Source organism: Blastomonas sp. CCH1-A6 (assembly GCF_001556365.1).
In the GTDB taxonomy this organism is placed as follows: domain Bacteria; phylum Pseudomonadota; class Alphaproteobacteria; order Sphingomonadales; family Sphingomonadaceae; genus Blastomonas; species Blastomonas ursincola.
On the sequence record NZ_LSIS01000027.1, the window covers coordinates 1 to 113330 of the forward strand.

Below are 113330 nucleotides of genomic sequence, written 5' to 3' on the forward strand. Positions count from 1 at the left end.
ATCGAGATCGTCGCCCTGCCCGCCCAGCCCGCGCTCCTGCAGCAGCAGCGCGATCTCCGCCGCCTGCATCGCGGACCCGGCCTGTGCGCCCTTCAGCAGCATCGCCGCCAGATGCGGCGGCAGCGGCAATGCGGCGATCGATCGCCCGAGCGGGGTGATTGCGCCGCCCGTATCAACTGCCCCCAGCGCGACCAGCCGCTTGCGCGCCTCAGCCAGCAGCGGCGCGGGCGGCGGATCGAGCCAGTTCAATCGGGTGGGGTCGCTCTCGCCCCAGGCGGCGCATTGCAGCACCAGCGGGGCCAGGTCGCTGTCGAGAATCTCGGGCGGATCGAACGGCGGCAGGCCGCCGGTCGCGGCCTCTTCCCACAGGCGATAGGCGACGCCCGGTCCCTGGCGTGCGGCGCGGCCCGCGCGCTGCGTGGCGGCGGCCTGGCTCGCGCGCTCGGTCACCAGCCGGGTGGTGGCGGCGAGCGGATCATAGCGCGCGCGCCGGGCAAGGCCGCTATCGACGACGATGCGCACACCATCGATGGTCAGGCTGGTCTCGGCAATGCTGGTCGCCAGGATGACCTTGCGCCGCCCATCGGGATCGCTGCGGATCGCGGCGCGCTGCTCGGCCGGGGTCAGCGTGCCGTGCAGCGGCAGCACGGCGATGCCGCTGCCCAGACTCTCCAGCCGCTCGGCAGCACGCGCAATTTCCGCCACCCCCGGCAGAAAGGCGAGCACATCGCCCTGCGCCTCGTCGCGCAGCGCGGTGCGGATCGCCTGCGCCATGCCATCCTCGATCCGCTGTTCGCCGCGCCGCCCCAGATAGCGCATCTCGAGCGGATGCGAGCGGCCTTCGCTCTCGATCACCGGCGCACCCTGCATCAGCGCGGCGAAACGTGCGCCGTCGAGCGTGGCCGACATGGCGAGCAGCCGCAGATCGGGCCGGAAAGCGCACTGCGCCTCGAGCGCGAGCGCGAGGCCGAAATCGCTGTCGAGGCTGCGTTCGTGCACCTCGTCGAACAGCACCGCCGACACGCCCGCAAGTTCGGGATCGGCCTGGATGCGGTTGACGAAAATCCCCTCGGTCAGCACGAGCACGCGGGTGGCGGCGCTCGTCTTGCTGTCCATGCGGGTCGAATAGCCGATCGTCTGACCCACCGGCTCGCCCGCAAGCTCTGCCATGCGCTCGGCCGCGGCGCGCGCGGCCAGGCGGCGCGGCGAGAGCAGCAGCACCTGGCCGGTGCACCAGGGCTGGGCTAGGAGCGCCGGGGCGACGGTTGTAGTCTTGCCCGCGCCAGGCGGCGCGACGAGCACCGCGTTGGGGCCGCTGCCAAGCGCGCTCAGCAGGTTGGGCAGGACGGAATATATGGGCAGCTCAGCCATGGCGCACCGCCTTATCCCTTTGTCCCCAACCCCTCAACCGACTGGCAAGCCCGGAGGTCAGGCGTAAACTCCAAGCCCGAAACGCTGCCGGAGCGCCCAGCGACCGACCATGAGCACGGATACGACCGCCAGTCCCGCAGCCAGGCCGATCCACACGCCGACGCCATCCCAGCCCAGGCGGAAGGCGAAGAACCACGCGGTGCCCATGCCGACCACCCAATAACCGAACGCGGCAAACAGCATAGGCCAGCGCGTGTCCTGCAGCCCGCGCAGCACCCCTGCCCCGACCGCCTGAACGGCATCGACCAGCTGGAAGATCGCGGCGACCAGCAGGAAGCTCAGCGCCAGCGCAAAAGCGGGTGCGGCGCTCGCGTCTGCCGGATCGATGAACAGGCCGACCAACGCGCCCGGAATCAGCGCCATGATCGCCGACATCAGACACGCCGCGAGCACGCCGAGCCCCAGCGCCGCCCAGCCCGCCCGCGCCGCAGCCTGGGCGTCGCGCGCACCATGGTGCAGGCCGACACGCACCGTGGCGGCCTGCGACAGGCTAAACGGCACCATGAAGGCGAACGAGGCGATCTGGATCGCCACGGCATGCGCGGCGAGCGAATCGCGGCTGATCAGCCCCATGAGGAAGGCAGCGGAGCTGAAGATCGCAACCTCGAAGGCGAAGGTCACCGCGATCGGAAGGCCCAGCTTGAACAGCGCGCGGTAGCGGCCCCAATCGGCGACCCAGAATCGGCCGAAAAGACGGTACCGCCGGAAAGCGCGCACCTGTGTCACGACCAGCGCCATCACCGCAAACAGGGTGCAATTGGCGATCAGATTGGCGATAGCCGCGCCCTCCAGCCCGAGTTCGGGAAAGCCCAGATTGCCGAAGACCAGCGCCCAGCAGGCGACCAGATTCATCGCCACGCCGCACAGCGTCACGAACACGCCCCAGATCGGCCGCTCGAGCGCAGAGACATACATGCGCAGCACGAACTGCAGCAGCCAAGGCAGCAGTCCCCACATCGCAATGCGCATGAACTGCCCGGCATCGCGCGCCAGATCGGGCTGCTGGCCCATCAGCAGGAACAATGCTTCTGCGTGCCATAACAGCGCCCAGATCGGCAGGCAGACCGTCAGCGCGACCCACATGCCCTGGCGCACCGTGCGGCGGATGTCGCGCACCGAATGCTTGCGCCGCCCCCGCTCCGCCGCGATCATCGGCGAAGCGGCGGTCATCAGCCCCATGCCGAAGGTGCCACAGGCGAAGTAGAGATTCACCGCCAGCGCCGCCGCTGCCAGCGCCTGCACGTCATAGCGGCCCAGGATGATCACCTCGGTCGTATGGATCGCCATTTGCGCGAGATTGCCGAGCACCAGCGGCCCCGCGAGCAGCAGCAGCGCGCGGATTTCGGCAGAGAGGCTATCCGGTCGCGGCTTGGCTGATGGCATAGAAGATGGATCGACGGTCAGCACCGCGCTAGCTTTCCCGTCCTGTCGGAATTCAAATTCGGGCCGATTAACGCTGGCTCTGGCGCTGCCAGTAATAGCCGCCAACCAACGCGGCAATGGTAATCACATTACCGACGATGGCGATGGCGAGAAACAGGTCCTGCATCATGGTACGAATTTCTCACATTTTCTGAGCACTTGCAACTGTCGCGCAGCCAGTGCCCGGCCTTCTGCCTCGGTGAGATAGGGCGTCGGCCTCTCGTCTGCCAGAAAAACATAGGCCTGCTGACAGACCATCGCCTGTCTGCTGGCAGCATTCCCCTCGCCCGATCCGAGATAGCCGAAAATCGCCGCTCCGATCACGCCCAGCAAGGTTGTTACCGCGCCGAACAAAGCGATCGGGTTCCAAGAATTTCCGGAATGCGAACTGCGCTCGAGATCGCGTTTCAGCTCGTCAAGTTGCGCGAGCAGCTCCCGGTTTTGCGCCTCGAGTTCTTCCAGCCGTCGTCCCTGCGGGGTTCGGGCCGGAGTGTCGTTCACGACCTAATATCCCCGCGCGATCGCGAATTCGACTGTTTCGATCAGCGCCGCCTTGGCCTTGCTATTCGGGAAGCCGGCGATCGCGTCGATGGCGCGCTGGCCGAAATGGCGGGCGCGGTCGAGCGTCAGGTCAATGGCATTGTGCTGGCGCAGCAACTGGGTCGCGTGTGCCAAATCCTCGTCCGACGTGCGATGGCCGATGATTGCCGCTTCCCAGAACTTGCGCTCTTCCGGAGATCCGTGCGCATAGGCGAGGATGACGGGCAGCGTCACCTTGCCGTCGCGGAAATCGTCGCCCACGCCCTTGCCCATGGTCGCCGCATCCGAAACATAGTCGATCGCATCGTCGACCAGCTGGAAGGCAATGCCGAGGTTGCGGCCATAGGCATCGAGCGCCAGTTCGACCTGCTCGTCGCGCTCAGCCACCACGGCGGCGATGCGGCAGGCGGCGGCAAACAGCGCGGCGGTCTTGGCGCCGATGATCGCCAGATAGCGCTCTTCGCTGGTCTCGATCTGGCGCTGCGCGGTCAGCTGATCGACCTCGCCCTCGGCGATGATCGCCGATGCGCCCGACAGGATCTTGAGCACCTTGAGCGAGCCATCCTCGACCATCAGCTCGAACGAGCGGCTGAACAGAAAATCGCCGACCAGCACGGTGGCGGGGTTGCCGAACACCAGGTTCGCGGTCTTCTTGCCTCGGCGCAGATCGGAGCCGTCGACGACATCGTCGTGCAGCAGCGTTGCGGTGTGAATGAACTCCGCCGCCGCCGCCAGCTTATGATGGCGGGTGCCGGGATAATCGAGCAACCGCGCGCAGGCGAGCGTCAGCATCGGCCGCATCCGCTTGCCGCCGCCGGCGATCAGATGCCCGGCAAGCTCGGGAATCAGGGGAATTTGCGATTGCATCCGGTCCAGGATGACGCTGTTTACCGAATTGAGATCCTGCGCCACCAGCGCCATGATCGGATCGAGGCTGGGAGCGGCGGCGGACACGCCCGCGGGGCGGCCAATCGGATGAACAGTCGCGGTCATGGGTTGCGATGTGGCAATCCGCATGGCTTAAGGCAAGCGCAAAGCGCAACCGCTACCAAGGCATCGCGCGATTCTCGCGAGGGTATCCACATTATGGCGCAAGACCCGGTACTGGCCGCATTCAGGCAGAGCATCGACAATATCGACGCGGCATTGATCTTCATGCTGGCCGAGCGCTTCAAGATCACCAAGGCGGTGGGCGAGTACAAGGCGAAAACCGATCTTCCGCCGGCCGATCCGCGCCGCGAGGAAGAGCAGATCGCGCGGATGAAGCGGCTCGCGGTCGATGCCGATCTGGACCCTGATTTTTCGGAGAAGTTTCTGCGTTTCGTGATCGACGAGGTCATCCGCCACCACGAAAAGCTGCGCGATCAGGCCTGACGATTCAGCGAATCGCCTCGCGCTCCTTGGGCGTCATCAGCACGCAGCCCCAGCCTTCGCGATATTCCGCGCTTTCTGCGGCCATCAGCGGCACCGTGGCATCGATCCGCTTGGCGTCCGCTGCTTCGCTGAGGCTCACAACCTCCATGCCCGGCTCCAGATCCTTCTTGCAATCGCCCAGCTCGCGCCCGCCGATATAGCGGCACGAACAGACGACGCGCGCCGAATAGGCCGCGCCCGTCTGGCTATAGGCCCTGAGGGCGGGCCAGTACCAGGCCAGTGCCGCGAGCGCGATCGCCAGCAGCGCCAGCGCCACCCATTTCAGCCTGCCATGCCGGCCCGGCATCGCGCCCATTTTCCCAGTTGCCATCGGTCCCCGCCTGATTGATGGAGGCGGGCATGAAGCACCGCATCCTTCTCGCCCTTGCCGCAACCGGCCTTCTCGGCGCAACCGCTTTCGGACTTTATGGCATCGAAGGCCGGGCTGCGGACAGCGGCGAGACGATGATCGTCGATGTGCCCGGCGTACCCACTGCCGCGCTCAATGCAGAGATCGACAAGCTGTTCAACGAGGACGAGTTTGCCGAAACCCGCGCGCTGGTCATCATGCGCGGCGGCGAAATCGTCGCGGAACGCTATGCGCCGGGCTATGATCGCGGAACCCGGTTCATCAGCTGGTCTATGGCCAAGAGCGTCACCGCGGTGCTGGTCGGGTTGATGGTCGCGGACGGGCGGCTCGCACTCGACGCCCCTGCCCCGGTGCCCGACTGGCAGCGCCCCGGCGACCCGCGCGGCGCGATCACGCTCAGGCACCTGCTGCACATGTCCTCGGGTCTTCAGCACACCGAAGCGGGCGACCCGCCCTACCAGTCGGACGAGGTGCGGATGCTGTTCCTCGACGGGCGCGACAATATGGTGCGCTATGCCGAGGGCCAGCCGCTCGAGGCTGAGCCGGGATCGAAGTTCGAATATTCGACGAACACCAGCGTCATCCTGTCCGACATCATCACCCGCCAGCTGACCGACAGCAAGGACCCGGATGTGCGCCGCCGCGCGATGCTTGAATATATGCGCGGGCGGCTGATCGAACCGCTGGGCATGGCCTCGATGGTGCCCGAATTCGACGCCTCCGGCACGTTGATCGGCGGATCGATCATCCAGGCCAATGCCCGCGACTGGGCGAAATTCGGCGAGTTCCTGCGCAACAAGGGCTCGATTGCCGGCAACCAGTTCCTCACGCGCGGCTGGGTCGATTTCATGCTCACCAGCTCACCCAACGACCCGGCCTATGGCGGGCATATCTGGCTCAACAAGCCGCGTGCGGCTGGCCTTAAAAAGGTCCTCTATCCCGATCTGCTGCCAGGCGATGTCTTTGCCGCGCAGGGACATCTGGGCCAGTTCGTCATCGTCAGCCCCAGCCAGAAGCTCACGCTCGTCCGGCTGGGCAAGACGCAGGATGATGTTCTCGACCCGGTGAAGGAGCAGCTCGGACGAATCCTGGCGCTCTTTCCCAGGGACTAGGCCAGGGCCGAAGCTTCTGGCAGGCTGATCCGCGCTGATTCTCCGGGGGATTGCCGATGCGCCTGTTCCGATTTGCCGCTGCCTTGCCGCTGATGCTTGCCATGCCTGTTCTGGCGCAGGACGGATCGGGCTATGCCGGCGCGCAGACATCCGCTGCCGCGCCCTTCATTCCAGCGGATTTCCAGGTTCCGACGCTGGTCGAAGGGCCCGGCTTCAATCTCGTCCCGCTGGGCCCCGATCTCGTGAAAATCGATTTCGACGCGTACATGTCGTCGATCGAGCATCTGCAGAAAACCTTCACCCGATCGACCGCCTGGCCGCACCCCGGGATCACCGATGCCGATGCGATGAAGGACATGGTGACCGAACAGGGCCGGTTCCAGCGCCGTGAATCCTTCGCCTATGCGGTGCTCACGCCCGACGGCAAGCGCGAGCGCGGCTGTGTCTATGTCTATCCCAGCCCGGTGCCCGGTTATGACGCGATGGTCACGCTCTGGGTGACCAAGGCCGAACATGACGCCGGGTTCGATGCGAAACTCTATGCCTGGGTACAGCATTGGATCGCTAGGGACTGGCCGCTGCGCAGCGTCGCCTATCCCGGCCGCGCGATCGACTGGGGCAGCTGGGACGCGCTGGAGGCCGCGAGCGCGGCGAAAGAGGGATAGCGGTCTTCCCCCCTCCCGCAAGCGGGAGGGGAGATGGGAAAGTTACCGCAGCCGGAAGGTCCCCGTCACGACGGTGAAGCACTGGCCCGCCAGCACCGCGCGGTCGCTCTCGAGCGTGCAGTGGAGCAGTCCGCCGCGCTGGCTCGCCTGGAATGCGGTAAAGCTGCTGCGCCCCAGCCGCGCCGCCCAGAACGGGGTCAGCACCGCATGCGCCGAGCCGGTCACGCTGTCCTCGTCGATACCGGCTCCGGGCACGAACACCCGGCTCAGCACATCGGTATCCTTGCCCGGCGCGGTGCAGATGAATTGGTGGTTGCCGATTTCGCCGAGCGCCTTGAAGTCCGGCTGCAGCGCCAGAACGTCATCTGGGCTATCGAACAGCAGGACGTTATAGCGACCCTGATGGATATGGCATTCGTTGGGCAGGCCGCCGAGCAGGCTGGTCCAGTCGGGCAGCGCTGCCGATTCTGGCGGCAGCGCGGGCAGCGAGAGCGACAGCATGTCGCCCTGGCGGCTGACGCTCAGCACCCCGGCCTTGCGCGTCAGGAAACGCGCGGTGTCACCGGCAAAGCCCTGTTCGAACACGTAATGGCCCGAGGCGAGCGTGGCATGGCCGCACATTGCCACTTCGACCGCGGGCGTGAACCAGCGCAGCTCGTAATCCGCCTCGTCGCTGTCGATCGGCACGATGAAGGCGGTCTCGGCGAAATTGTTCTCCTCGCCGATCGCCTGCAGCACCGCATCGTCGGGCCAGGCGGCGAGCGGCATGACCGCCGCCTGGTTGCCGGTGAAAGGACGGTCGGCAAAGGCGTCGATATGGCAATAGGGCACGGTGTCGGGCAGGTCGGTCATGGCGAACATCCTTATGGGTAAAGCAGGCCTTCGTCCCAGCCGCTCTCAGTTCGGGTGAAGACGCGGCGGTGGTGCAGCCGGTGGTCGCGATCTTCCCAGAACTCGATCCGCTGCGGCGTCACGCGGAACCCTGACCAATGCGGCGGGCGAGGCACGGGCTTGTCGGCGAACAGCTTCTCCACTTCGGCAAAGCGCTGCTCGAAGATCCGCCGCTCAGGCAACGGGCGCGACTGGTCCGATGCCCAGGCCCCCAGCTGCGAATCGCGCGAGCGGGTGGCGAAATAGGCATCGGCGGTGGCATCGTCGACCGGCGTCACTGGCCCCTCGATACGGATCTGGCGGCGCAGCGACTTCCAGTGGAACAGCAAGGCGGCATGCGGATTGGCGAGCAGTTCGCCGCCCTTGCGGCCCGCGTAATTGGTGTAGAATATGAACCCGTCCGGTCCATGGCCTTTCAGCAGCACCATGCGGACCGACGGACGGCCCTCCGCATCGGCGGTGGCGAGCGCCATCGCATTGCTGTCGTTGATCTCGGTCTCGCGCGCCTTGATGTACCAGTCGTCAAACAGCGCAAAGGGGTCGTCGGCCATGTCCATCCTGTCTTGTCGGTCACGGGCTCGCTTGACTGCCTTAGCCATATAAGACACTGGTGAGTCCGTCGGCGCGGTTTATGGCGCATGGGCCGCGCATTGAACAGGATTTTGCTGAAGGGAGCGCGGGCCAATGTGGGAGCAGATTTTCGGGATCGCCAATCTCGTCGCCATGATCGCCTGGGCGGTGCTGATCCTCGCTCCGCGCCGCGATATCGTCATGCAGTCGCTGTTCTTCGGGCCGATTCTGCTGCTCGCGCTGGGCTATGTGACCGGCCTCACCCTCGTGCTCACCGGCATCGTGCCGACCGATGGCGGTGCGGATTTCTCGACGATCCAGGGTGTGCGCAACATCTTTGCCAGCGATGCCGGGGTAACCATCGGCTGGGCGCATTATCTGACCTTCGACCTGTTCGTCGGCCTTTGGATCGCGCGGAACGCCGATGCGCATGGGCTCGGCACGCTGAAAGGGCGGCTGATCCAGGCGCCGATCCTGTTCTTCACCTTTGCCGCAGGTCCGTTCGGCCTCGCGCTTTACATCGTGCTTCGGATGATTTTATGGCGCGGCCCCTCCGACCGCCGCATCCCGGCTTGAAAAATGCCCTGCCCCTACCCCAGATATTGTTGTAAATCGGCAACAATGGATAACCTGACCAACAATGGCGACCACATTCATGGCTGATCCCTATGCAATTCTAGGCGTGTCCAAAGGCGCGAGCGAGAAGGACATCAAGAGCGCGTACCGCAAGCTCGCCAAGGAGCTGCACCCGGATTACAACAAGGACAATCCGGCCGCAGCCGCGCGCTTTTCCGAAGTCACGCGCGCCTATGACCTGCTCTCCGACAAGGACAAGCGCGCGCGTTTCGACCGCGGCGAGATCGATATCGACGGCAACCCCGCCGCGCCCTTCGGTTTCGGCGGCGGCGGCTTTCGCCAGCAGAGCCGGTCGAGCGACAATGCGGGCTTTTCCGGCTTCGGCAATGACGGCATCGACTTTGCCGATATCTTCGACGGCCTGTTCGGCGGCTTTGGCGGCGGAGCTCGGGGTAGCAGTTCAGGCCCCTATAGCGGCGCGCGCCAGAATGCGCCCAAGGGTGCCAATGTCGCCTACAAGATGGCGGTCGACTTTACCGATGCCGCAACCTTGAAGCCGCAGCGGATCACGCTAGCCGATGGCAAGACGATCGACCTCAAGCTTCCCAATGGCGTCGAGACCGGCACCAACATGCGCCTCTCGGGCAAGGGGCAGCCCGGCCCCGGGGGCCCCGGCGATGGCATCGTGACGATCGAGGTGCGCCCGCACCGCTTCTTCCGCCGCGATGGCGACAATGTCCGTCTCGATCTGCCGATCACGCTCAAGGAAGCAGTAGCTGGCGGCGAGGTACGCGTGCCCACGGTCGATGGCGCGGTAATGATGAAGATCAAGCCGGGCAGCCAATCGGGCCAGCAGATGCGCCTCAAGGGCAAGGGCTTTCACGGCAAGAACGGCGTGCGTGGCGACCAGATCATCGAGCTGCAGATCCGGCTGCCCGAAGGCGGCGATGCTGCGCTCACCCAGTTCGTCGAAGGCTGGAGCGTGAATTACGATCCGCGGGCCGGGCTGACCGGCTGAGCGCGGCGCGACGGCATGGCTCTGACTGACCTGTTGCAGCCCGACAAGCGCCAGCAATTTCTGGTGACATCGCGAGCCATCATCGCCGAGGTCGCCGGCAATGTCATGACGCATGGCGGGGTTGTCGCGGGCAATTTCGCCTATCTTGCGCTGCTCAGCATCTTTCCTTTCTTCATCGTCGCGGCCGCCTTGGGCGGCGTGTTCGGCCGCAGCGAATATGGCGCGGAAGCGGTGCAGGGCTTTCTCGCTGCGGTGCCGCCCAGCGTCGCCTCGGTGCTCGCCGCGCCGATGGAAGCCGCCATGTACGCCCGGACCGGCGCGCTGCTCTGGCTCGCCGTATTGGTCGGTCTGTGGACCACCGCGAGCCTGATCGAGTCGATCCGCGCCGTCATCCGCCGCGCCTATGGGACGGAGAGCAACAAGCCGTTCTGGAAATTGCGATTGGGATCGATGGCGCTGATCATCCTTGCGGTGATCGCGACCATGCTGGCGCTGAGCGTCCAGGTGGTGCTCGCGGGCGCCGCAGAAGTGATCGCCAGCAGTCTGTATTTCCCTGGAGAACCGCTCGCGCTGGTGGTGCTCAGCCAGTTGTTCACCTTCGCGGTGCTGCTGCTGATGCTCTACCTGGTCTATGGCATGCTCACCCCGCTGCGCTATCGCGAGGCAGGCCATCCGATCTGGCCCGGCCCGATGTTTATTGCGGTCTGGTGGATGCTGTGCCTCGCGCTCCTGCCCCGGTTCCTCGGCACATTTGCCGATTATGACCTGACCTATGGCAGCCTGGCCGGGGTGATGGTCAGCCTCATTTTCTTCTTTCTCATCGGCCTTGCTATGGTAATCGGGGCCGAATTGAACGCCGCCATCGCGCGGGCGCGCGGCGGCCTGCCGCAGAAAACGGACAAGAACTGAAGGATCACGACATGGACGGACTGATGAAGGGCAAACGCGGCCTCATCATGGGGCTTGCCAACAACAAGTCGCTCGCCTGGGGCATTGCCCAGAAGCTGGCCGAGCATGGCGCCGAGCTGGCGTTCAGCTATCAGGGCGAGGCCTTGGGCAAGCGCGTCATTCCGCTGGCGGCAGAGCTGGGCAGCGATTTCACCTTCGACTGCGACGTGTCGGACATGGATGCGCTTGATCGGGCTTTCGAGACCTTGGCGGCGCGCTGGCCGACGATCGATTTCGTCGTCCACGCGATCGGCTTTTCGGACAAGAACGAGCTGCGCGGCCTTTATGTCGACACCAGCCTCGACAACTTCCTGATGACCATGAACATCTCCGCCTATTCGCTTGTCGCCGTTGCGAAAAGGGCGCGCGCGATGATGCCCAATGGTGGGTCGATCGTGACGCTCAGCTATTACGGCGCGGAGAAGGTGATCCCGCATTACAACGTGATGGGCGTCGCCAAGGCGGCGCTGGAGACCAGCGTCAAATATCTCGCCAACGACCTCGGCCGCGAGAATATCCGAGTCAACGCGATCAGCGCCGGCCCGATCAAGACGCTGGCGGCCAGCGGCATCGGCGACTTCCGCTATATCCTCAAATGGAACGAATATAACGCGCCGCTGCGCCGCAACGTCACCATCGACGATGTCGGCGGCGCGGGGCTGTATCTGTGCTCGGACCTGTCCTCGGGCGTGACCGGCGAGACGCATCATGTCGATTCGGGTTACCATGTCGTCGGCATGAAGCAGGAAGACGCACCGGACATCGCGCTGGACTAGATTACCTAACTTGGCTCTCCGTCTGGACAGCGCACGCGCAATGCCGCAAAGCGCGCGCAAATCCTTTCTGCCTGACGGGACAGCCGCATGAGCTTCAACACCTTTGGCCGCGTATTCCGCTTCACCACCTGGGGCGAAAGCCATGGTCCTGCCCTTGGCGCGGTGGTCGACGGGTGCCCTCCGGGGCTGAGCCTGAGCGAAAGCTGCATCCAGCCGTTTCTCGACGCGCGCCGCCCCGGCACCTCGCGCTTTACCACGCAGCGGCAGGAGCCCGATGCGGTGCGCATCCTTTCGGGTGTGTTCGAAGGGCGCACCACCGGCACGCCGATTTCGCTAATGATCGAGAATGTCGACCAGCGCTCCAAGGACTATGGCGAGGTCGCCAAGGCCTATCGCCCGGGCCATGCCGATTATGCCTATGACGCCAAATACGGCTTTCGCGACTATCGCGGCGGTGGCCGGTCGAGCGCGCGCGAAACCGCGGCGCGGGTCGCGGCAGGCGCCGTTGCACGGCTGGTCATCCCCGAGGTGGTACTGACCGCCTATGTCTGCGAACTGGGCGGCGATGCGATCGATCCAGCCCGCTTCGACGCAGCGGAAATCGCGCGCAACCCGTTCTTCTGCCCCGACGCGCAAGCCGTGAAGCGCTGGGAGTCGAAGGTCGATGCCGCGCGCAAGTCGGGCAGCTCCCTTGGTGCTGTCGTCGAATGCGTAGCCACCGGCGTCCCCGCCGGCTGGGGCGCGCCGCTTTACGCCAAGCTCGACAGCGAACTCGCCGCTGCCTGCATGTCGATCAACGCGGTCAAGGGCGTCGAGATCGGCGACGGCTTCGCCGCCGCACGGCTCAGCGGCGAGACCAATGCCGACCCCATGCGCCCCGGTGCGGATGGCAGTCCCGAATTCCTCGCCAACCATGCCGGCGGCATCGCGGGCGGCATTTCGACCGGCCAGCCGGTGGTGGTGCGCGTCGCGTTCAAGCCGACCAGCTCGATCCTCACCCCGGTCGAGACGATCACCCGTGAGGGTAAGGCGAGCGAGATTGTCACCAAGGGCCGGCACGACCCGTGCGTCGGCATCCGCGGCACCCCGGTGGTCGAGGCGATGATGGCACTCGTCCTGGCCGACCAGAAGCTGCTCCATCGCGCGCAATGCGGTTGAACGCGCTTTTCCCTTACCGCTGAACCACCTGTGCCGTAGCGGCAGTTGACGTTCACGTCACATTTTGTCGCAGGGTGATTGCCTCGCGGCAGCAAATGGCTAGCATGGCTTTCATAAGCGACCGCTGACCCGCGAGGGCAAGAATGCGGCGCGACAGGAGAGTGCATGACCGTCACCCGCAACCCGGCAGCCGATGCCGGTGTGCCGCCGACCATGGCCGCAGACACGCCACCTGCCCCTTCGTCGCTCCAGGGCGCATCCAGCCCGCGCGTGATGCTGTGGACGCTGATGATCATCTATATCTTCAACTTTCTCGACCGGCAGATCGTCTCGATCCTGGCGGAACCGATCAAGCGCGATTTCCAGCTCTCCGATACCCAATTGGGCCTGATGACGGGCCTCGCCTTCGCGCTGTTCTACACGCTGCTGGGCATTCCGATCGCGCGCTATGCCGACCGGAGCACCACCAACCGTGTCTCGCTGATCGCCTGGTCGGTGGCGATCTGGTCGGCAATGACCATGGCCTGCGGCGCGGCGCGGACGTTTCCGCAGCTGCTGCTCGCCCGCGTCGGTGTCGGCGTGGGCGAAGCGGGCTGCACCCCGGCGGCGCATTCGCTGATCACCGACAGCGTTCCTGCCGACAAGCGCTCGTCGGCCATCGCCTTTTATGGCCTGGGCATTCCGATCGGATCGCTGCTCGGCATGGTCATCGGCGGCGGCCTCGCCGATGCCTATGGCTGGCGCACCGCTTTCTATGTGGTCGGCATGCCCGGCGTGCTGCTCGCGCTGCTGGTGCCGTTTCTGATGAAGGAGCCGCGCCGCGCCGGTATGCTCAAGGGGGCGGCAATGCCCGCCGCCAAGGTTCAGGTGCCGGTCCGCGAGGCGCTGAAGGAACTGGTGACATCGCGCTGCTTCGTCTTCCTGTGCATCGCCGGCGGGCTGATCGCCTTCCTGTCTTATGGCAAGGGCGTGTGGGTGGCAGTGCTGTTCATACGCAATTTCGGGCTCAGCCCGGGCGAGACGGGGCTGTATCTCGGCGTGACGCTGGGGATATCGAGCATGATCGGCACTTGGGGCGGAGGCAAGCTGGCCGATCATTTCGGCAAGCGTGACCGCAAGCATCTGCTCACCGGTCCGGCGCTCGCCATCGCGCTCGCAGCCCCCATCCTGTTTCTCGCCTATTCGGCGACCGACTGGAAGGTCGCGCTGGCGCTGCTGGTGCTGCCGACCGCGATGAACATCATGTATTATGGGCCCGTCTATGCCTGTGTTCAGGGTCTGGTGCGGCCCGAAGTGCGCGCGGTCGCGGCGTCGGTGATGCTGTTTTCGCAGAACCTGATCGGCCTGGGATTGGGCCCGCTATTCTTCGGAATGATGTCCGATGCCTTCCAGCCTTATGCCGGCGAAGACAGCGTGCGCTGGGTGCTCTACGGCGCGGCCTGGCTGGGCCTTATCCCCGCCTTCCTGTTCTGGCGCGCGAGTTTGCGGCTGACAGCGGAACTCAAGAGCGGCTAGAGCATAGTCCCACTTCAAGCGACACGGGGGCAGACAGCCTTGGACGACATCAGGCTGTTTATCGAGACCTGGCAGGCGCCGATCGGCCTGGCCATTCTGGGCCTAATGTTCGTCGGGTTCATCCTGGAACGCTTTCCGGCGGCGGTGGTCGCGATCCTGGGGGCCTGCGCCTTCCTGTTCCTCGGCATCATCAATTCCAAGCAGCTGTTTTCGGTCTTCTCGAACAGCGCGCCGATCACCATCGGGGCGATGTTCATCCTGTCGGGCGCGCTGCTGCGAACCGGCACCATCGATGCGATCGCCGGCGCGATCATCAATCGCGCCGCGCGGCACCCGCGACTGGCGGTCGCCGAGATGTTCCTGGGCGTCTATGTGGCCTCGGCCTTCATGAACAACACGCCGGTGGTTGTGGTGATGATCCCGATCATCCTGCGCCTGGCCCAGGCGACCGGCTATTCGGCGAAGAAGCTGCTGATCCCGCTCAGCTTCATCTGTATCCTCGGCGGCACCACCACACTGATCGGCACTTCGACCAACCTGATCGTCGATTCGGTCGCCAGGGCCAACGGCCAGCCCGCTTTCGGGATTTTCGAGATCACGCCTTATGGCCTGATCGCGGGCGTTGCCGGCATGATCATGCTGGCCGCATTCAGCAGCTGGCTGCTGCCCAAGGACGAGGCCGCGCCAGCGGGCAGTACCGGCAGCGACGAGGTGTTCGTTACCGAGCTCACGATCCGCAACGCCTCGACGCTGCGCGGCAAGACCCTGGGCGAGACGCCGATCGCCAAGCGCGCCAAGATCCAGGTCACCGCGATCAAGCGCGACGGGCGCTATATCCGCCACAATCTGGCGAGCGAGATCCTGCAGCCTGACGACGTGGTCGTGATCCGCACCGACCTTCCCGAGCTGATGTCGCTGCGCAAGAGCCAGGACTTCAAGGTCGGCATCGTTCGCAAGGGCGATGTCGGTCCGATGGGCGAGGTGGTGGTCGAGGCGATGGTCGCACCCAGCCATCCGAGTATCGGCAACCGACTGTATGACATCCCCTTCCTGTCGCTGCTCAATGTGCGCATTCTGGGCCTTAGCCGCTATCGCAACCTGCCGCGGTCGGACCTGCCCAATGCCAAGATCCATGCCGCCGACAAGCTGGTGGTCACCGGATCGAAGGCGGACATCGCGCGGATGTACGAAAACCCCAACCTGTTCGGCATCACCAATACCAGCGCACGCGCTTTTCGCCGCGACAAGGCCCCGCTCGCCATCGGCGCGCTGGCAGCAGTGGTGATCCTGTCGGCGCTCAACGTGCTGGCGATCGAGGTCGCCGCGATCCTCGCGGTCGGCTTCATCCTGATCGCGCGCTGCATCGATGCCGAAGAGGCGTGGAGCTCGATCGACGGAAATGTGCTGGTGCTGATCTTCGGCATGCTCGCCGTCGGGCTGGCGCTGGAAGAGGCAGGCAGCGTCAAGATGGTGGTGAACGCGCTCGCGCCCTTCCTCGTCGAGGCGCCGGTCTGGGCCGTGGTGTTTGCGGTCTATGTGGTTTCGGTGTTGCTGACCGAGATCATCACCAACAATGCGGTGGCGATCCTGGTGACGCCGATCGTGATCAAGCTGGGCACCGATCTCGGCATCGACCCGCGCCCGCTGGTCATCGCTGTCATGTTCGCCGCGTCCGCCAGCTTTGCAACGCCCATCGGCTATCAGACCAACACCCTGGTCTATGCGGCAGGCAATTACCGCTTCACCGACTTCTTCAAGGCGGGCATTCCGCTGACGATCGGCGTTGGCCTGGCCACCTGTTTCGCGATTATAGCGCTCAGCTGAGCTGCGCTTATCTGCGCTTCGGCTGCTTGATCAGCTTGACGGGCGTGAACTGGCCGAGGCCGCAACTGGCTCCGCGCTGGAGGCCGCCGCCGACATTCTGCAACACGGTGATGATATCGACATTGCACAGCTGGGTTAGCGAGGTCGAATAGGTAAAGGACCGGTCGAAGCCCAGATTTCCGCACTGCTGCGGCAGTTCGTTGCGATAGACCTTGCCGCCCGCCATCATGAAATCGATCGTCTGGTTGTCGCGCACCTGGCTGCCGCGGATCTGCGCAATATTGATGCAACTCACCGGCTCGCCGACCACCTCGGCCGGCGGTACGCGCGATGGCTTGGCGGGCGCATCATCGGCAAGGGCGAGCGACTGGAACGCGAACAGCGCAGCGCCGGTGGCAATGAGACCGGCGGCGATCAGGCTGCGGGGAGCGGGCATGGCGAATCCTTTCCGTGGCGCCACGGAACATGCACCGGTTACCCTTGCATCGCGATGAACGGCGCAGCGATCAGCCCGCAATCATCTCCGCCAGCACTGCCAGGCAGTCATGCGCCAGCAGCTTGGAGCGTTCGGGGCTCCAGGCCTGGTCGGGGCATGGCAGATCGTCATTGTCCTTGAACGGCATTTCCAGCGTCATCGACACGCAGCCATGCGAAGGACCGAACCGCTCGGCCAGCTGGTTGGTCGACATGGAAAGGTTCGCCCTGCCCGCCCCCGCCTTGGGATAGCCCTTGGCAGTCTGGAAATCGGGCGTGCGCGCGGCCAGCAGATCACGATAACGATTATATCGCGCGCCCTGCTCGTCGCTCCAGGACGGGATACCCTCGAACCCGGCAATGAACACGTGCGGGATTGCCTCGTCGCCATGCACGTCCATCGCCCAGTGCACGCCGCTTGCGTCCATTGCGTTGCGCACGCACAGCACTTCGGGGCTCCGCTCGGCGCTCGGCGCGTGCCATTCGCGGTTGAGGTTCACGCCGACGGCATTGGTGCGCAGATGCCCGCGCAGCGACCCGTCGGGGTTCATGTTCGGTACGATATGCAGCGTGCATTTCTGGCGCAGCAGCCGCGCATGCGGATCGGCAGGATCGGTCAGCTTTTCCAGCGCACCTTCCATCCACCATTCGGCCATGGATTCGCCAGGATGCTGGCGCGCATAGAGCCAGACCTGCACCGGCCCCTCGCCCATGTCGAGGCAATCGATCGGCTGGCCATCGAGGCTGAGGCCAAGCTCGCGATGCTGCACGCCGGGGCGGCTCGCCATTTCGGCGACCAGATCGTGGTGCCGTTCCATCGAATAGGGCGCGAAATAGGCGAACCAGGCAACGCCCGTTCCCATCTGGTGGCGGATCGTGAGCGCGCCGACGGCCGCGTCATAGCTGGTCTCCGCCCGGCCCCAATAGTCGCGGTCCTCGCTGACACAGGCGCGATAGCCGGGCCAGCCATCAGGATAGGCGGATTCGCGAAGCCCGGTGATCACCAGTTCCAGATCGGTCCCCGGCTGCGCCGCGACGCGGAAGTGAAACCATTGAAAGAAGTCCGAGTCCTTGTCCTTGCGGATAGCAAGTTCGGCGCGCCAGCCGCCATCGGGCAGCTGCGTCAGACCATGGTTGACGATGTTTCCGGAATCGAAAGCGGCGGTGATGCTGGGGATGAGTGCCTGAGTCATGGCACGCTGATAGTCGCTCCGGACTCACCGGGAAAGCCGGTAAACAACCCCTGGGCCAGTTTCGACGCATTGAGCTGCGTCTCGGCCATCGGCGAGCCTTCGCGCGCTTCGACGCTGGCGCGGCCTTCCCACAGGATCGTGCCGTCGCCCGCGCGGATATTGACGAACATCTCGGTCACCACCTCGCCTTTCGGGCGCCCGCCCAGGTTGATGCCTATGCCGACTCCGACCCCCGAGCCGAAGCCGCCGGTGCCGCCGCCCACGCCCACCGTGACCGGACCGCGGTCATCGCCGACGGGCGAGAGCACGGCACGCTCGACCCGCACGGTTGCGGTCTGGATGTCGGCATCATCGCGCGCGCCAACCGGCAACACCTGATAGCCGATCTGCTCGAGTTCGCGCTCCACGGCGGCGGCATAGCTGCGATATTCGAGCGCATTGCTGTCCACCCCCTCGCCAGCGACCACACGAATCGGGCCGCGTCCAAGTTCGCTGGCGCGATCGGGCGAAACGAAGCGGACGGCCTCTACCGGCCCGGCTGGCGAAACGCAGCCGCCCAACCCTGCGGCCATGGCGAATGCAACGCACAGCACCGCCATGTTAGATCTGCGAAGAAAAGCCATGATATTTGCGCCCTTTCCCGGTCCCGGCCTTGCGAGCCTGCCCGAGGCATGCCTAACCCGTTTCGCCATGAATGGCCAATGAAGCGGCCAAAAAATTGCCATGGGCCGCCGCGCCGATGCTTGACTTTGTGCGCCCCTCCACGTATCCGCGCCGCTTTCCGGCATGGATGTTCCGGCCCGGCTATTGCGCAGCTGCGCTTGGCCACGGACGCCATGACCCCAATCCGATTTCAATCAAGGGCCCACGTCATGAAGATTCGCAATTCGCTGAAGTCGCTCAAGGATCGTCATCGCGACAACCGCGTGATCCGTCGTCGCGGCCGCACCTATGTGATCAACAAGACCAACCGTCGCTTCAAGGCCCGCCAGGGCTGATCGGCCCGACGCGCCGTCATCTGGCGCGCCGGACAAGGTTTGGAATGGAGTAAGGGCTCCGGCATGGTCCGGGGCCTTTTGCTTGCGTGCCTGAGGGGGCGATATGCAGCCGGTTGATGCCATTATCTTCGATGTCGGCAATGTCCTCTATCAATGGGATATCCGCACCCTTTACGCAAAGCTGATCGACGATCCGGCAGAGCTCGACCATTTTCTTGCCAATGTCCTGACCATCGATTGGCATTCGCAGCACGATGCGGGCCGATTGCTCGACGAGATGGTCGCCGAACTGGTTGCCGAGCACCCCGACCATGCCGAGCTGATCGGCCATTATGTCCCGCGCTGGCTGGAAACGATCCCGGGACCGGTGCCGGGCATGCTGGACCTTGCAGAAAAGCTCGCGCTGCTGGGCTATCCGATTTACGGCATCACCAACTTCGGCGTCGAGTTCTGGGACATGTTCCGCCCCACCGCGCCGGTATTCGACCTGTTTCGCGACATTGTCGTGTCGGGGGCGGAGAAGCTGGTAAAGCCCGATCCCGCGATCTACCGCCTCGCCATCGACCGCTTTGACATCGATCCATCGCGCGCGCTGTTCATCGACGACCGCGCGGACAATATCGAAAGCGCCGTTTCGTGCGGCCTGCAGGGCCATGTCTTCCGCGACCATGCCACGCTCGAGGCAGAACTGATTGCGCGCGGCGTGCTGGAGAATGTGACTACTTAAGGGTCACGGATTATGGTATTTGCGGTCTATGGAATTGTCGATCCGCGAAGCCAAGGCCCGATTTTCCGAAGCCATTGCCGCCGCCATGCGAGGCGAGCGGGTCGTCATTACGCGCCATGGCCGCGCGGTGGTCGAGCTGACATCTGCAATGGCCAAGCGGCCACTGAACTTTGCTGCGGCTGACGCTTATCTGGCCGAAATAGGCTGGGACTCCAGCGCGATCAGACTTCCCGAGAATTTCGACGATCCTGCGTTCAGTCGCGACGTCCTGGGCCTTGAAGATTGAGGCTGCTGCTCGACACGCATATCGCCTATTGGCTTGCAGTCGAGCGCCCTGCCCTGACCGGCCACGAACTTACAGCGCTGACGGCGATCGAAAACGAGGTCCTTGTTTCCGCAGTGGCCATCTGGGAACTGCGGCTGAAGTGGAACAGCTTTCATGTATCCGGCGCGCGCAAGGGGCCAGGCGATCCGACGCCAGTGCTTGGCGCGCTGAATCGGATGGGTCTCGAAGTCATGTCGCTCGACGCCCAGACCGCAGCCACGCCGCTGCTCGTGCCGATCACGCACAAGGACCCGTTCGACGAGCTGCTGCTGGTCCAGGCGCAGCAGAGCGGCGCGCGGCTGCTGACGCGCGACCGCACCCTGCTCGGCCATCCGCTGGCCTATCAGCCGCAATAGACGCTCAGCCCTTGTAGCCCTTGAGCTCCTCGCCGGTCAGCGTGACGATGTGCAGCACATTGGTCGATCCCGGTGTTCCGAACGGCACCCCCGCCAGCGCAATGATCCGGCCACCCGCTTCACCAAAATGATGGCGCAGCGCCATGCGCTTGCCTTTGCCAATCATCTCCTCGAAACTCCCGATATCGCGCGTCACCACCGGATAGGCACCCCAGAGCAGGCCCACGCGCCGCGCGGTCTCGCGCGAGGGAGTCAGCACCATCACCGGCACCGAGGGACGCTCACGCGCCACGCGCCGTGCGGTGGAGCCGGACAGGGTGAAGCACACGATCGCGCTCACCCGCACCGTGTTGGCAATCTCGCTGCACGCGGCCGAGAGCGCATCCGCCGTGGTCGCATCGGGCAAGGTCTCGATGAAGTGCACGCGCGCGGCATAACCGGGGTCGCTTTCGACCTGGGTCGCGATGCGGTCCATCATGCCCACGGCGAGTTCGGGCCATTCGCCCGCTGCGGTTTCCGCCGAGAGCATCACCGCATCGGCACCGTCATAGACCGCATTGGCGACGTCCGACACCTCGGCGCGGGTCGGCGACGGGCTGGTGATCATCGATTCGAGCATCTGCGTGGCGACGACCACCGGCTTGCCCGATCGGCGCGCAGTCTCGACAATCCGCTTCTGCATCACCGGCACCTCTTCGGGCGCCATTTCGACGCCGAGGTCGCCGCGCGCGACCATCACTGCGTCAGAAAGTTCAATGATCGCGTCGAGCGAGGCCAGCGCGGCAGGCTTCTCGATCTTCGCGATCAGCGCCGCGCGTCCGCCGATCAGGCTGCGCGCCTCGGCGACGTCATCGGGCCGCTGCACGAAGCTGAGCGCGATCCAATCCGCGCCCATGTCGAGCGCGAAGGCCAAGTCACGCCGGTCCTTCTCGGTCAGTGCGGCCATCGGCACCAGGCTGTCAGGGACGTTCAGACCCTTGCGATCGGAGATGAAGCCTCCGACCTCGACCGAGCAGAGAATCTCGCTTTCGCCGGGGCGCAGCACGCGCAGCACCATCTTGCCATCGTCGATCAGCAGTCGCTGGCCCTTGTCGAGCGCGGCGAAAATCTCCTTGTGCGGCAGATAGGCGCGCTGGTCATTGCCGGGTTCCGGATTCGAATCGAGCGTGAAATGCTGGCCGTGCTTGAGAAAGGCCTTTCCACCCTCGAACGTGCCGACGCGTAGCTTGGGGCCCTGCAGATCGCACAGGATCGTGACCGGACGCTGCAGCTTCGTCTCGATCTGGCGGATCGCATTGATCGTCGCGGCATGCGTCGCATGCTCGCCATGGCTCATGTTGACGCGAAAGGCATCGGCCCCGGCGCGGAACAGCTTTTCGATCATTTCGGGGCTGTTGCTGGCAGGGCCCAGCGTCGCCAGAATCTTGACCTTGCGGCTGCGCTTGGCGATAGTCTTGCTCATAATCTTCCCTTGAACTGGTCGAAGCCGCGAACGTTTGCACGTCTTCGCGGCGCACTCGGCTCCTGCTTAGGGCAGAGCGCCGCCAATCGCAAAACCGAACTGGAAAAAATGCCATGACCAATGCCGTCCCCACCCCGCCTGTGGAAGTCGATATCCCCGATGACGTTGCTGCCGCTGCGTTCCGGCGCCTTGTTGCGCATCTGCGCCATCGCCACGATGCGGCGAATATCGACCTGATGGGGCTCGCCGGTTTCTGCCGCAACTGCCTGGCCGACTGGGTGATGGAAGCCGGCGGTGCGCCCGACCGCGATGCCGCGCGTGCGCTGATCTACGGCATGGACTTTGCCACCTGGAAATCGCGCTATCAGGGCGAGGCAACCGAGGAGCAACTCGCCCGGATGAAGGAAAGCGTGGCGAAGAACGCGCCCTCCCATTAAGGGGGCGCTCCGATTGATTCCGCGCCGGGATTCGCCCGGTGCTCCCAACCCTTGCTGAAAGACCTTTGCGATGAGCGAAACCATCTCCGCCGACGACCAGCTGCGCCTTTTCATCGAACGCATCGAGCGCCTTGAGGAAGAGCGCAAGGGCGTCGCAGACGACATCCGCGATACCTATAACGAGGCCAAGTCGCAGGGCTATGACGCCAAGATCATGCGCCAGATCGTCCGCCTGCGGAAGATGGAGCCGCACGATCGCCAGGAAATGGAAGCGATCCTGGACACCTACAAGGCCGCCCTGGGCCTCGGCTGATCGCGCGATGGCGGCGTTCGAGATCCGCGACGGTCACCTCGACGACGGAGCCGCGCTCGCCGCCATCTACGCACCTTATGTTGAAAACAGCTGGGTGAGCTTCGAGACTGAAGCGCCCGATGCCACCGAAATGGCGCGGCGGATTGCCGATTACGGCCAGTCGCACGCCTGGCTGGTGGCCGAACGGGGCGACGCCATTCTGGGCTATGCCTATGCCAGCCCGCACCGCACCCGCGCCGCTTATGCGACCTCGGCCGATATCGCGATCTACATCGCCGATCATGCCCGGGGGCAAGGCGTGGGCCGCGCGCTCTATACCGCATTGTTCGATCGGCTACGCGCGCGATCGATCCACGCCGTGTTCGCCGGAATCGCCCTGCCCAACCCGGCCAGCATCGCACTGCACGAGGCGATGGGCATGGTCCCCGTCGGCACCTATCGCGAGGTCGGGTGGAAGCTGGGCGGCTGGCGCGATGTTGGCTGGTGGCAGCGGTTGCTTTGATCGCCCCCGCTGGTGTAAGGGCGCGCACCAGACACAGTTTCCACCCGAAGAGACAGGCAGAAACCCGCCATGGCAGGCCATAGTAAATTCAAGAACATCATGCATCGCAAGGGCGCGCAGGACAAGAAGCGCTCGGCCATGTTCTCCAAGCTCAGCCGCGAAATCACCGTCGCGGCCAAGATGGGCCTGCCCGATCCGGACATGAACCCGCGCCTGCGTCTGGCGGTCAACGCCGCCAAGGCCCAGTCGATGCCCAAGGACAATATCCAGCGCGCGATCGACAAGGCGTCTGCCGCGGGTGGCGAGGATTACGAGGAAATCCGCTACGAGGGCTATGGCCCCGGTGGCATCGCGCTGATCGTCGAGGCGCTGACCGATAACCGCAACCGCACCGCGACCAACGTCCGCACCGCCTTCAGCAAGAACGGCGGCAATCTGGGCGCATCGGGCGCGGTGAGCCACGGCTTCGACCGCATGGGCCTGATCACCTATCCGGCGAGCGCGGGCGACGAGGAAAAGGTGCTCGAAGCCGCGATGGAAGCGGGCGCAGAGGACATCGAATCGACCGAAGACGGCCACGACATCTGGACCAGCATGGAAGACCTGCACGCCGTCGCCGGCGCGCTGGAAAAGACGCTGGGCGAAGCCGAGAGCGTCAAGCTGGCCTGGCGTCCGCAGGTCAAGGTCGATGTCGCGGAAGCCGACGCCCAGTCGCTGTTCAAGCTGATCGACGCGCTCGACGATGACGACGACGTACAGACCGTCTGGGGCAATTACGAAGTATCGGACGCGGTGATGGAGAAGCTGGGGTAGTTCAGAAGCGACCCCTGTTCCGTTTGTCCCGAGCGAAGTCGAGGGACGTAGCGCACACGTCCCTCGACTTCGCTCGGGACAAACGGGATTTCGGTGAGCCCCATGACCATCATCCTCGGCATCGATCCCGGGCTCGGCACCACCGGATGGGGGGTCATCCGATATCAGGGCAATCGCCTCAGCCATATCGCGAACGGACAGATCAGGACCAACGCCAAGGCCCCCCTGCCCTCGCGGCTGCTCGAGCTCGATACCGCGATCGCCGCGATCGTCACCGATTACCGGCCAGATGGTGCGGCGATCGAGGAAATCTATGTCAACAAGAACCCGCAGACGACGCTCAAGCTCGTCCAGGCGCGCGGGGGCCTGTTGCTGAGCCTCGCGCGCGGGGGCCTGGGCGTCGGCGAATATGCGCCGCGGCTGATCAAGAAGGCGATCGTCGGCACCGGCGCGGCGGAAAAGGTACAGATCGACGCTATGGTCCAGCGGCTGCTGCCAGGCGTGCAGATTGCAGGGCCGGACGCTGCCGATGCGCTTGCGGTCGCAATCACCCATGCGCATCTGGCGGGGCATCCCCGCTGATACTCTGCCATAACTGTCGGCCATCCCCCTTGCCGTCACCCTGAACTTGTTTCAGGGTCCATTTCGCCCCACACGGCTTTGGCTGCCGGGGCGCGATGGATGCTGAAACGAGTTCAGCATGACGGAAACTGGAATGCGGTTCTGCTGAGATGATCGCCAAGCTTACCGGACTGTTGGACAGCACCGCGCATGACCACGCGGTAATCGACGTGGGCGGCGTCGGCTATCTGGTGTTCGCCTCGTCGCGCACGCTCTCCAACCTCGGCGCGCGTGGCGACAAGGTGGTGTTGCACACCGAGATGCAGGTGAGCGAGACCGACATGCGGCTGATCGGCTTTGCCTCGGCCAGCGAGCGCGATGGTTTCCGCCTGCTCACGAGCGTGCAGGGCGTGGGATCGAAGGTGGCGCTCGCCATCCTCTCCGCGCTGAACCCCGAGGAACTGGCACGCGCGGTGGCACAGGGCGACAAGGCGATGATCGCGCGCGCGCAGGGCGTCGGCCCCAAGCTGGCGGTGCGCATCTGCAACGAGCTGAAGGACAAGATGGGCGTGATCGCGCTCGGCCCCGGCGGCATGGGCGCCCCCGTCCCGGTCGGCAGCCACGCCGCCGACGCGGTCTCCGCGCTGCAAAACCTGGGTTTCAAACCCGCTGAAGCCGCCCGCGCGGTGGCCGAGGCAGAGGGCGAGCTGGGCGAAGGAGCGAGCCTGGACGCGCTGGTACGGCTGGCGCTGAAGAAGGCGGCGCGCTAGGATGCGCGCAGCTTAACAAGGACCAAGCCATGCAGGTGACCGCCGTTCTGACACATGCCGAAGAAGGTGGCTTTGTTGCCTTCAATCCGGAAACGGGTACCACCAGCCAGGGAGATAGTCTGGATGAAGCCATTGCCAATCTGCGCGAGGCGGTGGAAATCTATCTGGAAGAGTTTCCGATGAAGCTGACAGGCGCACCTCTGATCACGACCTTCGCCGTGCAGGAACATGCCTAAGCTGCCGGTTCTGTCCGGTCAGGATATCGTCAAGGCTCTGGAGCGGCTCGGGTTTGAGCCCATAAGGCAGCGGGGCGGCGACGCCGTCATGAGACGTGGAAGCCAAGGGACCGTCGTACCGCTCCACAAGGAAGTGAAGACCGGCACGCTGGCAGGCATCATCCGCCAGGCCGAATTGTCGCACGATGAATTTATCAAGGCTATCAAGTGACCACAGACCGCCTCCTCACCCCCGACCGCATCCCTGAAGACCAGGATGCGGCGCTGCGTCCGAAAACCCTGGGCGAGTTCATCGGCCAGGCGGCGGCGCGCGACAATCTGCGCGTGTTCATCGAGGCGGCGCGGAGCCGGTCGGAGGCGCTCGATCATGTGCTGCTGTTCGGCCCGCCCGGCCTCGGCAAGACCACGCTGGCGCAGATCATCGCGCGAGAGATGGGCGTGGGCTTTCGCGCGACCTCGGGCCCGGTCATCGCCAAGTCGGGCGATCTGGCCGCGTTGCTCACCAATCTCGAGGAAGGCGATGTGCTGTTCATCGACGAGATTCACCGGCTCAATCCGGTCGTCGAGGAGGTGCTTTACCCCGCGATGGAAGACCGCGCGCTCGATCTCATCATCGGCGAAGGCCCGAGCGCGCGCAGCGTGCGGATCGACCTGCCCGCCTTCACCCTGATCGGTGCGACGACGCGCCAGGGGCTGCTGACCACGCCGTTGCGCGATCGCTTCGGCATTCCGGTGCGGCTCAATTTCTATACGGTGGAAGAACTGGAGCTGGTGGTCAGCCGCGCGGCCCGGTTGCTGGGCCTGTCGATTGCGAAGGACGGCGCGACCGAGATCGCCCGCCGCGCGCGCGGCACGCCGCGCGTGGCGGGACGGCTGCTGCGCCGCGTGCGCGATTTCGCCAATGTCGCGGGCCATGCGACGGTCAACGCCGCTGCGGCGGATGCCGCGCTCACCCGGCTGGAGGTCGACAGCCTGGGACTGGACGCGATGGACCGGCGGTACCTCATGATGATCGCGGATGTCTATCGCGGCGGTCCCGTCGGCGTCGAGACGCTGGCGGCCGGGCTCTCCGAACCGCGCGACACGATCGAGGATGTGATCGAGCCCTATCTGATCCAGCTCGGCCTGATCGCGCGCACCGCACGCGGCCGTTGCCTCAATGCGCGCGGGTGGAAGCATCTGGGCCTCAACCCGCCCGAAGGATCGCAGGAAGGGCTGTTCGACCTGTAAGCCCTATTCGGCGGGAACCGTCTGCCCCGTGGCGACGCGCCGCGCGGTACGATTGCGGCGGAACCAGAAGCTCCACACCGCGAGCGATCCCAGCAGGCTCAGCGCCAGCCCGACCAGCGTCATGACCAGCCTATAGGCCAGCCCGCCCACCTTGGCCGCATGCAGCGGGTAGAAGGTGTTGAACGCCTGCGCAGCCCCCGGCAGCTTCAAGGCATCGCGCGCTTCGATCAGGCGTCCCGTGTCGGGTGCGAACCAGAGGGTCGTACGGCCATTGGGCAACCATTCTTCCGACTGCTTCATGCGCAAGGTGATCGGCTTGCCCGCCTCCTTTGGCAGGCTGAGGATGCGGATCTCGGCATCGGGGTAAAGTCTGCGCGCCGTGCCGATCATTGCGGCCCAATCGGGCTTTTCGGCGAGCGCGCCGACCTGCGCCTCGGGCGCCTTGAAGGATGCCTCTATGGTCGCAGGTGCCGATGGCCCCAGCACGAGCGCGGTCACAGGACGAAACACCATCGTCATACCGGTGAACATCACCAGCGCGAGCAGCGGCGCGAACACGATGCCGAGATCGCGATGATGGCGCAGGATGGCGGGGCGGCTCAGCCGCCTCGGGATCAGGCGGAATTCGAAGGTCCGCCGCGTGCGCCACCAGAGGATCACGCCGCTGATCACGAAGAACAGCCCGCAAAGCCCGGCAGACGCAGCGACGATCTCGCCAGTTTCGCCCGCGAGCAGATGATGGTGCAGATCGAACAGGAAGAGCTCGGGCCGCTCCCATGCATCGTCCCAGTGCGTGACGATGTTGCCCGCCTGGTCGGCATAGGCCCCCGCCTCTCTACCGAAAGACAGCCGGTTGAGCCCGAAGCTGTCCGTGGCAAAGCTAATGGCGCTCGGCCGCGCCGCCGGATCGGCCATCATCTGCTCGGTCGCCGCGATGATCGTGGGCGTGGCCTGCATCTGCGCATCATCGGCATGCGGCAGCATCACCCACGCATCGCGGTGGATCAGGATCGTCCCGCTCAACCCCAGTACCAGCAGCACCAGGCCGATCAGTCCGCCCGCCCAGCGGTGCAGCAGGTCGAGCGTCTTCATCAGAAGCGCATGTCCCAGGCGAGCGTCATCGTCCGCCCGCGCCCGGCGAAGAAGGACAGGTTGTCCGTCGGCAGCCGTACATCGCTGTTATAGTCGATATACTGGCGGTTGAAGATGTTCTGCGCGCTGAGGATGATGCGCCCCGGGCCGACATCATAGCCCAGATAGGCGTCGGTCAGCGTATAGCCGCCAAAGTCGTTGCGTGGGTCACGCACCAGGCCGTTGAAGGTGCGCGAGAAATAGACCTGGGTCTGCACCCGCGCCGATACCCTGCCCCGGTCGAAACTGGCAGCGAGGTTGAGGCGATCGGGCGAGATGTTGGTGCCATCGAGATCGGTATCGACCCGGTCGTCGCCATTGGTATCGGTGCGGCCCAGGATATGCGCATAGCCTGCCGATACGCGAAGCCCGTCGATCGGCAGCTGCACGCCCAGGTTGAGTTCCAACCCCTCGATCTCGATCCGTTGGCGCTGCACATCAAAAATGCCGTCTGGCCGCGCCACGAGCAACTGGCCGCGCGTGCTCGACGACCAGAAATAGGTAACGCTCGCATCGATCGGGCCGCGCTTCACCTCCGCGCCGATCTCGCGGTTGTTCGAGATGATCGGGCTGATGTCGAGGAAATTGTCGAGATCGACCCCCGGCGTGCCGATGGCGCGGGTGATGCGCCCGACATCGGGCACGGTAAAGCCCTCGGCATAGCTGGCATAGAGCCGGATGCTCTGCGCCGGTTCGATAATGACGCCGCCGTTGAACAGCACATCGTCGAACTTGGGGCTGCCGCCGTTGACCAGCACTCCGCCACGCGGGGTCGTGGTGGTGGCGATGGTGGTATAGTCGTCGATCTTGATCTCGACATTTTCCCAGCGCGCGCCGCCGGCAAGCCGGACCAGGCCATCGAACAGTTTGAGGTTCGCCTGGGCAAAGGGTGCGAGGCTGCGGAAGTCGGTGGGCGGCACCCAGATGCGGTCGGTGGCGATCAGCCGCTGCTCGGTCTTGTCGAACAAGGCGTCAAAACCGACGATCGCGGTCAGATCCTCGAAACCGGGGATCGCGCGTTCATAACTGATCTTGCCCCCCAGCTTGCGCGAACGGTTCTGCGACTGGTCGAACAATGTACCGATGGGCGCGATGCGCACATCCTGGAACGTCGCGATCGGGCCGAGCTCGCCACCAAAGGTGTCGCGGGTGCGGTTGAAGAAGATCTGGCTAACGAAATTGCCGCCGCCGAGATCAGTGTCGGTCAGCGACAGCGCAAGGCTCTCGGTGCGGTTGGCCGCAGGCTTGCCCGGCGGCGTGCCCTTGACCGCGCTGGTCGGCAGACCGGTCAGGCGGTTGCCTGCGACGGCGACATAGTCTCCATCGCCCTTGAGCTCGTAACGGCTGGCCATAAGGTCGAGCCGCGCGGTGGACGACAGGGCGTAACCGAAGCGACCGAAAAGCGAAATGGCGTCGGACGTCTGGGTTTCGCCCTGGGTCAGGTTTATGCCCACATTGCGACCGCGCGCGTCGTAGAACACTCCGCGCCGCTCATAGGCCGCGCCCACCGTCGCATCGAAGCGGTCGGCCTTGTACTGGACCAGGCCGGCGGCCTTGCCACCGAAGCCATCCGAGCGCAAATCATTGTCCGCCGTGCCCTGCAACAGCACGCGGCCCGAAAGCCCTTCCTGTTTCGGCGCGCCGACGGTGACCTGATTGACGATGCCGCCGGTGCCGCCGATGCCCTGCAGCGCGTTGGAGCCGTAGATCAGCTCGACCTGCTCGATGAAGAAGCCGTCGATGGTGAAGCCGTCGCGGCTACCGTCGCGCAGCGGCGTCGACTGGGGAATGCCGTTGATCGCATAGAGCGGCGAACGCCCGCGCAGAGTTTCCCCCGCCCCCGAGAGCTTTCCGCGCGTCGGCGAGAACGAGGGTGTCAGCGTTGCGACCGCATCGGTCACTGACCCGGACAAGATGATCTGCTGATCGAGCGCCTGCTTGTCGATGATATCGATTGTCAAAGGCAAGGCGCTGGGCGGCAGAACCGTGCGCGCAGCGGTCACGACGATCTCGGATTCGTCCCGCGGCGCCTCAGTGGTGGCATCGGCAGCCGCAGCATTGTCCTGCGCCAGCGCCGGAACCGATGTCATGGTCGCCAACAACGCCGGAATCACTCGAGAAAATTTCATCGCTCACCCCTTTTCTGGGGGAGCCTGTATCAACGCTCAGACGCTATTGCAACCAATTTGCATTAGCCTGCTTCCGGGCCAAAGCCTGCCCTGGCGAGACCCACAAACAAAAAGGGGCAGGTCTTTCGACCCGCCCCCAATTGTTTGGTACTGAACCCGGATGGGATCAGAAGCGCAGGCGAGCCTGCACGCCGAAACGACGGCCAAGCGCGTCGTAGGTCGACGGGAAGGTGTTACCCGAGTTGAACGCAACCGGACCAGCATCCGAACCCACGATCGGAGGCTTCTTGTCGAAGATGTTCTGCACGGTGAGCGTCACCGTCAGGTTTTCGAGCAGATCGAAGCGGGTCGTGATGTCGAAATAGTTGTAGGCCGGAATGGTGTTGAAATCTTCCTGGCTGGTGAAACCGATAGGCGCCGCACCGCAGAACAGGTTCGGCGAAGGAGTTGCACCGGCAGGACGCGGCTGGTTGCCGCATTCCCGAGCAGGATTGAAGTTTTCGAACGTCGAGCCATCCAGGTAGCGCCACAGCAGCGAGACGTCGACACCTTCGAAGCCGAGGGTGGTACGGACGGTCCACTGGAACTCGGGCTGAATGCCCTGATCGCAGTTCACGCTGTAGGTGCCGACGCAGTCACGGACGATATCCGTGGGGGTCGACTGGAAGGTGCGCTTGTTGGTCCAGGTACCGACGAACGCCAGCGACAGATCGGCAAATCCGATGTCACGACGATAGTTCATAGTCAGGTCGACACCGTCGGTTGCCAGGCGGCCAAGGTTCGACAGCGCCGTGAACAGACCAGGCGTGGTGGCCGGGTCACCGTTCAAACCACCGGTGATCGGATCACGACGGATGACAGTACAAGCCGGGTTCGTTGCGCTGGGCGCATTGAAGCAGGCGTCGAGTGCGTCGTCGGGCGACGGCGTCGTGATGGCGCCGGTGACCTTGATGTTGAAATAGTCAACCGTCATCGTGAAGCCGGGGATGAACGCGGGCTCGAGCACCAGGCCGACAGTATAGCTGTTCGACGTTTCCGGGTTCAGCGCCAGGTTACCACCGGTGGTGGCGTTCGCCTGGCCTGCGATCGGCAGGTTGATCGAGTTGATGTTGGCGAGCGTCGCGCCCTGAGCAAGACACGCGTCCCGCACTGCACCGGTCGGACCAGCATTGATGCGGACGCCATTGTCGTTGATCGAAGCGCAGGGATCGCGCGTCAGGCTGGTCAGGCCGGTATTCTGCGGCGAGAACAGTTCAGCGATGTTCGGAGCACGAACTGCACGAGCATAGAAACCGCGCACCTTTGCACCGGTCACCGGAGTCCAGCTGCCGCCGACCTTCCAGGTCGTGGTGCTGTAGCCCGATGCGCCAACGGCATCGATGCCATAATCCGAATAGCGGATACCGGCTTCCAGCGTGAGGTCTTCGAAGAACGACTTGCCCTGCACGATCGGAACGATGATTTCACCGATCGCTTCATAAACGTCGAAGCCGCCATCGACGTTCGGCTGCGCGCCACCGGCACCGCCGAGATCACCCGACTGCGCCAGGGTATCCGACGAGATCTGCGCGGTATACTTGCGATATTCGCCACCGACGGCGAACGAAATCGGGTCGGTCGCCCAGGGGCTGGCAACACCGAAGTCACCGCTGATCGTCGCACGTGCCTGAGCCAGCGTGGTCTTGGTCTGCACGGTCGATTCACCGACCAGGTAAGCGACCATGGCGGGGGTGAGACCACCGACCTGCGGACTGAAGAAGTTGGCAGGAACGCAAGCAGCGTTGCCGCTCAAACAGGTGGCAGTGTTGGTCGCCAGCAGCGAGTCACGCACACGCGAGTTGAGCGTGTAACCCTTGATGGTCTGGACCTGGTCCGACTGGCCGTAGCTGCCGAACACGTCGAAGTCGATCGTGTCGGTAATACCGCCGCGAATGCCCAGCTTATAGTCGAACACGGTGTTCTGATAGTTCGAGATACGCGGACCTGCTTCCACAGCGCGGCGGAACAGCGCGGTGGTCACGGTGCGATAGTTGGGGTCAGTCGGATTGACAGCGGTTGCAGCAGCAGCGCACTGCGCAGCGGTCAGCGACTGGATACCATTAACTGCAGCATTGAAGTCGAAGTTGTTACAGAACTGGTTGCGGATACCAGCCGGCAGGAACGGGTTGCTCAGCGGGATGGTCACGCCGATACCGAACGCGCCCGAGGGTGCGATGATGGTGTCGACCGTGTTCTTCGAGAAAAGACCGCGGGTATAGACTTCAATACCATCCGACACTTCGTACTTGGCCGCACCGAAGATGTTGAAGCGCTCGAACGGCGTCTGGAAGATGTTGTCCGGAGAGAAGTTGAACGGCGCATAGGTCGGAACCAGGGTGTTGCCCGTGGGATCGATCTGCAGCGTGCCGAGCCCAGTCACGGTCAGACGCGAAGGAACCGAAGTACCCGAACCAGCGCCAGCACCGCTGACCGAACCGATCGTGTTGCGGCCAATCTGACGGTCGCCCTGATACACGGGATCGGCGGTCTGATAGCCAACGCTCAGCACGACGTTACCGCGGCCATCATCGAAATTGGCACCGGTCGTCACGTCGAAGCGGACGGTGTGACCATCGCCCTGCTCGGTGATCTGCGACGCAGCGGTCGCTTCGAGACCAGCGAAATCCTGACGCGTGATGAAGTTGATGACACCCGAGATAGCGTCCGCACCATAGGTGGTCGACGAACCACCGGTCAGCACTTCGACGCGCTCGATCAGCGCCAGCGGAATGTTGTTAAGGTCGAAACGACCCTGGAGTTCAGCGGGAACAACGCGCGTGCCGTCCAGGAGGACCACGTTGCGGTTCGATCCCAGACCGCGCAGGTTGACGAACGAGTTACCGCCGTTGCCGTTGTTCACGGCAGAACCGATCGAGGGGACGATACCCGGGATTTCGCGAAGGATTTCTTCAGCGACGTTCGACTGCAGCAGGTCGATTTCGTCGGCCGAAGTCACGTTCACCGGCGCAGCGCGCTCGATGTTCGGGTTCGAGATGAGCGAGCCGGTCACGACGATGGTCGAATCGCCCGAAGCAGCCTGATCCTGCTCCTGATCCTGCGCGAAGGCAGGCGTTGCGAGCGATGCTGCACCGACGAGGAGGCTGGTGCCAAGCAAGCTCAGCTTAAATTGCGTCTTCATGTGGTATTTCCCCTTGATCGCCCCGCCGCGCAGGCATGGCTAAACCCAGTTCTGGAGGGTCTCTATGGCCCACCATTGCGCTGGTGTAGGGCAAAGCACGAAAGCTGCGCAACCTTGGATGGCGGAAATTCAACGCTTTTCCGCCGAATGTAGCATAAAAGTCACACGTCCTTCATGCCGCTGCCGCATCGCATTGCCATAGCGCCGCGCCCTGACATCGGTGGCAGATTCCGCCCCGCTGCCAAAACCGTTTCCCACATGGGCGCCGGGTGGTTTATGCGTTGCGGCCCGATCAACAGTCGAAAGAGCAGGAAATGAGGCAGGGAAGCAAGTTCATCACCGGCACGATCATGGTTGCCAGCCTTTTGGCCACGCCCGCAGCCGCGCAGGATCGCAAGAAGTCGCCCCCTCCCCCCAGCCCGGAACTGTTCGAAGCGCTCAACGCCTGTCGCGGCATCGCGGACAACAGCCAGCGCCTTGCCTGTTTCGACAGTGCCTCGGCCAGGCTCTCGGCGGCCGTCGATTCCAAGCAGATCGTGGTGGTCGAGGAGAAGGAGGTCCAGAAGACCAAGCGCTCGCTGTTCGGTTTCCGCCTTCCCGATCTTTCGATCTTCGGCGGCAATGACAATGACAGCGAGGAGGACAAGACCCTCGTCACCACCATCAAGAGCCTGGGCAAGGCACAAGGCGGCCGCTGGAACATCGGCATACCCGAAGGGGCGGTCTGGCAGACCACCGAGGCGATGACCTACAATCCCGAAGTCGGCGATCAGGTCGAGATCAAGGCCGGCGTGATGGGCGGCTATTTCCTGCGCGTTGGCAAGAAGCGCGCTGTGCGCGCCAAGCGGGTGGAGTGACCTGACCGACATCATCCGGAACGAAAAAGGCCGCGCCTCCCGAGAGGCGCGGCCTTTTTCGTTCCGGTCTGCGCGATCGCCCATGCGGGCAATCGCGCAGGCCAAAAGCCATCAGAACTTGGCTTCCGCTCCGACATAGAAGAAGCGGCCGATATTGTTGTAGATGCCCGAACCGGCGCCGGTGCCATCCAGGCCCAGAGGCGGCTGGCGATCGGTGATGTTGTCGATGCCGCCGTAGATACGGAACCGATCATCCACGTCCAGACCGGCGCGGATATTGTGGTATACCACGCGCGGATAGAAGTCGCGGGGGAAGGCATCCGGATTTTCCGGCGGACGACCCTGAACCGAGCGAACAGCTTCGATCTGGGCGGTGATTGCCATCTTGTCGATGAACTGCATGCGATAGCCGATATCGAACTTGCCGAAGTCCATGTCGACATTGAAGTTCGCTGCCCAACGCGGATCGCCCAGCTCCAGCAGCTGCTGGTCGATAAATTCAGGACGATTGATGTCGGTGAAGTTATCGCGGCGGATGACATAGGTCACGACCGCGCGGAGGTTCAGGCGAATGTCTCCATCGACTGCCGTGTAGCTGATATCGGCATCAACGCCCTCGGCAATCTGCTTTGCGAAGTTGAACGGCCCCGAGAGGAATGACGCATCGTTGGGACCAACGTCGTAGTTGACGGTGCCGCCGCCGACATTCCGATTCTGCTGGCCGCGGAACGTGCCGTCGGGACGACGGAAGACCGCTGCGCAGAACGGGTTGTTGATGCCGCCCGGGGCGTCATAGCACTGATTGATGATTGTCTGCGGCGCGAGCGAGAAGATCACGTTGTCGATGGTGATGTCATAGTAGTCGACCGACACCGTCAGCCCCGGGATGAAACGCGGCTGCGCAACCACGCCGATGGTGATGCTGTCCGAACGCTCTTCCGACAGGTTCGGGTTGGAACCATTCAGACCGCGAATACCCGACGCCGGGATGTTCGTGAACGGAATGGTGACGCCATTGACAACTTCCGTCACCGGGACGCCGGCTGCAGCGCAGTTGCGGACGCGGTTGGGGTTATTGTTGATGTTGTTCTGACCGCAAGGGTCGACCAGGCCGTTCAGGAAGGTCTGGCTCGGTGCTGCGAACAGGTCGTTCTGGGTGGGAATACGCACCGAGCGTGCATAGCTGGCGCGGAAACGCAGATCCCGGACCGGGGCCCAGACGCCGCCTACATTGTAGGTGTAGACGGTCCCCGAGTTGCCGATATTGTAATCGGCGATACGGCCTGCGCCCTCAAGCGACAGTTCGTGGAAGAACGGCACTTCCGAAAGGATCGGGATACGGATTTCGCCGAACGCTTCGTAGCTCTTGAGCCGCGGCGGATCGAACACAGGGATGGCGTTCAGGAACGTCGCGCCCGAGCGGGTCAGCGCATCAAATGCCGAGAAGGCGGTTTCATCACGATACTCGCCACCGATCGCAAAGCTGACCGGACCACCGGGCAGTTCGAACAGCTGCGAGAGGTCGCCTGCGACATAGGCCGTGGCGTTGATCTGCTCGGCGCTCTGTACGCGCGTCGAATCGACGACGAAATAGTTGAGAGCCGCCTGGGTCGGCTGTCCGTTTCCGAACAGGTTGACGGGCACGCACGACGGATCGTCATTGGCTGCCGTAGCATCAGCGTTGATGCCGCAGACGATCTGGCCTGCGGCATTGCGCACCGCATTGATCGCGTTGTTGTACCGCGCGACATGCACGTTGCCCTCGGTACGGTAGAACGATTCGAAGCGACCGTAGTTCAGGGCGACTTCATACTTCCAGTCGTCATTGAACGTGCCCTCGAAACCACCGACGATGCGGAAGGTTTCGCGCTGGTGGTCTTCGCCGCGGCCGCCAAAGTCGACGTTGAAGCGCTGGGCGGTGAAGGTCGTTGCACCCGGCGCCAGCGACTGGACAAGCGTGTTGCGCGCCTGGGTCGTCAGGAAGGCGTTGTTGATGCTGAAGGTGTTGTTGAAGAAGGTCGGCTGACCTTCCTGGATCGCATTGATGCGGACATATTTCGCTTCGAGGAACGCCCGGAACGCTTCGCTGAACTCATAGCTGGCCAGCGTGTTGACCGCGATGCGCTCAATCTCCGGATTGAGCTGGCCGGTCAGGCGCAGCGTCGAACCCAGACCACCCTGTGCGTTGGCCGATCCAACGGTGCGGAAGTCCTGTGCGACTTCGTTGCGCGCCAGCGTGCCATCGGGCAGGAACACAAAGGTGAAACCGAGCGGCTGGCCGGTATTGCTGAGCAGGCCGTTGCAGTTCAGTGCACGGCGGGCGGCATTGGCAGCTGAAGCAGGAGTAGGGCAGGTCGAAGTATACAGACCGCCTTCCGAAATGTTGTTGTTGCGGATACCGCGCAGGAAGGTGTTGTCCGGAATGCCGTTGCCGGCTGCCGGTTCGCCGATGGTGTTCTCGGTCAGCTGGAACTGGCTACGGCCCGTGAATGCGCCATAGACGGAGTCGCGGTCGGTGTAATAGACATCGTTGGCGAAACCGTATTCGACGTTCACCGCAACGTTACCGCGGCCCTCGGCAAAGTTTTCACCCGCAGTCGCCGAAACGAAATAGGAACCACGGTCGCTCTCGCTCGAGATGCCACCCTGGGCGCGGAGGCGGAAACCTTCGAAGTCGCGCTTCATGATGAAGTTGACCACACCGGCCACGGCGTCAGCACCGTAAACGGCAGCGTTGCCGCCCGTACCGATATCGACGCGTTCGACCAGATCGGTCGGAATGGTGTTGACGTCGACGCTGGTCGGCGTGCCCGGCTGCGACGTGATGTGACGGCGCCCGTTGACCACTACCAGCGTACGGTTGGTGCCCAGGCCGCGAAGGTCGAGCAGGTTCAGACCGGCGGTGCCGATGAAGCGGGTCGAGTTCGACTGGGAAAAGGTCGAACGCAGTGCCGGGAGATCATTGAGCGCGTCGCCCAGGGTCACCTGGCCGCCCGCCGCAAGATCAGCAATGGTGATCGAGGTAATCGGCGAGGGCGAGTCCACATTGGGACGTTCGATGCGCGAACCGGTGACGACGATGGCGGAAGCGTCGACTTCATCCGAAGCCGCTTCCTGGTCCTGGGCATCCTGTTCTTGGGCAAATGCGGGGGCAGCGGTCAGTGCCATCCCCAGAACGACCGGAGCGACCCCGGCAAACAGGCGTGAAGAAATTCTCATGTGATGCAACCCCTGTGCGGTTATGTGCAATGCGCAAAACTAAGGCGCTCAGGGGCCGACACGCAGCGAAATGACACCCGTCGGTCTCCCCAGACCTTGGCTTCAGCTAACTGCCGGTTCCGCTGGATGTAAAGCGCGAGGGGGGTTTATAGGGCCAGTTTTACGCGAACCTGTAACATGAACGCCACATTTACCGGTCGTTCAGGAATCGTTGCGAAATAATATTATTTCATTGCGCCATGGGACCCACCAGAAGTTGCGGGTCGATCCGGGCGTCGTTCCACTTCATGCTCCAATGCAGGTGCGGTCCGGTGGCCCGGCCCGTTGCTCCGATTCGCCCGATCTGTTGCCCCTGGCGCACCGTATCGCCGAGCTTCACATCGATCGCCGACAGGTGCAGGAACGCGCTGTTCAGCCCCATGCCATGATCGATCATCAGCAGGTTGCCCTCGAGCGAGAAAGGCGTCGGCGCGGCGAGGATGACCACGCCGTCCGCGGGCGCGACGACCGGCGTCCCGACGGCACCTGCGACATCGACGCCGCTATGGAAACTGCCCGGTTCACCTGCGTAGATGCGCTGCGATCCGAATATGCCCGAAACGCGGCCCGTGGCGGGCCAGATGAACTGCTGACGCCAGCCTGAGCTGTCCGATTGCCGGGCGCGCGCCGCCTCGATCATCTCTAGCTCGGGCTTGCGCCGCGCCATGAATGCTTCGCCCGGCACCCCGCCGCGGGCGGCAACGGCGACGAACTCGCGTCGCCACGCCCGGGGTTCGATCGACAGCGGTTCGGTCACCACCTGCCCGTCGGCGAAGGTCACGGTCAGCACCCCGAGTGGCGGCGCGTCGCGGTTGAAACCGAGCAGGAACGCACCATCGGGCGCGACCGGCACCTGGACGCCGTCGAGATCGAGCGCGGTCACGCCCCGGGGCGCGGTGCCGCGCAACAGGGCACCCTGCACCGGCGAACCACTCAGCCTGATGCCGCTCGGCAAGGGCCGGATTGCGCCAAAGGGCCGGGTGAGAAAATCCGGGCCGCTCGGCGCTGGCGCGGCCGACTGTGGCGGGGCCGTCGAATGTGTCGGCGCAGGTGATGGCTGGGATTGCGCCAGCAACGGGGCAGTCGCCGCCAGCAAGATCGAGCCGGCGAACGTCAGCGCCCCCCGCACGCGGTCAGCCCTTGCCGAGCGCCGCGCGCACCGAAATCTCGCAGCTGGCATAGGCCTCCTGCCGCTCGACGCTCCAGTAACGCAGCTCTTCCAGGTCGATCTTCTGCCCGGTCTCAGCGCACAGCACATGGTCGCCTGCGCTGAGCAGGCGGAAGCCGTTGGGCATATAGTGGACACGGGCGACGCGATCGCGGTTGGACATCAACATGGGGTCATCATGCTCCAGAAAGGCTGTATGGCAGCTTTACCGATGGCTGGCTGCGGTGTTGCCAGCAAAGATAAGCGATCCGGTGCGCCAGCGCAAATCTACAGGAAACTCGCCTGGCGCGGCTCGGCGGGCCTGGGCTTCGTCTTGGCTGCGGGGGTCGGAGAAACCGGCGGCGGAGGCGGACCATCCGCTGGCGCGACATCGAGCGTCCCATCGCGGAAATGCAGCGTCAGCCGTGGTTCTCGCACTGCCACCGCCTTGTCGATCAGCGTCCGCCCATCGCCCGCTGTGACGCGCGCATAGCCGCGTTGCAGCGGCGCATCGGGATCGAGCTGTGCCAGCACGCGCTCCAGCCCCGCGAGCCGTTCGCCCGCCCGCCGGGTGATGCGATCGAGCACCGCCGGGTCGAGCGTCAGCCGCGCCAAGCGATCGCGCGCATGGGCGACGCGGGTGTCGAGCACGGCAGGCCGCAACGCGCCCGAGGTCCGCGCCAGCGCACCGCGCGCATGCGCAAGCTGCAGGCCGAGCGCGGCGCGCAGCCGCTCGCCCAGATCATCGGCGCGCTGCTGTTGCGGGCTGAGCAGATCGGCAAGACGCGGCAGGCGCTGGGCCCTCGCCTCCAGCCGTTCGCGTGCCAGCGCATGGCTGCGGTTCACCGCGCGGCTGGCGCGCAGGCCCAGCTCGGCCACCCCGCCGAGCAGTTCGGACCGCACCGGCACCGCCATTTCCGCCGCAGCGGTCGGCGTCGGCGCGCGGCGATCGGCGGCGAAATCGGCGAGCGTCGTGTCGGTCTCGTGTCCCACGGCGGAAATCACCGGGATGACGCTCTCGGCAATCGCGCGGACCACTGGCTCCTCGTTGAACGCCCAGAGATCCTCGATCGAGCCGCCCCCACGCGCGACGATCAGCAGATCGGGCCGCTCGCTCTGTGGCATCGCGCCAAAGCCCCGCACCGCCGCAGCGACCTGGCCTGCCGCCCCCTCGCCCTGCACCAGCACCGGCCAGACCAGCACATGGCTGGGAAAACGGTCCGCTAGCCGGTGCAGGATGTCGCGGATCACCGAGCCAGTGGGCGATGTCACCACGCCGATCGTGCGCGGCAGGAAGGGGAGCGCGCGCTTGCGTTCGGGATCGAACAGGCCTTCGGCGGCGAGCCGCGCCTTCAGCTTTTCGAACAGCTGCATCAGCGCGCCCTCGCCCGCGAGTTCGAGCGATTCTATCGTGATCTGATACTTGGACCGGCCCGGAAAGGTGGTGAGCTTGCCGGTAGCGATGACGTCGAGCCCGTCCTCGGGGCGGAACGGCAGCCGCTGCGTCGTGCCCTTCCAGATGATGCCGTCGATGACCGCCTTGTCGTCCTTGAGCGCCAGATAGCAATGGCCCGATGCGGCGCGCTTGAAGCCCGAAATCTCGCCGCGAATCCGCACATGCGAAAACCGGTCCTCGACCATGCGCTTCAACTGCCCGGAGATTTCCGAAACCGACAGCGGCGGGGCGTTGTCGCCGGGGGGCATCTGGGCTAACAGCCCGCCCGAACGTGAAGACATATCATCTGTAAAGGGGTCGGGCATGAATATCCTGCTGGTGGGAAGCGGTGGGCGCGAACATGCCCTGTGCTGGAAACTGGCGCAATCCCCGCAGGTGGAAACCATTTTCGCCGCCCCAGGAAATCCGGGGATAGCCGAACACGCCAGCTGCGTCGCGCTCGATGTGACCGATCATGCGGCGGTTGCGGTCTTCTGCGCCGAACAGGCCATCGGTCTGGTGGTGATCGGTCCCGAAGCGCCGCTGGTCAATGGCCTGGCGGACAGCCTGCGCCTCGCCGGGGTGCCGGTGTTCGGCCCTTCTGCCAAAGCGGCGCAGCTTGAGGGGTCCAAGGGCTTCACCAAGGCTTTGTGCGACCGCGCCGGCATCCCCACCGCGCGCTATGTCCGCGCCAGCCATGTTGCCGAAGCGCGCGCGGCGCTCGCCGGGTTCGACCTGCCCGTCGTGATCAAGGCGGATGGCCTCGCCGCCGGCAAGGGCGTGATCATCGCCGAAACCGCCGAGGAGGCTGAGGACGCGATCGGGCACATGTTCGCCGGGGCCTTTGGCGAGGCCGGGGCAGAAGTGGTGATCGAGGAGTTCATGACCGGCGAGGAAGCGAGCTTCTTCGCAATCACCGACGGCAGCGCGATTGTCGCCTTTGGATCGGCGCAGGACCATAAACGGGTGGGTGAAGGCGATACCGGCCCGAACACCGGCGGCATGGGCGCGTACAGCCCCGCGCCGGTGCTGACGGCAGAGCTGGAAGCGCAGGTGATGGAGCGGATTATCGCCCCCACCGTCGCCACGCTCGCGGCAGAGGACATGCCCTATTCGGGCGTGCTGTTCGCCGGGCTGATGCTGACCAGCGAGGGGCCGAAGCTGATCGAATATAATTGCCGCTTCGGCGACCCCGAATGCCAGGTGCTGATGACCCGGCTGCAGAGCGATCTCGCCGAACTGCTGCTCGCCACTGCGAAGGGCGAGCTGGCGAACTGCCCCCCTCCCCGGCTGTCTGACGGTTACGCCCTGACCGTCGTCATGGCCGCCAGGGGCTATCCCGGCACCCCGGAAAAGGGCGGCGCGATTTTGCTGGGCGATGTCGGCCACGCCAAGGTATTCCACGCGGGCACCGCGTGGAAGGACGGTGCCCTCGTCGCCAACGGCGGCCGCGTGCTCAACGTCACTGCGACCGGCAGCAGCGTCACCGAAGCGCAGCGCGCCGCCTATGCTGCGGTCGACGCCATCGCCTTCCCCACCGGCTTCTGCCGCCGCGACATCGGTTGGCGCGAAGTGGCGCGCGAGCGGGGCGAGGGTTAACCCAACGCCGCCAGCACCGCGTCGCCGATCGCGACCGTCCCCATCGTCCCGCCCAGGTCAGCCCCCAGCGCGCCCGCATTGAGCGCGCGTGCCACCGCTGCCTCGATCCGCGCCGCTTCGGCTTCGAGGCCAAAGCTGTGGCGCAGCATCATCGCGGCGGAGAGGATCATCGCGACCGGATTGGCCAGGCCCTTGCCCGCAATGTCGGGCGCGCTGCCGTGGATCGGCTCGTATGCGCCCTTGGTACCGAACGCGGTCTGCTCCGCGCCCAGAGAGGCCGAGGCGAGCAGGCCGATCGAGCCGACGCACATGCTGGCCTGATCAGACAGGATGTCGCCGAACAGGTTGCCGGTGACGATGGTGTCGAACTTGCCCGGCGCGCGGACGAGCTGCATCGCGGCATTGTCGACATACATGTGCTCGAGCGTGACATCGGGATAGTCCGCCGCCACCTCGATCATCACGTCGCGCCAGAGCTGCGAGGTTTCGAGCACATTGGCCTTGTCCACCGAGCACAGCCGACCCGAGCGGCCCAGGGCGGTGCGGAACGCGACATGCGCGATGCGGCGCACCTCGCTCTCGCTGTACGACATGATGTCATAGCCCTCGCGCTGCCCGTCACTGGTGGTGCGCATGCCCTTTTCGCCGAAATAGACATCGCCATTGAGTTCGCGCACGATCATCAGGTCGATCGCGCCCGCCACTTCGGGCCGCAGCGAGCTGTGCGCTTCCAACCCCGGAAAAACCTTGGCCGGGCGCAGGTTGGCGAATAGCTCCAGCTCCTTTCGCATGCCCAGCACCGCCTGTTCGGGGCGCAGATGCCGCTCCAGCCCGTCGCATGCCGGATCGCCCACCGCGCCGAACAGGATCGCGTCGCACTCGCGCATCAGCTTCAGCGTCTCGGGCGGCAGCGGATGGCCATGCACGCGCCAGGCGGCAGCGCCCACCAGCCCGTCGTGCAATTCCATCCCCGGCAGATCGAGCGCGCGCAGCACGCGCACCGCCTCGGCCATGATTTCGGGGCCGATGCCGTCACCGGGGAGAATGGCAATTTTCATGGGGTCATCCTGTCTGTTGTGGAGGCGCGCATAGCGTCCGGCAGCGCATTTCCGCAACATTGTTTTGCTTGGGATGAGGTCAACCCGCCATGCGCCGCACCCGATCAATGAGCATCGCGCGCGCCGCGAGCGCGTCGGCGCGGCGGTCGGTGAAGAACTGGCGTTCGATGAAATGGCCGGTCAGCGCAAAACCCTGCATCAGCTGCTCCCAATCGGGTTCTTCCTCGCCGGTCAGGAATGCGGGCAGCACCAGCAGCTTTTCGGCATAGACCCCGGCGGCGTGCACCGACACCGCACGCCCGGTGCGCGGGCTGACATAGGCGAGGTCCGCGCGCTCGCCGGTGACAGCGCAACGCTCCAGATCGAGCCCGAAGCCCAGTTCGGCGAGCAGCAGCGCCTCATAGCGCACCATCGCGCGCAGCCACCAGCGCGCCGAGGGGGCGGCGCAGACCAGATCGAGCAAGGCCGCCAGCGCCGCATAAAGCCGAGGAAACGGCTGATCCTCGGGCGCGACCGTCGCGGTGAGCAGGGTCACCCATTCGAACGCCGCTGCGGCAAGCGGTTCGCTGTAAAAGGGCGCGCGGCTCTCGGCGAGCTCGACCGTCAGCCCGGCAAGCTGATCGTTCACCCGGCTGCGCAGCTCCGCCGTGACGAGGTTTGCGGGCATCAGCACCGGACGCAGGGCCGTCGACCGCCCTCCCCGCACATAGCCCGATTGCAGCCCATGATCGGGCGTGAACAACCGCACCACCGCCCCATGCTCCCCATGCCGCCGCACGGTGCAGATTATGGCAGGGGTGCGGATGACGGGCATGTCAGCCGCCGCTATCCCCGGAAGAAGTCATAGATGCTCTGCGCCATTGCCTTGGAGACGCCGGGGGCCTTTTGCAGGTCTTCCAGGCTGGCGCTGCGCACCGCGCGGGCGGTGCCGAAGTGCATCAGCAGCGCGCGCTTGCGGGCCGGACCGATGCCGGGCACGTCGTCGAGCGGACTGGTGGTCATCGCCTTCTTGCGCTTGCCGCGATGCGCGCCGATGGCGAAGCGGTGCGCCTCGTCGCGCAGGCGTTGCAGATAGAACAGCACCGGGCTGTTCACCGGCAAGGTGAATTCCTTGCCATCGGGCAGGAAGAAGGTTTCGCGCCCGGCATTGCGATCCGGCCCCTTGGCGACACCGACCAGCGCAACGTCCTCGATGCCCAGTCCCGCCAGCGCCTCCATCGCCGCGCCGAGCTGGCCCTTGCCGCCATCGACCAGCACCAGATCGGGCCAGTCGCCGCTGCTGCGATCGGGGTCCTCGCTCTGCGCGCGCGCGAAACGGCGTTCGAACACCTCGCGCATCATCGCATAATCGTCGCCCGGCACGGTCTCGGCGCGCTTGATGTTGAACTTGCGATAGGCCGCCTTGCGAAAGCCCTCGGGCCCCGCGACGACCATCGCGCCCAGCGCATTGGTGCCCTGGATATGGCTGTTGTCATAGACCTCGATCCGGTCGGGCGGGCCATCGAGCCCGAACAGTTCGGCCATTTCAGTGAGGTGCTTGGCGGTGCTGGCGCTCTCGGCGACGCGGCGCTGCAGCGCCTCGGTCGCGTTGCGCTGCGCCTGGTCGATCAGCCGCTTGCGCTCGCCGCGCTGGGGGACGAGCAGTTCGATCTTGCCACTGCGGTTGGCGGACAAGGCCTCGAGCATCAGATCGCATTCGAACGGCTGCCGGTCGGTCAGGATCAGCTTGGGCGCGGGCATGTCCTGATAGAATTGCATCAGGAAGCTGGTGAGGATTTCCGCTTCATCCATGTCCTGGACATGCGCAGGGAAGAAGCTGCGATGGCCCCAGTTCTGCCCGGGGCGGATGAAGAAGGCCTGGATGCAGACAGTGCCGCCCTGGCTCGCCATCGCGAACACGTCCGCATCTGCAATGCCCTGCGCGTTCACCGCCTGACTACCCTGGATAAAGGTCAGCGCCTTTAGCCGGTCGCGATAGGCCGCCGCGCTTTCGAAATCGAGCGCCTCGGCCGCCGCTTCCATCTTCGCGCCGAGCTTGGCCTGCACTTCGGTCGACTTGCCGGTGAGGAAGGCGCGCGCGTCGGCGACCAGCGCGGCATAATCCTGCTTGCTGATCCGGTCTACGCACGGCGCCGAGCAGCGCTTGATCTGGTAGAGCAGGCACGGGCGCGAGCGGTTGGCGAAGAAGCTGTCCGAGCAGGAGCGCAGCAGGAACAGCTTCTGCAGCGAGTTGAGCGTGCTGGTCACCGATCCGGCGCTGGCAAAGGGGCCGAAATACTGGCCCTTGTATTTCTGCGCGCCGCGATACTTCGACATGCGCGGAAAGTCGTGATCCTCGCGCAGCAGGATATAGGGGAAGCTCTTGTCGTCGCGCAGCAGCACGTTGTACGCCGGGCGATAGCGCTTGATCAGCTGCGCCTCGAGCAGCAGCGCCTCGGCCTCGCTGTTGGTGGTGACGATCATCATCGAGCGGGTGAGCGAGACCATGCGCTGCAACCGGCGTGGCAGCTTGTCGACCTGGGTATAGTTGGTGACGCGGTTCTTGAGCGCGCGCGCCTTGCCGACATATAGCACATCGCCGCGCGCATCGAGCATGCGGTAGACGCCGGGCCGCGTCGGCAGCGTTTTCAGCGTGTTGCGGATCGCAGCGATGCCGGTGTCGAGATCGGGCGCATCGGCGCCACGCACGCTGTAGGTCGCCGCTTCCTCGAGAAAGCGGTCGGGTGCGCGCGGGTTGCTGTCATTGGGATGAGCGGGACGGCCTGCCATAGCGTCGCATGTGGCGTGGCGCGGTCAGGAGGTCAATGGGGTGAAACCGATACCCCTCTCCCCAGCCCGGGAAAGGGTTGCGCAGACTTGATGGCTTGCTGGCTAGTCGGAGTTGGGAGAGGGGGAACCGGCGCTCCCGTTGCTCTGCCTCACCCTCATCCAACTGCGCCTAATCGGCTGCGCCGACAAGGCTCCGTATCCTTCTCCCCTCAAGGGAGAAGGGACAGGAGGATCAATTCAGCCGAGTGCCCAACTCGGCGACGGTGCGGTCGACCAACGCCTGGTCGGCCTCCGCGCCATGGTTCTCGGCGATCAGCTTCGCTGCAGCGCCGGTGGCGGCCTTGGCGACCTTTTCGCGGATCTCCGCGACCGCAGCGCGTTCAGCAGCGGCGATCTTGTCGGTCGCCATCTTCTGACGCCGCGCGATCAGGTTTTCGGCATCGGTGCGCGCCTTGGCGAGCACGGCTTCGGCTTCGGCCTCGGCGCGGGCGTTCATGTCGGCCGCTTCCTTGGAAGCCGAGGCCAGCTTCGCCTCATACTCGGCGCGGAGCTTTTCTGCGTCGGCACGAAGCGCCTGCGCCTCGTCGAGCTCGGCCTTGATACCGGCGATCTTGGCGTCGAGCGACGCGGCGACCGCAGCGGGCACCTTCTTCCACAGGATGATGCCGATCAGGACCAGCATCGCCGCAGAGACGAAGAAGGTGGCGTTGAGCAGATGGACGCCGCCGACCGAAGGATCGGCATGTTCGCCTGCTTCCGAGGCAAGAATGATGAGATCAAGCATCGGCCAGCGCTCCCTTGACCGCACGGTTGACCTGCGGTTTGGTGATCTTTGCCGGGGTCAGCCGGGCGACGATATCCTGCGCAGCCTCGACAGCGACCGCCTCGATCTCGGTCAGGGCCGCAGCCTGCTGGGCAGCGATCGCGGCCTCGGCATCGGCCAGCTGCGTGGCGATGCCATTGTCGGCAGCGCGCACCTTGGCTTCGGCTTCGCGAGCACCCTTGGCCTTGGCTTCCGCGGTCACGGCGAGCGCCGCATCACGGGCCCGGGCATGGGCCAGGCGATATTCTTCCTCGATCTCGTCGGCACGGGCGTGCGCGGCCTTGGCAGCGGCGATGTCGCCGGCGATCTTCGCCTTGCGCTGATCGACCGTGCCCTGGATCTTGGGAAACATCGAACGCCCGATCACGAAGTAAATCAGCCCGAACGTGATCACCAGCCAGAAAAGCTGCGACCCGTAAGTGGTCATGATCTGGTCTATCTGGGGCATATCGAAGCTATCCGTGGATCAGAATCTTGGGCGTGGACGGGGCCGGCGCGATGACCGGCCCCGGTCCGACACAAATCAGGCAACGAAGATCAGGATCATCGCCACGACGAACGCCAGCAGGCCGAGAAGTTCGGCAGCGGCGAAGCCGATGAACAGGCGGCCCTGCTGGCCGTCGGCAGCTGCCGGGTTGCGCAGGGCGCTTTCCAGGAACGAACCGAACACGTTACCCACGCCGATGGCGGCCATGCCGGCACCGATTGCAGCCAGGCCAGCGCCGACCAGTTTTGCAGCTTCTGCGTCCATTGTAATACTCCTTAAGAAACTCGATTGGATGGAAAATTTCAGCGAAAAGAGAAAGGCTCAGTGCAGGTTCACCGCGTCGTTGATGTACAGCGAGGTGAGCAGCGCGAAGACATAGGCCTGGACAACGGCGACCAGGATTTCGAGCGCGCTGATGCCGACCATCAGCGTCAGGCTGGGCAGGCCGACCAGCAGGCCATAGCCGATACCGGCATTGGTCGAGTTGATGACGAAGCCGGCAAGCACCTTGAGCAGGATGTGACCCGCCGTCATGGCAACGAACAGTCGCAGGCCAAGGCTGAACGGACGCACCAGGAACGACAGCAGCTCGACGACGAAGATGAACGGGATCATCGGGAGCGGCGTACCGTGGGGCACGAACAGCGAGAAGAAGTGGAAGCCGTGACGGGCAAAGCCGACGATCAGCACGATCGAGAAGCTGACGATGGCGAGCACGCCGGTGATCGTCAGATGGCTGGTCACGGTGAACGGATGCCCGCCGACCACGCCGATCGGGATCAGGCCGAGGATGTTGGCGAACAGGATGAACATGAACAGCGAGAATACGTAAGGCGCATACTTGCGGCCTTCGGCGCCGATATTGGCGGTCATCATGTCGTCGATAAAGCCGGTAAAGCCTTCGACCATGAGCTGCCAGCGGCCGGGCACCAGCTCGCGCTTCATGCCGCCCTGCATGAACACCCAGACCGCGACCAGCGTCAACAGCATCCACAGGGCGCTGTTGGTGAAGGTGATGGTCTGGCCAGCAAGCTCGAACCCACCATTGAAGATGGGCGCGATCTCGAACTGGTGCATCGGGTCGATTTTGCCTGACTCGGCTGCCACAACCTTACCTCTTCGTCTTAATCTTCAGACTTATCCTGCGGAGGCTGCTGATTTTTCAGCCCCGCCGAATATGCGTTGGAAACCCGGATGATGTTCCTGAAGGCCACGATGATCCCCAGAGCGAGGAACGTGATCAGGAGCCAGGGCGATGTGCCCAGCCAGCGATCGAACAGCCAGCCGAACAGCAAACCACCTGCAATTCCCCCCAGCAGATCGGCGAGCACCCGGTTGCCAAGTCGATAATTCGCATCGACCCCGCTCCCCTTGCCGCTCGCTTCGGCCTGCTCCCGCTGCGTGATATCGCGAAGCCGATCACCGATGTGATCGATCCGCGCGTCGCCGCCGACAGGGTCTTGCCCGGGTTCGTTCTCTGCCATGTGCTTTACTCCCTGTTATCGGGCCTGGGCCTACGATGTTCAAAAAGCACGCAACCGGCAGCGAGCGGACCCGCCAAGGCGCGGCCCGTTTAGAAAGGGCTGCTGCCCAAGTCAATGGTCATGCTGCGGTGCGAGAAGCTGCACAAAAAAGCCCGGATTTCCGACGAAATCCGGGCTTGATCTGGGTTAATTCGGCGGTGCGGCTCAGGGGCAGCGCGCATCGCGCACCGGCGGACCGGCGTCCCGAGTCTTCCAGCTGCCATCGGGCGCCTGGTATTTTTCCCCCGGTCTGGTGCGCGATATGGTGTTGCAGCCCGCGGTAAAAGCGAACTGCTCGACGGTCGAACCTTCGGCCGAAGCGCGCTCGGTATAGACCTGCTTGCGCTTGAGATTGATGTCACTGACCAGCTTCTGCAGCTGTGCATCGCCGCCGCTGACAATGCCCAGATAACCGTCCGGCTTCTCGCCGATGCTGCCATTCTCGCGCGCGGCTTCATAGGCCGGGTCGCGCTGTGCCATTGCGGGCATGGCGAGCCCCAGCGCCAGTGCGCCGAGCAGGCCAGCCTTGAAAATCGCCCTGTTCATCAGAAAATCTCCGCATTCTCGTCGATCACCTCTTTGGCCTTGCCATCGAGCCGATAGACGACTTCCTGTTTGATGTTGATGTTGAGGTTGATGACGATCGGCTTGTCAGGTGCCGTCACCGTCACACAGCCGCCCAGCAATGCGGTGGCCACTGCCATCACCGTCATCTGCCCCCACGGGTTCCTCAAAATCGCCATCCTGTTCATGCCCTTCATGGACGATCCTCGCTTTCTGGTGGCTGAATGCCCGGTTTTGCCGGCGTTGTCGAATTGGGCCCCGGATTGTTCACCTGACCAGGCAGCAGCCCGAGCACGCCGGGATCGGTGATATACTGCGTGTCGTAAAGCGACCGCGCCGATGTGATCAGCTGCAGGAAGGGTGCTGAAATCGTGACGTTGAATTGCAACGGCAGCTTCTCGACCTGGCGGGTGAGGAAATTGCGTGAGGCCCCCTCGCCCTGGCTGAGCCCGTCAAAGCGGATCTTGGTGATGACCTCGCCCGCCAGATCGCCGTCCATCTCGACGACGAGATAACGGTAACGCAGCGATCTCAGGGCGTTAAAGGCGAAATTGGCCATCGTGCCGAGGTCTTCATAGGTCAGCTCGCCGACATAGGCGAGCGTACCGCCATCGCCGATCACCTCGAGCCGGCCGCCGCGCACATGCCCGCCATCCTTGTCGAACACGATCGGGATCACGCCGGTAAACTGGCCGGTGGCGTTGATATTCTCGAAATCGAATCCGGCGAGAAACTGCGCCGCATCGACGCGGTCGACGCGGAACACAAGGCGGCGTGGCTCCTCGCTGACCAGATCGACCATCCCCGGATCGAGCAGCAGCCGTCCTCCCGCAAAGGGCCATTCGCCGCCCTCCACGCGCATCTTGAAGCCAGGCAGAATCTGATAGCGAATCAGCCCGCTATAGACCGCGAAGCCGGGATTGACCTGCGCCAGCCGCACGACCTGGCCCGGTCCGGTCTCGAAGCCGAGAAGATCGATAAACACGATCTCGCCCGCCAGCCCTGTTACCGGGCCGAAGGCGGCGGCGAAATCGAGCGAATCGGTGCGGAAGCGCCCGGTGCTCGACGTGACGCCGGTGGATGACCAGTCGATCCGACCCTGCCCGGTCACCATCCCGCGCGTGTTCGCGATGATGCCGAGCGCGATGTTGCTGACCATTTCGGGCTGGAGCCGGTCATCGAAAGTCAGCGCGTCGACGAAGAGATCGGCATGGCCGGTCACGCTGGCGAGGTCATGCGCGATGGCGACGCGCACCACGGGACGCAAGGTCTGCGGTTCGTCGAGAATGCCGGTCACTGCAATCCGGCCATCGGCGAGCGTCAGCCGCATGTCGTCGGTGATCAGCGGCTGGAACCGCGCGGGCGCCTGACGATCGCGCAGCAGCCATTCGTCGCCCTGCACATCGAGTACAGAATTCGCGAAAGACCAGCGCCCGCTGCCCCTGGTCAGTACCAGCGGGACTGCGCCGATGGTCGCCTCGGCATCGGAATAGGCTCCGCCGAGCGTTCCGCCGAGATCGACGCTGAAATCGCCCGCGGTAATATGCGTGCCCGATTGCGCCGGGCCGATCAGCAGATCGACGTCAGACAGCCGCGCGCTACCCGGAAAGTCGAACCGCACCGCGCCTGCTGCCAGCGCCAGGTCGGACGATCCCAGCTTGCCCTGTAACCGCGTCGGCCCTGAAAGCCGCGCCGCCATCTGCAGGCCGCGCGCGCCCGTCCGGACGATCGGTCCACTGCGATCGGGGCACAGGGTGAGCGCCTGCCGCCCGCTCACGAAATTCGAGACGCGCACGCGTTCCACACGCACGGTCTGGCACCCGTCATACATCGCAAGACCTGCTGCCTGGCTCCAGCGCCCCTGGAGCGGCAGCGCCAGCCCCTCGACCCGGCCGCCGGGCAATGGCCCCGACAGTCGCGCCGCGCCAGCAAAGCTCAGGCCGCCGCGTCCGTTCCACAACGCCTCGAACTGCGGCAGCGCCAGCGAGGCATCGCCCGCGCTATACGCGTCCATCGCCAGCTTGAGCGCATAGGCCCCCTGCCCGCGCGGGACAATGCGCAGCTGCGCGACGGGCAGCCCTGCCCCGCCGGTCGCAAGATTGCCCGCGAGCTGCCATTCCTCGCCCACGCGCCGGACGCTGAGGCTGTTGCCGCCGACCAGCCGCTCGCCCCGCGCCCCCGACAGCGACAGGCGCGGGATGGCGAGCGCGGTGTCGGTGCCGCGCGCGCGCGCATCGACCGTCATCGCCAGATCCGATCCCGGCAGTGCCCGCCGTGCAGCGCTCACCATGCGCTGCACCAGCGGCGCGATGGGGAGATTCGCGCTCGCCTTCACCGCCGTATCGAGCCCGGTCAGCCGCTCGCGCGCGACCGCCAGACTCTCGCCGCGCAGATCGCCCTCGAAGCGCAGATCGGGCGAGGCCTCGCCTAAGCGCACCACCGCCCTGCCCCTGGCGTCGAACCGCCGGAAACCAATTCCGGCAGTGGCAGGATCGGCCAGCGCGAGATCGACCTCACCGTCGACCTGCTGGCCTTTGATCATAAAGCTCAACCGTCCGCCCAGCCCATCCGCCGCAAAACCATCGGCCCGGATCGCGCCGACCGCAGGGATCAGCGCGCCTTCAACCCGGTCGAGCGCCGCATTGGCCTCTGCTCTGAGCGCGATCGAGGATTGACCGACAGCGACACCGCCCCGATCGCAAGCCAGCCCCGAAAAACGCATTGGTCCGCGAAAGGCAGGGCGTTCATTGGCGATGCTGACCGTTCCGAACAGGCTGGGCCGGTCGAGTGCGCAGCCCTGATAGGCGAGCCGCGCGCCGATCGCAGCGAGCTGTCCCTTGAAGCCGTCGCGCAGATTGCCCTGCCCATCGGCCTTGACCCCGATCGTGCCATAAGGGCTCTCGATCCGTACGCGCGCGTCGCGCAGCGTCAGGTCGAGCCGGGGCAGCCGGAAAGGCTCCTTGCTGTCGGTATAGAGCAGCTTGTCGAGGCTGCCGAAGCTGACGCGCCCCTTGTCCAGCCGACCATAGCCGCGCAATCCCTCGACGATTACCTGGTCGATGCGCAGTGCGAACAGCCCGCCGCTGACATCGACGCTCAGCCGCGCGATCGTCGCATCGGGGCGCTTCGGATCGCCGAGCACGAGGTTGCGCACCGTCTGCCGCCCGACGCCGATCGATTCGATATCGTAGCGCGCCTCGATGCCGCGCGCCTCGAGCTCGTTTCCGATGAGGTTGCGCGCGATATCCTCGCGCTGGGTCCAGGCGACCAGCCCCGCCAGGCCCAGCAATGCGACGCCGTACAGCGCCACGCGCAGCGGCCAGGCCATTCGCCGCCACGCACGGACCTGCCGCTCGGGCGGAATTGCCTCGGCCTGGGTATCGGGATCGCTCATCGTCACCTGAATGGCTTGCAAAGCATCGCGTTGCAACGACGCAGCGGCAAAGCCGTTCCGACAAAGCGTTTGCCCGTGCCGGGGCGAAAGATTAACTTCAAACCATGTCCTCTTCACTGCCCCTGCTGGCCGATGCCGAGCTGCCCGACTTTCCGGCGGGCGGGCATCACGGCGCAGGCCATCGCGCCCGGCTTAGGGAGCGGTTGCTGAACACCGACGGAACCGGGCTGCATGATCATGAAATCGTGGAATATCTGCTGACGCTGGCAATTCCGCGCCGCGACACCAAGCCGCTCGCCAAACAGCTGATCGACCATTTCGGCTCGCTCGCTGCCGTTCTCACCGCCGATGGCGACTCGCTGCGCGCCGTACCCGGCATGGGCGAGACCAGCGCCGCAGCGCTGAAGATCGTCCAGGTCGCGGCGCGTCGGCTGGTGAGCGAGCCCGTCCGCCGCCAGCCCATCCTGTCGAGCTGGCAGGCCTTGCTCGACTATCTGCGGCTCGACATGGCACATCTGACGCGCGAGCGGGTGCGCGTGCTGTTCCTCAACGCCAAGAACATGCTGATCAGCGACGACGTTATGTCCGAAGGCTCGGTCGATCAGGCGGCGATCTACACCCGCCAGGTGATCAAGCGCGCGCTCGATCTCGGCGCGGTGTCGCTGATCCTGGTGCACAACCATCCCAGCGGCAATCCGCAGCCGAGCAAGCAGGACATCCAGATCACCCGCGAAATCATCGAGGCGGGCAAGCGGCTGGGCATCGGCGTGCATGACCATATCATTATCGGGCTGGATGGCCATTCTAGCATGCGGTCGATGGGGCTGATCTGAGCGATCGTCAGCGCCCATCAACCGTCATCCTGAACTCGTTTCAGAATCCATCGTGCCTCAGCCGCTGAAGCCGCGTGGGGAGAAATGGACCCTGAAACGAGTGCAGGGTGACGATAGCAGCAAACGAGGTGCCCCGAACACGCCCCTTCCCCTCCTCCTCCGGTTCCGCCATAGACCCGCGCCATGCTCTCCCCCTCCCCCTTTGACGCGATCATCCTCGGCGCTGGCGCAGCCGGGCTGTTCTGCGCGGCGATCGCCGGGCAGCGGGGCAAGCGGGTGCTGGTGATCGACCATGCCGATGCGCCGGGGAAGAAGATCCTGATCTCGGGCGGCGGACGCTGCAACTTCACCAATATCCACACCCAGGCCGACCGCTATCTCAGCGCCAACCCGCATTTCGCCAAATCGGCACTGGGCCGCTACAGCCCGCAGGATTTCATCAATCTGGTCGATGCGCACGGAATTGCCTGGCATGAAAAGACGCTGGGCCAGCTGTTCTGCGACGGTTCGGCGAAGCAGATCGTGGCGATGCTGCTGGACGAGTGCGACAAGGGCGGCGTCACCATCGCGCTCGGCCATGCCATCCGCTTGGTCGAGCATGCCGATGGGCGCTATCGCGTCAGCTGGGGCGATCGCAGCGCCGAGGCCCCCGCCCTAGTCATCGCCACAGGCGGGCCCTCGATCCCGAAAATGGGTGCGACCGGCTTTGCCTATGATCTCGCGCGGCAGTTCGGCCTCAAGGTTGTCGAACCGCGCCCGGCCTTGGTCCCGCTGACGCTGGGAGGAGACGAGACGCTGTTCCGCTCGCTCTCGGGCGTCGCGACCGACGTCGTCGCGCGCGCGGGCAAGGCGCTGTTCCGCGAGGCGGCGCTGTTCACGCACAAGGGGCTGTCGGGCCCTGCGATCCTGCAGGTGTCGAGCTATTGGCGGCATGGCGATCCGGTAGCGATCAATTTCCTGCCTGATGCCGCCCCCGGCTGGTTGACCCAGGCCAAGCGCCAGCAACCCCGGGCGACGCTGCGCAGCACGCTCGGCGCCATGCTGCCCGACCGGCTAGCCGCGACGCTGAGCGACCGAATCGGCGGCGATGCGCGGCTCGCGGATACACCCGACCGGGTGCTGGGCGAAGCAGAGAGGCGGCTCTCCAGCTGGACCTTCCACCCCAACGGTACCGAGGGCTATGCCAAGGCCGAAGTTACCGCGGGCGGCATCAGCACCGACGGTCTGTCTTCGCAGACCATGGAGGCACGCAAGGTGCCGGGCCTCTATGCGATTGGCGAAGCGGTCGATGTCACCGGCTGGCTGGGCGGCTATAACTTCCAATGGGCATGGGCGAGCGGGCATGCCGCAGCAGCGGCAATTTAAACCCAATTTGGTGGTAATTTGCCCCATCTGCCCGCTCTTCAACCGATTGCACAAACATCCATAATGGATATTTCTTTGTGCGATCGCTTTGCATAAGCGAAAATTTACCAATTCGGCCGATGGGTATCGGCGATGTCGGCGTCTTTGCCTCCCTTACAAGGCCCTGCACGGCCAGCTGATAGCGGGATCAGCCTTGCCGTGCTCGTTCAGGGGGCGGTAGTGACGCTCGCGCTGCTGGCTGCCATGCTGGCGCCACCCGAGGAAGGACCGATGATGGTCATTCCGCTGGACGGTGAAGGCATGGGCCAGACGATAAGCTGGGCATCGGGTAACGGGGCCGCCTTGATCGGCACAGGCCCCCTGCCCGGTTCGATCCTGGTCTATGGCAAGCGCAAGCAGGTCACCGAAGCCGCCTGGCATCATAACGGCCTTGTCATCAAGGCACCCGCAATTTTCTGCGGCAGTTTGTCCTCTACACCCAGGAAGAGTTGAGCGTCGCATGGAACTGACAGGTATTCGCAAGAATGGCGCCTTCGCGCTGATCGTCATCGCATGGCTGTGTGTGGCCGTGATCGCCGGCATCAGCCTGTACACCGCCAGTGGCTGGGCTCCGGTTGCTATCGCAGTCGCCGTCACCCTTATTCCGAGCGTGATCGTGCGCAGCGGCCGTGCCGACAGCACCGCACGCATCATTCTCGGCGGCACCATGCCCGTCTATCCCGCGATCATGCTCTATCAGGCAGCCGGATCCAGCCTGCAGATGGACGTCCATATGGTGTTCTTCGCACTGCTGGCCACATTGGTGGTGATGTGCGACTGGCGCGCGATCGTCGCCGGCACGGCCGTGATCGCGGTGCATCATCTGGGCGCGAACCTGCTGATCCCCGCCTGGGTCTTTCCCGATGGCGCCGACCTGCCGCGCGTCCTGCTGCATGCCGTCATCGTGCTGATCGAGGCAGCGGTGCTCATACAGATCTCGCTGCAGCTGGAACAGATGATCGAGCGGCAGGCCGAAGCCAGGCGCGAGGCCGAACGGCTGGAGCAGGAAGCCGCCAGCACCCGCGACGCCATCGCCGCCAAGCAGAATCAGGTCATCGGCGCGCTCGGCCGGGGGCTCAAGGCGATGGCGCGCAACGACCTGACCGCGCGAATCGACCAGGCCTTCCCGGAAGAATATGAACAGCTTCGCGCCGATTATCACGATGCGCTCGAGGGAATGCGCCAGTCGCTCGAGAAGATTTCGGGCGTGGCGACGCGCATCGACGAGAGCGCGGGCGATGTCAGCCATGCGTCGAACGACATGGCCGATCGCACAGAACGGCAGAGCGCCACGCTGCACGACACCGTGGCGACCATCCGCACAGTCAGCGACTCCATTTCAGACACCGCCAATCGCGCGGTCGAGGCGCGGCATGTCCTCGACGCAGCGCAGGGCGAGGCAGAAAAATCGGCCGGTATCGTCGAGCGCGCTCGCGTGGCGATGACCAATATCGAGCATTCGGCGCGCGAGATCGACCAGATCATCGAAGTCATCGAAGGGCTGTCGTTCCAGACCAACCTGCTCGCGCTCAATGCCGGCGTCGAGGCAGCACGCGTCGGCGAGGCGGGCAAGGGCTTTGCCGTGGTGGCATCCGAGGTGCGCGCGCTTGCACAGCGCTCGGCCGATGCCGCGCAGGACATCAAGACCAAGATCGGCGCGTCGAACGAGCAGATTGCGCTGGGCGTGTCGGTGGTCAGCGAAACCAGTGAGACGCTCGAGCGGATCACCACGCGCATCCTGCAGATCAGCGAATTCGTGGCGACCATTGCCGGATCGGTGGAAAGCCAGGCGGCGAGGCTGCGCGAGGTCAACGGCACCGTGGGCGCGCTCGACGGCATCACCCAGCAGAATGCCGCGATGGTCGAGGAAACCAGCGCCGCCGCCCGGTCGCTCGCCGAACAGTCGCGCACCCTGGCGCAGGAAATCAGCCGTTTCCGGCTGCAGCAAACCGGCTCGTATCACGCAGCGCCAGCGCTGGCGCGCGCGGCCTGATGGCGACCTATTAGGCCCAATCAGCGGGTGCGGCAGCGTCCGGTGTTGGTGTTCTCGATCGTGCCATCGTCATCGTAGCGGATTTGCATCGTGAAGCCGTCCGCTGCGATCGAGCGGATGGTCGCAGCATACCATTTGTTGTCGCTCCACAGACAGGCAATCCGGCTGCCGGGCTGCCAGTCGAACCGCCGGACCGTGCTGGCCTGCCGCGTCTCGACATCGCCATCGTCGAAGCGGATGGTAACCAGAGTGCCGGTCCGCGATTCAATCACGCCCGGATAGAGAACGCTGCTGCCGCGCCATGGCGAAAGCACCCAATCGCCCACTTCCTGCGCCTGCGCCACGCCCGGCAGGACCAGCGCCCCCATGAACGCCGCTGCAACAGCTAATGCCGCCTTGATCCCCAAACCACCTCTCCTTGTGGCAGAAGGATACACCCAAATCGGAGGCAATACAAATGAGGGGCTTGGGTCTCGGGCGAATATGATTGTGCCCGCGCCGCAAATCCGCTAGGGGCGCAGCCTTGCAGCGAAGCCGGATTTTGGGCCTCGCGCGCGGTTTCGCCGATGATGCGGAACCTTCGCATCATCACACGAATTGAAATCCCATGCCTTTTGATACCGTTCCCGCCGTTCTGTCGGACGCGCTTGATGCGCACGGCTATGACACGCTCACCCCCGTCCAGCAGGCCGTGCTGGAATCCGAAGCGCAGGGCCGCGACCTGATCGTCTCGGCGCAGACCGGATCGGGCAAGACCGTCGCCTTCGGGCTTTCGATGGCGCCAGAGCTGATCGGCGAGGATGGCCGCGTTCGCCAGGGCACGGCGCCGCTGGCGCTGATCATCGCGCCGACGCGCGAACTGGCGCTGCAGGTCAGCCGCGAATTCATGTGGCTCTATGGCCCTGCCGGTGCGCGCATCGCGACTTGTGTCGGCGGCATGGACGCCTCGCGCGAGCGGCGCAACCTCGGCTATGGTGCGCAGATCGTCGTCGGCACGCCTGGGCGCCTGCGCGATCACCTCGAGCGCGGCGCACTCGATCTCTCGGCGCTCAAGGTCGCGGTGCTCGACGAGGCCGACGAGATGCTCGACATGGGTTTTCGCGAAGACCTCGAAGAAATTCTCGACGCAACGCCCGAAGGTCGCCGGACGCTGCTATTCTCGGCCACCATGCCCAAGCCGATCGTGGCTCTGGCCAAGCGTTATCAGCACGATGCGCACCGTATCTCGACGGTCAGTGAAGAGCGCGGCCATGGCGATATCGACTATATCGCCTGCACAGTCGCGCCATCGGACACCGAAAATGCCGTGGTCAACCTGCTGCGCCTGTACGAGGCGGAGACCGCAATCCTGTTCTGCGCGACGCGCGACAATGTCCGCCATCTGCATTCGAGCCTGATCGAGCGCGGCTTCTCCGCCGTCGCGCTGTCGGGCGAGCACAGCCAGAACGAGCGCAACCAGGCGTTGCAGGCCCTGCGCGACCGCCGCGCGCGCGTCTGCGTGGCGACCGACGTCGCCGCACGCGGCATCGATCTGCCCGGCCTGTCGCTGGTCATCCATGTCGAGCTGCCGCGCGATGCCGATACGCTCAAGCACCGTTCGGGCCGCACGGGCCGTGCGGGCAAGAAGGGCACCGCGCTGATGATCGTGCCCTATCCGCGCCGTCGTCGCCTCGAACAGATGCTGCGCGGCGCGAACATCCCCGCGCAATGGATCAATCCGCCTTCGGCCGAAGACATCCGCCAGGCCGATCGCGAGCGCCTGCTCGAGCGGCTCCGTGCGCCCGTCGAGGCCGAGGAGGCCGACCGCGAACTCGCCCAGGCGCTGCTGGCAGAACGCAGCGCCGAGGACCTCGCCGTGATGCTGGTCCAGGCGCACCGGGCACAGATGCCCGCGCCCGAAGAGTTGCTCGATGCCTCGGCCCCGCCGCCGCAGCGCGAGCGTGGCCCCCGCCCCGGCTTCGAGGACACGATCTGGTTCGAGATGAACATCGGCCGCCGCCAGAATGCCGATCCGCGCTGGCTGCTGCCGCTGCTCTGCCGCCGGGGGCACATCACCCGCGGCGAGATCGGCGCGATCCGCCTGGGCGATGACAGCACCCATTTCGAAATCCCGCGTGCGGTTGCGGATCGCTTCGCCGAGGCGGTCAAGCGCACCTCGGGCGGCGAGGATGGCGACGAGGGCAGCGTGATGATCACCGCCGCCGATGGTCCTCCCGCCTATCGCCCGCGCTCGGGTCCGCCGCCGCGTGGCGATCGCCGTGGCGGATCGGGATCGGGCAAAACGGGTCGCAGCAATGCGCCGCTGAGGCCGCGCTACGAAGCGCGCACCGATGGCGACCGCCGCCCGCCGCGCGAGGATGGCGAGCGCAAGCCCTATGGCGACCGCAAGCCTGCGGGCGATCGCAAGCCTTTCGGCGACAAGAAGCCGTTCGGGGACAAGAAGCCCTTTGGTGACCGCAAGACCTTTGGCGACAAGAAGACCCAGGCCGATCGCGCCTCCTATGCCGATCGTCCTGCACGCGGTCCGCGCAGCGATGCGCCACGCGCTGGCGGCCCTGGCGGCAAGCCCCGCTTCGATGGCAAACCGCGTCCGGCGGGCAAGCCAGGCGCAAAGCCCTTTGCCAAGCGCCCCAAGGGCTGAGGGGTTCTACAGGGTTAGCGGACTCTGCCGACCTGCGCCCCTCCCTCTCAGGCAGGGGGTACGCGCGACATCAGGGCCTTGAGACGTCGGGACGCTCCACCGTCTCCCCGCCCAGCGCGCGGTAGAGCGTCACGCGATTGCTCGCCTCGACCAGCTGCGTCGTCAGCAGCGTGCGCTGCGCCTGATAAAGCGAGCGCTGCGCATCGAGGCTGGTGAGGAAGCTGTCGAGCCCACCGCGATAGCGCATGTCGGTCAGGCGGAAGCTGTCCTCCGCCGCATCGACGAACGAGCGGTTGGCGCGCAACTGCTCGGAAATCGTGCCGCGCCGCGCCAGCGCATCGGCAACATCACGGAATGCCGCCTGGATCGCGCCTTCATAGCCCGCCAGCGCCGCATCGCGCTGCGCCTGGGTCTGCGCGACGCCTGCGCGCGCCGCCCCCCCGGCGAAGATCGAATAGCGCACCGTCTCACCCACAGAATAGTTGAACGCCGCGCCGGTAAACAGGGTGGAGAGCGCGTTGCTCGCCAGGCCCGCCAGCCCGGTCAGCGTGATGCGCGGGAACAGCGCGGCGCGCGCTGCACCGATCTCCGCGTTGGCGGCGCGCAGTTCATATTCGGCCTGCAGCACATCGGGGCGACGCAGCAATATGGTCGAATCGAGCCCGGCGGGCAGCACCCGCACCGCGTCGCCTGCATCGGCGATCGATTGCGGCAGCAGCGCCTCGTCGAGTGGCGCGCCCACCAGCAGTTGCAGCGCATTGATGTCCTGCGCCAATGCCGTGCGCTGCTGCGCGATATCGGCCTCGGCCGTCGCGAGGATCTGCTCGGCCTGGCGCAAATCGGTGCGCGGGGCGATGCCACCATCGAGCCGCAGCCGGGTCAGCTTCACCCGCTCGCGTGCGTTGGCGGCGGTGTCCTCGGCGAGCTTGAGCAGCGACCTGTCGGCGGCATAGGTAAGCCAAGCATCGGCAATATCGCCGATGAGCGTCAGCCGGGTCGCGCGCGCCGCCGCTTCGGTGCCGAAATAGCGGTTGAGCGACGCATCCGACAGCGACTGCAACCGCCCGAACAGGTCGAGTTCGAACGCGGTGGTGCTGAGATCGGCGGTATAGCGCGTGCCCGCGGTCGAGCGGCTCGCCGACGGGTTGTTGCCGATATCGATATCCTGATTGCGGTTCTGATTGGCGGTGCCATTATCGAACTGCGTACGGTTGGCCTGCGCGCTGATCTGCGGCAGCTGCGCCGCGCGCTGGATGCGGAACTGCGCGCGCGCCGCCTCGATATTCGCAGCTGCCACCCGCAGGTTGCGATTGTTGGCCAGCGCCCGCTCGATCACCTGCACCAGCCGCGGATCGGCAAAGACCTCGCGATAGCTCATCACCGGCAGCGCGGCTTCGCTTTGCGCGAGATAGGCATCGCCCGCCGGCCAGGAGGCGGGTACCGGCAGGTCCGGCTGGACATATTTGGGTGCCATCGAACAGCCCGCGAGCAGCGCCAGCGCGATCAGGGGACCAGCACGTTTCATGCAGTGCCCTCACCCGAGCTGATTCCGGCGGGCTTCGGCTCGCCGATATGCAGCTTCTTCAGCGTGTCGCGCGTCGTCCGGCGGACGAGCACGAAGAACAGCGGGATGAAGAAGATCGCCAGCACCGTCGCGGTCAGCATGCCGCCGATCACCGAGGTGCCGATGGCGATGCGGCTGTTTGCGCCTGCCCCGCTCGACAAGGCCAGCGGCAGCACGCCGAAGATGAAGGCAAGGCTGGTCATCAGGATCGGGCGGAGACGCAGGCGCGCCGCTTCCAGCGCCGCATCGATCACCCGCGCGCCTCGCTTTTCCGCCTGTTCGGCAAATTCGATCACCAGGATGGCGTTCTTCGCCGCAAGCCCCATCGTCGTGAGCAGGCCGATCTGGAGGTACACGTCGTTTTCCAGCCCGCGCAGCGTCACCGCGAAGATTGCTCCGACAAGCCCGAGCGGGATCACCAGCATCACCGCGACAGGAATCGTCCAGCTCTCATAAAGCGCAGCAAGGCACAGGAAGACGACGAGCAGCGACAGCGAATAGAGCAAGGGAGCCTGGCCCGAGGACAGCCGCTCCTGGAACGACAGGCCCGACCAGGCAACGCTCACGCCCGGAATCTGCTTAGCGAGTTCCTCAATGCGGTCCATCGCCGCGCCCGAGCTCTGCCCCGGAGCCGCCTGGCCCTCGTACTGGAAGCTGGGATAGCCCTGGAAGCGCGACAGCGTCGTCGGGGTGGTCGACCAGCGGGTGCGGGCAAAGGCGCTGAACGGCGCCATCTGGCCGTCATTGCCGCGCACGAACCATCGGCCGATATCGTCGGGCGTCGCGCGATAGGGCGCATCGGCCTGCACGAACACGCGCTTGACCCGTCCGCGGTCGATGAAATCGTTGACATATTGTCCGCCCCAGGCAGCGGACAAGGTGGTGTTCACGTCGTTCTGGTTCAGCCCCAGTGACGCCAGCTTGGGCTGGTCGATATCGACCTGCAGCGTCTGCACATCGGGCAGCTCGCCGAGCCGAACCCCTGCCAGGACGGGATCGTTCTCGGCCAATTCCAGCAGCTTGTCGCGCGCTTCTGCGAACTCTTCCCGGCTCATGCCGCTCGTGTTCTGCAATTGCAGGCTGAAGCCGTTGGTCTGGCCCAGGCCGCGGATCGCCGCAGGCACCAGCACGTTGACCTGCGCGTCGCGAAAAGCCGAAAACGCCTTGTTGGCGCGCTCGGTAATCGCATCTGCACTGTCGTCCTTGCCGGTACGCTCGGACCAGTCGACGAAATTGACGAAGCCCTGGCCGGTATTCTGCCCCGCCGCGCCCTGCCCGCCGCCGGCGACGCTGAACATCACCGCAATGTTCTTGCGCTCGTCGTTCAGCATATATTTCTCGATCGCCAGTTGCACCTCGCGCGTGCGGCCCTGCGTGGCACCAGCGGGAAGACGGAATTGCAGCCGCGCCGCGCCCTGGTCCTCGATCGGCAGGAAGCCGGTGGGCAGCCGCACGAACAGCGCCACCAGCAGCACCAGCACGATCGCGTAGATCGCCAGGAACAGCCATTTGCGATCGACCACCTTTTCGACCGCGGCGACATAGCGATCGGTCCCGCGCGCAAAGCCATGGTTGAACCAGTGCTGCGCGCGTTCCAGCTTTTCCGCGCCCCACGGCCAGAAGCGGTGCATGCGGCTCTCCGGATCGGTGCCGTCATGCCTTTTCTGCTTGAGCAGCGTCGCGGTGAGTGCGGGGCTGAGGATCAATGCGACGAGCGCAGACAGCACCATGGCCGAAACGATGGTGATCGAAAACTGGCGATAGATCACCCCGGTCGACCCGCCGAAAAACGCCATCGGCAGGAACACGGCGGACAGCACCACGGCGATGGCGACCAGCGCGACCTGTATCTCGCCCATCGACTTGATCGTCGCTTCCTTGGGCGTCATCTCGGGATTTTCCTCGAGCAGGCGCTCGACATTCTCGACCACGACGATCGCGTCGTCGACCAGCAGGCCGATCGCCAGCACCAGCCCGAACAGGGTCAGCGTGTTGATCGAGAAATCGGCGAGATAGAAGATCGCGAAGGTTCCGAGCAGCACCACCGGCACCGCGATGGTCGGGATCAGTGTCGCACGCCAGCTTTGCAGGAACACGAACATGACGATGACGACCAGGATCACCGCCTCGATCAGCGTCTGCACCACCTCCTCGATCGAAAGGCGGATAAAGGCCGTCGAATCATTGGCATAGGCGACATTGTAACCGGGGGGGAAGCTCGCCTTGGCGTCCGCAACCGCCTGTTTGACCAGATCTGCGGTGGCGAGCGCGTCGGCACCGGGCGCCAGCGAAATCGCAAGGCCCGCGCCCGGATGACCGTTGATGCGGCTCGACGCCGAATAGTTTTCCGCGCCCAGCTCGACCCGAGCGACATCGCCCAGCGTGACGATCGCGCCGGTCTGCTCCGACTTGAGGATGATCGCCTTGAACTCGTCAACGGTGCGCAGCCGCGATTGCGAGGTCACGGTCGCGTTCAGCCGGTTGCTCTCGGGCTGGGGAAGGCCACCGACCTCGCCTGCCGCGACCTCGGTATTCTGGTTGCGGATCGCGGTGATGATGTCGCCCGGCATCAGCCCGACCGACGCTAGCCGGTCCGGATCGAGCCAGATGCGCATCGCATATTGCGAGCCGAACACATTGGTCTCGCCCACGCCTTCGATGCGCGACAGCGTGTCCTGCAAGTTGGAGACGAGAAAGTCGGAAACGTCGATATTGGTGCTGCGGTCGGTCTCGTCATAGACGCCGACGATGAACAGGAAGTCCGGGTTGGACTTGGTGACGCGCAACCCCTGCTGCTGCACCTGCTGCGGCAACCGGGCGAGCGCCTGTTGCACCTGGTTCTGCACCTGAACCTGCGCGATATCGGGATCGGTGCCCTTTTCGAACGTCGCGCTGATCGTCACTTGCCCGCGCGAGGTCGAGCTCGAGTTGAAATACAGCAGCCCGTCGATGCCGGTCAGCTGCTGCTCGATGATCTGGGTGACGCTGTTTTCCAGCGTCTCGGCCGAAGCGCCGGGAAAGGTCGCACGTATATTGACCTGTGGCGGGGCAACATCGGGATATTGCTCGACCGGCAGCAGATAGATCGCGCCGATCCCGGCGAGCATCGTGATGATCGCCAGCACCCAGGCAAAGATCGGCCGTTCGATGAAGATGCGCGACATCGCCGCGCCTCAGCTTTTCTTGTCGGGTCGGGGTGCCGCGATCACCTGCGGCTTGCTGGCGGGGACGGGACGGACGGGCGCGCCGGGCTTCACCTTGCCCAGACCCTGCACGATCACCTTGTCGCCGGGCTTGAGACCCTGGGTCACGACCCAGTCATTGCCGACCGCGCGCTCGGCCTTGACCTTGCGCTCGGTTGCCTTGTTGCCGGTACCGACAACAAACACGCTCGCCTCGCCGCGCGCATTGTGGGTGACCGCGGCCTGCGGCACCAGGATGGCGTTGGTGTTGATCGCCTGGTCAAAGCGCGCGCGCACGAACATCCCCGGCAGCAGCAGCCCCTGCGGATTGGCAAAGCGGGCGCGCAGCGTGACCGTTCCGGTGGCGGCGTTGACCATCACTTCGGAGAATTGCACGACCCCGCGCGGCCCATATTCGCTGCCATCCTCGAGGATCAGCGACACCTCGGCGCTCGCAGGCACTGCCCCACCCTGCGCCAGCGAGCGGCGCAGCGCGAGCAGATCGGCGCTCGACTGCTGGATATCGACGAACACCGGATCGACGCCCTGGATCACCGCCAGCGGCTCGACCTGGTTGCCCGTGACCAGCGCACCCACGGTGAAGAGCGAACGACCGATGCGACCGCTGATCGGCGCAGGCACGCGGGTGAACTGCAGGTTCACATTGGCGGTCTGCACCTGCGCCCGGCCCTGCTGCACCGCGGCGGCGGCCTGGCGCGCGGCGGCCTGCGCATCGACATAGTCCTGCATCGCGACCGCCTGCGCTTCGGCCAGTGGCTTCAGACGCTCGGCACGGATGCGCGTGGCCTCGGCATTGGCGATGGCGCTGTTGAGGTTGGCGCTGGCCTCGGCGGTCGCCGCGCGATAGAGCCGCTGGTCGATCTCGTACAGCGTCTGCCCGGCGCGGACATAGGCGCCTTCGGTGAAGAAACGCCGCCGGATCAGGCCGGTGACCTGCGGACGCACCTCGGACATCTCGAACGCGGCGATGCGGCCTGCAAGCTCGACCGCGACCGGCACCGAACTGGTTTTCGCGACAACAAAGCCGACCTCTGGCGTCGGGCGCTGCCGCCCCTTGCCCTCATCGCCCGCAGAACAACCGGCGAGCGCCAGCGCCGCCAGGCCGGTAACGGCATAGCGCGCAAGAAACGTTCGTGTGGGGCGAACGGAAAGCGGAATGGCTAACTCGCAGAAACCTGGGGGACACCGTATACGATGGTTACTTCGTATCTAGCTGGTTAACCCATGATAGGGCAAGATTGTTTCCTGGTTCGCACATTTTTTGCCGGATTTCGCTAAAAACAAAGGCTCAGGCGTGGCCAACCTCCTTGATCGGCACGCTGGCATCGGCGAGTTGTTCAAGATCGAGCGGGATAGCGTCGAGAATGGCCTTGCGGCCTTGGACATAATCCTTGGTGGCATTGACGCAATCGAGCGCGATGACCTTGCCCCCGCGCAGATACACGACCGAGAAGCTGCGGCTCGCCGGATCGCCGCGCACCAGCTCCTGATCATAATCGACCGAAAGGCCCACGGTCTGCAGCCTGAGATCATACTGGTTAGACCAGAACCAGGGAATCGCGTTATAGGCCTGCGCCTGATCGAGAATGTGCGCTGCGGCAACCTTCGCCTGGTCATTGGCATTCTGCACCGATTCCAGCCGGATGACCCGATCGTTCGCAAATGCATTGGCATGCGCGGCGCAATCGCCGATCGCATAGACATGCGGCAGGCTGGTGCGACAGAATTCATCGACATCGACGCCGTTGCCGCCGGCCGCTCCGGCGCTGATCAGCGGGCCCGTCTGCGCGATGATGCCGATGCCGACGATGATCATGTCCGCCGCAATCCGCTCGCCATTGCCGCATTGCACCGCAACGGCATGACCAGAATCATCGGTTTCGATATGGTCGACGGTATAGCCGGTGCGCAGATCGACACCGTGCGCGCGGTGCTCTTCCTCGAAAAACGCCGACAGCGCGGGGCCGGCGACGCGCGACAGCACCCGATCGAGCGCCTCGATCAGCGTCACCTGCTTGCCGAGCTTGCGCATCACCGCGGCCGCTTCCAGCCCGATATAACCCCCGCCGATGATGGCAATGCTCTGGGTCGTCTCCATGCGCGCCATGATCTTGTCGACATCGGCGCGGGTGCGCACGGCGAACACGTTGCGCGCATTGCTGCCTTGGCAATCGAGCATGCGCGGGGTGCCGCCGGTGGCCCAGATCAGCGTGCCATAGCCCACGCTCGCACCGCCGCTCAGCGTCAGGCTGTGCGCCACCGGATCGACCGCGGTGACGCGCTTGCCGAGCTGCAGGTCAATTCTCCGCTCGGTCCAGAAGGCTTCGGGGCGCAGCAGGATGCGGTCGAACGGCTTGTCGCCCGCCAGATATTCCTTGGAGAGCGGCGGCCGCTCATAGGGAGGGAAGGATTCGTCGCCGATCAGACCGATCGTGCCCTCAAAGCCCATCTGGCGCAGGCAGATCGCGGCCTGGGCTCCGGCATGGCCTGCCCCCACGATCGCGATGTCATAGCTGTCCTGCACGGCACTCCCTCCTCAAGATCCCGCCCCTGCCCTTACGGCATCGCCAGCCATCTGCCGGTTGCGGTCGCGGAAAACAAGCCCGCAAGCGACGCAGGCAATTCTTGGCGCAGACAAAGTGCAATTTGGTTTGACCGCGGCGCATCGTCCAATTATAGGGCGCGACCTGCACCGGCCAATGGCCCGTGCCTGCCGGGATGGCGGAGTAGCTCAGCTGGTTAGAGCGGCGGAATCATAATCCGTAGGTCGGGGGTTCAAGTCCCTCCTCCGCTACCATTCCTTCAAGACATTCGGTGCACCGACCCTAGAGTCGCAGCTCTCGAGCCGGAGAGGGTCATGATCGATTCGGCCACATGACGGCTGGCCAGCTGCCGCTGCGCGCCGCTCCCCCGGAAGCTTGGCCAGAGTGCCCACTGCGCGTGCGGTGTTTTTCGACGAACCTCGTGATCAGCCAGCATTCCTGCCATCCGCATCGCGGGAGCGCGCCGTACAGATACAAAATAGCGCAGCGATATGCCTGATTTATAACATAATGTCTGGACAGGCGGCTCAGCCTGCCGATAGGCAAAGCGACAGGGCGCGGGGTTGATCGGTCGAACCGTGCCGTCATGCGGGTGATGCGGTCATTAACGGGCAATTTTCTTGAGCCAGCCGGATCAAACTGAGCGCAGGCTCGATGGCTGGAAGGCCATTGCGGGCTATTTTCGCCGCGACCGCACCACCGTGATGCGATGGGCGCGCGAACGCGACCTGCCCGTGCACCGTTTGCCCGGCGGCAAGCAGGGTTCGGTCTTCGCCTATGAGCATGAGCTTGCATCCTGGGCCGGGCGTGCGGAGCAGCGCGACCTGGACAGTCCGGCCGATCAGCCGCCGCCGCAGGTTCCGGCAGCAAGCGACCCGCCGCCGCAGAATGCCGTGCCTTCGAGCGTCGCCCCTTCCCCGGCAGCGCGCGGGGGCAAACGCCTTTTCGTCGGTGCAAGCGTGGTCACCGCCATCGGCGCGCTGGTCGTTGCGACCGTCATGCTGACTGACATGCTCGCGCCTGGCCCGTCGCCGATCGAGCGGGCCGCAGCCCTGCCGCACAACAAAACCGTTACCGACGATTATGTCGCCGCGCGCGACCTGTGGGCACGGCGCACCCCCGAGGACCTGCGCCGTGCCATCGCGCTGTACGAAAAGGTGATCGCCGCGGACAAGGATTTCGCCCCGGCCTATGCGGGCCTGGCCGAGGCCTGGCTGATCTATCGCGAATATGGCGCGGCGACCGAAAGCCGGGCGTACAGCGCCGCCAAGTCGGCGGTCGAACAGGCGCTCGCGCTCGACAACCAGCTCGCGGCGGCGCATCGCGCCAACGGCTTCATCCAGTATTGGTGGAGCTACGATGCGCAGCGATCGGTCGATTCCTTCCGCCGCGCGCTCGCGCTCGACCCGCGCGACGGGCTGACCCATTTCTGGTACGCTAATGTCCTGTCCGATCTCGGCCAGGATGCCGCCGCGCAGCGCGAATATGATACCGCGCAGCTGCTGCTGCCCGGAACCCCCGCCATCGCGGTCGAGCGCGCCTGTGCGCACTGGCAGGCGGGGCGCGACCGGCGCGCGGTGATGGAGCTCGAGCAACTGAAGTCGCAATATCCTTCGGACGCCACCATCCGCAACTGCCTGGCCTGGGCGCATATCTCGCGCGGCGACATCAAGGCCTATGCGCGTGAATATCGCGCGCTGGCGGCGCTGCGCGGGGTACCGGAAATGAAGCGCCTGTCTACCCAGCTCGATGCGGCCATCGAGCGCAATCCGTCCACGGCGCATCTGGTCCTAGTCGCCGAGGCGCGACGCGAATTTGCCGAGGGCGAGCGCAAGACCCGCATGACGCCCGCCTTCCACGCCTCGTGCATGGGTGACCGCGCGACCCTGGTGACCCTGCTCAAGCAGGCAGCGACGCTGGGCGAGCGCTGGTATTCGGCAACGCTGAACAAGCGCATCGCGGAAAAGTGGCGCGGCGATGCCGAGGTGCAGCGGCTGCTGCGCAAGGTGGTCATCGCGACACCCAGGGTCGATCTGTCCTGATGTAACGCCGCACCGGGCGATATATCTGCGATTTCCCGTCATTTGCGACAATATGCCACAGCCGCGATAGGCATCATCGCGCCTAGACTGGTAGCGGTCTGATCGACGGTGTGCGGGGTAATTCGTCGACCCAAAACGGCTGCTGGCCAACCTTCGTGCCCGCGCATCGGCGATCAGGCCACCGATGATCCCTTGTGGAGCGATCCATGGCGCGAACCTGGCTGGTCCTGCTGCTGATTCTGGCGGTGGCAGCGCTCGCGCTCATGGTGCCGCGTGGAACGGCGCGCGCGCAGCGGCTGGAATTTGCCTCGCCCAGCGATACAGCCCTCAAGGGCAGTGTACACCGCGTACAGGCCGATCTCGCCCGCAATGTCGATAGCTGGCACGGCGCGCGCGATTGCGGTTCGCCGGCCCGAGCCCGCGCCGCGCTCAAGCCCGCGCTCGCGCAATGGCTCGGCCGCCGGATGACCGATCGCCCCATGCAGCGGCTGGCGCGCTGGGGCTATCATTCGGGTGAGATCTGGCACGAGGCGCAGGTGATCGACGGCCAGCCGCAATGCCGCGCCGGCTTCCGCCGCGTGATCGCCTTTGCGGAATTTCGCTAGAGCTGTTGGTCAGGCCTGCGCCAGCAGCTTCTCGCTCATTTCCCACAGCCGTTCGGCGCTGTCCTGGTCGACCGCGTGCGGCTCGACATCGCGATAGCGCACCGGCTGCTCGCCCGAGAGCGCAGCGATGTTGCAATCCTCGCAATAGACCCCGCCCTTGCCGTCGAGCAGCGGGCTGGTCGCCGCCCAGAGCGTGGTCGTGCAGCCCTGACTCGGCGTCTTGAACATGGCGCGGGCGCCGTCGGAAATCTCGCCCTGTTCGTTGAGCCAGCCGAGCACGATCATTTCCTCGGTCGGCAGATGGCGCTGCAGCGGGGTGAAGATTCCGCCTGGATGCACCGCGAAAGCCTCGCCGCCGCTCTCCTTCAACCGCGCATTCATGCCCAGCGCGAACAGGCTGTTCGCGGTCTTGGACTGGCCATAGGCCTTCCACTTGTCATAGCTGCCATCGGTCCAGTTGGGATCGTCCCAGCGGATATCCGAAAGCTTGTGCCCGGTGGAAGACAGCGCCACCACCCGCGCATTCTCCGTTCGCTGGATCAGCGGCAGCAAGGTCGTCGCCAGCGCAAAATGGCCCATATGGTTGGTGCCGAACTGCAGCTCCCAGCCCGGCCCCACCCGCATTTCCGGACAGGCCATGACGCCAGCATTATTGATCAGCAGATCGAGCGCCGTGTTGTCGGAGGCAAAGCCGAGTGCGAACCGCTTGACCGATGCGATATCGGCCAGATCCATCAGCGCGATGCGGATATCGCCGGGCATGCCTGCCAGCGCCGCATTGGCCTTTTCGGTATCGCGCGCCGGCACGGTGACCGATGCGCCCGCTGCCGCCAGCGCGCGCACCGTTTCCAGCCCGATCCCCGAATAGCCGCCGGTGACGATCACCACCTTGCCCTTGAGGTCGATGCCTTCGAGCACCTCATGCGGTTCGCTATGGCGGCCGAACGGGGAATCGATAGGCTTCTGGTGGTCGGCGATCATCGGCGGCTCTCCTTGCGCGTGCGGCGCTTCAGGCGAGCGCCTCTTCGAGCGGACAATAGGCATAACCCAGGTCATCCGCCACTGCCTTGTAGGTCACCCGCCCGTTCCAGACGTTGAGGCCTGCCGCCAGGTGCGGATCGCTGCGCAGCGCGTCCTTCCAGCCCTTGTCGGCCATGCGCAGCATGTGCGGCAGGGTGACGTTGTTGAGCGCATAGGTGCTGGTGCGCGCCACCGCGCCCGGCATGTTGGCCACCGCATAATGCACGATGCCGTCGACCACATAGGTAGGATCGGCATGGGTGGTGGCATGGCTGGTCTCGAAGCACCCTCCTTGGTCGATCGCTACATCGACCAGCACCGCGCCAGGCTTCATCGTGCCCAGCATCTCGCGCGTTACCAGCTTGGGCGCGGCGGCGCCGGGGATCAGCACCGCGCCGATCACGAGATCGGCATTGGCGACGCTATCGGCGACGTTGGACACATTGGCAAAGCGCGTCTTGGCGCGCGCCTCGAAATAATAGCCGAGTTTCTCGAGCACCTCGGGGTTGCGGTCGAGGATCGTCACGTCCGCGCCCAGCCCTGCCGCCATCTGCGCCGCATTGAAGCCGACCACGCCGCCGCCGATCACGCACACATTACCCGGCAGCACGCCCGGAACCCCGCCGAGCAGGATGCCGCGCCCGCCATGCGCCTTTTCGAGCGCCGTCGCGCCCGCCTGGATCGACATGCGCCCGGCAACCTGGCTCATTGGCTTGAGCAGCGGAAGACCGCCGCTGGCATCGGTCACCGTCTCATAGGCGATGCACACCGCCTTGGAATCGACCAGATCCTTCGTCTGCTCCGGATCGGGCGCGAGGTGCAGATAGGTGAACAGGATCTGTCCTTCGCGCAGCATCGCGCGCTCGATGGACTGCGGCTCCTTGACCTTCACCACCATCTCGCATTCGGCAAAGATTTCGGCGGCAGTCTCGATCAGCTTCGCGCCAGCGCGCTGATAATCGCTGTCCTTGGCACCGATGCCCAGGCCCGCGCCCGACTGCACCCATACCTCGTGCCCGTGCTGCACCAGTTCGCGGGCGCTTTCGGGCGTCATGCCGACGCGATATTCGTGGTTCTTGATTTCCTTGACGGTGCCAACGCGCATGACAGTCTTCTCCTGCTGGTTGTGTTTGTCCCGCCCTTTACTCCTGCCTGTGATCCTCCGCGACCAGTTTTGTTATTTTATTACTTTATTGCGTAATTTTCCGAATCGGAACCGGAATGTTGCAGATATCCGCGCCGCCAGCAGGGATATTGAAAAAGGCGTCCTTCCGGTTCGCCCGCGCACGCGCATAGGCGACAAACGACTCGCTGCTGCTGTTCAGATATTCGAGCCTCGGCCGCTCCGCCTCCGGCAACTCGGTGGCCAACCGCACAGAGCGGATGACGGTTCGCTCTTCGGGACTTTCGTAGAAGCCCAGGGCACCGGTACCGCGCGGAAGGCTCGACATGTGCTCGATCCCTTCGACCACGCGCCCGACCAAAGCGATGTTGCGGTCCAGATGCCGCGGCGCATGACCGATCACGGTGTAGAGCTCTGCGCCCGACCCGGTATCGGGCGACAGGTTGCGACCGACGCCAACCATGCCGTAGCAATGGACGGGCCAGACATGATCGTCGTTGCCGGCGAGCGGCCAGCCACCGGAGAAACCCAGCGCCTTGGCATAGGCGTCGGGACCCGTCCAAGGCTCGGAACCGCTGTTACCGGCAGCGATGTTCACGCCCTTTCGATCGAACACATATTCGCCTTCCGGCACCTTGGCGATTCCCGCAGGCAGCGGCTTGGCCTTCGCCTCGTCCTCCGCATCGGGATCGCCCCATTGCACGACATAATTGTCCTGCACGCGCACGATCGCGGCGTCGTCCCACCAGTGCGCGGCTGCCAGTTTGCGGATATTGCTAACCCAGCCGCTGCTGAAGGGCGCGGGCATCAGCTGGATGACCACGCGGCGCGGCCTGCCCTTCGCATCGGGCGCAAGGTCCATCACCAGCAGATCGTCCGCCGGGATACGCACCCAGTCGCCTTGCGGCGCGGCGGCGATAATGTCTCCCGGCCCCGGATTGGCCGGCGGCGGATCGCTGGCGGCCAGCAGGGTCAGGGGCAAGAGCGATGCGGCGAAACGCAGGGCGGTGGAGCGGAGTCGGGTGGCTGTCATGGCGCGGACGCTAACATGGCGCACCGGCTTGCGAAACCGCCGTCCGCCGTGCAAGCTGCAGGCGCGTATCGAGGGGGGTGGGCATGACGGGGGCAGACGAGGAAGACGACGACACGCCGCTGGCACTGCGCAATAGCCGCACCACGCTCGACCGGTTGCTCGACGAGATGATTGAACAGCCTGAAAACCTGCCATCGATCGCCGAACGCATCCACCAGGTGTTCGGGGAAACCCGCGCGGTCATGGTGCTCGACATGAGCGGCTTTTCGCGCACCACCCAGCGCCATGGCGTCGCCGCCTTCCTGCTGATGGTGCACCAGATGAAGCGCCTCGCGCTGCCCGAGATCGAGGATCATGGCGGGCTGCTGATCAAGGCCGAGGCCGACAATCTCTATTGCCTGTTCGATGATACCGACGACGCGGTGCGCGCCGCGCGCGGCATCATGCGTCAGCTGAACGCCGCCAACATGGTGCTGCCCGAGGAACGCAAGCTCTATGCGTCGATCGGCATCGGCTATGGGCAGGTGCTCAACATCGACGACGAGGATGTTTTCGGCGACGAGATGAACCTGACGTGCAAGCTGGGCGAGGATGTCGCGCAACGCAGCGAGATCCTCCTGACCGAGGGCGCCCGCGCGACGCTGACGCTCAAGCATGTCGAGACCCGGCCCGAACAGGTCAGCATTTCGGGCCTCGTGCTGGGCTATCACGTCGTCTCCTGAGCGCGCCCCTCCGGTGCAAACACCGCTTGCGCGGTGCACCGCTTGGATATAGGGGGTCGCCTTCCAGGACATGCGGAGCGGTGGCCGAGTGGTCGAAGGCGCTCGCCTGGAAAGTGAGTATACGTCAAAAGCGTATCGAGGGTTCGAATCCCTCCCGCTCCGCCACTCATCGCCGCGATCAGACAGCCCCTGACTGGGGTTCAGCGATGAAACAGGCGTAAAGCCACGCCTTGCCTGGCGACCGCTGCAGGAGCGAGGACAGTAATCGCGCCGGGCAGAACCTTGAAATGCGCTGGCGTCGCGGTGACGATTTCCCCGTCGGTGTTGATCGGCATGGGGCGCCGCGTCTCGATATCGAACTCGACGCAGCGGGCGGTCCTCACCTCTTTCCAGGCGCCATGCGTACCCGTGCGGAAGGCGCGCACCATCAAGGCGAGCTTCCAAAGGTTGCGCATCTCCAGACTGTACAGGTCCAGCGACCCATCATCGATCGCGGCGGTCTGTTCGACGACATTGCCACCCCCGTAAAGACGCCCGTTGCCGATCGCGATCTGATAGGTCTTGACCCTGATCCCGCTGCCTTTCTCGATGATCCTCGCGCGAAAGCGCCGTGCCCCGGCCAGGATCCGCAGCGCGGCGACCGCATAGCCCAGCCGCCCGAAGCGCTTCTTGATCGCAGGATCGAGCTTCTGCGCCAGATCGCTGCTGAGGCCGATGCTGGCGACGTTGAAAAAGGCATGGCCGTTGACCATCCCGACATCGATCTGCCGTGTGTGCCCGGCGACGATCACGTCTGCGGCGGCAGCAAAATCGAGCGGGATGGACAGCGTCCGGGCAAGGTCGTTGGCGGTTCCGGCCGGAATGATGCCCAGCGGCAGCCCGCTCTCTATCACCGCCGGGGCTGCCGACGAGATCGATCCATCGCCGCCGCACACCACGATGATATCGGCCGATTGATGCAGCCGGGAGATGTCCCGCGCGATTTCGGGCAGGTTGGCGAAGGGCTCGACAATGACCGAGAGGCCCGCCGCTTCCAGCCGCGCGCGCACCGGCCCGAGTGCAGCCTCGCCCTGACGCGATTTGGCATTGTGGAGCAGCAGGACACGCTTGCCGGTATCGGATCGCACGAACAGACCTATCGCTTCAGGAGGACGACCGTACCAGCCATAGCCGGTTCTCGCACAAAGCCCTGCATAATCTTTGCAGACAGGTCCGAAGCCAGGTTCGAGGGCTTCCGAGCAGATGACCGTAGCGGGAGTGAATTCCTCGGCTCGAGGTCCCGAAACCGGGCTTTCCACGCCGCCCAGCTTGGTTCATGAACAGGCTTTGCATTCAAAGGAGCCTGCATGCATTTTGACGAGGTCGTTCTGGGTCGCCGCAGCATCCGTGGATACAAACCGGATCCGGTGCCGCGCGCTCTGATCGAGGAGATCCTGCGGATCGCGATGCGCGCGCCATCTTCGATGAACACCCAGCCGTGGAATTTCTACGTGATTACCGGCGAACCACTCGACCGGATCCGGCAGGGCAATACCGAGAGGATGATCGCCGGCGTGCCGCAGTCGCGCGAATTCCGCACCGGCAAGCCCTTTGCCGGACCGCATCGCGACCGGCAGATCGGGGTCGCCAAGCAGCTGTTTTCTGCAATGGGCATCGCGCGCGACGACGCAGATGCCCGCCAGGACTGGGTTCTGCGCGGCTTCCGTCAGTTCGATGCACCGGTGTGCATCATCATCACCTATGACCGCGAACTGGATGGCAGCGACGATACTCCATTCGATTGCGGCGCTGTCGCGACGGCCCTGGTCAACGCGGCGTGGTCGCGCGGGCTCGGCACGGTCATCAACAGCCAGGGCATCATGCAGTCACCGGTCGTGCGCGAACATGCGGGGATCGCGGACGATCAGGTGATCATGAAGAGCATCGCCCTGGGGTGGCCGGACGAGAGCTTCCCGGCGAACGCGGTGGTTTCCACGCGCAAGTCGGTCGATGAGGCCGCCGTGTTCGTGGGGTTTGAAGAACCGGTGCGCTAGCACTGCTCGGAAAACCCCGCGGCGATGCCCTGCCTGACACCTAAAGCCGAAGCAGGGCACGCCGCTTCTGCGTGATATTCGCAACCGATTTCCGTCCGATAGATGCGAATGATTATCATTGACGCAATCTGCCGGTTGCGATAGCTCCCCAGCCCGATGGAATCGGGATTGGCGATGCTTGTGCACTGTGAAGAACATGATGCGGACGTCGTAACAGGCTTCGCGGACAGACCATGACCCGCTCCTCGATCAGGACCTGGGCCATCGTGCACAAATGGACGAGCCTGGCGTGCACCGCATTCCTGCTGATGCTGTGCATCACGGGGCTGCCACTGATCTTCCACGACGAGATCGATTATCTGACCGAGGAGCAGCCGGTGTTCGGGATGCCCGGCATCGGCTCGTCGGGTACCAGCAAGGGCCTGCTGTCGCTGGACGACATGCTGGCGCGGGCGCTCGCCAATCGGCCGGGCGAAGTGCCGCTCTACATGGCATTCGACAACGACCAGCCGTCGATGACGATCACCACTGGGCCGCGCCCCGATTCCCCAGCGGCGGACATGACGATCCAGTCGTTCGACCGCTCGACCGGCAAGCTGATCGGCAAGGTGGCGGAAAGCGACGGCGGCGTGATGCACTTCCTGCTGAAATTGCACACCGACATGTTCCTTGGCCTGCCCGGCATGCTGTTTCTGGGCGTGATGGGCATCGCCTTTGTCGCGGCCCTGGTCTCGGGCGTGGTTCTCTATGCGCCGTTCATGCGCAAGCTGGACTTCGGCGCGCTGCGCAGCAGCCGCAGCGCCCGCACCAAATGGCTCGACTACCATAATCTGCTGGGGATTGTCGGGCTGGCCTGGATGCTGGTGGTCGGACTGACGGGAGTGATCAACGCCTTCGCGGTGCCGATCGAGAAACTGTGGAAGGCCAACGAACTCGCCGAGATGACGCGCGAATATGCCGGGCGCGAGCCGCTCGATCCTGCGCGCTATGGCTCGCTCGACACGGCGATGGCGGCGGCGCGTGCCAAGCTGCCGGACAACAACCCGCAATTCATTGCCTTTCCCGGCGGCACGTTCAGCTCCAACCACCATTATGCCGTGTTCTTTCAAGGCGACAGTCCGCTGACCGAGCGTTTGCTGACCCCGGCGCTGATCGACGCGGAGACCGGCCGCTTTACCGACGCCCGGCAGATGCCCTGGTATTATCAGGCGCTATCGCTGTCACGGCCGCTGCATTTCGGCGACTATGGCGGCCTGCCGCTCAAGCTGCTCTGGGCCGCGCTGACGCTGTTCACCATGCATGTGCTGGGTACGGGCCTTTATCTCTGGTTGGCCAGGGGCCGGACGAGCAGCCCCGCGCAAGCCCGGTCGCCAGCCGCCATTGCCGAGCCCGCCGAATGACCCGCCCGCGATCGCTCCGCGCCATCTTCGCCTGGCCGCTCGCCATTTTCGGCATCGGCCTTGCGGGGCTTGTCGTCGCGCTCACCGGGGATGGCTGGCGCGATGCCGCTTCCTGGGCCGCGCTCAGCGCGCCGGTTGCCGCCGTCTTCTGGGCGATGCGCACGCGCCGCACCTGATCTTTGCACTTCTCAATCCAAGGAATTCAAGCCGTGAAGAGTTTCTCGTTCCGCCCTGCCCTGCTTGCCGCCACCGCGCTCGGAGCGATTGGCCTCGCCAGCCCCGCCCTGGCGCAGCAGCAGGAGGCAGAGGACAGGGAAACGATCATCGTCACCGCCCAGCGCCAGAACCAGTCGGGCGTCGAACTGAAAGGCAGTGCCGGGGTGCTCGGCGACAAGGATGCAGCGGACATCCCGTTCGCGATCCGCAGCTACAACGCCGCGCTGATCCTCAACCAGCAACCGCAGACCCTGGGCCAGGTGCTGGAGAACGACCCCACCATCCGCACCACCACCGGTTTCGGCATCGCGGGCGAACTGTTCGTCATCCGTGGCTTCGCGCTGGCGGGTGACGATATCGGCTTTGACGGACTGTACGGCATCACCCCGCGGCAGCTTGTCGCGCCGGAATTATATGAATCGGTGCAGGTCCTGAACGGTGCCAGCGCGTTCCTCAATGGCGCAGCGCCCGGAGGCACCGGCATCGGCGGCAGCGTCAACCTGATCCCTAAGCGCGCCACCGCCGACCCGATCACCCGCGCGACGATCGGCATTACCGGGCCTGAGCATGTCGGCGGTGGGTTCGATGTCGGACGGCGCTTCGGCAGGAACGGCGAGTGGGGCATCCGTATCAATGGCACCGCGCGCGCGGGCGATGCCTCGATCGACGACGAATTTCGCAGCAGCTATCTGCTCGGAGCGGCCATCGATTACAATTCGGGTCCGTTCCGCGCGATGCTCGACCTTGCCTATCAGCGGGTCAAGGTGTCGCATTTCCGCCCCAAGCTGCGCGTCAACACGCTTACGGCCATCCCCGACGCGCCCGATGCGGGCACCAATTTCGGCCAGCCCTGGCAGTACACGACGCTGCGCGACATTTTCGGGCAGTTCCGCATGGAATACGACGTCGCCAAGGATGTCATGGTCTATGCCGCATTCGGCGCGCGCGATGGATCGGAAGAGGGCGTTTACAGCACCCCGACCCTGGTCAACCTGAACGGCGACATCACGGTCAGCAGCTCGTTCATCCCGCGCACCGACAATAACGAGGCCGCGACCATCGGCGCGCGCGCGAAGCTGAGCGGCGGCGGCATTAGCCACGAGTTCAATTTCGGCGGATCGATGAACTGGCTGGTCAACCGCAACGCTTTCCGGTTCTTCGACATATCTGCGCAGCGCAACAATCTCTACGCTCCGGTGGAAGTCACCCCCTCGACCCGGGTGACCTTTGTCGGTGGCAATCTGGACGATCCCTTCCCGATCTCGCGCACCCGGCTGGCCAGCGCCTTCTTCTCGGATACGATCGGTTTCTGGGATGACCGCATTCTCTTCACGGCGGGTCTCCGGCTGCAGGTGATCAACGCCAAATCCTATTCCAACGCCACAGGCGCGCTGGTCAGCGAATATGACGAGGACAAGGTAACGCCCGTCTTCGGGCTGGTGATCAAGCCGACCGAAAACCTGTCGCTCTACGCCAACCGCATCGAGGGACTGGTCCAGGGCGCTGCGGCACCGCTGACCGGTGCGAATCCCTCGGGCGGCGCGGCTCTGCCGGTCAGCAATGCGGGCGATATCCTCCCGCCGTTCGTCTCCGAACAATATGAAGTCGGCGGAAAGCTCAGGCTTGGCGCGATCGATCTGTCACTGGCGCTGTTCCAGATCGACCGCGAAACCGCGATCCTGCGGCCCGACCCGGACAATGCCGGTACGCTGGAATTCGGCCCGTTCGGCATCCAGCGTCATCGCGGCATCGAATTCACCGTCGCGGGCGAACTGACCGAGGGGCTGCGTCTGATCGGCGGCGGATCGGTGATCGACGCCAAGCTGCGCCGGACCCAGAATGGCGTCAGCGATGGCGCACAGGCGGTGGGCGTGCCCGAATATACGCTCAACGCCAATGTCGAATGGGATGTGCCCTTCATCCCCGCACTGACCCTGACCGGGCGTGTGGTGCATACCGGCGAGCAGGCAGCCAATATCGGCAATAGCCTGTTCCTGCAGGATTGGACCCGTGTCGATCTGGGCGCGCGCTATGTGACGGTGCTTGCCGGCAAGCCGCTGACCTTCCGCTTCAATGTGGATAACATTGCCGATGCCGACTATTGGGCCTCGGCCTTCGACAGCTTCCGGCCCGACCTGCAACTGGGTGCCCCGCGTACCTTCAAGGCGTCCCTGACCTACGATTTCTAGGCCGGGGACGGACCAGCCGGTATCAGGCCGCCTGATTCTTTCCGATCAGCAGTGCACCGGCGGCGAGGACGGAGCCGAGGCTCATCAGCAGCGCGACCACCGGCAGGCCATAGCCCAGCGCGAACAGCAGGCCCGCGAGCGCGGGGGCGAGTGCCGATCCGCCGCGTCCTACGCCGATGACGAACCCTGTCGCCGAGGCGCGCAGCGCGACCGGGAAGCCGGTCGCCACCAGCGCATAGAGCCCGACGACACCGGCATTGGTCACAAAACCGGCGGCGGCCGCGACCATCGACAGCCGCGCCAGATCGCCCTGGCCCATGCCGAAAATGACGACGAGGAGGCAGGAGACCAGCATCGCGGCGATGGTCAGGCTGCGTACCGGCAGGCGCAGCGTCAGCAGGCCGAGCACCAGCGATCCGCTCGCCCCGCCGATGCTCGCCCAGACGAGCACGCCTGCGGCCTCTGCCGGGGGATAGCCGAGATCGGCGACGATCTTGGGGATCCATTTCATCACGAAATAGAAGGTCATGATATGGCCGAGATAGGCGAGCGTCATCGCCGCAGTGACCGTGATCCATTCGGGCGCGAACAGCCGCGACAAGGGCACCCTGCCCGTCTGGGCGCCGCCTGCCGGCAAGCTTTCGACGGTCCGGTGCCCCATCGTCTGCAGGGTCCGGTTGATCCGCTCCAGCGCGCCCTCGGGCTGACGGCTGGCGAGATAGGCAATCGATTCGGGCACCCGCCACCAGGTGACCGCGATCATCAGCGCGGACCAGGCCGCACCGAACAGGAAGACCGATGGCCAATCGAAATGCTGGAGCAGCTGGGTTGCCGCCAGCCCGCCCAGCACCGTACCGACGGGATAGCCGCCCGCCATGATGACCACCGCCAGCGGCCTGTAGCGCGCATTCGCTGCCTCGGCCGCCGCCGCGTTGATCGCCGCGAGCATGCCGCCGATGCCCAGCCCGGTGAGCACGCGCCAGGCCGAAAGCGTGACCACGCCGCCCGCGCTCGCCGCGCCGAGCATCCCGACGGTCATCAGCGCCAGGCACAGCAAAATGGTGTTGCGCCGCCCCGCGGTATCGGCGAGCCGCCCCAGGGTCAGCGATCCCAGCGCCATGCCGACCAGTTCCATCGACAGCACCAGCCCCAGCACGCCGCGATCGATGCCCCAGGCGGCAGAAATGCCGGGCGAGGCGAAGCTGATCGACATGACGTCGAAGCCATCGAGCGCGTTCAGCGCGACCATCGTCGCGACGATCGACCATTGATAGCCCGACATCGGCCCGGAATCGATGATCGCTGCCGGATCGCCTGCCGTCATGCCCTGCTGCGATGCAGCCATGTTCCTCTCCCTTGCGTCATCGCCTGCCCCCGGTTCTGCAGACCGGTGGGCCGCTCAATGCGTGTAGATCAATGCATCGAGCGCGACGAGGCCCTCGCCTTGCGGATAGACGATCACCGGGTTGAGATCGACCTCGGCGATTTCGGGCGTGCCGACCATCACGTCGATCATCCGGATCGCCAGCCGGGCGACTGCTGCGACATCGAGCGCGGGCGAACCGCGATAACCGTGGAGCAGCGCAGCGCTTTTCAGCCTGCCCAGTTCGGCGATGATCGCCGCCTCGGTCATGTCGGGCGTGATCAGCCGGGCATCGTGCTGCAATTCCGCCGTCACCCCGCCAAAGCCGACCAGCACCACCGGCCCCCATTGCGGATCGCGCTTCGCCCCGACGATCAGCTCCAGCCCGCGCTTGCCCATCGCCTCGACCAGCACGCCATCGAGCGCCAGGCTGGCATCATAAGCTGCGACATTCGCGTAGAGCCTGTCCCAGGCGGACAGCAGAGCGGCCTCGTCAACCAGGTTGAGGATCACGCCTCCGGCATCGCTCTTGTGCCCGAGCGCCGCCGCCTGTGCCTTGATGACCACCGGATAGCCGATGCGCGCGGCGACCTGAGCCGCCTCTTCGCGGGTCGTGGCAAAGCCGCCCTGCGGGAACGAAATGCCGGCAGGTTCGAGCAGGATCTTGGCCCGATATTCGGGGATGGCCCCGCGCCAGGTCGGCAGGTCAAGCGGCAACGGATCGGGCGTGCGCCCGGTCAGGTCGCGCTGGCCCAGCGCTGCCAAGCGTGCGATCGCCCGAAAGGCGCGCTCGGTGCTGGGGAAGACCGGCACGCCGGCAACGCGCAGGCGGTCCAGAATGTCCGGCGGCAGCACGGTGCCCTCGTCGAGACTGGCATAGATCACCGGCTTGGCGCGATCCCCGCCTTCCACCGCACCCAGCAGCGGCGGCAGCTTTATGCCGATCGTCGTCGCGTCGGTCTGGATAATGCCCGTGACGATGCAGCCGAAGCGATCGTCTTCCTGCAGCGCGGTGACCAGCCGCGCATAGATGGCCGGTTCGACCAACCCTTGCGCAGTGATGTCGAGCGGATTGCTGACCGCGACGAAATCGGGCATCGCTGCGCGCACCGTCGGCGCGTTCGCATCGGTCAGCACCGGCAGGTCAAGCCCCAGTTCCTCGCACAGGTCGAGCGTCAGCGCCTTGAAGGCACCGGATTCGCCAACCACCGCCAAGCCGCCGCTCGGCAGCGCCGGGCAGCGCGAGGCGATCTCGGCAATGTCGCCCAGCTCTTCTAGCGTCTCGGCAAAGACCACGCCCGCGCGTTCGACCATCGCGCGCATCAGCGCATAGTCGCCCGCCATCGCGCCGGTATGCGTCGCCGCACTCTCGCGCGCCGCGCTCGACTTGCCCGGGTGCAGCAGCACGATCGGCTTGCCTGCCGCGCGCGCCGACCGTGCCGCCGCAAGGAAGCGCTGCGGCTGGCGGAACTGCTCAACGATCATCGCGATCACCCGCGTCGCCGGATCGGCGATCAGATGCTCGACATAATCCTCGACGCCCGAGCCTGCCTCGTTGCCGGTCGACACCGACAGCGTCACGTTCATCGCGCGCGACAGGAAGGTCGTCGCCAGCACCGCCGCCATCGCGCCCGATTGCGACACGATGCCGATGCCGCCCCCCGGGCCAGGGGACGGCACCAGCGTCTCTACAAAGGTCAGGGGAATGCGATCGGCATAGTTGACCAGGCCAAGGCAATTGGGGCCTTCGATCACCATGCCGGCTGCCTCCGCGATCCTCGCCAGCTCGCGCTGGTCGGCCAGCCCCTGCTCGCCCCCTTCCGCAAACCCGGCGGAAAAGATGATCGCAGCCCCGCACCGCCGCGCCGCCAGCGCGCGGACCGCATCGAGCACGCCCGCACGCGGGATCGCGAGCACCGCGACATCGACATCCAGCGGCAGGTCGTCGATCGAGGCCAGGCACGCCCGGCCTGCGATCTCGCTGCGTTTGGGATTGATCAGGTAAACCGGGCCCGCAAACCCGTTGCGGTCGAGATTGGACACGACCGACGCGCCGAGCGCGCCGGGCTTGTCCGACGCGCCAACCACCACCACCGACCGGGGCGACAGCAGGCGGCGAAGGTCACGCTGCGACGATACGGCCACAGGCGAGGTTTCCAGATCGATCATCGGCTCGGCGCTCCGGGTTTCAGGCGGGCTGCTTGTTCACGTCATAGGCGCCAAGACCCGGCTTGTAGGTCTTGTCGTCGATGAACTGCTTGATGCCTTCCTTGCGGCCATCATTGTCGAAGCTGTTCGCGGCCTCCTGCGCGCGGATCAGGAAATCCTCGGCATTGTCATAGGTCATCTCGCGCACGCGGCGGATGGCATCCTTGGTCGCCTTGAGCGCGACCGGGTTCTTCTCCAGCAGCACCTTGGCCACCTGCTCCACGCGCTCCTTCAGTTGGGCGAGCGGCAGCGATTCGTTGACCAAGCCCCATTCGGCTGCGGTCTTGCCGTCGATATTCTCGCCCATCATCGCGTGGTACATCGCCTTGCGGAACGGCATCAGCTCGGTCGCGACCTTCGAGGCCCCGCCGCCGGGAAGGATGCCCCAGTTGATCTCGGACAGGCCGAATGTTGCCTCGTCCGCTGCAAAGGCCAGGTCGCAGCCGAAGAGCGGGCCATAGCCGCCGCCGAAGCACCAGCCGTTGACCATCGCGATCGTCGGCTTCTGGTACCAGCGCAGCCGCCGCCACCAGCCATAGGCTTCGCGCTGCGCCTGCCGCGTCGCGCCCAGTCCCTGCGCCTCGGTCTCGCGGAAATATTCCTTGAGATCCATGCCCGCCGACCAGCTGGTGCCCTCTCCGGTGAGTACGACGACGCCGACATCCTCGCGAAATTCCAGCTCGTCCAGCACCCGGCCCATCTGGCGGTTGAGTCTGGGGCTCATGCAATTGCGCTTTTCGGGGCGATTGAACTTCACCCATGCGATGCGGTCGGTCACCGTGTAGGCGACGGTTTCTGCTTCGGTACGTTCGGTCATCGGTTCGCAGCCTTTCCTGGAAATGTCGTCCTGAAATTCGTGGTTATCGCTCAGATGGGGTAATGACCGGGCTCGGTCTCGACCGTGATCCAGCGAAGCTCGGTAAAGGCATCGATACCGGCCTTGCCGCCGAACCGGCCATAGCCCGAGGCCTTGACCCCGCCGAAGGGCATCTGCGCCTCGTCGTGCACCGTGGGGCCGTTGACATGGCAGATGCCCGACTTGATCGCCTTCGCAACCTTGAGCCCCCGCGCGATGTCGCGGGTGAACACCGAGGCGGACAGGCCGTATTCGGTATCATTGGCAAGTGCGATCGCATCGGCCTCGTCACGCGCACGGATGACAGCGACGACCGGGCCAAAGCTTTCTTCGCGGAACAGGCGCATGTCCGGAGTAACCCGATCGACCACATGCGCAGGCATCAGCACGCCTTCGGACGCACCGCCGCTCACCAGCACGCCGCCGGCATTCAGCGCGTCGTTCACCAGCGTATCGACATGGTCCACGGTCTTGCGATCGATCACCGCGCCCAGCGCCGCCTTGCCCTCGCGCGGATCGCCGACACCAAGCGTCGCCACCTTGGCGGCGAACTTCTCGACAAAGGCGTCGGCCACTGCGTCGACCACGATGATCCGCTCGGTCGACATGCAAATCTGCCCCTGGTTCATGAACGCGCCGAACGCCGCGGCCTTCACCGCCTCGTCAAGATCGGCATCGTCGAGCACCAGCAGCGGTGCCTTGCCGCCCAGCTCGAGCAGACAGGGCTTGAGATGCTCGGCAGCACGCTTGGCGATGATGCGTCCGACCGCCGTCGATCCGGTGAAATTGATCCGGCGCACTGCCGGATGGTCGATCAGCGCACCGACCACCTCGCCCGCATCCTGCGGCGCATTGGTGACCAGGTTGACGACGCCATCGCCCAGCCCGGCATCGACAAAGCAGCGCACGATCAGCGCGTGTGTCTCCGGGCATTGCTCCGATGCCTTGAGCACGACCGTATTGCCACAGGCGAGCGGCATGGCGATGGCGCGCACGCCCAGGATGATCGGCGCATTCCACGGCGCGATGCCCAGTACCACGCCCACCGGCTCGCGCACCGCCATCGCGATGCAACCGGGCTTGTCGGACGGGATCACCTCGCCGCCGATCTGCGTCGTCATCGCCGCCGCTTCGCGCACCATATTGACCGCAAGCATATGGTTGAACCCGGCCCAGGCGGCCGTCGCGCCGGTCTCGGCCTGCATCGCGGCGATGAAATCGGCCTGGCGCGCGACCATCGCGTCGGCTGCGCGGGTCAGCGCCGCGCGACGAGCACCCGGGCCGAGAGCCGCCCAGCCGGACAGCGCCGCCGCGGCTTCATCCGCCGCCGCAGCCGCATCGTCCACCGTTGCGGCTGCCGCGCGCGTGGCCACATCGCCCGTCAACGGGTTGATCCGGTCGAACCGGTCAGCGGCCTCGATTGCCTTTCCACCGATCAGCAAATCCGTCTTGAACATCGGAACCATCCTCTCGTTGATTGATATGTCGCATATCAATATTGGCCAAGCGATGCAATCGGGGTAAAGCCGCTTATGGCCAAGAATGATCCGCCCGCCGCACTGCATGATCCGCTCGATGCCCTGCTGGGCTACCAGCTGCGCCGCGCGTCGAGCGTCATGATGGCGGACCTGGCTGCGGCGCTGCGCGAGACGGGGCTGCGCCCGGTCGAGGCGTCGATCCTGCTGGTGATCGAATCGTCCCCCGGCTGCACGCAGAGCGACGTGGGGCGGTTGCTCGCGATCAAGCGCGCCAACATGGTGCCGCTGATCGCAGGGCTGTTCAAACGCGATCTGATCTATCGCGCGCCGGTCGATGGCCGATCGCAGGCGTTGTTCCTCTCGCCTGCTGGCGAAACCATGGCCCGGGACGCGCGCAAGGCGATCGACACCCACGAGCAGCGGTTCCAGGTGCTGTTCGAGGATCGCCAGGTTGCAGCCCTGCTCGACGGGCTGCGGCTGATCCGCAAGCACGGCTAGGCGCAGCAGGCCGTGCGGCACGCCATCCACCCGTCGTCGCGATAGGGGCCAAGCTGCATGATGGAGAGCCTCAACCTGCGCCATCTGCGATCGGTGGCGGCGATCGCACGGCTCGGCAGCCTGTCTGCTGCCGCGAGCCAGGTGAACATCTCGCAGCCCGCGGTCACCCAGGGCCTGTCGAAGCTGGAAGCGCAGCTCGGTATCGCGCTGTTCCACCGGCTGCCCGAGGGCATGCAGCCGACCGAAGCTGCGGCTTTGCTGGCCCCGCGCATCGAGCGTGCGCTCGACCATATCGGCAGCCCGCTGGTTACGATGGCGCAGATGCGCGCGCTGCTGACCCTGGCCGAGGGCGGCAGCTATGCCCGCGCCAGCGCGATCACCGGCCTGTCGCAGCCCGCGCTGCACCGGGCGCTGGCCGATCTTTCCATCGTGCTCAAGCGATCGATGGTGGAACGTCGCGGCAAGGGCATCGCGTTCACCGAAAGCGGTCGCCGGACGGTGCGTGCCTTCCGTCTCGCCCGCGCCGAGTTGCGCGCGGGTCTGGCCGAGGTCGAGACGCTGAAGGGACGCGAGGTCGGCAGGATTGCGGTCGGTGCGATGCCGCTTTCTCGCGCGCGGATTCTGCCCGAAGCGGTGGCGGCCTTTCATGCCCAGCATCCCGAAGCGCGCATCCTGGTGACCGAAGGCGCGTTCGCCGATCTGATCGAGCCGCTGCGCGACGGCGATCTGGATGTCATCGTCGGCGCCTTGCGCGATCCGCCCCCCGGAGAGGATCTGGAGCAGCAGCCGCTGTTTCTTGACCGACCGGCGATCATCGGGCGCAGCGATCATCCGCTGGCCGGCGGCGAGGCCAGCCTGGCGCGGTTTGCCGAATATCCGTGGATCGCCTCGCCCCAGGGCACCCCGCTGCATGCCCGCTGGCGCGCGATGTTCGAGAATGCGGGGCTGGAATTGCCCCGCGTTCCGATCGAGTGCGGATCGGTGATCGCCATCCGCCATATCCTGGCCAGCAGCGACTTTCTCGCCATGCTGTCCCCCGACCAGGTCGGGCTGGAGCTTTCCACCGGATTGCTCGCGATCATTGGTGAAGTCCCCGCCGAATTGAGCCGAACGATCGGCATTACCACCCGCAGCGGCTGGCGCCCGACCAGGGTGCAGGCCGCCTTTCTAGCGCAGCTGCGGCTGGTATCGCGCTGACACGCCACCCAGCCGCATCACATAAGAAAAATCTAAATCTGGCCGTAGCTTGTTGTGCCCGAACAGCCGTCCGGCATCAGAATTCGAAGCTCGCTTGCAGGAACCATTGCCGCGGCCGGGCGAAGATGCGCTCGGCATAGCCCAGCGTCGCCAGCGATGCATTGCCCTGGATCAGGTATCGCTCGTCGAACAGGTTGGTAAGGCCGCCCTGCAGCTTCCACCCATCCTCGTGCGACAGCGTCAGCGACGCATTGCCAACGAAATAGCCGTCCTGCTCGATCTCCGGTACGCTGCCGGTGATGAACACCAGCGACGAGGTGTACGATCCGTCGAAGCGCGGCGTCAGCTTCATCGCATCGGTCAGCTGGAAATCATAAGCGATCCCGAAACTGCCCTGGAACGAGGGCGTCAGCGGCAGGTCGTCGCCGGGCAGCACGGTGGCGGTCGCACCCGGGATGGCGGTGATCGACAGGATGTCGTCGTCGAGCAGGCTCACCGACGCATCGAACACGAAGCCGCCGGCGCGATACGAGGCTTCGGCCTCGAACTCGCGAATGCGCGCCTTGCCGGCGTTGAACAGCAGCGGCACGGGCCCGGCGCGGAATATCAGCTGGATATCCTGGTAATCCGCCTGGAAGGCCGCGAGGTTCAGGCGAAGCGCACCGAAGTCCATCTTCGCGCCGAGCTCGTAGCTGTCGACCGTTTCCTCATCGAACGGGATCGGCACATTGCCCGCCGGTGCGGCGTTGTACCGGGTATTGAAGCCGCCCGACTTGAAGCTGCGCGCATAGGAGACATAGGTGCTCAGCCAGTCGGAAACCTGGTAGCGCACGCTCGCCGAGCCGGTCAGCGCCGAGAAGGTCTCGCGATTGGGGGTCGGGAAGATGAACAGCGGACCGCCCTGCGGTATGGCCAGTGTCGGCAGCGGGTTGGGATCGGGCCGGGTCGAAGGGAACAGGTTGAGCACCGTGCCCTGATAGGTCTTGCGATCCTCGGTAAAGCGCAGCCCCCCGGTCAGCTCGAGGCCGCTTGCCACCTCCCAGCTGAGCTCGCCGAACACCGCGAAGGACTTGGTCTCGAGATCGGACAGCTGCAGATCGCGGCTTCCCGGTCCGCCGGCGAGGATCGAAGCGATCACCGGCGGCGAAGGCGGGAACGAAATCGGCACCGAGGCGCGCTCGTTGGTGTCCTCGTCGAAATAATAGGCGCCGAGAATGCCGTTGACCGGGCCGGCATCGAGCTGGAGCTGGACCTCCTGGCTGAACTGCTTCGACTGCGCGCCGACATCGGTGGTCAGGATCACGAACGGGGTGTTGTCGGCGTCGCGAATACCGCGCGAATCGGTATCGCGATAGGCCGTGATGCTCTTGACCGTGAGCGCTTCGGACAGCTCCAGGCTCGCCGTGGCAGAAAGACCCCAGACCTTGGACGTGCTTTGCACCGGCGCGGTGCCTCCATTGGTGAAGGGACCACGGTTGTAGAAATCATTCGCGCAACGCGGGTCGTTGATCAGCGGCACATTGGGCGCGCCGAAGCGCGGGTTTCCGGGCGTCAGCGGCGCGAAGGGAATGGTCGCACCGGGACAACCGGCACCGACACTGGCGATGGCCGGAACCGGGGCCTGCTCGTTGATCCCGGCAAAGACAAAGGGCGCGCCATTCTCGTTGCGTTCGGTATAGTCGCCGCGCAGCAACAGGGTGAAGCTCGGCGATGCCTCCCATTTGAGCGATGCGTTGAGCGTGTAGACATTGTCGTTGCCCAACCTCAATCCATCGAATTCGCGCCGGACATAGCCGTCGCGGCTGCGGAACCCGCCCGAAACACGCGCGGCGAGGTTGCTGGCGATCGGCAGGTTGAGCGCGGTCGAGCCTTCTATGAGATTGTCTTCGCCGGTGCGAAGGCGGCTGCGCCCCGAGAAACCGTCGAAATCGGGCTCGCGCGTGTTGACCAGGATCGCACCGCCAATGGTGTTGCGACCGAACAATGTGCCCTGCGGACCGCGCAACACCTGCACGCTTGCAATATCACCGAGCTCGATCGTGCCGCCGACCGAGCGGCCGACATAGACATCGTCGATATAGACGCCGACGCCCGGATCGACCGCCGCGGTCGGATCGAGCTGGCCAATGCCGCGGATGAACACCACCGCTGCCGCGCTGTTGCCCGAAAGCTGCCCGGCGGGCTTAAACTGCAGGCTGGGGGTGAAGCGCTCCAGATCCTGCGTCTGGGTGATCTGCCGATCCTCGAGCGCCTCTCCGCTGAACACGGTGACGGCCACCGGCGTTTCCTGCAGCGATTCCTCGCGGCGGCGGGCGCTGACGATGATTTCCTGCGGTTGCGAACTGTCCGCCCCCGTCTGGCTGTCCGGGCTGGTGGCTTGAGCCCATGCTGCTTGCGGCGGAGCGAAAAGCGCGACCAACCCCAAAGCAGTGCTGGTCGCGGCGCGGATGCGGATCTTGCGAATCAGGCTCATGGCATTCTCCCCATGGTGCATTTCTCGTCCGGAAATGCTATGTGAGAGAACATTGCAGATAGACCCTGGCGGCTCTAATCAGATTTGCTGCTTGCCCATAAGAAAATTCTAAGTCTGTTTGACGCCATCCGACGCTTAGCGGCTCGCGCTCTCACAGAAGCAGCTGCCACTCTCGCGGCGCCAGAAGTAGCCTTGCACGAATGCGCAGGGCGACAACGGCCGCCCCGACGTTGCGGACCCTTTCAGGGCCTGCGCATCAGCCTTGCCCGGGCTTGCCCGCCGCCTTGTCGAGGTCATAGGGCCCAAGCCCCGGCTTGTAGCTCTTTTCGTCGATGAACTGGCGGATGCCTTCCTTGCGCCCGTCGGTCTTGTCGTGGAAATTGGCTGCTTCCTGCATGCGGACCAGATAGTCCTCAGCCTCGTCATAGGTCATCACTCCGACCCGGCGGACCGCATCCTTCGCGAACTTCAGCGCGACCGGGTTCTTCTTGAGCAGCAGGTTCGCCACCTCGGTGGTGCGCGCCTCGAGCCGGTCGAGCGGCACGCTCTCGTTGACCAGCCGCATCGCGCTCGCCTGCTTGCCGTCGATCAGCTCGCCGGTGAGCGTCAGCCACATCGCGTCGCGCATCGGCAGGAGATCGACCACCACCTTGGTCACCCCGCCGCCCGGCAAAATGCCCCAGTTGATCTCCGACAGGCCGAATTGCGCCTCGTCCGCGCAGATCGCCAGATCGCACGCGAACAACGGGCCGAAGCCGCCACCGAAGCACCAGCCGTTGACCATCGCGATGGTCGGCTTGTGGAACCAGCGCAGGCGGCGGAACCAGCCATAGCTCTCGCGCTGCGACTTGCGCACGCCGCGCAGCCCCTGCGCCTCGGTCTCGCGGAAATATTCCTTCAGGTCCATGCCGGCGGACCAGCTGTTGCCCTCGCCGCCCAGCACCAGCACGCCGACATCGTCGCGATATTCGAGATCGTCGAGCACCTCCATCATTTGCCGGTTGAGCGCGGGATTCATCGCATTGCGCTTTTCGGGCCGGGCGAATTTCACCCAGGCGATGCGATCCTCGACGCGGACCGAAACGACCTGATCTTCGGACATGCTATCACCCCTTCTCATTTTCCCACGCTCGACATCGGCATAAATTGTATGCCAAGCGTACAATCTGCGCAATCGAAAACGCAAGCTCGCGCGTCGCGACAGGTCAGGCGTCCGGAAGGGCCCTGCGCGGCCGCGGGCGTGGGCTTGGCCTCGCGATCCTTTCGAGCATCGCGCCCAGCAGCGCGGCCTCTTCGCCGGTCAGCGTCTCGACCAGCGCCCTGTCCGCCGCGTTGATCGCGGCCAGCATCGTAGCCATCTGCTCTTCGCCGCTGGCCGTCAGATGGAGGGCATTGGTGCGCGCATCGCGCCCTGGGCGGCGCTCGATCAGGCCGCGCTCCTCAAGGATATTCACCTGCCGCATGGCGCTCGACCGGTTGATGCCGAGCGCGTGGCCGAGCGCCGTCTGATCGCAACCGGGATTGTCGCGGATCAGCAGCAATGCCGTCATCTTGGCCGGAGACAGGCCGAAGGGTTCCAGCGCCCGGCGCGCATCCCGCTCGGCGATCAGGCTTGCCCGCTGCAACTGATACCCGACCAATTGCCGCAGATCCTGGCCCTGCTTCAAAGGCATCGGCAAATCTCCCCGGGCCCTGTGCCCCGGAGGCATATTAGCCAGGTTTGTCGAGCATGAAATAGAGCGCAGCGACCAGCGGCACGGTGGCGACCAGCCCCCAGAACAGCCAGCGCCGTGCCAGCGTGCGATAGGCTTCGGGCACATCGCCCGCATGTTCGAATGCCCGCGCCATGCGCGCCTGACGCACCTGGATGGGGATGAGAATGCCGAGCCAGATCACCCCGGCCGCAACGAAGCTGATCTGGCTCCACAACAGCCAGGCGGGCCCCGGGAAATCGTAACGCGCCTCGTACATCGCGCCATAACCACCGATGATCGTCAGCACGATGCCTGGCACCGTCAGCCCGAAATCGGTGCCGGTGACCATGCGCTGGCCGAAGCCGATGATCGAGGCGTTGCGCGTACGGTCGGCAAACACCTTCCACACTGCGGTCACCGTGATGTTGCCCAGCAGCAGGATGACGCCCAGCACATGCGCAAACTTGTAGATCGAAAATGCCGTCATGCCCTGCCCCGGATCGCTGGCCCACCAGCCCTGCCGACAATGCTAGACGCTTGCCGACCTCGTGTCTGCGACAAACTGTCTATATTTTCTGACACTTCTCGCCGAACCGGGCCATAGCCTTGGACGAGCATATTGCGCAAACGGCATCAATCTGGTCTATGATCCGGGCTCACAAGGGGATTGCCACATGCCCGATCGGGAACCGCTGATTGACCGCAAGTTCGCCAGCCGGGTGGACTGGAACCTGCTGCGTACCTTTGTCGATATCGTGCGCGCGGGCGGGATCGGTGCGGCGGCGCGCAAGCTCAACCGCCAGCAGCCCAGCATCAGCGCCGCCCTGAAGCGGCTGGAGGATCATGTCGGCACCGTGCTGCTGATACGCACCGCGACCGGGGTGGAGATGACGCCCGCAGGCAAGGCGATGATGGCGTTGTGCGAGGACATGCTCGAATCGGCGCGGATGATGCCGCATCAGATCGCCCAGGCGACCAAGCGGGTCGAGGGCTTTGTCCGCATCCAGATCGTCTCGGGCCTGATCTCGCCCGAATTCGACGAGGCGATCGCCAGCTTCCACCGCCGCAACCCCGATATCCATATCGAGATCCGGGTGTCGCCCTGGCGGCAGGTGCTCGACGCGCTTGAACAGGGCGAAGTAGAGATCGGGGTGAGCTATGACAGCGCGGTGCGCGGTGGGCTGATGTACGAGCCGCTGCTGGTCGAGCGCCAGCAGCTCTATTGCGCGCGCTCCAGCCCGCATTACGGCCATCGTTACAGCCGGCTCACCGATCTGCGCGACGAGCATTTCGTGCTGACCGGCGACGACGAGATCGAGCTCATCACCAATCTGCGCCGCCGCAACGGCCTGGGCACCAAGGTCAGCGGGCTGGCCGAGGACATCAACGAGGCGCAGCGGCTGGTGCGGCTGGGCGTCGGCATCGGCTTTCTCCCTGTGCCTGCAGCGGAAGAGGATGTGGCAAAGGGACGGCTCTGGCCGATGCTCTATGCGGACATCGAGCCTGCCTATGACATCTATCTGCTCGCGCGCACCGATCCGGCGCGCGATACCGCGACGCAGCTTTTCTGGGACGAGGTGTTCCGCCGCGTGCGCGCGATGCGCGAGGCATAGATACAGCCTATGACTTTCATCGCATTTTTGCCTCTCCCGACATGATGCGGTGCAGCGCAGACTTCTGGCCAGTTTCGGAGCTGCGCAATGACGATTTCCTTGAAGGACAGACTGTTCAACCTCGTTCCGCCTGCAATGGTGGCGCTGGTCGTGCTGTTCTGGGCCTATGCGCCCAAGCCGGTGACGAGTATTCCGTGGATGCTGATCGTCACCTCGTCGCTGATCACGCTCACCGTGTTGCTGCTCGAATTCGTGCACGAGCGGCATGCGGGCTGGCGGATGAACTGGCAGGAATTCCGCACCGACCTGTTCTATGTCGTGCTCAGCTCGACCGTCATCGCCTGGCTGAGCAAGACGCTGGCCGAAGACCCGCTGCTCGCGCTCAAGGACTGGCTGGGCATCAGCACCGCCTGGATGGCCCAGGTGCCGTGGCTGGTGCAGGTGATCATGGTCGTCGTGATCCTCGAATTCGGCCAGTACTGGATGCACCGGCTGATGCACAATGTGACGCCCTTCTGGCTGACGCATGCGCCGCATCATCACATCACCCAGCTCAATGCAGCCAAGGGCTATGTCGGCAATCCGATCGAGCTGTTCCTGATCAGCCTGAGCGTCCTTGCATTTTTCGATTTCGATCTGACCGCGCTGTTCGCCGGGCTCAACGTGCTCAACGTCGTCTCGACCTTCGCGCATGCCAATGTGAAGGCCGACCCGCCAATCTGGTATTCGTTTGTCTTCACCACCATCCGCCACCACAGCCTGCATCATTCGACCGATTACGAGGCGACTCGCTGCAACTATGGCAACTCGCTCATCCTGCTCGACCGCATCTTCGGCACCTACAAGGAGGGTGAAGGCGTGCTGGTCGGCCAGGACGACCGCAAGCGGCTCACCATCTGGGAACAGACGATCTTCCCCTTTGTGCCGCTGATCGACCGCTGGAAGGCCCGGCGAAGCGATAGCGGCGGGAGCGAAGCGGCGGCATGATCGACCTGCGCGCCCGGCGGATCGACGCGGCGCGCGAGGCGCTGGGCCAGGGCGACCTGCAGGCGACGCACAGGCTGGCGGCCTCGCTTATCCATGACAATCCGCGCGATGCCGAGGGACATTTTCTGCTCGGCGTGACGCTCGCCGATGCAGGGCAGATCGCTCCAGGCATCGCGAGCCTCGAGCGCGCGGTCGCGCTTGACCCGCAGGGCGAATATCGCGCGCAGCTCGCCAAGCTCTATGCGATGGTCCGGCGCGAGGGCGATGCGGCGTTCGTGCTCGAACAGGCCGAAACCGCGCTTCCCGCCGACGCGCTGAGCCGTGACACCATGGGCTGCGTCTATGCGCGCCTGGGCAATCATTCCGCCGCGCTCGGACATTTCCGCGAGGCGGTGCGGCTGCAGCCGTATAACAGCGAATATCGCTACAACCTCGCCGTCACACTCAATTTCCTCGGCCGCATCGACGAGGCCGAGGCCGCGCTCGAGGCGCTGATCGGGATGGCGGGTGACCATGCCCGCGCGCACCATCTGCTCGCCAGCCTGCGCAAGCAGAGCGCGCAAGCAAACCATGTCGCCCGGCTCGGCCAGACCTATTCGCGGGCGCGCGAAGGGCGCGACCGGCTGCTGCTCGGCTATGCGCTCGCCAAGGAGCTCGAGGACATCGGCGAGCCCGAACGCGCGCTCGACATATTGTGCGAGGCCAATGGCGAGCACCGGCATGCGCTCGATTACGATTTCTCGCGCGATGCGGCCAATTTCGATGCGATCGAGGCGAGCTGGACCGATCTGAAGGCCGCTCCGCCCGCCCGCGACGATGGCGATGCGCCGATCTTCATCATCGGCATGCCGCGCACCGGCACCACGCTGGTTGATCGCATCCTGTCCTCGCACCCTGAGGTGGAGAGCGCGGGCGAGTTGCAGGCGATGCCGCTGGCAGTGAAGCGCGGTGCGGGCACGCGCAGCCGCAACGTGCTCGATCCCGAAACCGTAGCGCTCGCGACCCGCGCGGACATGGCCGCGATCGGCCGCGACTATCTCGAGCGTGCGCAGCATCATCGGCGCGATCCGGCGAAGCGCTTCATCGACAAGTTTCCCGGCAACTTCCAATATGTCGGCTTCATCGCGCGCGCTTTGCCCAATGCACGGATCATCTGCCTGCGCCGCCACCCTATGGACACGGTGCTGAGCAACTTCCGCAACCTGTTCGCGGTCAGCTCGCGCTATTACGATTACAGCTACGACCTGCTCGACATCGCAGCCTATTATGCCCGGTTCGACCGGCTGATGCGCTTCTGGGCCGAGCAGCTTCCGGGCCGCGTGCTGGAAGTGCAGTACGAGGAACTGATCGCCGACCAGGTCGGCCAGACGCGCCGCCTGCTTGACCATACCGGGCTCGACTGGTCGGACGATTGCCTATCCTTCCACACCAATGCCGCGCCGGTTTCCACCCCCAGCGCCGCGCAGGTGCGCCGTCCGATCTACAGCGATTCCGTCGCGCGCTGGAAGCGCCATGCCGATGTGCTGGCGCCGGTATCGCGCTTCTTCGAACAGCACGGCATTTCCGCCACATGACCGGGAGCTCTCTGCCTATGTCCCGCCTGCTCGTATCTGCCGCCCTGGCGTTGGCCGCGCTCGGCATCGTCTCCCCGGCCCAGGCTCAGCCCGGACATGCGCCGAAGCTGCGCGTGGTCGAATGCGGCGCGGAAAGCTGCCTCAGAATCACCGGCCATCGCGATGACAGCGCCGCACCGGTCCTGCTCAATGGGCATGAGATCGCGGTCAACGGTCGGCATCGCTGGACGGCGCGGGTCCCGGTCGCAAAGGTCCGGCACTGGTCCGCGCCCTATGCCCGCAGCATCCAGCTTTCCGTGGCAAATGAAGAGCATAGCGCCCAGTTGCCGATAGGCCTGCTGGGCACGCGCGGTGATCTCGCCATGCTGGTCGTCTCGGTCAAGTAATAACGGCGCCAAGTCTGAGTAATAAAAGTACAAAACCGGGTTATATATTGAAAGTTTTCTCCCGCGCGGCTATAGCGGTCGCCAGCGGCCGCAGAGCTGCAATTGTCTGACGCAGGAGAAAACCCATGAAGACCCGGCTCGTGGCGCTCGCCACCGTCGCGTTTGCCCTGACGGCCACCGGTGCCGCCGCGAACGAAACCGCCACCAATCCCTTCGCCAAGGACAAGGCGATCCTCAACCTCGCAGATCTCGACCTGTCGACCGCCGACGGCCAGCAGCGTCTTGCCAGCCGCGTCGATCAGGCTGCCCGCACGGTCTGCGGTGATCGCCTGTCGGGCGTGCATCTGGCAGCAGAAGCCAAGACGCAGGAATGCCGCGCATCGGTTGCCGCCGATGTCCGCGCGCAGATCGAACAGCGCCTCGCGCGCGCCAGCACCGCATCGGGCGTAAAGCTCGCCTCGCTGCGCTGATACTGTTGCCCTGAGCCGCGACCGGCCCAACCTCCAACAGGGGCGCCCGGTCGCGGACAGGTCATTTTGCCGGCGTGAAGATCGGCTGCGGCCACCAGGTCAGCGTGTGCACGTCATGCGCCGAGGTCCAAAGGCCATCGCCGGCATAGCGCAGCGCACCGCTGCCTTCTGCCTTGCCCAGCCGCGCGACTACAGTCAGCCCTTTGGGGTCGATCGCGACGAACGTCTGGTCCTCGGTGGTGCGCAGCCAGACCATACCCGCGCCGGTATCGATATCGCCCCATTTCAGTTCCTTGCCGACCTTGACCCGCCCGGTCACCTCGCCGGTGGCAGGGTCGATGCGCGCCACCGTGCCGTCGCCCTGTTCCTGTACCCAGACCGCGCCCTCGCCCGCGGCCGAAAAGGCTGGCGAATTGCCCATGGCCGTGGTCTTGGTCACCGCATTGGTGGCAGGGTCGATCCGCTGCACGGTCTTGCCCTCGCTGCTGATCGCCCAGAGCGCATCGAAGCCGAAGACGAGATAATGCGTGCCCGGCGTCACCGCGATCGTCGCGATGACGGCGTTTGTCGCCGGATCGATGCGCGAGACCAGGCCCTTGTTGTCGCTCGCCACCCAGATCGATCCCGCGCCCGCGACCACGTTCAGCTCGCCCTTGGGGTTGGCGATGCCGGTAGCGATGGTGGCGACCTTTTCCGCCTTGGCAGTGTCGATGCGGACGACCGCGTTCTCCTTGCAATCGGCGACCCAGAGGCTGCCCGCATGGATCGCCATCGCGCCACAGGGCCGCGCCATGGCGACCGCCGCCTGCTTGCCCTCACGCGACCAGCGCTCGACCCGGCCGGCATTGGTCGCCCAGACGCTGTCCCCTTCGACCGCGAGGAAATCGGCAAAGCCCGGCACGTCGATCACCTGCTCGGCCGAGGCCGGGGTGACGATCAATGCGGATAATCCTGTGGCCATCGCGGCGGCAGTCTTGCGGAACCTGGTCATGATCGTCCCCTTGCTGTTGAAATCGGCTCAGGCCATCTGCGCGATATAGGCGCGCCAGCCGCCGAGATGCGTGATGTCCTCCGCGCCATCGAGCGCGCGCGGCTCGGCGACGAAGCCCTTGACGCTGGTCCCGTCCGACAAGGTCACCGTGCCAATCGCCAGCGGCGGCGGCACCTCGACGGTGAAGCTGCCGAACTCGGCGACGCCCAGTTCGTACACCTCGACCGCGATCGCCGCCCCCTCGCCCGTATGCACCAAAGCCGGCTTGGGCGGCACCGAATTGGCGATGGCATAGAGCCGGTATTCCGGCGCAGTCTCGAACGCGCCGACGAATTTCGCGTCGCGCGATGTGAGCTGCCAGTGCAGCGGCATGTCCTTCAGGTGCGCGCCGACAACGGCAAGTTTCACGGTCTGCATTTTGCCCTCCAGATCGAGCGGGGGTGGAGAAGGAAGCGCGGCGGCCGCAAGATAGGCGTCCGCGATGTCGAGCAGCGCCCGGTCGGTGTGCGCCGGACCGATCAGCGTGATGCCGAAGCCGGTGCCGTTGTGCCGCGCACCAGCGGGCACGGCGAGCGCGGCCATGTCGAGCAGGTTGACGAAATTGGTGTAGAAGCCCAGCACGCTGTTGAGCGCGATCGGCGCGGCGAGCATCTCGGCCACGCGATAGGTGGTGCCGGCGGTCGGGAAGGCCATCACGTCGATGCCGTCCCAGAGCTGGTCGGCATGGCGTTTCAGCTCGGCGAGCCGGTAGATGCCGTTGAACAGATCGACCGCTTTTGTCTCGAGCCCGGCGGAGACGATCTCGAGCACGGTCGGGTCGATGGCGTCAGGGTTGCTGGCGAGCAGATCGGCCAAGGCGGCGGTGCGTTCGGCCACCCACGGCCCGCCATAGAGCAGCTGCGCGGCCTCCTGCAGCGGCGCGTAATCGATCTCGACGATCGTGCCGAGGCCCGCGAGCACCTCCAACGCCTTGTCGTACAGATATTCCGCCTCGCCATCGCCGAAGAACATCCGCTGGTCGCGGCGCGGCACGCCGATGGTGCGATGGCCGCGCGGCAGATCGGCGAGCGGGCGCGACCAGGCGTCAGCCGCGTCAAAGCCCGCGACGATGGTATCGATCAGCCGCGCATCGGCGGTATCGTCGGAGAACACGGTGATGCAGTCGATCGAGCGGCACGCCGGCACCAGCCCGCGGTTGCTCCAGCGGCCCTTGCTCGGCTTGAACCCGATCAGATGCTGGAACGCGGCGGGCACGCGGCCCGAGCCGGCGGTATCGGTGCCGAGCGCAAAGGCGACCAGCCCCGCCGCCACCGCACTCGCCGATCCCGAGCTCGACCCGCCGCTGACATAGGCGAGATTGTGCGCGTTGCGCGGCGCGCCATAGGGGCTGCGCGTGCCGTTGAGGCCGGTAGCGAACTGGTCGAGATTGGTCTTGCCGACGCACAGCGCTCCCGCCGCGAGCAGCTTCTCGACCACGCTGGCTGAGGCTTCGGGCGCATAGGCAAAGGCGGGGCATGCCGCGGTGGTCTGGAAACCCGCAACATCGATATTGTCCTTCACCGCGAACGGCACCCCCGCCAGCGGCAGATGCTCGCCCGCTGCAACACGCGCGTCGATCGCGCGCGCAGTCTCCAGCAGCGCTTCGGGCGAGGCGCGGCTGATCCAGATCTGCGGCTGCACCGCGTCGTACGCCGCGATCCGTTCGAGCGCAGCCTCGGCCTGAGCCACCGCACTACTCTGCCCGCTCTGGACCGCCGCCGCGATGCCCGCAGCGCTCAGGCGAAACGGCGCGCTCATCCGTGCCTCGTCAGCGCCAGGATCGGCTCGCCAGGCTGCACCGATTGCCGCTCCTTCGCATAGAGCGCCGCCACCGTGCCCGCGCCGGGGCTGTCGACGCGGCATTCCATCTTCATCGCCTCGATGATCGCGATGGCATCGCCCGCCGCGACCTCGTCGCCGACATTGACCAGCATCTTCCAGACGCTGCCGCCAAACGGCGTCTCGATCAGGTCCGCCCCCTCGGGCACCTCGACCGCCGCGCTCTCGGCAACTGGAATGTCCGCCGGATCGACCCGGTCGAACTCGCCCCGCCGCTGCCATTCAGCGCGCTCGGCATCGAACGCGGCCTGGCGATTGGCCTCATAGGCGGCGATGGACTCGGCATTGTCGGCGAGGAACGCGCGATAATCGGCGAGGCGGAATTCGGAGGGCTCGATGCGGATCGATCGCCTGCCGCTGGGGAAATCGCGCCGCCATTCGGCCAGTTCCTCGGCGCTCACCGGATAGAAGCGGATCTGGTCGAAAAAGCGCAGCAGCCAGGGCTTGCCCTCGGTAAACGCCCCGGTCTGGCGATAGGTGTTCCACACCTGGATCGTCCGCCCGAACAGCTGGTATCCGCCCGGCCCCTCCATGCCGTAGATGCACATATAGGCACCGCCGATGCCGACGACATTGGGCGGGGTCCAGGTGCGCGCCGGATTGTACTTGGTGGTCACCAGCCGGTGACGCGGGTCGACCGGGGTCGCGACCGGCGCGCCGAGATAGACATCGCCCAGGCCGAGCACGAGATAGTTGGTCTCGAAGATCAGATTCTCGACCGCCGCGGCGTCGTGCAGGCCGTTGATGCGGCGGATGAACTCGATATTGTCCGGGCACCAGGGCGCATCGTCGCGCACCGTGCCCATATACTTCTCGATCGTCTCGATCGTCGCCGGGTCACGCCAGCTCAGCGGCAGGTGGACGATGCGCGAGGGGATGGTGAAATCCTCCAGATCGCCCAGCCGCTCCTCCGCCGCCATCAGCGCCGCGAGCGCGGCGCTCTGGGTCATCGTGCTGCCGTCGAAATGGAATTGCAGCGACCGGATGCCGGGGACGATGTCGATCACGCCGGGCAGTGCCATCCGCTCGAGCTCGGTGAGCAGCGCCTGCACGCGGATGCGCAGCTCGATATCGAGCACGATCGGACCATATTCGACCAGGATGTTGCGATCGCCCTGCTGGCGATAGACGGTGCGCGGGCGACTGGGTCCTTCGGAGATGATGCCCAGGATCGGCGAGAGCGTCTCGATCGGGCGCGCGGGGCTTTGCATATGCCCTTCGCCGGTCGCGACCAGCCGCCGCTGCAGGCTGTCCGCCGCGAAGGCATCATGGGCGTTGACGGGGACGAAGCGCAATTTGTCGCCGGGCGCGAGCTGGCCAATCTTCCACCGGTCCGCCGCGATCACCACGAACGGGCAGACGAACCCGCCGAGCGAGGGCCCGTCCGGCCCCAGGATGATCGGCATGTCGCCGGTAAAATCGACCGCGCCGATCGCATAGGGGTTGTCGTGGATGTTCGACGGGTGCAGCCCCGCCTCGCCACCATCCTTGCGCGCCCATTGCGGCTTGGGGCCGACCAGACGCACGCCGGTGCGGTTCGAATTGTAATGCACCTGCCAGTCGGCGGTGATCAGCGTGTCGATATCGCCCGGCGTGAAGAAATCCGGTGCGCCATGCGGACCATAGAGAACCCGCAGCGTCCATTCGCTGCCGATCTCGGGCAAGGCGACCTGCGATAGCGGCGTGGTCGTCTCGCCATGCGCGAGATGCAGCGTATCGCCCGCGAGCAGCCGCCGCGCGGCATGCCCGCCGAACTGGCCGAGCTCGAACGTGCTGGTGCTGCCGAGATACGGCGCGATGTCGAGCCCGCCCGCGAACAGGATATAACCGCGCAGCCCTCCACCGGTCGCGCGGCCGAGGCTCAGCGTCTGGCCTGCCGCGACCTCGACCGGCATACCGCGCGCCACCGGAGCGCCATCGAGCGTCGCGCCGAAATCCGCGCCCATCAGGCAGATGCGCGCGGGCGCGTTGAACAGCAGCGTCGGCCCGGTCAGCGTCAGTTCCAACCCGGACGTGCCTTCGGGATTGCCGAGCAGCCGGTTGCCCAGCCGGAACGACTGGTCGTCCATCGGCCCCGAAGGCGGCACGCCGACCGCCCAGAGCTTCTGACGCCCCGGCCAGTCCTGCACCGTGGTCGCGGTGCCGCCGCTCACCACCTGGATGCTCTGCGGCTGATAGACCACGCTTTCGAGCGCGCGGGTCGAGACCTCGCCGGTGACGAAGGCGGGCGCGCGCACCACCTCGCGCAGCCAGCGCAGATTGCTCTCGATGCCGTCGACGCGCGCTTGGTCGAGCGCCGCCTGCATCGCGGCGACCGCGAGTTCGCGCGTCTCGGCATGCACGATCAGCTTGGCGAGCATCGGGTCGTACCAGCTGCTCACCGTGCTGCCCGCCATCACCCAGGTTTCGGTGCGGATGTCCTCGGGGAAGCGCACCGAGGTCAGCGTGCCCGAGGTCGGGCGATAATCCTGCGCCGGATCCTCGGCATAGAGGCGCACCTGCACCGAATGGCCCTGAGGCGCGGTCGGCGCGCTGTCGAGAAAGGCGAAATCGCCCTGCCCGCCGCGCACCATCCATTCGACCAGATCGATGCCGAACACCTCTTCGGTCACGCCATGTTCGACCTGAAGCCGGGTGTTCATTTCCAGGAAAAAGAATTCCTTGCGCTCGGCATCGTAGAGAAATTCGACCGTCCCGGCAGACCGATAGCGCGCCGCCTCGCCCAGCCGGATCGCTGCGGCGTAAAGCTCGGCGCGGATCGCATCGGGCAGCAGCGGTGCAGGCGCTTCCTCGACCACCTTCTGGTTGCGGCGCTGCAGTGAACAATCGCGTTCGCCCAGCGCCACGACGCGCCCCTGGCCATCGCCGAAGATCTGCACCTCGATATGCCGGGCGCGGCGGATGAAGCGTTCGAGGAACACCCCGGAATCGCCGAAATTGCCCTGGCCGAGCCGCGCCACGGTGGCGAAGCCCTCGCGCACGTCCTCGGCCGTCTCGCACACGCGCATGCCGATGCCGCCGCCGCCGGCCGTCGCCTTGAGCATGACGGGAAAGCCGATGCGCTCGGCTGCCGCGACCGCCTCGGCCTCGTCGGTGAGCAGATCGGTGCCCGGCGCGAGTGGAACGTCATGCGCGGCAGCCAGCGCGCGCGCGCTGTGCTTCAGCCCGAAGGTGCGGATATTGTCGGGATCGGGGCCGATGAACACGATGCCTGCCGCCGCGCAGGCCTCAGCAAATTCGGCATTTTCGGCGAGGAAACCATAGCCTGGGTGGATCGCCCCTGCTCCGGTGGAGCGGGCCGCCTCGAGGATCGCGGGGACGTTCAGATAGCTCTCGCTCGCCCGCGCCGGGCCGATGCACACCGCCTCGTCGGCCAGCGCGACATGCAGCGAATCCTCGTCGGCCTCCGAATAGACCGCGACCGAGCGCAGCCCCATCTTGCGCAGCGTGCGGATGATGCGCGTGGCGATCGCGCCGCGATTGGCGATGAGAACGGTGTCGTAGCTCATGCGGTGACGATCATGCGCACGGGCGTGGGGTTGAAGCCGTTGCAGGGATTGTTGATCTGCGGGCAGTTGGAGACGACCACGGTCACGTCCATCTCGGCGCGCAGATCGACCGTCAGGCCCGGCGCGCTGATCCCGTCGACAATGCCCAGCGAGCCGTCGGCCTCGACCGGCACGTTCATGAAGAAGTTGATGTTCGACACGATATCGCGCTTGCCGCGCCCTTCGAGCAGGTTCGCCTCGAGGAAATTCTCGACACAGGCATGTTCGGACTTGGTATGATGACCGTATCGCAAGGTATTGGATTCGCACGAGCACGCGCCGCCGATCGTGTCGTGATAATCGACCGCGCTGGCGGTGATCGTCATCATCGCGCGCCCCTCGTTCGATCGCAGCACGGTGCCCTCACGCAGGAACAGGTTGCCCTGCGCCGCGACGGTATCCTGCGCGCTATAGCGTTCGGCATCGTCGGCGGTCGCATAGAGCAGGAAATCGACGGCCTGGTTGCCCTCCAGATCGACGATGCGCAGCGTCTGCCCGGCGGCGATATGGTGCAGCCAGGGCGCGCGTGCGGGCACGATCTCATCGTGGACGATGGGGCCAGTCAGGCCAGCGATATGGGGATCGGCGCTCATTCGGGTGAAACTCCTGCGATCAGCGACGGAAATAGTCTTCGACGTTGAGAAAGGCGCGCTGGCCCTCCGGCGTCGCGTTGCGAATGGGGTCGGTTTCCGGGGTCACCTCCCCGCGCCAGGCGGTGACGCGCAGCGGTGTGACGCTATATGCGGGGCGCGGATCGAGCACGTGCGGCACGTTGGCGATGACCACGATCACGTCCATCTCGGCGCGCAGCAGCACGCTGCGTCCGCCATCAAACGGGCCGACATCGGGCACGATGCTGCCGTCCTCCGCGATGGTCGCGCCCTTGAACAGGTTGATGCACGGATGCACATCGCGCCGCCCCAGCCCATGCTTGGCCGCGCCGAGCAGAAACCGTTCGCGGCCATTGGGACAGGGGCTGTAATTGGCACCCTCGCCATATTTCGCGGCATTGGTCGCGGCGTTGGAGGTGCCGCAAAACGCATCGTGCGTGCCGGCTCCGTCCTCGACGATGCTCATCAGCACGCGGCCCATGTCCGACAGCAGAAGCTTGCCTGCGCCCAGATAGCCGTTCCACTGCACCTTCACCGTATCGGCGACATTCAGCCGCTCGGTCGGCATTTCGGCGTTGAACAGCTGCAGGCCGGCACAGGCATCGCCCTTCAGGTCGATCAGCCGCAGCCGGGTGCCGCGCGCCAGCCTGCGCGTGGCATAGCCGCCGGGCGCGATCGTCTCTTCCCAGAGCAGGTCTGCACCCGCGACGCCCTCGGGCAGGTCGTCGGCGATCGGCGGCAGCACCGGCATCGACTCGACCCGCGTGCCCGCCATGCTGCGGGCATGGGCGCGGGCGGCGGACGGATCGCTCAGAACGGCGGTCATGCAGCGGCTCCCTTGGCATGTTCGCCCGCATCCGGCTCGTAGAGCGGCGGCAGCAGGGCGGTGGTGGTGACGAGTTGCAGCTGGTGCACGCCGCGCACCCGGCGCAGCGCATCGCACAGCTCGTTCAATCGGACGGCAGGCCCCTGGACCAGCAGCACCTCGAGCGACTGGTCGTCCTCGAGGAACACGTGCTGCGAGGAGATGACCTCTTTCAGATATTCGGCCTGGGTCTGCGCGAGCTGATGGCGCACCCGGCCCCGGTCGCCGCGATAGACGATGGTCAGCGTACCCGCGAGCATCTCGTCGGGGCGCGTCGTCGCCTCATGCGCGGCCAGCGCATGGCGGATCAGCTCGGCGATCAGCTGCGATCGCGATGGCAGGCCGCGTTCCTCGACCATCATGTCGAGCTGGCGGAACAGCTCACTTGGCAGGCTCATCGATAACCGTGCGACACTGGTCGGCTCGGTACCCATCATGCGTTCTCCTGGGTCTTGGCAATCTCCAGAACCGCCGGTTTTTCAGGCTCTTCCGGGTTGCTCTTCTTGTTGAGGGTGAGGTCGTAGACGGCGGTCGCGCCGAAGCGGTGCGGCGCGTGCGGATCGTGCCGGCGCTTGTCGAGCGCGAGCACGCGGGTGCCGAGCGTGAACGCCTCGCGAATGTCGTGCGTCACCATGATGATGGTCAGCGCGTAATCGCTCCACAGCTGCTGGATCAGCGCGTGCATATCGGCGCGGATGCCGGGGTCGAGCGCACCGAATGGCTCGTCGAGCAGCAGGATGCGCGGCCGCTTGATCAGCGCCTGCGCGATGGCCAGCCGCTGCTGCATGCCGCCGGAAAGCTGCGCGGGATATTGGTGCATGCTGTCGGCCAGCCCCACCGCGACCAGCATCGCCTCGGCCTGCTCGCGCGCCGCCTTGCGTGCAGAGCCGAACAGCCTCGCGGTGAGCGGCGCCTGCTCGCATTCGAGCCCGAACACCACATTGCCGAGCGCGCTCAAATGCGGGAAGACCGAATAGCGCTGGAACACTACCCCGCGATCGGGCCCGCATTCGGGCGCAAGCGGCTGGCCGTCGAGTTCGATCACACCGCGCGTCGGGCGCTCCTGGCCCAGGATGACGCGCAGCAGGCTCGACTTGCCAGCGCCCGAGGGACCGACGATCGACACGAACGAGCCGGGCTGGATGTCCAGATCGACCTTTTCCAGCACGATCTTGTCGCCATATTCGACCCAGACGTTCTGGAGGCTGAGGATCGGCGCGGCGCTCATCGGCCCTGCCCCTCCGCCCAGGGAAAGGCCTTGCGGCTGGTCAGCGCGAGCGCCCAGTCCATCACGATCGCGAGCAGCGCGATCCACGCGACATAGGGCAGGATCACGTCCATCGAGAGGTAACGGCGGACGAGGAAGATGCGGTAGCCCAGCCCCACATCCGCCGCGATCGCCTCCGCCGAGATCAGGAACACCCAGGCGGGGCCGAGCGCCAACCGGACGGCATGGATCAGCCGCGGCATCGCCTGGGGCAGCGCGACGCGGATCATGATCTGCCAGGAACTTGCGCCGAGGGTCTGCGCCTTGATCACCTGTTCGGCGGGCAGCGCGGCGATATAGGCCGCGATGTCGCGGATCATCACGGGCGCGACGCCGATGGCGATCAATGCGATCTTGGCGGTCTCGCCTAGACCCAGCGCGATGAACAGGATCGGCAGCAGCGCGATCGGCGGGATGACCGCAATGCCGGTGACCAGCGGGCCGAAAGTGGCGCGCACCGGGGGCAGCACGCCCAGCACCAGACTGACGACCAGCGCGGTCAGCGTCGCGATCCCGAGGCCCAGCCCGAGCCGGTAGAGGCTGGCCACCGTATCCGCCCAGAAGGTGACCTGTCCGGTCAGCTGGTCCGCCTGGAACATCAGCGCCGACATGGCCTGCATCATCTGCCCGGGCAGCGGCAGGATTTTGTCCATCGGGTTGTCAGCATGGCGCTGCGCCGCGACGATCAGATAGGCGATCAGCAGTACCGCGACCGGAAGCGCACCGAGCAGGATGCGCTCGCCCTTTTTGGGATGTCGGTTGACCCAGCGCATCGCCGTTCCCCTGCCCCGATCCGCGCTTACAGCTTGCCGTCCGCGGCGAGCTTCATGAACGCATCGTCGAAGCGCAGCGTGACCCGCGCCGGATCGCCCAGCACCTTGCCGCCGGGAAACGCAATACCCACCGCATCGGCGCTGGCCGCGCCCTTGAACAGACCCTTGGAGAAGCTGAAATCGCGCACCTGGGTCATCGTGGTGACGAGCGCCGGAGAGGTCGCCGCCGCAACCGCCGCCTTGGGATCGGCATAGAGGAAAGTGGTCTTGAGCTGGCTGTCGAACATTTCGGGCGTCGCGCCCGAAAGCTTGGCCATCGCGGCGCGCGCTGCCATTCCTTCCGCATCGTCGCGCTGCATCAGCGCCACCGTCTCATACCAGATGCCTGCCAGCGCCTTGCCCAGGTTTGGATTGGCCTTGAGCGTCGCGGTATCAACGACCATCAGGTCGAGAATTTCACCCGGAATGTCGGCCGAGCTGAACACTTGGGTGACGCCGGGTTCGCCCTTCATCACCGAAAGCTGCGGGTTCCAGGCGACCGCGGCGTTGACATCCGCCGCGCCAAAGGCCGCTACGATGTCCGCATCCGAGGTGTTCACGGTCTTGACGTCGGTGGACTTGAGACCTGCCTTTTCGAGCGCGCGGGTGAGCAGATAGTGCGACACCGAAAGCTCGACCAGATAGACCTGCCGCCCCTTGATCGCCGCCAGGCCGTTCGCGCCCTTGAGCAGCACACCATCATTGCCGTTCGAGTAATCGCCGATGATGATGGTAGTCGTATCCTTGCCGCCAGCCGCCGGGATGGTCAGCGCGTCCATATTGGCGACGGTGACGCCGTCAAACTTGCCGGCCGTGTACTGGTTGACCGACTCGACATAGTCGTTGACCTGCACGAAGTTGATCTTGATGCCGTATTTGTCGGCCCATTTCTTCACGATGCCCGCCTGCTGCGCATAGGGCCAGGGCATCCACCCCGCATAGATTGACCAGCCGATATTGAATTCGGTCTTGGGCTTGGCGGGCTCGGGGGAACCGGAACAGGCGGCGAGCGCGAAAGCCCCCAGCATCGCCAGAAGGGTGGAAAGCCTGCGCAACAGCCTCGTCATGATTCGGTCCCCTTTCGCAGTGCAGCATCACGAGCGCGGGCAGGCTTGTCCAGCAGAAAATATTACCATGAGTGAAAAACGTAATAACCGTTGGAGAGAACACGCGTTCTCCGGTGGTCCGCAACGCCGAGCTGCCAAGGTACGCTTTGCGCAACAGATAACCCTATAAAGCCCGAAAAACCGAGCCTGCTCAGCAGACAGTGATTCGCTCGGCCAAGCGTTATCCTTTTGCGGCCCGTGATTCGCCGGTATGATCCGCCCCTCGTCCGCGAAGCGTTTTTGCTTAAGTGGCGGGTTGTCCGATCCGCCACCAAACCGCGTCAATCCCGTCATTTTTTGCAGTGCAACACGAAATTCCGTTCATACTGAGCAAGTGCAAAATTATTACGCTTGACGCATTCCGTAATATCCATACCGTATTGGATGTCGCTGGCAGTTCGCCAGCGGCACTATCGACTGTTCGCAAGCGAGGGTCCGTGGATCGAAAGCCGGCCTGTTCGGATATCAGACAAGGCGCTGCGCACCGCGCAGACGGCACGATCACCCTACGCGAAGCGATATCTACCCCCGCAGGCAAGACCGCCGCGCGACGTGCAATGGCGCGCGCGCAGACAAGGCGGCGCGTGTGGGGAGGTTCAGGGAGAACAGGCCGGAAAACCGGCAATCAAGGGGTCGGCATCGCCAGAACCCCAGGGGAGACGGGTGTCATTTGAAAAGGCTCACCAAGAATTGGGGGTCTGAAGATGACGAACAAGCTGTTCCGCGCCACCTTGCTGGGCGCTACCATGTTGATGGGCATGGGCACCGCGCCTGCCTTTGCGCAGGACACTGCGGGTGATGCCGCGCAGGATACCGAACAGGAAGGCGGCAGCAACGTCATCGTCGTGACCGCGACCCGCCGCGCGACCTCGATCCAGGACGTGCCGATCAACATCAGCGCCATCGGCGACGAGCAGCTCGCGCGCCAGCGCATCGACGACGTCCGCGACATTGCCGATTTCACCCCGGGCCTGACCATCTCCGACACCGGCCCTGGATCGACCGGCGCCATCGTGCTGCGCGGCCTCAACGCTTCGGACACCAGCGCGAACGGCGCCTCGTTCGACGATGCGCTCGGCCTGTATCTGGGCGAAGTGCCGCTCTATTACGATTTCAAGCTGCTCGATATCGCGCGTGTCGAGGTTCTGCTCGGCCCGCAAGGCACGCTCTACGGGCTGGGAACACTGGCCGGCGCGATCCGCAACATACCCAACCGCCCCAATCTCGAAAGCTTCGAAGGCGAGGTGCACGGCCGCTTCTACGCCAAGCAGCACAGCAGCAAGCTCGGCTATCAGGCCGATGGCGTCATCAACATCCCGATCATCAAGGATCACCTCGCCTTCCGCAGTTCGACCGGCTATTTCTACGATCCCGGCTTTATCGACTATACGCTGCTGCTGCAGCGGCCGGGCGTTTCGCTGCCCCAGCCCAACGGCCCCAATTTCATCAGTGCGGCGGGCTATGCCGCCAACCTGCGCCGCGAGAACGACGTCAATTTCGAGAAGACGATCAGCACGCGCAACCAGCTGCTCTATCAGGCGAGCGAGGACTTCAAGCTCAACATCACCTATGCGTTTCAGCGTACCAAGACCGATGGCCGCCAGTCGAACAGCGATTTCGTGTTCGGCACCGGGCGGTATGAAAGCGCGGCGCGCTTTCTCGAGCCGGTCAATCGCCGCGCGCATCTGATCAGCGCGGAAATCAACGCCAATATCGGCAACATTGCCGATCTGGTGGCGACCACGGCGCATACCGACGTCAAGAACGAGCAGACGGGCGACAATACCGACCTGCTGCTCGACCTCGATTATGGCTATGAATCCTTTCCTGCCTTTTCGAGCTTCAACGAGAGCACCAACCGGCGCAAGCAGTTCAACCAGGAAGTGCGCTTCGTGTCGCGCCATGGCGGACCGTTCAACTGGGTGCTGGGTGCCTTCTATAACCGCCGCACGCTGCAGAACGACTATCGCGAGCGGCTGCCGAACCACCCGTTCGTCGCCTTCGGCACGTTGCCCAACCCTCTCGAGCTCGAATATGTCTCGTTCAACCGCTCGCGCGTGACCGAGCGCGCGATCTTCGGCGAAGGCACCTTCCGCATCACGCCCGAATGGCAGGTCACGGCCGGTGCGCGCTATTTCGGCTATCGCTCCGAAGTCGCGGGCCGCGCGGTGTTGCCGCTGCTCGGCGAGCCGCTGAGCCCCTATGATCTGCCCTCGGCAGGCGGCGTCGCCAAGAAAAGCGGCTGGGTGTGGAAGTTCAACAGCTCATACAACATCACCGACGATATCATGGTCTATGCGACCTATTCGAAGGGCTATCGCCTGGGCGGACCGAACACCGTTGCACCATGCGTGCTGCCGCTCAATCCGAACCAGCAGAATGTCTGTGCGCTGCCCAACGAGCAGCAGTTCGGCCCCGATACCACCAAGAACCTGGAACTCGGCATCCGTACCGAGCTGTTCAACAACATGCTGACGTTCAACTTCAACGTCTACCAGATCAAGTGGAACGGCATTCAGGTCGCCTCGGCGACGGTCAATGGCGTGGTCGGCATCACCGTCAATGGCGGGACCGGCAAGTCCGAAGGCTTCGAAACCTCGTTCCAGCTGCGCCCACTGCCCCGCTTCACGATCCAGGGCAATTTCTCCTATCTCGACGCGCGGCTGACCCAGGACGTGCCGGGGATCATCGCGGTCAACAGCCCGGCGGGAATCTATCCCAGCCGGCCAATCCAGCTCGACGCGCTGTCGGGCGACCGGCTGCCGGGTTCGGCGAAGACAAGCGGCGCGCTTGGCGCGACCTACACCGCGCCGTTCATGGACGGGAACATCGTCGCTGACTGGACGGCGACCTATCGCGGCAATGTCGTCACCCGGCTGGGCTGGGATCGCGCGTTCGGCGACAAGCTGCCCGGCTTCACCACGCACCGCGCCTCGGTCTTTTACGAGACCGACCGCTACAGCTTTGGCGTCTGGGCCAACAACATCTTCGACAAATATGCGGTCAACGCGGTGTCGAACGATCGCTCTCGCGTCGGCCTGAACGACGGCGTCCGGCTGCGCTATCTGCGCAACAGCGTCATCAACCCAATGACCCTGGGCCTGGAGGCCCGGTTCAGGTTCTGATCGCAGGCTTGGGCGCGGGGCCGGTTGGGCAAGGCCGGTCCCGCCCCATGCGACCCGCCATCAAGGGGGCCAGATGATGACAGCAAAAGGCCGAATTCTCGGAGCTGCGGGGCTCATGATGGGGCTGGCGACCTCGGGCTTGCTTGTCGCCGCACCCGGTGCCCCCCTGCCCCGGCTGTTTGCCGAACGCTGGATCGACGGCACCAACGGCGCCGAACCGGTCGCGCAGGTGCAGGCGCTCGACGCCGACACGTTCGTGATCCGCCAGTCGGTCAAGACCAATTTCGAAGCGCCCTTCCTCTATCTGCTGTTCGGGCGCGACAAGGCACTGCTGATCGATACCGGGGCCGAAGGCGGAGTCATCCGCCCGGTGGTGGATCGGGTGATCGCAGAATGGCTCGCCGCGCATGGCCGCCAGGCCATCCCGCTGGTCGTCGCGCACAGCCATGCGCATGGCGACCATATCGCCGGCGATGCCGCGTTTCGCGACCGGCCCGATACCACATTGGTCGGGCTGAAACCGGCGGATGTCGCGGCCTTTTTCGGCATCAAACCCTGGCCCGGCGATATCGCGACCTTCGATCTGGGCGGCCGGGCGCTGTCGATCATCCCGACGCCGGGGCATCAGGCGGCCGCCATGATGGTCTATGACCCGCAGCTCAAGATCCTGCTCTCAGGCGATACGCTCTATCCCGGGCGGCTCTACGTGCCGGTCAATTTCCTCGGCGACAACCGCGCCAGCATCGATCGATTGAGCGCTTTCGTGCGCACCCACTCGGTCCGCGCCGTGCTCGGCGCGCATATCGAGATGACTCGCGAGCCGGGACGCGATTATGCGCACGAGGCGCTGGAGCATCCGAACGAGCATCCGCTCGAGCTGCCAGCAAGCGAGATCGCCAAGCTGCGCCAGGGGCTCAGGGCAAGGCTCGACACGCCGGGCCAGTCGCAGGTCCATGACCGCTTCATCATTGTACCGGTGCCGCCCCGTGACGAATGACCGCATAGATCAGGTCTATGGGAACTATTGGCCAATGCCGTCTGGCGTGATGGCCCGGATTTTACAACGCTCTTTCCACTGCGAACCTCAACCGTCCCGCCTTCAGTGCTGCCCTAAGCCGGCAGCCCGGGACCGCAACGTGAGTACAGGCACATGAACGGAGTCCGCGTCGGCAACCGCATCATCGGGGCAGATTCACCCGTCACCATCGGTTGGGAGAACGTGCCCAAGGTGGAAGGCGGCCCGTTCAAGCGGCTGTTCTTCACCTGGTTCCAGCCCGCCGTGCTCTTTTCAATGATCCTGTTCTGGTATTATGCGCCCAATTCGATCGCCAAGGCCTCGACCGCGATCGGCATCGGCATCGCGTTTCGCGCGCTGCTGCTCGCGCTCGAATGGGTCAACCCGCGCTTCAAGAGCTGGGAGCTGACCTGGAAGGAATGCGTGACCGACCTGTTCTATGTGGGGCTGGGCTATACCATCCTCAATCTGGTCGATAATTTCATCGGCAGCGACGTGCTGATCGAGAACCTGCTGAGCAGCTTCGACTGGGACAAGTTGGCCTGGTTCACCGACCTGCCGTTGCTGGTCCAGGCGTTCCTGATCCTGTTCATCTTCGATTTCGGCCAATACTGGATGCACCGCGGGATGCACAACTGGTACCCGCTCTGGCTGACCCATTCGGTGCACCACTACATCACCCAGCTCAACATCAACAAGGGCGCGGTCGGCAACCCGGTCGAGCTGTTCCTGATCGGGCTGGGCATCGGCGGGCTGTTCGACTTCCTGCCGCGCGCCGCGCTGCTCGCCGGGGCCATCGGCATGTCGATCGGCGTGTATCAGCACATCAACGTGCGCTTCAACACGCCCGCCTGGTGGCGCTTCCTGTTCAACACCACCGAGCATCACAGCCTGCACCATTCGCTCGATTTCGAGGCGACGCGCAGCAACTATGCCAGCAACTTCATCTTCATCGACCGCATGTTCGGCACCTGTGTCGATGGCGAGGCCGAGCTGCTCGGCATGGAGGGCGGCCGCCGCATGTCGATCCGCGAACAGATGACCTATCCCTTCACCGAAGGCTGGAAGACGATGAAGGAGAAATTCGGCAAGGCAGACGACCCCCACGCGGTGCCCGCAGAATGACCGGCCAGGCCCCCAGCATGGATGGCGAGCGCATGCCCGGCATCTCACCGAGCGGCGACGCCCGTTCCTGGATGCGGCTGATCGACTGGATCTGGACGGTGCGCGGCGAACTGCCGCTGCCCGCCGGACAGGATACTGACAAGGCCTTTGCCAAGCTCGAACCCTTTTTCCGCGAGCCCGGCACCAGCTTCGATCAGGCCGAGGGCCGGCTCACCTTCACCAAGAAGGACCCGCTCGCTCAGGACAAGATGTCGATCTACGATCGGGGCGAACTGCGCGTCGAGAGCCAGCCCGGTGGCGGCGTGCTGCGCTACTGGATGACCAGCAAGTCGCTGCTGTTCTGCTTCCTCGCGCCGTTGCTGTTCGTCGCCTTCGGGCAGATCATCGTCGGGGTCGGCATATTGGCCAAGCCCGATACCGAACAGGCGGACAAGAAGAAGAAGGAAGAGAAGGACAAGGTCCGCGAGCTGCACTGGATCGACCAAATGCTCGGCGCGCCCGCGCCCGAAAAGCCCAAGAAGGACGAGAAAGACAAGAAGAAGGACGAAGGCGGCAAGGACCGCTTCTCGCCGACCTCGGCCTATGTGTTCGCCGGGCTGTTCGCGCTGCTCTACGTCATAGGACGCATCCTCGAGGACCGGCTGATCCGCAGGCGCTTCCTGCGCAGTCTTTCAGGCGGCTGAACCTTACCGATCGGGTTGCGATTGCCGATCGAGCCGGCGCACCCTAAGTCGTCCCGCATGAGCACATGGCAATTCGACGCGCAGACTGATGACATCCGCCCGCTGCTGATGGCGGCGCAGGCGTCTGGCACACCGTTCGCAATCGCCACGCTGGTCGAGACCTCCGGCCCCGCCCCGCGCGAACTGGGCGCGCAGATGCTGATCACCGGCGAACAGCACTGGGGCTATCTTTCCGGCGGCTGCATCGAGGCCGATGTCGCGCGGCACGCCCGCGAAGCGATGGCGACAGGAAAGCCGAGGCTGCTTCGCTATGGCGAGGGCAGCCCGTGGATCGACATCCGCCTCGCCTGCGGCACCGGCATCTCGGTGCTGGTCGAGCCGCTGCGCGGCGATGACCCGGCAGTGTCTGCCCTGCTGGATGGCTTTCAGTCGCGACACCCGGTCCTGTGGTCCAGCGACGGAACAGCGCGCGAGGCGCTTCCTTCCGACGATGTGCCCCGCTTCGCCTGGGATGCTTGCCGCTACACGAAACGTTACGACCCCGTCATGCGGCTCGTGCTGATCGGCGAGGATGCGACCGTGCTCGCCTGCGCCACGCTCGGCCAGGCGATGGGGATGGAGGTGGCGCTGGTCACCCCCAACGGCCCCGAAGCCGCGCCGCTTACCGGCCTGTCCTATCATCGCACCTCGCCCGCTGACGCGCTGGACGCGATCGGGCTTGATCGCTGGACAGCGGTAGCGGTGCTGTCGCACGATCGCGAGGATGACGAGGCTGGGCTGGCCGCCGCGCTCGCCTCTCCTGCCTTCTATGTCGGCGCGATCGGCGCGCGCGTAAGGCTCGACGGACGGGTCGCGCTGTTGCGCGGCCATGGCGTGCGCGAGGCAGACATTGCGCGGTTGCACGCGCCGATCGGTCTTCAGGGCTTCGGCAAGGCCCCACGCGATATCGCGCTGTCGGTGGTCGC

At 65.1% G+C, this 113330-nt stretch carries 104 protein-coding genes and 2 tRNA genes; 51 read left to right on the forward strand and 55 right to left on the reverse strand.

From position 1 onward, the window contains the following. From hrpB to AX735_RS00975, 4 genes are all read right to left on the reverse strand, one after another. Window positions 1-1371: ATP-dependent helicase HrpB (hrpB, locus tag AX735_RS00960; protein WP_082750863.1), on the reverse strand; the 1371-nt coding region annotated here is incomplete at its 3' end. Between the two features lie 57 nt (window positions 1372-1428). Further along, window positions 1429-2814, reverse strand: coding sequence for an MATE family efflux transporter (locus AX735_RS00965; protein WP_066274296.1), 1386 nt, complete (start codon window positions 2812-2814; stop codon window positions 1429-1431). A 165-nt stretch (window positions 2815-2979) separates the two neighbouring features. Next, a complete protein-coding gene (locus AX735_RS00970; RefSeq protein ID WP_066274300.1) occupies window positions 2980-3354 on the reverse strand; it encodes a hypothetical protein in 375 nt (124 codons plus the stop codon). Window positions 3355-3357: 3 nt separating this feature from the next. After that, complete coding sequence (locus AX735_RS00975) at window positions 3358-4386, reverse strand: polyprenyl synthetase family protein (RefSeq protein WP_066274301.1); 1029 nt, start codon at window positions 4384-4386, stop codon at window positions 3358-3360. A 93-nt stretch (window positions 4387-4479) separates the two neighbouring features. Between AX735_RS00975 and AX735_RS00980 the strand changes: the two genes are divergently transcribed. Continuing rightward, a complete protein-coding gene (locus AX735_RS00980) occupies window positions 4480-4767 on the forward strand; it encodes a chorismate mutase (protein WP_060977072.1) in 288 nt (95 codons plus the stop codon). A gap of 4 nt (window positions 4768-4771) precedes the next feature. Here the strand turns inward: AX735_RS00980 and AX735_RS00985 are convergent, their stop codons facing one another. Continuing rightward, the gene (locus AX735_RS00985; protein WP_231749975.1) at window positions 4772-5137 is read right to left on the reverse strand and encodes a hypothetical protein; all 366 of its coding nucleotides are present in this window, start codon (window positions 5135-5137) and stop codon (window positions 4772-4774) included. 29 nt (window positions 5138-5166) lie between these two features. Between AX735_RS00985 and AX735_RS00990 the strand changes: the two genes are divergently transcribed. Both AX735_RS00990 and AX735_RS00995 read left to right on the forward strand, forming a co-directional pair. Continuing rightward, a complete protein-coding gene (locus AX735_RS00990; protein WP_066274479.1) occupies window positions 5167-6288 on the forward strand; it encodes a serine hydrolase domain-containing protein in 1122 nt (373 codons plus the stop codon). Window positions 6289-6344: 56 nt separating this feature from the next. After that, entirely contained in the window at window positions 6345-6953 is a 609-nt protein-coding gene (locus tag AX735_RS00995) for a twin-arginine translocation pathway signal protein (RefSeq protein ID WP_137775572.1), read from the forward strand. A 42-nt stretch (window positions 6954-6995) separates the two neighbouring features. On the opposite strand, the gene AX735_RS01000 is transcribed toward AX735_RS00995, so the two are convergent. Further along, the gene (locus AX735_RS01000) at window positions 6996-7805 is read right to left on the reverse strand and encodes a PhzF family phenazine biosynthesis protein (protein WP_066274484.1); all 810 of its coding nucleotides are present in this window, start codon (window positions 7803-7805) and stop codon (window positions 6996-6998) included. An 11-nt stretch (window positions 7806-7816) separates the two neighbouring features. Next, the gene (pdxH, locus tag AX735_RS01005; protein WP_082750864.1) at window positions 7817-8443 is read right to left on the reverse strand and encodes a pyridoxamine 5'-phosphate oxidase; all 627 of its coding nucleotides are present in this window, start codon (window positions 8441-8443) and stop codon (window positions 7817-7819) included. An 85-nt stretch (window positions 8444-8528) separates the two neighbouring features. Between pdxH and AX735_RS01010 the strand changes: the two genes are divergently transcribed. The 7 genes from AX735_RS01010 (at window position 8529) to AX735_RS01040 (ending at window position 16229) form a co-directional block, all read left to right on the forward strand. After that, complete coding sequence (locus AX735_RS01010; RefSeq protein WP_066274306.1) at window positions 8529-8990, forward strand: ABA4-like family protein; 462 nt, start codon at window positions 8529-8531, stop codon at window positions 8988-8990. 79 nt (window positions 8991-9069) lie between these two features. Then, window positions 9070-10008: a DnaJ C-terminal domain-containing protein gene (locus AX735_RS01015; RefSeq protein WP_066274487.1), complete on the forward strand. Its 939-nt coding sequence runs from the start codon at window positions 9070-9072 to the stop codon at window positions 10006-10008. Between the two features lie 15 nt (window positions 10009-10023). Continuing rightward, entirely contained in the window at window positions 10024-10917 is an 894-nt protein-coding gene (locus AX735_RS01020) for a YihY/virulence factor BrkB family protein (RefSeq protein ID WP_066274308.1), read from the forward strand. 11 nt (window positions 10918-10928) lie between these two features. Continuing rightward, complete coding sequence (gene fabI / locus AX735_RS01025) at window positions 10929-11732, forward strand: enoyl-ACP reductase FabI (protein ID WP_060977067.1); 804 nt, start codon at window positions 10929-10931, stop codon at window positions 11730-11732. 87 nt (window positions 11733-11819) lie between these two features. Beyond that, entirely contained in the window at window positions 11820-12890 is a 1071-nt protein-coding gene (gene aroC, locus AX735_RS01030) for a chorismate synthase (RefSeq protein WP_066274310.1), read from the forward strand. Between the two features lie 165 nt (window positions 12891-13055). Further along, a complete protein-coding gene (locus tag AX735_RS01035; protein ID WP_082750857.1) occupies window positions 13056-14405 on the forward strand; it encodes a spinster family MFS transporter in 1350 nt (449 codons plus the stop codon). A gap of 39 nt (window positions 14406-14444) precedes the next feature. Continuing rightward, window positions 14445-16229, forward strand: coding sequence for an SLC13 family permease (locus AX735_RS01040; protein ID WP_066274311.1), 1785 nt, complete (start codon window positions 14445-14447; stop codon window positions 16227-16229). 7 nt (window positions 16230-16236) lie between these two features. Here the strand turns inward: AX735_RS01040 and AX735_RS01045 are convergent, their stop codons facing one another. From AX735_RS01045 to AX735_RS01055, 3 genes are all read right to left on the reverse strand, one after another. Next, complete coding sequence (locus tag AX735_RS01045; RefSeq protein ID WP_066274315.1) at window positions 16237-16665, reverse strand: hypothetical protein; 429 nt, start codon at window positions 16663-16665, stop codon at window positions 16237-16239. Between the two features lie 70 nt (window positions 16666-16735). Then, window positions 16736-17896 (reverse strand): M14 family metallopeptidase, encoded by a 1161-nt coding sequence (locus tag AX735_RS01050; protein WP_066274316.1) that lies wholly within the window; start codon window positions 17894-17896, stop codon window positions 16736-16738. Next, window positions 17893-18519, reverse strand: a complete 627-nt coding sequence (locus tag AX735_RS01055) for a hypothetical protein (protein ID WP_082750858.1) — start codon at window positions 18517-18519, stop codon at window positions 17893-17895. The genes AX735_RS01050 and AX735_RS01055 overlap by 4 nt, the downstream gene beginning before the upstream one ends. A 249-nt stretch (window positions 18520-18768) precedes the next feature. Here AX735_RS01055 and ykgO point away from each other — a divergent pair, with 249 nt between their 5' ends. The 4 genes from ykgO (at window position 18769) to AX735_RS01075 (ending at window position 20302) form a co-directional block, all read left to right on the forward strand. After that, on the forward strand, window positions 18769-18894 hold the full coding sequence (gene ykgO / locus AX735_RS01060; protein WP_003046794.1) for a type B 50S ribosomal protein L36: 126 nt from the start codon (window positions 18769-18771) through the stop codon (window positions 18892-18894). 103 nt (window positions 18895-18997) lie between these two features. Beyond that, entirely contained in the window at window positions 18998-19621 is a 624-nt protein-coding gene (locus tag AX735_RS01065; protein WP_066274319.1) for an HAD family hydrolase, read from the forward strand. A gap of 28 nt (window positions 19622-19649) precedes the next feature. Then, complete coding sequence (locus AX735_RS01070) at window positions 19650-19907, forward strand: type II toxin-antitoxin system Phd/YefM family antitoxin (protein WP_066274320.1); 258 nt, start codon at window positions 19650-19652, stop codon at window positions 19905-19907. After that, window positions 19904-20302 (forward strand): type II toxin-antitoxin system VapC family toxin, encoded by a 399-nt coding sequence (locus AX735_RS01075; RefSeq protein ID WP_066274323.1) that lies wholly within the window; start codon window positions 19904-19906, stop codon window positions 20300-20302. Before AX735_RS01070 ends, AX735_RS01075 begins: the two co-directional genes overlap by 4 nt. Window positions 20303-20306: 4 nt before the next feature. Here AX735_RS01075 and pyk read toward each other — a convergent pair whose 3' ends face one another. Beyond that, entirely contained in the window at window positions 20307-21764 is a 1458-nt protein-coding gene (gene pyk / locus AX735_RS01080) for a pyruvate kinase (RefSeq protein WP_066274326.1), read from the reverse strand. A 113-nt stretch (window positions 21765-21877) separates the two neighbouring features. On the opposite strand from pyk, the gene AX735_RS01085 reads away from it, so the two are divergent. From AX735_RS01085 to ruvB, 9 genes are all read left to right on the forward strand, one after another. Next, complete coding sequence (locus AX735_RS01085; RefSeq protein WP_066274328.1) at window positions 21878-22201, forward strand: DUF1244 domain-containing protein; 324 nt, start codon at window positions 21878-21880, stop codon at window positions 22199-22201. Window positions 22202-22271: 70 nt separating this feature from the next. Further along, window positions 22272-22514 carry a DUF2312 domain-containing protein gene (locus tag AX735_RS01090; RefSeq protein ID WP_060977056.1) on the forward strand — a complete coding sequence of 81 codons (243 nt, stop codon included), beginning with the start codon at window positions 22272-22274 and terminating at the stop codon, window positions 22512-22514. A gap of 7 nt (window positions 22515-22521) precedes the next feature. Continuing rightward, window positions 22522-23016 carry an arsinothricin resistance N-acetyltransferase ArsN1 family B gene (locus AX735_RS01095; RefSeq protein WP_066274330.1) on the forward strand — a complete coding sequence of 165 codons (495 nt, stop codon included), beginning with the start codon at window positions 22522-22524 and terminating at the stop codon, window positions 23014-23016. Between the two features lie 69 nt (window positions 23017-23085). Further along, entirely contained in the window at window positions 23086-23829 is a 744-nt protein-coding gene (locus tag AX735_RS01100) for a YebC/PmpR family DNA-binding transcriptional regulator (RefSeq protein ID WP_060977054.1), read from the forward strand. Between the two features lie 102 nt (window positions 23830-23931). Further along, on the forward strand, window positions 23932-24411 hold the full coding sequence (gene ruvC, locus AX735_RS01105) for a crossover junction endodeoxyribonuclease RuvC (RefSeq protein ID WP_066274332.1): 480 nt from the start codon (window positions 23932-23934) through the stop codon (window positions 24409-24411). Window positions 24412-24560: 149 nt separating this feature from the next. After that, window positions 24561-25160 (forward strand): Holliday junction branch migration protein RuvA, encoded by a 600-nt coding sequence (gene ruvA / locus AX735_RS01110; RefSeq protein WP_066274335.1) that lies wholly within the window; start codon window positions 24561-24563, stop codon window positions 25158-25160. A 29-nt stretch (window positions 25161-25189) separates the two neighbouring features. Then, on the forward strand, window positions 25190-25396 hold the full coding sequence (locus tag AX735_RS01115; RefSeq protein WP_066274336.1) for a type II toxin-antitoxin system HicB family antitoxin: 207 nt from the start codon (window positions 25190-25192) through the stop codon (window positions 25394-25396). After that, entirely contained in the window at window positions 25389-25607 is a 219-nt protein-coding gene (locus tag AX735_RS01120; protein WP_066274337.1) for a type II toxin-antitoxin system HicA family toxin, read from the forward strand. Before AX735_RS01115 ends, AX735_RS01120 begins: the two co-directional genes overlap by 8 nt. Continuing rightward, entirely contained in the window at window positions 25604-26626 is a 1023-nt protein-coding gene (ruvB, locus tag AX735_RS01125; RefSeq protein WP_066274342.1) for a Holliday junction branch migration DNA helicase RuvB, read from the forward strand. Before AX735_RS01120 ends, ruvB begins: the two co-directional genes overlap by 4 nt. A 3-nt stretch (window positions 26627-26629) precedes the next feature. On the opposite strand, the gene AX735_RS01130 is transcribed toward ruvB, so the two are convergent. The 3 genes from AX735_RS01130 to AX735_RS01140 all read right to left on the reverse strand — a co-directional run bounded on the left by AX735_RS01130 (window position 26630) and on the right by AX735_RS01140 (window position 33064). Continuing rightward, window positions 26630-27718, reverse strand: coding sequence for a PepSY-associated TM helix domain-containing protein (locus AX735_RS01130; RefSeq protein ID WP_066274344.1), 1089 nt, complete (start codon window positions 27716-27718; stop codon window positions 26630-26632). Next, the gene (locus AX735_RS01135) at window positions 27718-29886 is read right to left on the reverse strand and encodes a TonB-dependent receptor (RefSeq protein ID WP_066274346.1); all 2169 of its coding nucleotides are present in this window, start codon (window positions 29884-29886) and stop codon (window positions 27718-27720) included. The genes AX735_RS01130 and AX735_RS01135 overlap by 1 nt, the downstream gene beginning before the upstream one ends. A 166-nt stretch (window positions 29887-30052) precedes the next feature. Next, the gene (locus tag AX735_RS01140) at window positions 30053-33064 is read right to left on the reverse strand and encodes a TonB-dependent receptor domain-containing protein (protein WP_066274350.1); all 3012 of its coding nucleotides are present in this window, start codon (window positions 33062-33064) and stop codon (window positions 30053-30055) included. 314 nt (window positions 33065-33378) lie between these two features. Between AX735_RS01140 and AX735_RS01145 the strand changes: the two genes are divergently transcribed. Beyond that, on the forward strand, window positions 33379-33921 hold the full coding sequence (locus tag AX735_RS01145) for a hypothetical protein (RefSeq protein WP_137775575.1): 543 nt from the start codon (window positions 33379-33381) through the stop codon (window positions 33919-33921). A gap of 111 nt (window positions 33922-34032) precedes the next feature. Here AX735_RS01145 and AX735_RS01150 read toward each other — a convergent pair whose 3' ends face one another. From AX735_RS01150 to xseA, 4 genes are all read right to left on the reverse strand, one after another. Then, on the reverse strand, window positions 34033-37140 hold the full coding sequence (locus AX735_RS01150; protein WP_082750859.1) for a TonB-dependent receptor domain-containing protein: 3108 nt from the start codon (window positions 37138-37140) through the stop codon (window positions 34033-34035). Window positions 37141-37369: 229 nt separating this feature from the next. Beyond that, window positions 37370-38308 (reverse strand): M23 family metallopeptidase, encoded by a 939-nt coding sequence (locus tag AX735_RS01155; protein WP_231749976.1) that lies wholly within the window; start codon window positions 38306-38308, stop codon window positions 37370-37372. Between the two features lie 4 nt (window positions 38309-38312). Further along, window positions 38313-38516, reverse strand: coding sequence for a DUF2093 domain-containing protein (locus AX735_RS01160; RefSeq protein WP_066274360.1), 204 nt, complete (start codon window positions 38514-38516; stop codon window positions 38313-38315). 98 nt (window positions 38517-38614) lie between these two features. Continuing rightward, the gene (xseA, locus tag AX735_RS01165) at window positions 38615-40087 is read right to left on the reverse strand and encodes an exodeoxyribonuclease VII large subunit (RefSeq protein ID WP_066274361.1); all 1473 of its coding nucleotides are present in this window, start codon (window positions 40085-40087) and stop codon (window positions 38615-38617) included. Between xseA and purD the strand changes: the two genes are divergently transcribed. Then, window positions 40086-41360: a phosphoribosylamine--glycine ligase gene (purD, locus tag AX735_RS01170; protein WP_066274362.1), complete on the forward strand. Its 1275-nt coding sequence runs from the start codon at window positions 40086-40088 to the stop codon at window positions 41358-41360. The two genes, xseA and purD, sit on opposite strands and share 2 nt — an antisense overlap. On the opposite strand, the gene leuB is transcribed toward purD, so the two are convergent. The 11 genes from leuB to AX735_RS01225 form a co-directional block, all read right to left on the reverse strand. Beyond that, the gene (gene leuB / locus AX735_RS01175) at window positions 41357-42418 is read right to left on the reverse strand and encodes a 3-isopropylmalate dehydrogenase (RefSeq protein ID WP_066274494.1); all 1062 of its coding nucleotides are present in this window, start codon (window positions 42416-42418) and stop codon (window positions 41357-41359) included. The two genes, purD and leuB, sit on opposite strands and share 4 nt — an antisense overlap. A 79-nt stretch (window positions 42419-42497) precedes the next feature. After that, window positions 42498-43232: a DNA repair protein RecO gene (gene recO / locus AX735_RS01180; RefSeq protein WP_066274364.1), complete on the reverse strand. Its 735-nt coding sequence runs from the start codon at window positions 43230-43232 to the stop codon at window positions 42498-42500. Between the two features lie 11 nt (window positions 43233-43243). Further along, the gene (gene uvrC, locus AX735_RS01185; RefSeq protein ID WP_066274366.1) at window positions 43244-45187 is read right to left on the reverse strand and encodes an excinuclease ABC subunit UvrC; all 1944 of its coding nucleotides are present in this window, start codon (window positions 45185-45187) and stop codon (window positions 43244-43246) included. Between the two features lie 232 nt (window positions 45188-45419). Further along, entirely contained in the window at window positions 45420-45971 is a 552-nt protein-coding gene (locus AX735_RS01190) for a F0F1 ATP synthase subunit B family protein (RefSeq protein ID WP_066274367.1), read from the reverse strand. Next, entirely contained in the window at window positions 45964-46458 is a 495-nt protein-coding gene (locus tag AX735_RS01195; protein WP_066274373.1) for a F0F1 ATP synthase subunit B family protein, read from the reverse strand. Before AX735_RS01195 ends, AX735_RS01190 begins: the two co-directional genes overlap by 8 nt. 75 nt (window positions 46459-46533) lie before the next feature. Further along, window positions 46534-46761 (reverse strand): F0F1 ATP synthase subunit C, encoded by a 228-nt coding sequence (locus tag AX735_RS01200; RefSeq protein ID WP_023839593.1) that lies wholly within the window; start codon window positions 46759-46761, stop codon window positions 46534-46536. 57 nt (window positions 46762-46818) lie between these two features. Then, the gene (locus AX735_RS01205; protein ID WP_060977035.1) at window positions 46819-47604 is read right to left on the reverse strand and encodes a F0F1 ATP synthase subunit A; all 786 of its coding nucleotides are present in this window, start codon (window positions 47602-47604) and stop codon (window positions 46819-46821) included. Window positions 47605-47621: 17 nt separating this feature from the next. Continuing rightward, window positions 47622-47981: an AtpZ/AtpI family protein gene (locus AX735_RS01210; RefSeq protein WP_066274375.1), complete on the reverse strand. Its 360-nt coding sequence runs from the start codon at window positions 47979-47981 to the stop codon at window positions 47622-47624. 204 nt (window positions 47982-48185) lie between these two features. Then, complete coding sequence (locus AX735_RS01215) at window positions 48186-48566, reverse strand: YdbL family protein (RefSeq protein ID WP_066274377.1); 381 nt, start codon at window positions 48564-48566, stop codon at window positions 48186-48188. After that, the gene (locus AX735_RS01220) at window positions 48566-48781 is read right to left on the reverse strand and encodes a YnbE family lipoprotein (RefSeq protein ID WP_060977032.1); all 216 of its coding nucleotides are present in this window, start codon (window positions 48779-48781) and stop codon (window positions 48566-48568) included. Before AX735_RS01220 ends, AX735_RS01215 begins: the two co-directional genes overlap by 1 nt. Further along, window positions 48778-51978, reverse strand: coding sequence for an intermembrane phospholipid transport protein YdbH family protein (locus tag AX735_RS01225; protein ID WP_066274380.1), 3201 nt, complete (start codon window positions 51976-51978; stop codon window positions 48778-48780). The genes AX735_RS01220 and AX735_RS01225 overlap by 4 nt, the downstream gene beginning before the upstream one ends. 104 nt (window positions 51979-52082) lie before the next feature. On the opposite strand from AX735_RS01225, the gene radC reads away from it, so the two are divergent. The 4 genes from radC to AX735_RS01245 all read left to right on the forward strand — a co-directional run bounded on the left by radC (window position 52083) and on the right by AX735_RS01245 (window position 56208). Next, window positions 52083-52811, forward strand: coding sequence for a RadC family protein (radC, locus tag AX735_RS01230; RefSeq protein WP_137775578.1), 729 nt, complete (start codon window positions 52083-52085; stop codon window positions 52809-52811). Between the two features lie 183 nt (window positions 52812-52994). Further along, complete coding sequence (locus tag AX735_RS01235; RefSeq protein ID WP_066274383.1) at window positions 52995-54176, forward strand: NAD(P)/FAD-dependent oxidoreductase; 1182 nt, start codon at window positions 52995-52997, stop codon at window positions 54174-54176. A gap of 219 nt (window positions 54177-54395) precedes the next feature. Beyond that, the gene (locus AX735_RS24795; protein WP_066274387.1) at window positions 54396-54668 is read left to right on the forward strand and encodes a hypothetical protein; all 273 of its coding nucleotides are present in this window, start codon (window positions 54396-54398) and stop codon (window positions 54666-54668) included. 7 nt (window positions 54669-54675) lie between these two features. After that, entirely contained in the window at window positions 54676-56208 is a 1533-nt protein-coding gene (locus AX735_RS01245) for a methyl-accepting chemotaxis protein (protein ID WP_066274388.1), read from the forward strand. Between the two features lie 20 nt (window positions 56209-56228). On the opposite strand, the gene AX735_RS01250 is transcribed toward AX735_RS01245, so the two are convergent. After that, complete coding sequence (locus AX735_RS01250) at window positions 56229-56615, reverse strand: hypothetical protein (protein ID WP_137775579.1); 387 nt, start codon at window positions 56613-56615, stop codon at window positions 56229-56231. Window positions 56616-56815: 200 nt separating this feature from the next. On the opposite strand from AX735_RS01250, the gene AX735_RS01255 reads away from it, so the two are divergent. Next, window positions 56816-58849 (forward strand): DEAD/DEAH box helicase, encoded by a 2034-nt coding sequence (locus AX735_RS01255; RefSeq protein WP_066274391.1) that lies wholly within the window; start codon window positions 56816-56818, stop codon window positions 58847-58849. A gap of 70 nt (window positions 58850-58919) precedes the next feature. Here AX735_RS01255 and AX735_RS01260 read toward each other — a convergent pair whose 3' ends face one another. From AX735_RS01260 to AX735_RS01275, 4 genes are all read right to left on the reverse strand, one after another. Continuing rightward, window positions 58920-60374 (reverse strand): efflux transporter outer membrane subunit, encoded by a 1455-nt coding sequence (locus AX735_RS01260; RefSeq protein ID WP_066274397.1) that lies wholly within the window; start codon window positions 60372-60374, stop codon window positions 58920-58922. Beyond that, entirely contained in the window at window positions 60371-63577 is a 3207-nt protein-coding gene (locus AX735_RS01265) for a multidrug efflux RND transporter permease subunit (protein ID WP_066274399.1), read from the reverse strand. Before AX735_RS01265 ends, AX735_RS01260 begins: the two co-directional genes overlap by 4 nt. A gap of 9 nt (window positions 63578-63586) precedes the next feature. Continuing rightward, a complete protein-coding gene (locus AX735_RS01270) occupies window positions 63587-64708 on the reverse strand; it encodes an efflux RND transporter periplasmic adaptor subunit (protein ID WP_066274401.1) in 1122 nt (373 codons plus the stop codon). Between the two features lie 196 nt (window positions 64709-64904). Then, window positions 64905-66140, reverse strand: a complete 1236-nt coding sequence (locus AX735_RS01275; RefSeq protein WP_066274403.1) for an FAD-dependent oxidoreductase — start codon at window positions 66138-66140, stop codon at window positions 64905-64907. Window positions 66141-66336: 196 nt separating this feature from the next. Between AX735_RS01275 and AX735_RS01280 the strand changes: the two genes are divergently transcribed. From AX735_RS01280 to AX735_RS01290, 3 genes are all read left to right on the forward strand, one after another. Continuing rightward, window positions 66337-66413 (forward strand) — tRNA-Met (locus AX735_RS01280). Between the two features lie 366 nt (window positions 66414-66779). Continuing rightward, window positions 66780-68201, forward strand: coding sequence for a tetratricopeptide repeat protein (locus tag AX735_RS01285; RefSeq protein ID WP_066274405.1), 1422 nt, complete (start codon window positions 66780-66782; stop codon window positions 68199-68201). A 206-nt stretch (window positions 68202-68407) separates the two neighbouring features. Further along, window positions 68408-68806, forward strand: a complete 399-nt coding sequence (locus AX735_RS01290; protein ID WP_066274408.1) for a hypothetical protein — start codon at window positions 68408-68410, stop codon at window positions 68804-68806. A gap of 9 nt (window positions 68807-68815) precedes the next feature. Here AX735_RS01290 and AX735_RS01295 read toward each other — a convergent pair whose 3' ends face one another. From AX735_RS01295 to AX735_RS01305, 3 genes are all read right to left on the reverse strand, one after another. Next, window positions 68816-69787, reverse strand: coding sequence for an oxidoreductase (locus AX735_RS01295; RefSeq protein ID WP_066274410.1), 972 nt, complete (start codon window positions 69785-69787; stop codon window positions 68816-68818). A gap of 28 nt (window positions 69788-69815) precedes the next feature. Continuing rightward, the gene (ald, locus tag AX735_RS01300; protein WP_066274413.1) at window positions 69816-70931 is read right to left on the reverse strand and encodes an alanine dehydrogenase; all 1116 of its coding nucleotides are present in this window, start codon (window positions 70929-70931) and stop codon (window positions 69816-69818) included. A gap of 85 nt (window positions 70932-71016) precedes the next feature. Then, window positions 71017-71982: a peptidylprolyl isomerase gene (locus AX735_RS01305; protein ID WP_066274416.1), complete on the reverse strand. Its 966-nt coding sequence runs from the start codon at window positions 71980-71982 to the stop codon at window positions 71017-71019. 83 nt (window positions 71983-72065) lie between these two features. Between AX735_RS01305 and AX735_RS01310 the strand changes: the two genes are divergently transcribed. Continuing rightward, window positions 72066-72704 carry an adenylate/guanylate cyclase domain-containing protein gene (locus AX735_RS01310; RefSeq protein WP_066274417.1) on the forward strand — a complete coding sequence of 213 codons (639 nt, stop codon included), beginning with the start codon at window positions 72066-72068 and terminating at the stop codon, window positions 72702-72704. A gap of 74 nt (window positions 72705-72778) precedes the next feature. Then, a tRNA-Ser gene (locus AX735_RS01315) sits at window positions 72779-72869 on the forward strand. Window positions 72870-72904: 35 nt separating this feature from the next. Here the strand turns inward: AX735_RS01315 and AX735_RS01320 are convergent. Further along, window positions 72905-73831: a lipid kinase gene (locus tag AX735_RS01320; RefSeq protein ID WP_082750861.1), complete on the reverse strand. Its 927-nt coding sequence runs from the start codon at window positions 73829-73831 to the stop codon at window positions 72905-72907. Window positions 73832-74050: 219 nt separating this feature from the next. Here AX735_RS01320 and AX735_RS01325 point away from each other — a divergent pair, with 219 nt between their 5' ends. The 4 genes from AX735_RS01325 to AX735_RS01340 all read left to right on the forward strand — a co-directional run bounded on the left by AX735_RS01325 (window position 74051) and on the right by AX735_RS01340 (window position 78542). Beyond that, window positions 74051-74737: a nitroreductase gene (locus AX735_RS01325; protein ID WP_066274418.1), complete on the forward strand. Its 687-nt coding sequence runs from the start codon at window positions 74051-74053 to the stop codon at window positions 74735-74737. A gap of 233 nt (window positions 74738-74970) precedes the next feature. Then, window positions 74971-76137, forward strand: a complete 1167-nt coding sequence (locus tag AX735_RS01330) for a PepSY-associated TM helix domain-containing protein (protein WP_066274421.1) — start codon at window positions 74971-74973, stop codon at window positions 76135-76137. Further along, a complete protein-coding gene (locus tag AX735_RS01335) occupies window positions 76134-76313 on the forward strand; it encodes a hypothetical protein (RefSeq protein WP_066274424.1) in 180 nt (59 codons plus the stop codon). Before AX735_RS01330 ends, AX735_RS01335 begins: the two co-directional genes overlap by 4 nt. Before the next feature lie 33 nt (window positions 76314-76346). After that, on the forward strand, window positions 76347-78542 hold the full coding sequence (locus tag AX735_RS01340) for a TonB-dependent receptor (RefSeq protein WP_066274427.1): 2196 nt from the start codon (window positions 76347-76349) through the stop codon (window positions 78540-78542). Between the two features lie 22 nt (window positions 78543-78564). Here AX735_RS01340 and AX735_RS01345 read toward each other — a convergent pair whose 3' ends face one another. The 4 genes from AX735_RS01345 to AX735_RS01360 are packed head-to-tail and all read right to left on the reverse strand — an operon-like array spanning window position 78565 to window position 84426. Next, on the reverse strand, window positions 78565-79887 hold the full coding sequence (locus AX735_RS01345; RefSeq protein WP_231749977.1) for an MFS transporter: 1323 nt from the start codon (window positions 79885-79887) through the stop codon (window positions 78565-78567). A 54-nt stretch (window positions 79888-79941) separates the two neighbouring features. Continuing rightward, window positions 79942-82074 (reverse strand): acetate--CoA ligase family protein, encoded by a 2133-nt coding sequence (locus tag AX735_RS01350; RefSeq protein WP_171007752.1) that lies wholly within the window; start codon window positions 82072-82074, stop codon window positions 79942-79944. Window positions 82075-82093: 19 nt separating this feature from the next. Then, window positions 82094-82930, reverse strand: coding sequence for a p-hydroxycinnamoyl CoA hydratase/lyase (locus AX735_RS01355; protein WP_066274429.1), 837 nt, complete (start codon window positions 82928-82930; stop codon window positions 82094-82096). Between the two features lie 50 nt (window positions 82931-82980). After that, a complete protein-coding gene (locus tag AX735_RS01360) occupies window positions 82981-84426 on the reverse strand; it encodes an aldehyde dehydrogenase (protein WP_066274431.1) in 1446 nt (481 codons plus the stop codon). 75 nt (window positions 84427-84501) lie between these two features. Between AX735_RS01360 and AX735_RS01365 the strand changes: the two genes are divergently transcribed. Together AX735_RS01365 and AX735_RS01370 are read left to right on the forward strand one after the other, a co-directional pair. Further along, entirely contained in the window at window positions 84502-84945 is a 444-nt protein-coding gene (locus AX735_RS01365) for a MarR family winged helix-turn-helix transcriptional regulator (RefSeq protein ID WP_066274434.1), read from the forward strand. Window positions 84946-85002: 57 nt separating this feature from the next. Then, entirely contained in the window at window positions 85003-86142 is a 1140-nt protein-coding gene (locus AX735_RS01370) for a LysR family transcriptional regulator (RefSeq protein WP_446471763.1), read from the forward strand. 76 nt (window positions 86143-86218) lie between these two features. Here AX735_RS01370 and AX735_RS01375 read toward each other — a convergent pair whose 3' ends face one another. The 4 genes from AX735_RS01375 to AX735_RS01390 all read right to left on the reverse strand — a co-directional run bounded on the left by AX735_RS01375 (window position 86219) and on the right by AX735_RS01390 (window position 90796). Further along, a complete protein-coding gene (locus AX735_RS01375) occupies window positions 86219-88615 on the reverse strand; it encodes a TonB-dependent receptor (RefSeq protein ID WP_066274442.1) in 2397 nt (798 codons plus the stop codon). A 256-nt stretch (window positions 88616-88871) separates the two neighbouring features. Then, window positions 88872-89717 carry a p-hydroxycinnamoyl CoA hydratase/lyase gene (locus tag AX735_RS01380; RefSeq protein WP_066274445.1) on the reverse strand — a complete coding sequence of 282 codons (846 nt, stop codon included), beginning with the start codon at window positions 89715-89717 and terminating at the stop codon, window positions 88872-88874. A gap of 103 nt (window positions 89718-89820) precedes the next feature. Continuing rightward, window positions 89821-90288, reverse strand: a complete 468-nt coding sequence (locus tag AX735_RS01385) for a MarR family transcriptional regulator (RefSeq protein WP_171007753.1) — start codon at window positions 90286-90288, stop codon at window positions 89821-89823. Between the two features lie 37 nt (window positions 90289-90325). Beyond that, window positions 90326-90796 (reverse strand): DUF2269 family protein, encoded by a 471-nt coding sequence (locus AX735_RS01390; RefSeq protein ID WP_066274447.1) that lies wholly within the window; start codon window positions 90794-90796, stop codon window positions 90326-90328. Between the two features lie 187 nt (window positions 90797-90983). Here AX735_RS01390 and AX735_RS01395 point away from each other — a divergent pair, with 187 nt between their 5' ends. From AX735_RS01395 to AX735_RS01415, 5 genes are all read left to right on the forward strand, one after another. Continuing rightward, window positions 90984-91922, forward strand: coding sequence for a LysR family transcriptional regulator (locus AX735_RS01395; protein WP_023838703.1), 939 nt, complete (start codon window positions 90984-90986; stop codon window positions 91920-91922). An 87-nt stretch (window positions 91923-92009) separates the two neighbouring features. Then, entirely contained in the window at window positions 92010-92909 is a 900-nt protein-coding gene (locus AX735_RS01400) for a sterol desaturase family protein (RefSeq protein WP_066274448.1), read from the forward strand. Beyond that, window positions 92906-94483: a tetratricopeptide repeat-containing sulfotransferase family protein gene (locus AX735_RS01405; RefSeq protein ID WP_066274450.1), complete on the forward strand. Its 1578-nt coding sequence runs from the start codon at window positions 92906-92908 to the stop codon at window positions 94481-94483. Before AX735_RS01400 ends, AX735_RS01405 begins: the two co-directional genes overlap by 4 nt. A gap of 17 nt (window positions 94484-94500) precedes the next feature. Next, a complete protein-coding gene (locus AX735_RS01410) occupies window positions 94501-94869 on the forward strand; it encodes a hypothetical protein (protein ID WP_066274451.1) in 369 nt (122 codons plus the stop codon). 125 nt (window positions 94870-94994) lie between these two features. Beyond that, window positions 94995-95339, forward strand: a complete 345-nt coding sequence (locus AX735_RS01415) for a UrcA family protein (RefSeq protein WP_066274453.1) — start codon at window positions 94995-94997, stop codon at window positions 95337-95339. A 61-nt stretch (window positions 95340-95400) separates the two neighbouring features. Here the strand turns inward: AX735_RS01415 and AX735_RS01420 are convergent, their stop codons facing one another. From AX735_RS01420 to AX735_RS01460, 9 genes are read right to left on the reverse strand one after another with little or no spacing between them, the layout of a single operon-like run. After that, a complete protein-coding gene (locus tag AX735_RS01420; RefSeq protein ID WP_066274455.1) occupies window positions 95401-96330 on the reverse strand; it encodes a Vgb family protein in 930 nt (309 codons plus the stop codon). Between the two features lie 27 nt (window positions 96331-96357). Further along, window positions 96358-98127 carry an allophanate hydrolase gene (gene atzF / locus AX735_RS01425; protein WP_066274456.1) on the reverse strand — a complete coding sequence of 590 codons (1770 nt, stop codon included), beginning with the start codon at window positions 98125-98127 and terminating at the stop codon, window positions 96358-96360. After that, window positions 98124-101717 (reverse strand): urea carboxylase, encoded by a 3594-nt coding sequence (uca, locus tag AX735_RS01430; protein WP_066274458.1) that lies wholly within the window; start codon window positions 101715-101717, stop codon window positions 98124-98126. The genes atzF and uca overlap by 4 nt, the downstream gene beginning before the upstream one ends. Beyond that, window positions 101714-102349: an urea amidolyase associated protein UAAP2 gene (locus AX735_RS01435; protein WP_066274461.1), complete on the reverse strand. Its 636-nt coding sequence runs from the start codon at window positions 102347-102349 to the stop codon at window positions 101714-101716. The genes uca and AX735_RS01435 overlap by 4 nt, the downstream gene beginning before the upstream one ends. A gap of 19 nt (window positions 102350-102368) precedes the next feature. Further along, on the reverse strand, window positions 102369-103193 hold the full coding sequence (locus tag AX735_RS01440; protein ID WP_066274462.1) for an urea amidolyase associated protein UAAP1: 825 nt from the start codon (window positions 103191-103193) through the stop codon (window positions 102369-102371). Then, entirely contained in the window at window positions 103190-103666 is a 477-nt protein-coding gene (locus AX735_RS01445; protein ID WP_060980054.1) for a CopG family ribbon-helix-helix protein, read from the reverse strand. Before AX735_RS01445 ends, AX735_RS01440 begins: the two co-directional genes overlap by 4 nt. Continuing rightward, the gene (locus AX735_RS01450; RefSeq protein WP_066274464.1) at window positions 103666-104460 is read right to left on the reverse strand and encodes an ABC transporter ATP-binding protein; all 795 of its coding nucleotides are present in this window, start codon (window positions 104458-104460) and stop codon (window positions 103666-103668) included. The genes AX735_RS01445 and AX735_RS01450 overlap by 1 nt, the downstream gene beginning before the upstream one ends. Beyond that, on the reverse strand, window positions 104457-105272 hold the full coding sequence (locus tag AX735_RS01455) for an ABC transporter permease (RefSeq protein ID WP_066274466.1): 816 nt from the start codon (window positions 105270-105272) through the stop codon (window positions 104457-104459). The genes AX735_RS01450 and AX735_RS01455 overlap by 4 nt, the downstream gene beginning before the upstream one ends. A gap of 26 nt (window positions 105273-105298) precedes the next feature. Continuing rightward, window positions 105299-106378 (reverse strand): putative urea ABC transporter substrate-binding protein, encoded by a 1080-nt coding sequence (locus AX735_RS01460; protein ID WP_066274471.1) that lies wholly within the window; start codon window positions 106376-106378, stop codon window positions 105299-105301. A 743-nt stretch (window positions 106379-107121) separates the two neighbouring features. On the opposite strand from AX735_RS01460, the gene AX735_RS01465 reads away from it, so the two are divergent. The 5 genes from AX735_RS01465 to AX735_RS01485 form a co-directional block, all read left to right on the forward strand. Next, window positions 107122-109542 carry a TonB-dependent receptor gene (locus tag AX735_RS01465; RefSeq protein WP_066274473.1) on the forward strand — a complete coding sequence of 807 codons (2421 nt, stop codon included), beginning with the start codon at window positions 107122-107124 and terminating at the stop codon, window positions 109540-109542. 115 nt (window positions 109543-109657) lie between these two features. After that, complete coding sequence (locus AX735_RS01470; protein ID WP_446471764.1) at window positions 109658-110539, forward strand: MBL fold metallo-hydrolase; 882 nt, start codon at window positions 109658-109660, stop codon at window positions 110537-110539. Window positions 110540-110692: 153 nt separating this feature from the next. Further along, the gene (locus AX735_RS01475) at window positions 110693-111682 is read left to right on the forward strand and encodes a sterol desaturase family protein (RefSeq protein ID WP_066274475.1); all 990 of its coding nucleotides are present in this window, start codon (window positions 110693-110695) and stop codon (window positions 111680-111682) included. After that, window positions 111679-112365, forward strand: a complete 687-nt coding sequence (locus AX735_RS01480; RefSeq protein ID WP_231749978.1) for a hypothetical protein — start codon at window positions 111679-111681, stop codon at window positions 112363-112365. The genes AX735_RS01475 and AX735_RS01480 overlap by 4 nt, the downstream gene beginning before the upstream one ends. Before the next feature lie 57 nt (window positions 112366-112422). Then, the coding region (locus AX735_RS01485) for an XdhC family protein (protein ID WP_066274477.1) at window positions 112423-113330 on the forward strand (908 nt) is incomplete at its 3' end.

Excerpts from the sequence above, each read along its gene's own strand:
- AX735_RS00965 (WP_066274296.1), bottom strand. The coding sequence starts at position 2,814 with ATGCCATCAGCCAAGCCGCGACCGGATAGCCTCTCTGCCGAAATCCGC.
- AX735_RS00975 (WP_066274301.1), bottom strand. The coding sequence starts at position 4,386 with ATGACCGCGACTGTTCATCCGATTGGCCGCCCCGCGGGCGTGTCCGCC.
- AX735_RS00980 (WP_060977072.1), top strand. The coding sequence starts at position 4,480 with ATGGCGCAAGACCCGGTACTGGCCGCATTCAGGCAGAGCATCGACAAT.
- AX735_RS00985 (WP_231749975.1), bottom strand. The coding sequence starts at position 5,137 with ATGGCAACTGGGAAAATGGGCGCGATGCCGGGCCGGCATGGCAGGCTG.
- AX735_RS00990 (WP_066274479.1), top strand. The coding sequence starts at position 5,167 with ATGAAGCACCGCATCCTTCTCGCCCTTGCCGCAACCGGCCTTCTCGGC.
- AX735_RS00995 (WP_137775572.1), top strand. The coding sequence starts at position 6,345 with ATGCGCCTGTTCCGATTTGCCGCTGCCTTGCCGCTGATGCTTGCCATG.
- AX735_RS01000 (WP_066274484.1), bottom strand. The coding sequence starts at position 7,805 with ATGACCGACCTGCCCGACACCGTGCCCTATTGCCATATCGACGCCTTT.
- pdxH (WP_082750864.1), bottom strand. The coding sequence starts at position 8,443 with ATGGCTAAGGCAGTCAAGCGAGCCCGTGACCGACAAGACAGGATGGAC.
- AX735_RS01010 (WP_066274306.1), top strand. The coding sequence starts at position 8,529 with ATGTGGGAGCAGATTTTCGGGATCGCCAATCTCGTCGCCATGATCGCC.
- AX735_RS01015 (WP_066274487.1), top strand. The coding sequence starts at position 9,070 with ATGGCTGATCCCTATGCAATTCTAGGCGTGTCCAAAGGCGCGAGCGAG.
- AX735_RS01020 (WP_066274308.1), top strand. The coding sequence starts at position 10,024 with ATGGCTCTGACTGACCTGTTGCAGCCCGACAAGCGCCAGCAATTTCTG.
- fabI (WP_060977067.1), top strand. The coding sequence starts at position 10,929 with ATGGACGGACTGATGAAGGGCAAACGCGGCCTCATCATGGGGCTTGCC.
- aroC (WP_066274310.1), top strand. The coding sequence starts at position 11,820 with ATGAGCTTCAACACCTTTGGCCGCGTATTCCGCTTCACCACCTGGGGC.
- AX735_RS01035 (WP_082750857.1), top strand. The coding sequence starts at position 13,056 with ATGACCGTCACCCGCAACCCGGCAGCCGATGCCGGTGTGCCGCCGACC.
- AX735_RS01045 (WP_066274315.1), bottom strand. The coding sequence starts at position 16,665 with ATGCCCGCTCCCCGCAGCCTGATCGCCGCCGGTCTCATTGCCACCGGC.
- AX735_RS01050 (WP_066274316.1), bottom strand. The coding sequence starts at position 17,896 with ATGACTCAGGCACTCATCCCCAGCATCACCGCCGCTTTCGATTCCGGA.
- AX735_RS01055 (WP_082750858.1), bottom strand. The coding sequence starts at position 18,519 with ATGGCTTTTCTTCGCAGATCTAACATGGCGGTGCTGTGCGTTGCATTC.
- ykgO (WP_003046794.1), top strand. The coding sequence starts at position 18,769 with ATGAAGATTCGCAATTCGCTGAAGTCGCTCAAGGATCGTCATCGCGAC.
- AX735_RS01065 (WP_066274319.1), top strand. The coding sequence starts at position 18,998 with ATGCAGCCGGTTGATGCCATTATCTTCGATGTCGGCAATGTCCTCTAT.
- AX735_RS01070 (WP_066274320.1), top strand. The coding sequence starts at position 19,650 with ATGGAATTGTCGATCCGCGAAGCCAAGGCCCGATTTTCCGAAGCCATT.
- pyk (WP_066274326.1), bottom strand. The coding sequence starts at position 21,764 with ATGAGCAAGACTATCGCCAAGCGCAGCCGCAAGGTCAAGATTCTGGCG.
- AX735_RS01085 (WP_066274328.1), top strand. The coding sequence starts at position 21,878 with ATGACCAATGCCGTCCCCACCCCGCCTGTGGAAGTCGATATCCCCGAT.
- AX735_RS01090 (WP_060977056.1), top strand. The coding sequence starts at position 22,272 with ATGAGCGAAACCATCTCCGCCGACGACCAGCTGCGCCTTTTCATCGAA.
- AX735_RS01095 (WP_066274330.1), top strand. The coding sequence starts at position 22,522 with ATGGCGGCGTTCGAGATCCGCGACGGTCACCTCGACGACGGAGCCGCG.
- AX735_RS01100 (WP_060977054.1), top strand. The coding sequence starts at position 23,086 with ATGGCAGGCCATAGTAAATTCAAGAACATCATGCATCGCAAGGGCGCG.
- ruvC (WP_066274332.1), top strand. The coding sequence starts at position 23,932 with ATGACCATCATCCTCGGCATCGATCCCGGGCTCGGCACCACCGGATGG.
- ruvA (WP_066274335.1), top strand. The coding sequence starts at position 24,561 with ATGATCGCCAAGCTTACCGGACTGTTGGACAGCACCGCGCATGACCAC.
- AX735_RS01115 (WP_066274336.1), top strand. The coding sequence starts at position 25,190 with ATGCAGGTGACCGCCGTTCTGACACATGCCGAAGAAGGTGGCTTTGTT.
- AX735_RS01120 (WP_066274337.1), top strand. The coding sequence starts at position 25,389 with ATGCCTAAGCTGCCGGTTCTGTCCGGTCAGGATATCGTCAAGGCTCTG.
- AX735_RS01130 (WP_066274344.1), bottom strand. The coding sequence starts at position 27,718 with ATGAAGACGCTCGACCTGCTGCACCGCTGGGCGGGCGGACTGATCGGC.
- AX735_RS01135 (WP_066274346.1), bottom strand. The coding sequence starts at position 29,886 with ATGAAATTTTCTCGAGTGATTCCGGCGTTGTTGGCGACCATGACATCG.
- AX735_RS01140 (WP_066274350.1), bottom strand. The coding sequence starts at position 33,064 with ATGAAGACGCAATTTAAGCTGAGCTTGCTTGGCACCAGCCTCCTCGTC.
- AX735_RS01145 (WP_137775575.1), top strand. The coding sequence starts at position 33,379 with ATGAGGCAGGGAAGCAAGTTCATCACCGGCACGATCATGGTTGCCAGC.
- AX735_RS01150 (WP_082750859.1), bottom strand. The coding sequence starts at position 37,140 with ATGAGAATTTCTTCACGCCTGTTTGCCGGGGTCGCTCCGGTCGTTCTG.
- AX735_RS01160 (WP_066274360.1), bottom strand. The coding sequence starts at position 38,516 with ATGTTGATGTCCAACCGCGATCGCGTCGCCCGTGTCCACTATATGCCC.
- purD (WP_066274362.1), top strand. The coding sequence starts at position 40,086 with ATGAATATCCTGCTGGTGGGAAGCGGTGGGCGCGAACATGCCCTGTGC.
- xseA (WP_066274361.1), bottom strand. The coding sequence starts at position 40,087 with ATGCCCGACCCCTTTACAGATGATATGTCTTCACGTTCGGGCGGGCTG.
- leuB (WP_066274494.1), bottom strand. The coding sequence starts at position 42,418 with ATGAAAATTGCCATTCTCCCCGGTGACGGCATCGGCCCCGAAATCATG.
- recO (WP_066274364.1), bottom strand. The coding sequence starts at position 43,232 with ATGCCCGTCATCCGCACCCCTGCCATAATCTGCACCGTGCGGCGGCAT.
- uvrC (WP_066274366.1), bottom strand. The coding sequence starts at position 45,187 with ATGGCAGGCCGTCCCGCTCATCCCAATGACAGCAACCCGCGCGCACCC.
- AX735_RS01190 (WP_066274367.1), bottom strand. The coding sequence starts at position 45,971 with ATGCTTGATCTCATCATTCTTGCCTCGGAAGCAGGCGAACATGCCGAT.
- AX735_RS01195 (WP_066274373.1), bottom strand. The coding sequence starts at position 46,458 with ATGCCCCAGATAGACCAGATCATGACCACTTACGGGTCGCAGCTTTTC.
- AX735_RS01200 (WP_023839593.1), bottom strand. The coding sequence starts at position 46,761 with ATGGACGCAGAAGCTGCAAAACTGGTCGGCGCTGGCCTGGCTGCAATC.
- AX735_RS01210 (WP_066274375.1), bottom strand. The coding sequence starts at position 47,981 with ATGGCAGAGAACGAACCCGGGCAAGACCCTGTCGGCGGCGACGCGCGG.
- AX735_RS01215 (WP_066274377.1), bottom strand. The coding sequence starts at position 48,566 with ATGAACAGGGCGATTTTCAAGGCTGGCCTGCTCGGCGCACTGGCGCTG.
- AX735_RS01220 (WP_060977032.1), bottom strand. The coding sequence starts at position 48,781 with ATGAAGGGCATGAACAGGATGGCGATTTTGAGGAACCCGTGGGGGCAG.
- AX735_RS01225 (WP_066274380.1), bottom strand. The coding sequence starts at position 51,978 with ATGAGCGATCCCGATACCCAGGCCGAGGCAATTCCGCCCGAGCGGCAG.
- radC (WP_137775578.1), top strand. The coding sequence starts at position 52,083 with ATGTCCTCTTCACTGCCCCTGCTGGCCGATGCCGAGCTGCCCGACTTT.
- AX735_RS01235 (WP_066274383.1), top strand. The coding sequence starts at position 52,995 with ATGCTCTCCCCCTCCCCCTTTGACGCGATCATCCTCGGCGCTGGCGCA.
- AX735_RS01245 (WP_066274388.1), top strand. The coding sequence starts at position 54,676 with ATGGAACTGACAGGTATTCGCAAGAATGGCGCCTTCGCGCTGATCGTC.
- AX735_RS01255 (WP_066274391.1), top strand. The coding sequence starts at position 56,816 with ATGCCTTTTGATACCGTTCCCGCCGTTCTGTCGGACGCGCTTGATGCG.
- AX735_RS01260 (WP_066274397.1), bottom strand. The coding sequence starts at position 60,374 with ATGAAACGTGCTGGTCCCCTGATCGCGCTGGCGCTGCTCGCGGGCTGT.
- AX735_RS01265 (WP_066274399.1), bottom strand. The coding sequence starts at position 63,577 with ATGTCGCGCATCTTCATCGAACGGCCGATCTTTGCCTGGGTGCTGGCG.
- AX735_RS01290 (WP_066274408.1), top strand. The coding sequence starts at position 68,408 with ATGGCGCGAACCTGGCTGGTCCTGCTGCTGATTCTGGCGGTGGCAGCG.
- AX735_RS01295 (WP_066274410.1), bottom strand. The coding sequence starts at position 69,787 with ATGATCGCCGACCACCAGAAGCCTATCGATTCCCCGTTCGGCCGCCAT.
- ald (WP_066274413.1), bottom strand. The coding sequence starts at position 70,931 with ATGCGCGTTGGCACCGTCAAGGAAATCAAGAACCACGAATATCGCGTC.
- AX735_RS01305 (WP_066274416.1), bottom strand. The coding sequence starts at position 71,982 with ATGACAGCCACCCGACTCCGCTCCACCGCCCTGCGTTTCGCCGCATCG.
- AX735_RS01310 (WP_066274417.1), top strand. The coding sequence starts at position 72,066 with ATGACGGGGGCAGACGAGGAAGACGACGACACGCCGCTGGCACTGCGC.
- AX735_RS01325 (WP_066274418.1), top strand. The coding sequence starts at position 74,051 with ATGCATTTTGACGAGGTCGTTCTGGGTCGCCGCAGCATCCGTGGATAC.
- AX735_RS01330 (WP_066274421.1), top strand. The coding sequence starts at position 74,971 with ATGACCCGCTCCTCGATCAGGACCTGGGCCATCGTGCACAAATGGACG.
- AX735_RS01335 (WP_066274424.1), top strand. The coding sequence starts at position 76,134 with ATGACCCGCCCGCGATCGCTCCGCGCCATCTTCGCCTGGCCGCTCGCC.
- AX735_RS01345 (WP_231749977.1), bottom strand. The coding sequence starts at position 79,887 with ATGGCTGCATCGCAGCAGGGCATGACGGCAGGCGATCCGGCAGCGATC.
- AX735_RS01350 (WP_171007752.1), bottom strand. The coding sequence starts at position 82,074 with ATGATCGATCTGGAAACCTCGCCTGTGGCCGTATCGTCGCAGCGTGAC.
- AX735_RS01355 (WP_066274429.1), bottom strand. The coding sequence starts at position 82,930 with ATGACCGAACGTACCGAAGCAGAAACCGTCGCCTACACGGTGACCGAC.
- AX735_RS01360 (WP_066274431.1), bottom strand. The coding sequence starts at position 84,426 with ATGTTCAAGACGGATTTGCTGATCGGTGGAAAGGCAATCGAGGCCGCT.
- AX735_RS01365 (WP_066274434.1), top strand. The coding sequence starts at position 84,502 with ATGGCCAAGAATGATCCGCCCGCCGCACTGCATGATCCGCTCGATGCC.
- AX735_RS01370 (WP_446471763.1), top strand. The coding sequence starts at position 85,003 with ATGATGGAGAGCCTCAACCTGCGCCATCTGCGATCGGTGGCGGCGATC.
- AX735_RS01375 (WP_066274442.1), bottom strand. The coding sequence starts at position 88,615 with ATGAGCCTGATTCGCAAGATCCGCATCCGCGCCGCGACCAGCACTGCT.
- AX735_RS01380 (WP_066274445.1), bottom strand. The coding sequence starts at position 89,717 with ATGTCCGAAGATCAGGTCGTTTCGGTCCGCGTCGAGGATCGCATCGCC.
- AX735_RS01385 (WP_171007753.1), bottom strand. The coding sequence starts at position 90,288 with ATGCCTTTGAAGCAGGGCCAGGATCTGCGGCAATTGGTCGGGTATCAG.
- AX735_RS01390 (WP_066274447.1), bottom strand. The coding sequence starts at position 90,796 with ATGACGGCATTTTCGATCTACAAGTTTGCGCATGTGCTGGGCGTCATC.
- AX735_RS01395 (WP_023838703.1), top strand. The coding sequence starts at position 90,984 with ATGCCCGATCGGGAACCGCTGATTGACCGCAAGTTCGCCAGCCGGGTG.
- AX735_RS01400 (WP_066274448.1), top strand. The coding sequence starts at position 92,010 with ATGACGATTTCCTTGAAGGACAGACTGTTCAACCTCGTTCCGCCTGCA.
- AX735_RS01405 (WP_066274450.1), top strand. The coding sequence starts at position 92,906 with ATGATCGACCTGCGCGCCCGGCGGATCGACGCGGCGCGCGAGGCGCTG.
- AX735_RS01410 (WP_066274451.1), top strand. The coding sequence starts at position 94,501 with ATGTCCCGCCTGCTCGTATCTGCCGCCCTGGCGTTGGCCGCGCTCGGC.
- AX735_RS01415 (WP_066274453.1), top strand. The coding sequence starts at position 94,995 with ATGAAGACCCGGCTCGTGGCGCTCGCCACCGTCGCGTTTGCCCTGACG.
- AX735_RS01420 (WP_066274455.1), bottom strand. The coding sequence starts at position 96,330 with ATGACCAGGTTCCGCAAGACTGCCGCCGCGATGGCCACAGGATTATCC.
- atzF (WP_066274456.1), bottom strand. The coding sequence starts at position 98,127 with ATGAGCGCGCCGTTTCGCCTGAGCGCTGCGGGCATCGCGGCGGCGGTC.
- uca (WP_066274458.1), bottom strand. The coding sequence starts at position 101,717 with ATGAGCTACGACACCGTTCTCATCGCCAATCGCGGCGCGATCGCCACG.
- AX735_RS01435 (WP_066274461.1), bottom strand. The coding sequence starts at position 102,349 with ATGAGCGCCGATCCCCATATCGCTGGCCTGACTGGCCCCATCGTCCAC.
- AX735_RS01440 (WP_066274462.1), bottom strand. The coding sequence starts at position 103,193 with ATGACCGCCGTTCTGAGCGATCCGTCCGCCGCCCGCGCCCATGCCCGC.
- AX735_RS01445 (WP_060980054.1), bottom strand. The coding sequence starts at position 103,666 with ATGGGTACCGAGCCGACCAGTGTCGCACGGTTATCGATGAGCCTGCCA.
- AX735_RS01450 (WP_066274464.1), bottom strand. The coding sequence starts at position 104,460 with ATGAGCGCCGCGCCGATCCTCAGCCTCCAGAACGTCTGGGTCGAATAT.
- AX735_RS01455 (WP_066274466.1), bottom strand. The coding sequence starts at position 105,272 with ATGCGCTGGGTCAACCGACATCCCAAAAAGGGCGAGCGCATCCTGCTC.
- AX735_RS01460 (WP_066274471.1), bottom strand. The coding sequence starts at position 106,378 with ATGACGAGGCTGTTGCGCAGGCTTTCCACCCTTCTGGCGATGCTGGGG.
- AX735_RS01465 (WP_066274473.1), top strand. The coding sequence starts at position 107,122 with ATGACGAACAAGCTGTTCCGCGCCACCTTGCTGGGCGCTACCATGTTG.
- AX735_RS01470 (WP_446471764.1), top strand. The coding sequence starts at position 109,658 with ATGATGGGGCTGGCGACCTCGGGCTTGCTTGTCGCCGCACCCGGTGCC.
- AX735_RS01475 (WP_066274475.1), top strand. The coding sequence starts at position 110,693 with ATGAACGGAGTCCGCGTCGGCAACCGCATCATCGGGGCAGATTCACCC.
- AX735_RS01480 (WP_231749978.1), top strand. The coding sequence starts at position 111,679 with ATGACCGGCCAGGCCCCCAGCATGGATGGCGAGCGCATGCCCGGCATC.